Annotated in this window: 87 protein-coding genes and 1 pseudogene; 35 read left to right on the plus strand and 53 right to left on the minus strand. The window is 53.8% G+C overall.

What is annotated here, in order from left to right:
- Nucleotides 1–94: 94 nt before the first annotated feature.
- Complete coding sequence (locus tag ACLD72_RS20930) at nucleotides 95–1,015, minus strand: DMT family transporter (RefSeq protein ID WP_410999362.1); 921 nt, start codon at nucleotides 1,013–1,015, stop codon at nucleotides 95–97.
- Between the two features lie 178 nt (nucleotides 1,016–1,193).
- Between ACLD72_RS20930 and pdxR the strand changes: the two genes are divergently transcribed.
- Nucleotides 1,194–2,561, plus strand: coding sequence for a MocR-like pyridoxine biosynthesis transcription factor PdxR (pdxR, locus tag ACLD72_RS20935; protein ID WP_458476131.1), 1,368 nt, complete (start codon nucleotides 1,194–1,196; stop codon nucleotides 2,559–2,561).
- A 321-nt stretch (nucleotides 2,562–2,882) separates the two neighbouring features.
- On the opposite strand, the gene ACLD72_RS20940 is transcribed toward pdxR, so the two are convergent.
- The gene (locus ACLD72_RS20940) at nucleotides 2,883–3,209 is read right to left on the minus strand and encodes an L-rhamnose mutarotase (RefSeq protein ID WP_410999358.1); all 327 of its coding nucleotides are present in this window, start codon (nucleotides 3,207–3,209) and stop codon (nucleotides 2,883–2,885) included.
- A gap of 251 nt (nucleotides 3,210–3,460) precedes the next feature.
- Between ACLD72_RS20940 and ACLD72_RS20945 the strand changes: the two genes are divergently transcribed.
- From ACLD72_RS20945 to ACLD72_RS20970, 6 genes are all read left to right on the plus strand, one after another.
- A complete protein-coding gene (locus tag ACLD72_RS20945) occupies nucleotides 3,461–5,071 on the plus strand; it encodes a spore germination protein (RefSeq protein ID WP_410999356.1) in 1,611 nt (536 codons plus the stop codon).
- Between the two features lie 51 nt (nucleotides 5,072–5,122).
- Entirely contained in the window at nucleotides 5,123–6,328 is a 1,206-nt protein-coding gene (locus ACLD72_RS20950) for a Ger(x)C family spore germination protein (RefSeq protein ID WP_410999354.1), read from the plus strand.
- Between the two features lie 7 nt (nucleotides 6,329–6,335).
- On the plus strand, nucleotides 6,336–6,575 hold the full coding sequence (locus ACLD72_RS20955; protein WP_410999352.1) for a hypothetical protein: 240 nt from the start codon (nucleotides 6,336–6,338) through the stop codon (nucleotides 6,573–6,575).
- 46 nt (nucleotides 6,576–6,621) lie between these two features.
- A complete protein-coding gene (locus ACLD72_RS20960; protein WP_410999350.1) occupies nucleotides 6,622–7,737 on the plus strand; it encodes a GerAB/ArcD/ProY family transporter in 1,116 nt (371 codons plus the stop codon).
- Nucleotides 7,738–8,012: 275 nt separating this feature from the next.
- The gene (locus ACLD72_RS20965; protein ID WP_410999348.1) at nucleotides 8,013–8,954 is read left to right on the plus strand and encodes a phosphodiester glycosidase family protein; all 942 of its coding nucleotides are present in this window, start codon (nucleotides 8,013–8,015) and stop codon (nucleotides 8,952–8,954) included.
- Between the two features lies 1 nt (nucleotide 8,955).
- Entirely contained in the window at nucleotides 8,956–9,981 is a 1,026-nt protein-coding gene (locus tag ACLD72_RS20970; RefSeq protein WP_410999346.1) for a glycosyltransferase, read from the plus strand.
- Here ACLD72_RS20970 and ACLD72_RS20975 read toward each other — a convergent pair.
- A complete protein-coding gene (locus ACLD72_RS20975; protein WP_458476132.1) occupies nucleotides 9,935–10,780 on the minus strand; it encodes an alpha/beta fold hydrolase in 846 nt (281 codons plus the stop codon). The two genes, ACLD72_RS20970 and ACLD72_RS20975, sit on opposite strands and share 47 nt — an antisense overlap.
- A 464-nt stretch (nucleotides 10,781–11,244) precedes the next feature.
- Between ACLD72_RS20975 and ACLD72_RS20980 the strand changes: the two genes are divergently transcribed.
- Both ACLD72_RS20980 and ACLD72_RS20985 read left to right on the plus strand, forming a co-directional pair.
- Nucleotides 11,245–12,474, plus strand: a complete 1,230-nt coding sequence (locus tag ACLD72_RS20980; protein WP_410999343.1) for a nitrate/nitrite transporter — start codon at nucleotides 11,245–11,247, stop codon at nucleotides 12,472–12,474.
- On the plus strand, nucleotides 12,443–15,091 hold the full coding sequence (locus ACLD72_RS20985; protein ID WP_458476133.1) for a molybdopterin oxidoreductase family protein: 2,649 nt from the start codon (nucleotides 12,443–12,445) through the stop codon (nucleotides 15,089–15,091). Before ACLD72_RS20980 ends, ACLD72_RS20985 begins: the two co-directional genes overlap by 32 nt.
- 746 nt (nucleotides 15,092–15,837) lie before the next feature.
- Here ACLD72_RS20985 and ACLD72_RS20990 read toward each other — a convergent pair.
- Entirely contained in the window at nucleotides 15,838–16,278 is a 441-nt protein-coding gene (locus tag ACLD72_RS20990) for an Hsp20/alpha crystallin family protein (RefSeq protein WP_410999509.1), read from the minus strand.
- 270 nt (nucleotides 16,279–16,548) lie between these two features.
- Here ACLD72_RS20990 and ACLD72_RS20995 point away from each other — a divergent pair, with 270 nt between their 5' ends.
- Together ACLD72_RS20995 and ACLD72_RS21000 are read left to right on the plus strand one after the other, a co-directional pair.
- Nucleotides 16,549–16,782 (plus strand): hypothetical protein, encoded by a 234-nt coding sequence (locus tag ACLD72_RS20995; RefSeq protein ID WP_458476134.1) that lies wholly within the window; start codon nucleotides 16,549–16,551, stop codon nucleotides 16,780–16,782.
- A 59-nt stretch (nucleotides 16,783–16,841) separates the two neighbouring features.
- Entirely contained in the window at nucleotides 16,842–16,967 is a 126-nt protein-coding gene (locus ACLD72_RS21000) for a hypothetical protein (RefSeq protein WP_458476135.1), read from the plus strand.
- 37 nt (nucleotides 16,968–17,004) lie between these two features.
- On the opposite strand, the gene ACLD72_RS21005 is transcribed toward ACLD72_RS21000, so the two are convergent.
- The 3 genes from ACLD72_RS21005 to ACLD72_RS21015 form a co-directional block, all read right to left on the minus strand.
- Nucleotides 17,005–18,087, minus strand: a complete 1,083-nt coding sequence (locus ACLD72_RS21005) for a copper amine oxidase N-terminal domain-containing protein (protein ID WP_410999338.1) — start codon at nucleotides 18,085–18,087, stop codon at nucleotides 17,005–17,007.
- A 184-nt stretch (nucleotides 18,088–18,271) separates the two neighbouring features.
- On the minus strand, nucleotides 18,272–19,006 hold the full coding sequence (locus ACLD72_RS21010; protein WP_410999336.1) for a DsbA family protein: 735 nt from the start codon (nucleotides 19,004–19,006) through the stop codon (nucleotides 18,272–18,274).
- A 627-nt stretch (nucleotides 19,007–19,633) separates the two neighbouring features.
- Nucleotides 19,634–20,278, minus strand: a complete 645-nt coding sequence (locus ACLD72_RS21015) for a hypothetical protein (RefSeq protein ID WP_458476136.1) — start codon at nucleotides 20,276–20,278, stop codon at nucleotides 19,634–19,636.
- Nucleotides 20,279–20,450: 172 nt separating this feature from the next.
- Here ACLD72_RS21015 and ACLD72_RS21020 point away from each other — a divergent pair, with 172 nt between their 5' ends.
- On the plus strand, nucleotides 20,451–20,738 hold the full coding sequence (locus ACLD72_RS21020) for a hypothetical protein (protein ID WP_410999332.1): 288 nt from the start codon (nucleotides 20,451–20,453) through the stop codon (nucleotides 20,736–20,738).
- A gap of 63 nt (nucleotides 20,739–20,801) precedes the next feature.
- Here the strand turns inward: ACLD72_RS21020 and ACLD72_RS21025 are convergent, their stop codons facing one another.
- Both ACLD72_RS21025 and ACLD72_RS21030 read right to left on the minus strand, forming a co-directional pair.
- On the minus strand, nucleotides 20,802–21,341 hold the full coding sequence (locus tag ACLD72_RS21025) for a DoxX family protein (protein WP_251596472.1): 540 nt from the start codon (nucleotides 21,339–21,341) through the stop codon (nucleotides 20,802–20,804).
- An 861-nt stretch (nucleotides 21,342–22,202) separates the two neighbouring features.
- Complete coding sequence (locus tag ACLD72_RS21030) at nucleotides 22,203–22,904, minus strand: SDR family NAD(P)-dependent oxidoreductase (protein ID WP_410999330.1); 702 nt, start codon at nucleotides 22,902–22,904, stop codon at nucleotides 22,203–22,205.
- A gap of 239 nt (nucleotides 22,905–23,143) precedes the next feature.
- On the opposite strand from ACLD72_RS21030, the gene ACLD72_RS21035 reads away from it, so the two are divergent.
- Entirely contained in the window at nucleotides 23,144–23,626 is a 483-nt protein-coding gene (locus tag ACLD72_RS21035; protein ID WP_410999328.1) for a hypothetical protein, read from the plus strand.
- Between the two features lie 108 nt (nucleotides 23,627–23,734).
- Here the strand turns inward: ACLD72_RS21035 and ACLD72_RS21040 are convergent, their stop codons facing one another.
- Nucleotides 23,735–24,520, minus strand: coding sequence for a protein-glutamine gamma-glutamyltransferase (locus ACLD72_RS21040; RefSeq protein WP_410999326.1), 786 nt, complete (start codon nucleotides 24,518–24,520; stop codon nucleotides 23,735–23,737).
- 174 nt (nucleotides 24,521–24,694) lie between these two features.
- On the opposite strand from ACLD72_RS21040, the gene ACLD72_RS21045 reads away from it, so the two are divergent.
- Both ACLD72_RS21045 and ACLD72_RS21050 read left to right on the plus strand, forming a co-directional pair.
- Nucleotides 24,695–26,647: a BglG family transcription antiterminator gene (locus tag ACLD72_RS21045; RefSeq protein ID WP_458476143.1), complete on the plus strand. Its 1,953-nt coding sequence runs from the start codon at nucleotides 24,695–24,697 to the stop codon at nucleotides 26,645–26,647.
- Between the two features lie 121 nt (nucleotides 26,648–26,768).
- Complete coding sequence (locus ACLD72_RS21050) at nucleotides 26,769–28,904, plus strand: fructose-specific PTS transporter subunit EIIC (protein ID WP_410999322.1); 2,136 nt, start codon at nucleotides 26,769–26,771, stop codon at nucleotides 28,902–28,904.
- A gap of 702 nt (nucleotides 28,905–29,606) precedes the next feature.
- Here the strand turns inward: ACLD72_RS21050 and pyk are convergent.
- From pyk to ACLD72_RS21065, 3 genes are all read right to left on the minus strand, one after another.
- Entirely contained in the window at nucleotides 29,607–31,022 is a 1,416-nt protein-coding gene (gene pyk, locus ACLD72_RS21055; protein WP_410999320.1) for a pyruvate kinase, read from the minus strand.
- A gap of 100 nt (nucleotides 31,023–31,122) precedes the next feature.
- A complete protein-coding gene (locus tag ACLD72_RS21060) occupies nucleotides 31,123–31,461 on the minus strand; it encodes a DsrE family protein (RefSeq protein WP_410999318.1) in 339 nt (112 codons plus the stop codon).
- On the minus strand, nucleotides 31,458–32,606 hold the full coding sequence (locus tag ACLD72_RS21065) for a threonine aldolase family protein (protein WP_410999316.1): 1,149 nt from the start codon (nucleotides 32,604–32,606) through the stop codon (nucleotides 31,458–31,460). Before ACLD72_RS21065 ends, ACLD72_RS21060 begins: the two co-directional genes overlap by 4 nt.
- A gap of 223 nt (nucleotides 32,607–32,829) precedes the next feature.
- Between ACLD72_RS21065 and ACLD72_RS21070 the strand changes: the two genes are divergently transcribed.
- Nucleotides 32,830–34,338, plus strand: coding sequence for a serine hydrolase domain-containing protein (locus tag ACLD72_RS21070; RefSeq protein WP_410999314.1), 1,509 nt, complete (start codon nucleotides 32,830–32,832; stop codon nucleotides 34,336–34,338).
- Between the two features lie 447 nt (nucleotides 34,339–34,785).
- On the opposite strand, the gene ACLD72_RS21075 is transcribed toward ACLD72_RS21070, so the two are convergent.
- From ACLD72_RS21075 to ACLD72_RS21105, 7 genes are all read right to left on the minus strand, one after another.
- Nucleotides 34,786–35,622, minus strand: coding sequence for a carbohydrate ABC transporter permease (locus ACLD72_RS21075; protein ID WP_410999312.1), 837 nt, complete (start codon nucleotides 35,620–35,622; stop codon nucleotides 34,786–34,788).
- On the minus strand, nucleotides 35,622–36,497 hold the full coding sequence (locus ACLD72_RS21080; RefSeq protein ID WP_410999310.1) for a carbohydrate ABC transporter permease: 876 nt from the start codon (nucleotides 36,495–36,497) through the stop codon (nucleotides 35,622–35,624). Before ACLD72_RS21080 ends, ACLD72_RS21075 begins: the two co-directional genes overlap by 1 nt.
- A 105-nt stretch (nucleotides 36,498–36,602) precedes the next feature.
- Entirely contained in the window at nucleotides 36,603–37,880 is a 1,278-nt protein-coding gene (locus ACLD72_RS21085; protein ID WP_410999309.1) for an extracellular solute-binding protein, read from the minus strand.
- 199 nt (nucleotides 37,881–38,079) lie between these two features.
- Nucleotides 38,080–39,642, minus strand: a complete 1,563-nt coding sequence (locus ACLD72_RS21090) for a response regulator (RefSeq protein WP_410999507.1) — start codon at nucleotides 39,640–39,642, stop codon at nucleotides 38,080–38,082.
- Nucleotides 39,620–41,407 (minus strand): sensor histidine kinase, encoded by a 1,788-nt coding sequence (locus tag ACLD72_RS21095; protein WP_410999307.1) that lies wholly within the window; start codon nucleotides 41,405–41,407, stop codon nucleotides 39,620–39,622. The genes ACLD72_RS21090 and ACLD72_RS21095 overlap by 23 nt, the downstream gene beginning before the upstream one ends.
- 714 nt (nucleotides 41,408–42,121) lie before the next feature.
- On the minus strand, nucleotides 42,122–43,234 hold the full coding sequence (locus ACLD72_RS21100) for a mechanosensitive ion channel family protein (protein WP_410999304.1): 1,113 nt from the start codon (nucleotides 43,232–43,234) through the stop codon (nucleotides 42,122–42,124).
- A gap of 59 nt (nucleotides 43,235–43,293) precedes the next feature.
- Nucleotides 43,294–44,178, minus strand: coding sequence for a LysR family transcriptional regulator (locus tag ACLD72_RS21105; protein WP_410999302.1), 885 nt, complete (start codon nucleotides 44,176–44,178; stop codon nucleotides 43,294–43,296).
- Between the two features lie 265 nt (nucleotides 44,179–44,443).
- Between ACLD72_RS21105 and ACLD72_RS21110 the strand changes: the two genes are divergently transcribed.
- Together ACLD72_RS21110 and ACLD72_RS21115 are read left to right on the plus strand one after the other, a co-directional pair.
- Nucleotides 44,444–45,400 (plus strand): YeiH family protein, encoded by a 957-nt coding sequence (locus tag ACLD72_RS21110; RefSeq protein WP_410999505.1) that lies wholly within the window; start codon nucleotides 44,444–44,446, stop codon nucleotides 45,398–45,400.
- Nucleotides 45,401–45,583: 183 nt separating this feature from the next.
- A complete protein-coding gene (locus tag ACLD72_RS21115; RefSeq protein ID WP_410999300.1) occupies nucleotides 45,584–48,445 on the plus strand; it encodes a YhgE/Pip family protein in 2,862 nt (953 codons plus the stop codon).
- A gap of 409 nt (nucleotides 48,446–48,854) precedes the next feature.
- Here the strand turns inward: ACLD72_RS21115 and ACLD72_RS21120 are convergent, their stop codons facing one another.
- The 18 genes from ACLD72_RS21120 to ACLD72_RS21205 form a co-directional block, all read right to left on the minus strand.
- Nucleotides 48,855–50,603 carry a methyl-accepting chemotaxis protein gene (locus ACLD72_RS21120; protein ID WP_458476137.1) on the minus strand — a complete coding sequence of 583 codons (1,749 nt, stop codon included), beginning with the start codon at nucleotides 50,601–50,603 and terminating at the stop codon, nucleotides 48,855–48,857.
- Nucleotides 50,604–50,878: 275 nt separating this feature from the next.
- Nucleotides 50,879–51,184, minus strand: a complete 306-nt coding sequence (locus tag ACLD72_RS21125; protein ID WP_410999296.1) for a WXG100 family type VII secretion target — start codon at nucleotides 51,182–51,184, stop codon at nucleotides 50,879–50,881.
- An 85-nt stretch (nucleotides 51,185–51,269) separates the two neighbouring features.
- The gene (locus ACLD72_RS21130; RefSeq protein WP_036626770.1) at nucleotides 51,270–51,560 is read right to left on the minus strand and encodes a WXG100 family type VII secretion target; all 291 of its coding nucleotides are present in this window, start codon (nucleotides 51,558–51,560) and stop codon (nucleotides 51,270–51,272) included.
- Between the two features lie 8 nt (nucleotides 51,561–51,568).
- Nucleotides 51,569–55,699: a type VII secretion protein EssC gene (gene essC / locus ACLD72_RS21135; protein WP_458476138.1), complete on the minus strand. Its 4,131-nt coding sequence runs from the start codon at nucleotides 55,697–55,699 to the stop codon at nucleotides 51,569–51,571.
- Nucleotides 55,692–56,528 carry a DUF5050 domain-containing protein gene (locus tag ACLD72_RS21140; protein WP_410999292.1) on the minus strand — a complete coding sequence of 279 codons (837 nt, stop codon included), beginning with the start codon at nucleotides 56,526–56,528 and terminating at the stop codon, nucleotides 55,692–55,694. Before ACLD72_RS21140 ends, essC begins: the two co-directional genes overlap by 8 nt.
- Before the next feature lie 15 nt (nucleotides 56,529–56,543).
- Nucleotides 56,544–56,774: an EsaB/YukD family protein gene (locus ACLD72_RS21145; protein ID WP_251596676.1), complete on the minus strand. Its 231-nt coding sequence runs from the start codon at nucleotides 56,772–56,774 to the stop codon at nucleotides 56,544–56,546.
- 18 nt (nucleotides 56,775–56,792) lie between these two features.
- Complete coding sequence (locus tag ACLD72_RS21150) at nucleotides 56,793–57,296, minus strand: hypothetical protein (protein ID WP_410999290.1); 504 nt, start codon at nucleotides 57,294–57,296, stop codon at nucleotides 56,793–56,795.
- Complete coding sequence (locus ACLD72_RS21155) at nucleotides 57,293–57,796, minus strand: hypothetical protein (RefSeq protein WP_410999288.1); 504 nt, start codon at nucleotides 57,794–57,796, stop codon at nucleotides 57,293–57,295. The genes ACLD72_RS21150 and ACLD72_RS21155 overlap by 4 nt, the downstream gene beginning before the upstream one ends.
- Before the next feature lie 30 nt (nucleotides 57,797–57,826).
- Nucleotides 57,827–58,051 carry a hypothetical protein gene (locus ACLD72_RS21160; RefSeq protein ID WP_410999286.1) on the minus strand — a complete coding sequence of 75 codons (225 nt, stop codon included), beginning with the start codon at nucleotides 58,049–58,051 and terminating at the stop codon, nucleotides 57,827–57,829.
- Nucleotides 58,052–58,089: 38 nt separating this feature from the next.
- Nucleotides 58,090–58,971 carry a hypothetical protein gene (locus ACLD72_RS21165; protein WP_410999284.1) on the minus strand — a complete coding sequence of 294 codons (882 nt, stop codon included), beginning with the start codon at nucleotides 58,969–58,971 and terminating at the stop codon, nucleotides 58,090–58,092.
- A complete protein-coding gene (locus ACLD72_RS21170; RefSeq protein WP_410999282.1) occupies nucleotides 58,968–59,951 on the minus strand; it encodes a hypothetical protein in 984 nt (327 codons plus the stop codon). The genes ACLD72_RS21165 and ACLD72_RS21170 overlap by 4 nt, the downstream gene beginning before the upstream one ends.
- The gene (locus ACLD72_RS21175; protein WP_410999280.1) at nucleotides 59,929–61,401 is read right to left on the minus strand and encodes a CpaF family protein; all 1,473 of its coding nucleotides are present in this window, start codon (nucleotides 61,399–61,401) and stop codon (nucleotides 59,929–59,931) included. The genes ACLD72_RS21170 and ACLD72_RS21175 overlap by 23 nt, the downstream gene beginning before the upstream one ends.
- A gap of 12 nt (nucleotides 61,402–61,413) precedes the next feature.
- Nucleotides 61,414–62,244, minus strand: a complete 831-nt coding sequence (locus ACLD72_RS21180; protein WP_410999278.1) for a hypothetical protein — start codon at nucleotides 62,242–62,244, stop codon at nucleotides 61,414–61,416.
- Entirely contained in the window at nucleotides 62,223–63,092 is an 870-nt protein-coding gene (locus ACLD72_RS21185) for a hypothetical protein (RefSeq protein WP_410999276.1), read from the minus strand. The genes ACLD72_RS21180 and ACLD72_RS21185 overlap by 22 nt, the downstream gene beginning before the upstream one ends.
- 6 nt (nucleotides 63,093–63,098) lie before the next feature.
- Entirely contained in the window at nucleotides 63,099–64,472 is a 1,374-nt protein-coding gene (locus ACLD72_RS21190; protein ID WP_410999274.1) for a hypothetical protein, read from the minus strand.
- Between the two features lie 40 nt (nucleotides 64,473–64,512).
- Nucleotides 64,513–67,239 (minus strand): hypothetical protein, encoded by a 2,727-nt coding sequence (locus ACLD72_RS21195; RefSeq protein WP_458476139.1) that lies wholly within the window; start codon nucleotides 67,237–67,239, stop codon nucleotides 64,513–64,515.
- Between the two features lie 64 nt (nucleotides 67,240–67,303).
- Entirely contained in the window at nucleotides 67,304–68,155 is an 852-nt protein-coding gene (locus ACLD72_RS21200; protein WP_410999270.1) for a copper amine oxidase N-terminal domain-containing protein, read from the minus strand.
- A 713-nt stretch (nucleotides 68,156–68,868) separates the two neighbouring features.
- The gene (locus ACLD72_RS21205) at nucleotides 68,869–69,225 is read right to left on the minus strand and encodes a winged helix-turn-helix transcriptional regulator (protein WP_068786320.1); all 357 of its coding nucleotides are present in this window, start codon (nucleotides 69,223–69,225) and stop codon (nucleotides 68,869–68,871) included.
- Nucleotides 69,226–69,419: 194 nt separating this feature from the next.
- On the opposite strand from ACLD72_RS21205, the gene hxlA reads away from it, so the two are divergent.
- The gene (gene hxlA / locus ACLD72_RS21210; RefSeq protein WP_410999268.1) at nucleotides 69,420–70,052 is read left to right on the plus strand and encodes a 3-hexulose-6-phosphate synthase; all 633 of its coding nucleotides are present in this window, start codon (nucleotides 69,420–69,422) and stop codon (nucleotides 70,050–70,052) included.
- 7 nt (nucleotides 70,053–70,059) lie between these two features.
- The gene (gene hxlB / locus ACLD72_RS21215) at nucleotides 70,060–70,617 is read left to right on the plus strand and encodes a 6-phospho-3-hexuloisomerase (protein WP_410999266.1); all 558 of its coding nucleotides are present in this window, start codon (nucleotides 70,060–70,062) and stop codon (nucleotides 70,615–70,617) included.
- Between the two features lie 233 nt (nucleotides 70,618–70,850).
- Here the strand turns inward: hxlB and ACLD72_RS21220 are convergent, their stop codons facing one another.
- The 3 genes from ACLD72_RS21220 to ACLD72_RS21230 form a co-directional block, all read right to left on the minus strand.
- Entirely contained in the window at nucleotides 70,851–71,156 is a 306-nt protein-coding gene (locus tag ACLD72_RS21220) for a hypothetical protein (RefSeq protein WP_458476140.1), read from the minus strand.
- A 156-nt stretch (nucleotides 71,157–71,312) separates the two neighbouring features.
- On the minus strand, nucleotides 71,313–71,876 hold the full coding sequence (locus tag ACLD72_RS21225) for a hypothetical protein (protein WP_410999262.1): 564 nt from the start codon (nucleotides 71,874–71,876) through the stop codon (nucleotides 71,313–71,315).
- A 273-nt stretch (nucleotides 71,877–72,149) separates the two neighbouring features.
- Entirely contained in the window at nucleotides 72,150–74,780 is a 2,631-nt protein-coding gene (locus ACLD72_RS21230) for a cation-translocating P-type ATPase (protein WP_410999261.1), read from the minus strand.
- Between the two features lie 233 nt (nucleotides 74,781–75,013).
- Here ACLD72_RS21230 and udk point away from each other — a divergent pair, with 233 nt between their 5' ends.
- From udk to ACLD72_RS21245, 3 genes are all read left to right on the plus strand, one after another.
- Nucleotides 75,014–75,634: a uridine kinase gene (gene udk / locus ACLD72_RS21235; RefSeq protein ID WP_410999259.1), complete on the plus strand. Its 621-nt coding sequence runs from the start codon at nucleotides 75,014–75,016 to the stop codon at nucleotides 75,632–75,634.
- A 105-nt stretch (nucleotides 75,635–75,739) separates the two neighbouring features.
- Complete coding sequence (locus tag ACLD72_RS21240) at nucleotides 75,740–77,488, plus strand: ABC transporter ATP-binding protein (RefSeq protein WP_410999257.1); 1,749 nt, start codon at nucleotides 75,740–75,742, stop codon at nucleotides 77,486–77,488.
- On the plus strand, nucleotides 77,478–78,725 hold the full coding sequence (locus ACLD72_RS21245; RefSeq protein ID WP_410999255.1) for an ABC transporter transmembrane domain-containing protein: 1,248 nt from the start codon (nucleotides 77,478–77,480) through the stop codon (nucleotides 78,723–78,725). The genes ACLD72_RS21240 and ACLD72_RS21245 overlap by 11 nt, the downstream gene beginning before the upstream one ends.
- On the opposite strand, the gene ACLD72_RS21250 is transcribed toward ACLD72_RS21245, so the two are convergent.
- The 3 genes from ACLD72_RS21250 to ACLD72_RS21260 form a co-directional block, all read right to left on the minus strand.
- Nucleotides 78,643–79,275: a response regulator gene (locus ACLD72_RS21250; protein WP_410999253.1), complete on the minus strand. Its 633-nt coding sequence runs from the start codon at nucleotides 79,273–79,275 to the stop codon at nucleotides 78,643–78,645. The genes ACLD72_RS21245 and ACLD72_RS21250 overlap by 83 nt on opposite strands.
- Nucleotides 79,276–79,335: 60 nt before the next feature.
- Nucleotides 79,336–81,108, minus strand: a complete 1,773-nt coding sequence (locus ACLD72_RS21255; RefSeq protein ID WP_410999503.1) for a sensor histidine kinase — start codon at nucleotides 81,106–81,108, stop codon at nucleotides 79,336–79,338.
- Between the two features lie 579 nt (nucleotides 81,109–81,687).
- Nucleotides 81,688–84,000 carry an FAD-dependent oxidoreductase gene (locus ACLD72_RS21260; RefSeq protein ID WP_410999251.1) on the minus strand — a complete coding sequence of 771 codons (2,313 nt, stop codon included), beginning with the start codon at nucleotides 83,998–84,000 and terminating at the stop codon, nucleotides 81,688–81,690.
- A 236-nt stretch (nucleotides 84,001–84,236) separates the two neighbouring features.
- Between ACLD72_RS21260 and ACLD72_RS21265 the strand changes: the two genes are divergently transcribed.
- The 8 genes from ACLD72_RS21265 to ACLD72_RS21300 all read left to right on the plus strand — a co-directional run bounded on the left by ACLD72_RS21265 (nucleotide 84,237) and on the right by ACLD72_RS21300 (nucleotide 91,671).
- The gene (locus tag ACLD72_RS21265) at nucleotides 84,237–85,466 is read left to right on the plus strand and encodes a PucR family transcriptional regulator (protein ID WP_410999249.1); all 1,230 of its coding nucleotides are present in this window, start codon (nucleotides 84,237–84,239) and stop codon (nucleotides 85,464–85,466) included.
- Nucleotides 85,467–85,625: 159 nt separating this feature from the next.
- A complete protein-coding gene (locus ACLD72_RS21270; RefSeq protein ID WP_458476141.1) occupies nucleotides 85,626–86,294 on the plus strand; it encodes a cysteine hydrolase family protein in 669 nt (222 codons plus the stop codon).
- Nucleotides 86,291–87,193: a transporter substrate-binding domain-containing protein gene (locus ACLD72_RS21275; protein WP_410999245.1), complete on the plus strand. Its 903-nt coding sequence runs from the start codon at nucleotides 86,291–86,293 to the stop codon at nucleotides 87,191–87,193. The genes ACLD72_RS21270 and ACLD72_RS21275 overlap by 4 nt, the downstream gene beginning before the upstream one ends.
- Before the next feature lie 49 nt (nucleotides 87,194–87,242).
- Nucleotides 87,243–87,944, plus strand: coding sequence for an amino acid ABC transporter permease (locus ACLD72_RS21280; protein WP_410999243.1), 702 nt, complete (start codon nucleotides 87,243–87,245; stop codon nucleotides 87,942–87,944).
- 31 nt (nucleotides 87,945–87,975) lie between these two features.
- Nucleotides 87,976–88,671: an amino acid ABC transporter permease gene (locus tag ACLD72_RS21285; protein ID WP_410999241.1), complete on the plus strand. Its 696-nt coding sequence runs from the start codon at nucleotides 87,976–87,978 to the stop codon at nucleotides 88,669–88,671.
- 22 nt (nucleotides 88,672–88,693) lie between these two features.
- Nucleotides 88,694–89,890 carry a M20 metallopeptidase family protein gene (locus ACLD72_RS21290; RefSeq protein ID WP_410999239.1) on the plus strand — a complete coding sequence of 399 codons (1,197 nt, stop codon included), beginning with the start codon at nucleotides 88,694–88,696 and terminating at the stop codon, nucleotides 89,888–89,890.
- Between the two features lie 47 nt (nucleotides 89,891–89,937).
- Nucleotides 89,938–90,672: an amino acid ABC transporter ATP-binding protein gene (locus ACLD72_RS21295; protein WP_410999501.1), complete on the plus strand. Its 735-nt coding sequence runs from the start codon at nucleotides 89,938–89,940 to the stop codon at nucleotides 90,670–90,672.
- 63 nt (nucleotides 90,673–90,735) lie between these two features.
- Nucleotides 90,736–91,671, plus strand: a complete 936-nt coding sequence (locus ACLD72_RS21300; protein WP_410999237.1) for an AEC family transporter — start codon at nucleotides 90,736–90,738, stop codon at nucleotides 91,669–91,671.
- Between the two features lie 81 nt (nucleotides 91,672–91,752).
- Here the strand turns inward: ACLD72_RS21300 and ACLD72_RS21305 are convergent, their stop codons facing one another.
- Nucleotides 91,753–93,471 (minus strand): restriction endonuclease, encoded by a 1,719-nt coding sequence (locus tag ACLD72_RS21305; protein ID WP_410999235.1) that lies wholly within the window; start codon nucleotides 93,469–93,471, stop codon nucleotides 91,753–91,755.
- Nucleotides 93,468–93,707 carry a stalk domain-containing protein gene (locus ACLD72_RS21310; RefSeq protein WP_410999233.1) on the minus strand — a complete coding sequence of 80 codons (240 nt, stop codon included), beginning with the start codon at nucleotides 93,705–93,707 and terminating at the stop codon, nucleotides 93,468–93,470. The genes ACLD72_RS21305 and ACLD72_RS21310 overlap by 4 nt, the downstream gene beginning before the upstream one ends.
- Before the next feature lie 70 nt (nucleotides 93,708–93,777).
- Between ACLD72_RS21310 and ACLD72_RS21315 the strand changes: the two genes are divergently transcribed.
- On the plus strand, nucleotides 93,778–94,941 hold the full coding sequence (locus ACLD72_RS21315; RefSeq protein WP_410999231.1) for a DUF4261 domain-containing protein: 1,164 nt from the start codon (nucleotides 93,778–93,780) through the stop codon (nucleotides 94,939–94,941).
- Between the two features lie 296 nt (nucleotides 94,942–95,237).
- Here ACLD72_RS21315 and ACLD72_RS21320 read toward each other — a convergent pair whose 3' ends face one another.
- From ACLD72_RS21320 to ACLD72_RS21330, 3 genes and pseudogenes are all read right to left on the minus strand, one after another.
- On the minus strand, nucleotides 95,238–96,143 hold the full coding sequence (locus ACLD72_RS21320) for an ADP-ribosylglycohydrolase family protein (RefSeq protein WP_410999229.1): 906 nt from the start codon (nucleotides 96,141–96,143) through the stop codon (nucleotides 95,238–95,240).
- 69 nt (nucleotides 96,144–96,212) lie between these two features.
- Entirely contained in the window at nucleotides 96,213–97,004 is a 792-nt protein-coding gene (locus ACLD72_RS21325) for a TatD family hydrolase (RefSeq protein WP_410999227.1), read from the minus strand.
- An 86-nt stretch (nucleotides 97,005–97,090) separates the two neighbouring features.
- Nucleotides 97,091–97,417 (minus strand): annotated as a pseudogene (locus tag ACLD72_RS21330) (RNA 2'-phosphotransferase); the annotation flags it as partial.
- Between the two features lie 460 nt (nucleotides 97,418–97,877).
- On the opposite strand from ACLD72_RS21330, the gene ACLD72_RS21335 reads away from it, so the two are divergent.
- The 3 genes from ACLD72_RS21335 (at nucleotide 97,878) to mscL (ending at nucleotide 99,655) form a co-directional block, all read left to right on the plus strand.
- Entirely contained in the window at nucleotides 97,878–98,282 is a 405-nt protein-coding gene (locus ACLD72_RS21335; protein WP_410999225.1) for an RrF2 family transcriptional regulator, read from the plus strand.
- A gap of 133 nt (nucleotides 98,283–98,415) precedes the next feature.
- Complete coding sequence (locus tag ACLD72_RS21340) at nucleotides 98,416–99,078, plus strand: nitroreductase family protein (RefSeq protein WP_410999223.1); 663 nt, start codon at nucleotides 98,416–98,418, stop codon at nucleotides 99,076–99,078.
- A gap of 193 nt (nucleotides 99,079–99,271) precedes the next feature.
- Entirely contained in the window at nucleotides 99,272–99,655 is a 384-nt protein-coding gene (gene mscL / locus ACLD72_RS21345) for a large conductance mechanosensitive channel protein MscL (protein ID WP_326044704.1), read from the plus strand.
- Between the two features lie 66 nt (nucleotides 99,656–99,721).
- On the opposite strand, the gene ACLD72_RS21350 is transcribed toward mscL, so the two are convergent.
- From ACLD72_RS21350 to ACLD72_RS21365, 4 genes are all read right to left on the minus strand, one after another.
- Nucleotides 99,722–102,307, minus strand: coding sequence for a metallophosphoesterase (locus ACLD72_RS21350; RefSeq protein WP_410999221.1), 2,586 nt, complete (start codon nucleotides 102,305–102,307; stop codon nucleotides 99,722–99,724).
- 4 nt (nucleotides 102,308–102,311) lie between these two features.
- A complete protein-coding gene (locus ACLD72_RS21355; protein ID WP_410999219.1) occupies nucleotides 102,312–103,577 on the minus strand; it encodes a class I SAM-dependent methyltransferase in 1,266 nt (421 codons plus the stop codon).
- Between the two features lie 31 nt (nucleotides 103,578–103,608).
- Nucleotides 103,609–104,403, minus strand: a complete 795-nt coding sequence (locus ACLD72_RS21360) for a nucleotidyltransferase domain-containing protein (protein WP_410999217.1) — start codon at nucleotides 104,401–104,403, stop codon at nucleotides 103,609–103,611.
- Between the two features lie 81 nt (nucleotides 104,404–104,484).
- Nucleotides 104,485–106,002: a TROVE domain-containing protein gene (locus ACLD72_RS21365; RefSeq protein ID WP_410999499.1), complete on the minus strand. Its 1,518-nt coding sequence runs from the start codon at nucleotides 106,000–106,002 to the stop codon at nucleotides 104,485–104,487.
- Between the last annotated feature and the right edge of the window lie 1,298 nt (nucleotides 106,003–107,300).

Consider the following 107,300-nt stretch of genomic DNA (forward strand, 5'->3'; position numbering starts at 1 on the left):
AAATTAATTCCATCGCAGTGAATTTTTTTAAACGTATATGAATGGCAAAAACAAACAGTCCCTCCCGGGTTCGGGACGGACTGCCGTCATGAATTTATTCAGGCTGGTTTTTTCCCGCAATCAGGATAATCCCCAAGATGACCAAAAAACCTCCAACCCACTGCAGCCAATAGGAATGCTCGCCCAAAATGAGAACGGACAGCAGCAAAGCGGTAAACGGTATCAGCCCCGAAAAAGCGGCTGCCGTCGAAGCCAGGCATCTTTTGATGCCGGCATACCACAACATGAAAGCCAGCGCCGTCACAAACGGACCATACCAGATTAAAGCCAGCCATTCTTGCCATCCAATCATGCGCAGTGAAGAAAGCGGATGTTCAAAAGCGGCCGGGACAAGGCAAAGAAACATGGCCATGGCGGTGACAAGCGTGGTTTGAGTCATGGGCGGAATGGCCGCTGCCTGCGCGCCTGCGGATTTCATCGCAAATCTGCGCGACAAGATGTTGAACGAGGATTCGCTGATCGCCGCCAAAAGCACCAGACCGTTGCCGGCAAGATGATCCAAATTCATAGTCCCGAGGCTTCCCGCCGAAAACAACTGGATCAAGACAACGCCGCCGATGGCGCTGACGATGCCCAGCAGCGCGCGCCGGCTGATCGGTTCCCTTAACACGAACGCAGCGAGCAAAACGGTGATCGCGGGCGTTGCGCCCGTCAGGATTCCCGCCTCACCGGAAGTGGTCTTTTCAAGACCGGTCAGCAAAAACAGGCGAAACAAAAAAATGCCGAACAGCGCCTGAAGGAATAACCATACTCCATCTCTAAACCGCAATCGGTGATATGTCCCCGCCAGTTCTTTCCAACCGAGCGGAAGCATCATGCACAGCGCCAACAATAAGCTAACCCCGGTGATCGTGAAGATTCCAAGTTGCCCGCCAAAAAAACGGGCCGCAATTACTGAAGTGCCGGCCAGCGAAAACGCTCCGGCCAAACACGCCATTCCCTTTAAACGTTCCAACGGATCACATCCTTACCTACGTATTGAGCGAAAGTGCAAGCCTGAAATCATGATACAATCGGAGGTAGTGATATTTTAAAAAAGAGGCCGGTCTTCCGTAAAGAACCGGTTCGGTGCAAAATTAGGCAGTCCAGTTGGAGGTACTATGTGGGGAATTGAGTTGCAAAGAGACAGGGAGGTGCCTTTAAAAAGGCAGCTTTATATGGCGCTGAGCGAGCGGATTTTGAACGGCACGATCCAAGCGGGAGAAGCGCTGCCTTCCACTCGGGTGATGGCCCAAGGGCTCAAAGTAGCCCGCAATACCGTAGTGGAAGCTTATGATATGTTGGCGGTCGAAGGTTTCATTCTAAACCGCCCCGGTTCGGTTACCCGCGTCGCTGAGGGACTGATTCTCGAAAAACAAACTCCACCGGCGGAATCGTCGAGCGATGGACAGCCTGCTCCGGTGCCGCTTCTGGCCGACTTCCGGACAGGCCATCCGGATTTGCGGCTGTTCCCCCGGTATCTTTGGCAGCAGCTATCGAAACGAACGCTGCAGGAAATGCCGGATGCTCACCTGGGATATACGGGACCGCAAGGTTTGCCGAGGCTGCGCGAGGAAATCGCCGCGCACCTGCTTCGCAGCAAGGGCCTGTCCGCGTACCCGGAGAATATTTTTATTACCGCCGGGGCCACACATGCCCTGAATTTGGTCGCCGACCTGCTGTACGAGGAAGGGAAACCGATCTGCATGGAGGACCCCTGTAACCGGGGAATGCTGCAGACCTTTTTGAACAAGGGGTATCCCGTTAACCCGATCCCCGTCGACAAGCTGGGGATGCAAACGGAATATTTGCAGGATCAGCCCAGCTGTGCGGTATACGTTACGCCCTCACATCAATTCCCGTTGGGAGGGGTTTTACCGGCAAGCCGCCGCACCGCCCTGATCAGGTATGCCAGAGAACAGAATAGCTACATTGTAGAGGATGATTATGACAGTGAATTCCGGTATTACGGCGACCCGGTAGCCCCGCTGTACGCCATGGATCCCGAGCGGGTGATCCACATCGGCACGTTCAGCAAAGTGCTCATCCCAGCGCTCCGGATTGGCTACGTCATTCTGCCGGGCAAACTGCACCAGCGCTGGCGCCGGTTGCGCACTCATTCGGATGTACAAAACCCACCGTTTGAGCAGGCCGTCTTAGCCGAATTTCTGCACAGCCGGAAATTTGACCGGCATATACGCACGGCGAGAAAACATTACGGAGAACGCCGCCAGGCCCTACTTACGGCACTGAAGGCTTATCTCGGCGATGATTGGCGTGTTTGGGGCGATGCTTCCGGACTGCATCTGGCTGTTCAGTTCCCGGGGATGAAGTTTAACGAAACCTTCGTGAAGAACTGCATTAGCCACGGAATTCGTGTCACGCCGGTGGAATACCACTGTATCCATAAAGGAAATCATGCGGACAAGCTGCTGTTTGGTTATGGCCATATGGAGCCCGAGGATATCGAAAAAGGGGTAGCTTTGTTCCGTGAGGTTTTTATGAGGTTCCAGGGGGGGTGAACTCCTGTGACGAAATGCAAAAGTGCAGGCGATTTTTGTCTAAAACTCCCGAAAACAGCTCGCCAAATGCAAATCTGCAGTTCATTTCAGGTCAAAGGGTACCTTTTTATCAAATGGCCTGAAAACAGATGTATTTTTGCATCTCATTCGCTCAAAAACGGAAATTCACGAGAAATCAAATGCACTTTTGCAGTTGATCCCACGGCACCTCCCCCTACTCCAGCCTAACATTGGAAATATCCAATCTAACCTCGGTATTGCTGCTTCATTTCCAATTTGATTGGATATTTCCAACGAGCCGTGCAATGCGGCCTTTCTTTCCTACTTCAGATAAAAAACCTCCCGCATCGGAACGATCGGGTTCGGTTCATTGAAATCGAACGAGCCTTCGACCATGCCCGACGTAAGCGCGTTCCAGCGCTGACACGCCTCGCTTTGGGCAATATAGTCGAACGCCGCGTCCACATCGTCGCACTCAAAACAATAGAAAAACTGGTTCCCCTGCTGAAAAATCGAATAGTTGCGGATGCCCGCCTTGCTGTGCTCCTTCAGCACCTCCGCCCACGGATTCAAATGCATCTCCACATAAGCGTCCAAATGCTCTTCCTTTACGCGCCAGGTCCAGGCGAATTTCCGGCTTTGTTCCATGAATATCCCCTCCATGTAATCCCGCTAAAATAGTGAAAAAACACCCCCAGGAACTTTCTGCCGGAGGTGTCGGATAGCTCTATTCTAATATAATTCCTTCTATTCGGCGATATGCGGGACGACAAATTGAGCGGTTCGTCCGATAACCGGCATTCGAATTATTTCATCCCGATCGTGCCGCACCTTCCGTTTGGACCGCTCTTGCTTCGGCAATAATGAAGCTAAAAACACCCTTGAGAGGGAGAACAGCGATGCGTTACCGCAGAAAATTCCATCGTAAGCCCGTTCATTTACTCAAGAAAGACACGGACTCCACCGGCCGGACACCAGTTTCGACAGAGCCCGAGCCCGGCGTTTTATTCGAAGAACTGGGAGCAAATTTGCAAGCTATCCGAGATACGCTCGGCAACAGTACGGATATCATCATCCGCAACCTGCCGGTCGGCTACGAAGGGAATCAATCTATCGCCATACTCTATACCGACGGATTAGCCGATCAGAATATCATCACCGATTTCATCATGAAATCGGTGATGCTGGATATCAAACTGTTTGAACGCGCCGACCGGAAAATCGCCCTTCCCTCCGATGCCGTACATGCCCTGAAAAACTACGCGCTAACGATCGGGGACATCCGGGACGTCAGCGATTTTGCCGCCCTTTACCAGGCGCTGCTGTCCGGGGACACGATCATCCTGATCGATGGCCACAACCAGGGCGTTGTTTGCAGCACCCGCGGCTGGAAGGACCGGGCAGTCAGCGAGCCGTCCACGGAAAACGTTGTTCGCGGCCCCCGTGAAAGCTTCGTCGAATCGCTGCGCACCAACACGGCGTTGATCCGGCGAAAAATCAAAGACCCTCATTTATGGCTGGAAACGATGCAAATCGGCCGAATTACCCGGACCGACGTGGCCATCATGTACATGAAAGGCATCGCCAATGACAAATTGGTGCAAGAGGTGCGCAACCGCCTGAACCGGATCGATGTCGGCAGCATTTTGGAGACCGGGTATATCGAGGAATTGATTCAGGACGAAACGTTCAGCCCGTTTCCGACTATGTACAATTCCGAGCGGCCGGACGTGATCGCGGCCTCGCTGGTGGAGGGCAGGATAGCCATTATGGTGGACGGAACGCCGATTGTGCTGATCATCCCGACATTGTTTTCCTCCTTCCTCCAAGCCCCGGAGGATTATTACCAGCGCGCGGATTTCAGCAGCTTTGTCAGGATGCTTCGTTACATTGGGATTCTCGTTTCTTTGTTCGCACCGTCCATGTACGTCGCCTTCACGACCTTTCATCAAGAATTGCTGCCGACGCAACTGCTGATCAGCCTGGCGGCGCAGCGGGAACAAGTCCCTTTTCCCGCCTTTATCGAAGCGCTGCTGATGGAGCTGACGTTCGAGATTTTGCGTGAAGCCAGCATTCGCATGCCGAAAAATATAGGCGCGGCGATTTCCATTGTCGGCACGCTGGTTATCGGGCAAGCCGCCGTCCAGGCGGGCATCGTGTCGGCAGCGATGGTTATCGTCGTGTCATTTACGGCGATCTCCAGCTTCATTCTGCCGGCCTACAACATGTCGATCGCTTTTCGCCTGCTGCGGTTCCCTTACATGGTGCTGGCCGCGTCCTTCGGCTTGTTCGGCATCATCGCAGGGGTTATCGTCCTGGTTTTGCACCTATGCAGCCTTCGTTCATTCGGAATTCCGTATATGGCGCCGTTCGCTCCGCTCATCCCGGCGGATAACAAGGATGCGGTTATCCGGCTTCCGCATTGGATGCTGCGCTCCCGGGTCCGTCTCATCAACCAGAGCAATATTACGCGCCGGAACAGCACTCCGCCCAGGAAGTCGCGGCAATAACGTCACCTCCGTGAAGGTGAAAAGATCGTCGTACACAAAGGAGACTTATCCGTGAGAAAAAACATGGCCGCTCTGATCCTTCTGCTTTCCATCGTCCTGCTGATTACCGGCTGCTGGAATCGCAAGGAGCTCAACGAACTCGGCATCGCCGTCGCGGCCGGCGTGGATATGGAAGGAGGCCGCTACCGTCTTACCGTGCAGGTGGTGGATCCCGGACAGGTCACCGCGGAAAAGGGGGCGAGCGGCGGCGCTCCCGCCACGCTGTACACCACCCAGGGGGATTCCGTATTTGAAGCGGCGCGAAGGCTGACGCAAATCAGCCCGAGAAAGATTTATTTCTCCCATCTTCGCATATTTCTGATCGGCGAGTCGCTGGCCCGGCAGGGCATCGGGCAACCACTCGATTTTATATTTCGGGATCATGAATTCCGCCCCGATTTCTACTTGGTCGTCGCCAAGGGGGCGAGCGCTCAGGAAATGCTCAAGATCATGACCCCGCTCGAACCCGTTCCGGCCAACAAGCTGTTCTCGTCGCTGGAAACCTCGGAGCAGAACTGGTCTCCTAGCCTGGCGATCACGCTTGACGAGTTGATCGACAACCTGTCCAGTTCAGGGCAGAGTCCCGTATTAACCGCACTGGAAATCACCGGAGACCCGAAAATCGGAGAAAGCAAAGAGAATATCTCCAGCATCAACACGCCAACTCAACTGAAATTTTCCGGTTTGGCCGCATTCAATAAGGACAAGCTGATCGGCTGGCTGGACGAACAGGAGAGCAGAGGATATCACAGCATCCATGGCGGCGTGAAAAGCACGGTCATGTTCGTCCGCTCCCCGGATAACGGCATGGTGATCATCGAATTCCTCCGCAGCAAAACGAAAGTGAAGGGCAAGGTGGTTGACGGGAGGCCACAGATCGATATTCAGTTCACAGCAGAGGGCAATGTCGGCGCCTCCGGTTCCAAAAAGCTGAATCTGACCGATCCGAGCACGTTACCCGATCTGGAGAAAAAAATCGAGGAAAAGCTTATCGAATTTATGGAAACAACCATAGAAAAGGCGCAAAAAGAGTTCAAAACCGACATTTTCGGATTTGGCGAAGCCATTCACCGCAACAACCCTAAGTATTGGAAATCACTGGAACCCGATTGGAATGAGAAATATTTTCCCGAACTGCCGGTAAACATCAAAACGGATTTCATCATCCGCCGTATCGGAATGATAACGAACCCGGTCACGGAGCAAATGAAGGAGTAGACATGCCATGTTATGGAGCGCAGGCATCCTGGTCGCTGCCGGCATCATCGCCTGGTTCGAACTGCCGGCACTTTGGAAACAACAGCAAAAAAAGGACCTGTGGGCCTTCTGTATTCTGCTCGCAATAGCCGTAGGGATCTCTATTCCGGCGCTGCTATTCCGCCATTTTCCCAGCCCGCTGCTCGTGCTGACGGTCGTATTCGAACCGTTTAGCGAGCTTTTGTCCGCAATAGGCTTAATTCCCTGAGCGAAAATAAATCGCTCGTTTAAGAAACGATCCGAGGTGAATTCTGTTGAACGAAGTTCATATCTCCGTACGCCAGTTGACAATCATCACGATTTTTTTTACGGTAGGCAGCGCTATTCTAATCACCCCTTCCGGCATGGCCGAGGCAGCCAGACAGGACGCCTGGATCGCCGGCTTGATCGGAATCGCGGCAGGTCTGCTTATCATCTGGCCTATGTCCAAGCTTGTCAACCTGTATCCGCAAAAAAACCTGATTGAGATCCTGGAAACCTTGTTGGGAAAATGGGTCGGGAAAATCGTTTCCCTACTGCTTATAAGCTCGTTGTTTCTGGGTGCCCCTGCCTCGGTACTAAACGATTTGGGCGATTTTATGACGACGCAAATGATGCCGGAAACCCCGATCCAAGCCATCATCATCCTGTTCGGGGCCGTGGTTCTCATTGGCGTCCGCCTGGGGATCGAAGTGATCGCCCGTTCCGCGGAGCTGCTGTTTCCCTGGTTTATCCTTCTTTATCTTCTGTTGGTCCTGCTGGTCGCCTTCAATATAGATCCGCGTCAGTTGCAACCTGTCCTGGAAAACGGTTTTCCCCCGATCTGGCAGGCTACGCTTACTTTTATCAGCGTCGCTTTTTTGCCGCATGTTTCGCTGCTCTTGATCCTCCCGGCCTCCGTGAACCGGCCTGCCCAGTTCGGCAACGCCATCGTTCAGGGCAGCTTGATCGGCAGTCTGATGCTGGTGATCGTCATCATCCTGTCCATCCTCGTCCTTGGGGTGGAGGTTACGTCAAAAAGCTTGTTCCCAAGCTATGTGTTGGCCCAAAAAATCGACATCGGCCACTTTTTGCAGCGGGTTGAAACCATAGTGGCCGTCATGTGGTTTTTTTCACTGTATTTCCGGATTACGCTGTACATGAGTTCCATTACGGTATCCCTTGCCAAAATTTTCAATTTGAAGGATTACCGGCCCCTCGTTTGGCCGCTGGGGATGCTCCTCATCGTCATGTCGTTCGTCGTTTACCCCAACGTCCCTTTCAGACAAACCTGGGACGCCCGTACCTGGCCGCCGTACATTTTAACCGTCGGGCTGCTGCTCCCCCTTTTGCTGTTAGTCATTCATGGGCTGCGCCGCCTGTTCAAGAAAAATCGGACGCAGCAGGCCTGAAGCCAATTTCAGTGCATCGGCCTTCGCGGTCGACAACACCTCTCCGTTGATAAGCCGGCCTGACGGCCGGCTTCTTTTTTTCTTAAATCATCCGCCGGCCGCCCTCCGTTTATTTCCTCGGCTTCCTATAACCGTTACACCGCCCTTCTCCGCTTTTCACCAAACCTTCAACCTACGTTCAGGTGCGTTTCAGTTTGCCCGCTTATCATGTAGTTGCCCGAGCGAAACCGAGTTTTCGGTTCGGGTGCCTAATCTTCAAGCGGAGTGTGAATAAGATGAAACCGAAAAAAAAGCTGGTCATCGCGGTGCTCGTTCCGCTGCTGATCGTTGGAGGAACGCTTTACGGGCTGGCGGACCGTTACTTAATTAAACATGTGGAGAAGGTTGTGTCTGAGGAAGGCACATTGCAGCTTGGCTCAAGTCCGCAGGAGACCGCCACTCCTGCGGAAGCCGACGCCAAATCGGATGATTGGAATTATACGAGCAATGATATCCAGATCCATATCGATCAGGTGCAAACCGGCTCCGGGGCGGACCAAATTACGTATTACGCGGCCGATGTGCAGTTGAAGAACTCTGGCGGCCTGCTGTCCGCCTTCGCCGATAACAGCTTCGGGCGCAATATTACGGAGAACACCTCGGAGATCGCCTCCGATAACGGCGCGATTTTTGCTGTGAATGGCGACTATTACGGCTTCAGGGGCGACGGGGTGATAATTCGTAACGGAACGTTGTACCGGGATGAACCAGCAAGAACGGGGCTGGCGTTATTTAACGACGGGACGATGAAAGCTTACAATGAAACAAAGGTTTCCTCGTCAGCATTGCTGGAGCAGGGGGCGGTCCAAACATTATCGTTCGGGCCGGCGTTGATCCAAGATGGCGAAGTGGACACCGACTTGGACAATGTAAAGATCGACACCAATTTCGGCAACCGCTCAATCCAAGGCGCCAATCCCCGCACCGGCATCGGCCTGATCGCGCCAAACCATTACGTGTTTGTCGTCGTTGACGGGCGCAAGGAAGGCTACAGCCGCGGCATGACGTTAACGGAATTCGCGCAGGTGTTTAAGGATTTAGGCTGCACTGAAGCTTACAATCTAGACGGAGGCGGCTCGTCCACGATGTATTTTATGGGCCGGGTGGTTAACAATCCCCAAGGTAAAGGGCGAGAGCGCGGTGTCAGCGACATCCTCTACGTGAAAGAGGTGAACTGACATGACGACGATTCTGATCCCCGCCTATGAGCCGGACGAGCGTCTGCTGAACTTGATCGGACAGTTAAAAAAAATGCCGGACACCCGGATCGTCATCGTCGATGACGGCAGCGGCGAGGCGTACCGCCCGATTTTTGACACGGCCCGGGCGGAGGGGTGCAAGGTGCTGCGGCACGAGGCCAATCGCGGCAAAGGCCGGGCCCTGAAAACCGGCTTCCGTTATTTGCTCGACACCGGGGAGCGCGGCCCCGTGGTTTGCGCCGACAGCGACGGCCAGCATCTGCCCGCCGATATCGGCCGGGTCGCCGCCGCCGTACGGGAGCAGGGATGCAGCCTTGTGCTCGGAAGCCGCCGCTTCACCGGCAAGGTGCCGCTGCGCAGCCGGCTTGGCAACGCGGTGACACGGTTTGTGTTCGCCTTTACGACCGGGACGAAAATTTACGACACCCAAACCGGGCTTCGCGGCTATTCAGCGGACATGCTGGAGTGGCTGTGCTCGGTTCCAGGGGAACGTTTTGAATATGAAATGAACCTCTTGCTCGGGGCCAAACGAAAAGGATGCACCCTGGAGGAGGTATTTATCGATACGGTTTACCTGGACGACAACAAGTCTTCCCATTTCCGGCCGTTGGCCGATTCCGCGCGGATCTACCTGCCGATTCTGCTGTTCAGCGCCTCGTCCATCCTGTCGGCGGGCCTCGACTTCGCGCTGCTGTTCCTGCTTCAGGCGTTCAGCAAAAACCTGGCGCTGTCGGTCGCAGGAGCGAGAATTTGCAGTTCCACCGCCAACTTCGCGATGAACCGCCGGTTCGTGTTCGCCCACGGCCGCTCGGCCAAGCTGTACGCTTCTTTGCCGCGGTATTTTTCGCTGGTTCTGATCGTATTATTGCTGAATATGGGGCTGATGCATGTATACCATGACCTGGCCAGCATCCCTCTGATCGCGGCCAAGCTGCTGACCGAAGGCTCGCTTTTTCTGTTCAGTTATTGGGCTCAGCGGAAATATGTGTATTCGGATCTTCGATAAATTTTACAAGCTCCCGGTTGAACTTATCCCGTTCCTCATAAAACAACCCATGCCCGCTGTACTGGAACCACACGAGCCTGGAATGCTTAATCCCTTCATGCTGGGCCGCCGCGAGTTCGGGATAACAAACCTTGTCATGGATGCCGTGCAGAATTAACGCCGGCACTTCAATCTTGCCGAGATCGGCGAACAAGCTTTCGTCGCGGAAGGAAGCGGCTACCTTGGCCGTCGCGTTGCCGGAGGCCGCATATTCGATTTGCCGGACCCAGTCGCCGAAAGGTTTCGACACATGTTGAAAGAAAAACGTATTCTCCAGGTTGAAAAGCATGTTGGGGCGGTCTTGATACGTCTGCTCAATGAGCTCGCTCACCGCTTCCTTCGGCTGCCCGTACGGAAAGCCGGGGCGGCGGGTAACGCTCGGGGCGGCCGCGGCAAACAACGCCAGCTTCGCTACGCCATGCCCTTGATGGCGGGCCATATACCGGATGGCGGTCGCTCCCCCGTAAGAGTGGCCGGCGAGTATGAAATCGCGGAGACCTAGCGCATCGACCACGGCGCGCACATCGTCGGCCATCCGGTCGAGATGGTAGCCGTCCCAAGGCTTGTCGGACTCGCCAAAGCCGCGCAGATCGATGCCGATGCAGCGATACCCTTTGGCCGGCAGCACGTTAAATTGATATTCAAACGCCCAGTGGCTTAAAGGCCAGCCGTGGATGAACAAAATCGTCTGTTTCCCCGCCGGGTGGATGTCCTCCACAAAAATTTTTACATGAGGCTCCACGCGCACAAAATAACCCATATTTGCTACCTCCGGTTCCTAAGGATTCAACAGAATCAGCTTATTCGAGCGGAGGAGAATGGGTGAATGCCTAATTGTCATGTTGTAAATCGAGTATAGTCGTTAGTGTCGCAGGTTTGTGTTATTATATCTAACATAAATATACTGTAATTTCTAACTCCATTCTCGATAATCCCATCTTTTCGCTTAAAGTCATCTATAAAAGTATTTTTCTGTAAAAATTATGAACGTTTTTTGTAATTTATATTGACATCTGTTTTTTCTGCCTCATATAATTTAACTACGTTCACAATGTCGTGACGCTTATATTCCGGTCCCCGCACAACGCTGTGCCGGCCGGTGGCAACGGAGCCGCACGGGCAATCGCTATCGATTGTTCCTGCGGCTTTTTCTGTTTCTTTTGCGTGCTGAAGTTAAAAAAGAAAACACCCTTAAGGGTGGAAATTGGAGAGGAGATCGATGGAATGAATCGGGCCGGATTTTGGAAAAGCGGGCATAAGCCCTCGCTATTCAGCGCATTTCTTTATTTTGACGTCAGTTTCATGATTTGGGTGCTGATCGGACCGCTGGCGGTCATTATGATGCAGGATTACCCGATGAGCGCCTCGCAAAAGGCCAATTTGGTCGCCCTGCCGGTGCTCGGCGGTTCCATGCTCCGGCTGGTGCTCGGCGTGCTGGCCGATCGCATCGGCCCGAAACGGACTGGCCAGATCGGCATGATCGTCACCATGATCCCGCTCATTTATGGCTGGCAGTTCGTGAGCTCGCTCGGCAAACTTTACCTCGTCGCCCTGCTGCTCGGTGTGGCCGGCGCTTCTTTTTCCGCCGCGCTGCCGCTTGCCAGCCGCTGGTATCCGCCGCAGTATCAGGGCCTGGCGATGGGGGTCGCCGGAGCGGGCAACAGCGGCACGGTGTTCTCCACCCTGTTCGCCAACCGGATCGCCCAGCATTACGGCAGTTGGGAGGTCGTTTTCGGACTGGCGCTGATCCCGATCTTCATTGTGTTTATCGTTTTCTCGCTGCTCGCCAAAGACAGCCCAAGCCAGCCTGAACCGAAGCGGCTGAAGGATTACGCGGCGGTGCTCCGCCAGCGGGACACCTGGTTGTTCTGTATGCTGTATATGGTCACCTTCGGCGGTTTTGTGGGCATGTCCAACTATTTGACGATTTTTTTCAATACCGAATATGGGTTAAGCGCCGTCAGAGCCGCCGACTTTACCACGCTTTGCGTGATCGCCGGCAGCTTTTTCCGGCCCGTTGGCGGCTGGCTGGCCGACCGGGTGGGCGGCATTCGCATGCTGCTTGTATTGTACGGCGGCGTCGCCGTCATGATGGCGCTGATCTCCTCGCTGCCGCCACTGTCCCTCGCCACCGTGCTGCTGTTTATTGGGATGATGTGCCTCGGCATGGGCAATGGCTCGGTATTCCAGCTCGTTCCCCAGCGGTTCCAGCAGGAAATCGGCGTCATTACCGGCATCGTTGGCGCGGCCGGAGGGCTGGGCGGGTATTTTCTGCCGAATATCCTCGGGATTTTAAAAGAGTTCACGGGATCGTATACGCCCGGCTTCCTGATCCTGAGCGGCATCGCCGTCATCTGCATCATTACAGTGCTGCTGATCCAAGGCCAGTGGAAACGCACCTTCCTCGAAAGGAGCGGTGCATATGACGCTTATACCTACAGCCGCCAATCCTGACGGGCGCCTTCGCACGCACTGCTGCTTCTGCAGCATGCAGTGCGGCATCGAGCTGCATCCGCTGGGGGAAGCGACAGGGCCGGGGGGTGCGGCAACGGGGACGGGAGCCGGGACGGAAACGCTAGGCGCTGCGACTACAGCCCCCAGTTCGGGGGTGCGAAGTGCGGCGGCGATCAGTGCTGAAGCGATTAGTGCTGAAGCGACTAGTGCGAAAGCGATTAGTGCGAAAAAGTCCGCGATCGTATCGCCCAGTGCGGCAAACGCGCTTGGGTATGAAGCGAAACCCAGCCCCGATTTCCCAGTAGCTACCGGAAAGTTGTGCCAAAAGGGGCTTCATTCCATGACTCATGCGGCGCATTCCGAGCGGATTCTCGCGCCGCTTCGCCGACAGGATAAACGCGGGATTACCGGCAGGCCCGGGCTAGGGGGCGGATTTGACGCGGCTGAAGGGTTTGCTGGTGCCGGGCTGCGGCGAACAGCGCTTGGTGCTGGACTGTCCGCGACTTGGTGTTCTGCAACCTGGACGGAAGCGCTTGACGATATCGCCGCCCGGATTCTCCGCCTGCAGGAGCAGCACGGCCCGGACAGCGTAGCCGTCTTCGGAGGCGGGTCGCTGACGAATGAGGTTTGCTATTTGCTCGGCAAATTCACCCGCGTGGCGCTCCGCTCGCGGTACGTGGATTATAACGGCCGCTACTGTATGTCCTCAGCCGCCGCCGCACAGCAAAAGGTCTTCGGTATCGACCGGGGGCTGAGTTTTCCGCTGGACGATATCCCCAAGGCCAAATACATCATCCTGGCCGGCACCAACATCGCGGAGTGCCAGCCGACCATGATGCCGTATTTGCTTGCGGCCAAAAAGCAGGGCGCCGTGCTCGTGACGATCGATCCGCGCCAAACGCTGACCTCCAAAATCGCCGACCTCCACATCACGCTGCAGCCGGGCCACGACTCGCTGCTCATCAGCGGCATGCTATACGTCCTGCTTGAAGAAAATCTGTACGATGCGGAATTTGTGTCGGCCCACACAGAAGGATTGCAGGAGGTGCGCGAAGCCGTGCGGCTTTTTCCGCCAGACCGGGTGGCCGCGTTGACCGGGGTCCCCGAAGACATGATCCGAACCGTTGCCCGGGGCTTTGCCGCCGCGGAAACCGCGATCGTCCTGACGGCCCGCGGGCTGGAGCAGCAGGTCAACGGGGTCGAGCATACGCTGCAGTACATTAACCTGTGCCTGCTTGCGGGGCACATCGGCAAACCTGGCAGCGGGTTCGGCTCCGTGACCGGGCAGGCCAACGGGCAAGGCGGCCGCGAGCACGGCCTGAAGGCCGATCAGCTCCCCGGCTACCGATCGCTCGAAGAGGGGGAGGCCCGGGCTCATGTGGCCCGCGTCTGGGGGATCGAGCCGGACGACCTGCCGGGCAAAGGTGTCTCTGCCTATGAGCTGTTCGGCAAAATTTTGGACGGCAGCATCAAAGCGATGATTATCCTCGGCTCCAATCCGCTCGTCTCCAGCCCCAACAACGCCAGGGTCGCCAAGGCGCTGGCCCAGCTGGAACTGCTCGTCGTCGTCGACCTGTTCGAAACGGAAACCGCGGCTTACGCGGATTGGCTGCTGCCCGGCACGTCCTTCCTGGAAGCGGAAGGCACGCTGACCAATCTGGAGGGCCGGGTGTTTCACCGGCCCCAGGCCTTTGCTCCGGCAGGGGACAGTCTGCCGGATTACCGGTTCATCTGCGCCCTGGCCGAGCGGCTGGGCCGGGGGCAGTATTTCCGGTACACGTCGGTTTCGGACGTGTTCGATGAGCTCTGCCGCGCTTCCGCCGGGGGCAATGCCGATTACAGCGGCATGAGCTATTCGCGGCTGAAGGAAGCGCAAGGGCTGTTCTGGCCGTGCCCCGCAGGCGGGGAAGAAGAGACGGCGAAGCCAGCAGCCCAGTCCGGGGAGCGCAGGTCCGCCGGCGCGTTAGGGACAGCAGGCGGACCTGCATCCGGGGACGGGGCCGGCTACAGCGCTGGGACCGCTGCCGGGGACAAAGCCGGGCTCGGAGCCGGCGCCGAGCCCGCAGCATCGCCCGCCGCGGCTGTGCTCCGCGGCCAGGGCCATCCCGGGACGCCGCGCCTGTTCGCGGGCGGCGTTTTCCCCCGTGCAGGGGGCCGCGCCCGCCTGCACGGGATCACGCCCCAGCCGCCGGCGGAGAGCGCAGATCCGGATTACCCGTATCTGCTGACGACCGGGCGGCTGGCGGGCCACTACCTGAGCGGCGCGCAAACCCGCCGCACGGAGGCGCTGGCGAAGAAGGCGCCGGAACCGGTAGCGGAGCTGCACCCCGCTCTGGCCGAGCAGCTTCGCCTGCACCAGGGAGAACGCGTCCGGCTGACGACCCGCCGGGGCTCGTTGGAGTTTGCCGCCAAGCTGGCTCCCGGCATTCACCCCAGAACCATATTCGTCCCGTTTCATTGGGGCGGGGAATTGGCGGTCAACCGGCTGACCAACGATGCCCTGCACCCCATCAGCCGGATGCCGGAATTCAAGATTTGCGCCGTGCGTGTGGAGCGGGTTGAACCCGCGCCTGACCCGCCAGTTCCCGAAACAGCGCAGGAACCCTGTCCAAAATAGCGGAAAACGCCAACTAGTAGAATGATCCGGAAATAATATGGCTTATCTGCGGATAGGGGCCATGGATCGCTTTGTTTCCTATTCTGCTCTTATTATCATCCCCATGAAATAGAGGAACTTTTGGGCCTTATTTTCCGAATTTGAGCCTATTCATCACCATAGGGGAACTTTTGGGTCTTATTTTTCGATGAACAGGTCGAAAGGCAACCTTTAGTCACTAAATCATGGAAATAGCGCTATAAAAATCCTCTATTGCACGCAACATGGGGGATATCGCTGAAATAGCGCCCCTTTTTTCCTTTATGTTGTCACCCGTGATCTTCAATAGACTAATTTTGCCGTTTTCTCAAGTCTTCATTTGCCATTATTCTAACGTTATTTCCAGAACCGTCTACTTGTGTAGTAAAGATTTAACTACATTTCTAGTGAAACTCACGCTCATTGGATAAAATCCAATAGATTGACGGAAATCGCACTCAATTAGGAACTCCCATTGGAAAAAATCCAACAGACTTCCCTTAGATCGTCCGCTTTGCACCTTACCGAGCCCAATCTATTGGAAATATCCAATCAAGCCACCGTATTTGCCACTTAATTTCCAATTCAATTGGATTTTTCCAACCAAACTGCCACCAACACTAGAAGCCGAAGCAATCTGTTGGAAAAATTCACTGAAGGGCAAGCGGAATCCGAAAAAAACGGGCTGCGCCAGGAATTTCTCCCGGCCAGCCCGCCTGCTATTTAACTCAGTCCTCGATTTCGATGCGTTTCGATCTTGTTTGCCCGCGTTTCGGTACTTCCAGTTTCAACACGCCGTCCTTCAGGGACGCACGAATGCCTTCTTCGTCGATGTCCTGAACGTAAAATCTGCGCACGTATTCGCCATAGCGGCGTTCCTTCCGGACGATTTGCTGCTTGGAATCTTCCACGTTGTTGTCTTCCTTGCGCACCGCTTTAATCGTCAAGTAAGGACTCGCGTAGCCGATTTCGATTTCATCTTTTTGAAATCCCGGAAGTTCGGCTTCCACCAGATAAGCGTTCTCCGTTTCGTGAATATCCGTTCTAAAGGACATTACCTGGCCTTTCAGCGGCATGAAAAAATCGTCGTTAAACGCATCGTTAAAAGACTTCACCCATTGACTTAACGCATCTTCTCTATGTCTTCCAAAAGGAATCAGATCAAACATCATTTATTCCCCTTTCTTTGACCTTATTTGACCTTACACCCTCATTATATGCTTGCGGTCAGAGAATGACAAAAGCGATCTCCGGCCAAACAGCCCCATTACGAGGCATTTTAGTCCAATTTTTGAGGGCGGCGCAGATCAACCTCCCCATTTGACCTTGTTTGACCTTCGCACATCCCCTTGTTCATTTCAGATTTAATATTTATATACGAGCCCGGATTGACGGCAAAACATTTCGCGGATAAGAACGATTTGATGAATCATCTGTTGATGAAGCTGGTAGAATTATCGACCGCCTATGTCCTGGACAGGGTGCGCCCGGCAAACACGCCGGAAGAAAAGCTGAAAGCTTTTATTAACGCCAGCTTGGCCTATCAGGGAACCCATCCCGCCCATAATACCGCTCTGATCGAAATCGTCTTTAATGCTCGAACCCCGGACAATATTCCTTACTATAAATTAGACGACGAGGATAAGAGGAAGAACCGCTTGCCCGCGAGCTGAAGACAATTCTCCAGGAGGGCCAGCGCCAAGGCGTATTCGGAGATTTCCATACGGGCGTCATGTGCAGGATGATTCAAGGGGCGATCAGCGAATACATGCTTACTTCAACCCATAACACAGAAACGGACTTGGAGACCTACAGCAATGAGCTGGCGAAAATCGTAAAGCGAGCCGTGGGGAAATGAACGACAAAAGCGACCCCGTAGGGTCGCTTTGATCTTGTTATTTTTCGCTTGTCTCATTCACTTCATTGTAAATAATGACGGACTGTGTTTCCGGCTCCCATTTCACCGAGGTCTCAAACGCCTCGCCAATGAACCGAACCGGAACAACGGTGCTACCGCCGATTACGGTAGCCGGCGCGTCAAGTGTTTGCTTCACGCCGTTTTTGTACGCGGTTTTGCTGTTGATGATCAGTTTCAAGGTAACTCCGTCCTTGGTTACGGTAATCGACTTATCCGACGGATCATAGGTCACTTCCGCCTGCAAAGCTTCGGAAATGGCGCGGAACGGCACCAACGTGCTGCCATCTTTTACAATCGGTGCTACCTCCGTCGCGGGCTCTTCCCCGTTCACATACAGCTTAACGCCTTTTTTGCCCAACTTGTCATACAGCTTGCCGAGCTTCTTGTAAGATTCAAGGCTGGTTATGTCGGTCAATACCGCTTCTTTCTGGACGTAAATCGCGTCGGTTACGCTGCCGGTTTGCTCCAGCATATCCGCCGCTTTGGTCAAAGCCTGCGCCGCCTCCTCGATCCCCTCCAATTCCGTCTTCATTTCATCCGTTAGTTGAGCATCGTATTTGGTCAGCAAAAGATCGGCCAGCACCGCCCCCGCCGGCTTGTCCTTTACGTTTTCGATCGCTTTAAGCAGCCCTTTGTACCCTTTATGGCCTGGACCATACGTTTCCGACGTGACGGTTGCCGGTTTATCTTCTTCTTCCTTAGCCCCTTGCTTTCCTTTAGTCTCCTCGTTTGCCTTTGAGGCACTATTGCCATGGCCCTTACCCTTGTCTCCGTCTTTGCCGTCATTGCTTTGCGGCTTGTCCGAATTCGCCATTTCCTTACCTTCATCTGATTCCTTACCTTGATCGGATTCCTTGGCTTGATTTCCCCCCTTGTCATCGCTTGCATGTTCGGCTTTTTGGTTTCCTTGTCCCCGGCCCGATTTAGCCTGAGAACCGGTCTCCGCCTTCTTGTTTGTCCCGCTTGCGCCACCTGCTTGCCCCGGCTTGGCCAAAGCGGTTCCCGCCGACAGGCTTACCGCCAAAATACAGGAGAGTGTGATGATCCAGCTTTTTTTCATGGGTTTGTTACCCTCCCTATCATGTTTGTTGTTCCTATATCTTATTTCGGAAGAGTGTTACATTTTTGCAAGGGGTTGTGACGAAAAAAAGAAAATAATGTCGAAAAATAGACTCGGAGTCTCGAAAATTATGGGATAAAATAAGAAAAAGGAGCCTTGCGGGCCCCAAACCTTCATTCGACTCTTATTGTCCATTTTCCGAAGCCAACTGCGCCTCGATGGCTGCCACCAAATCTTCATAAGAAGAACTGTCCAGCAGTTCGCCGTTCACCATAAACTGCGGGGTTCCGTTGACGCCATAGTAGCCCGCTGTCTTAAAATCTTCCTTCACCGGGAGCATATAAGTCCGGTCTTTCAAATCCTTGGCAAAACGCTCGTAATCGATGCCGTCGATATGGTTTTTGACGAAATCGAGCAAAAACTCGGAGGTAGCCCAAATTTCCGATTCCTTCCCTTGATTCGCGTAAAGTTCGCGCTTAAACTCCCAAAACTTCTCGTTGCTTTGCGCAAAAATCGCTTCTCCCGCGCTGGCGGCCATGATCGAATCCCGATCTATGAAAGGAAAATTGGTAAAGAACAGCTCGACTTTCCCCGTATCGATAAATTCTTTTTGGAATTGCTCCATATTCTCTTCTTCCCATGTTTTACAGGCAGGACATTTGAAATCGGCAAATTCCATGACCTTCACCTTGGCGTCGGGACTGCCAAGATGCGGCTGCTTTTCGTATTTCAGCCCTTCCGCAACAAATTTACCCTTAATTTCCGTATAGTTGGGCAAATCGCTAAGTTCGGCAGAGGCTGACGAATCTTTGAGAAAAATTACGGCAAGGACAATGACAGCCAGGCTTAAGAGAACAATTAAAAGTAAATATACCCGGTTTGAAACCTTCGGCTGTTTACCTGCCTTTTGTTGAGTCATCACTAATTCCCCCAATACTCAAGTTTTTCCTAATTTTATCGAATAAGCCCGGTTATAAATGTAATTTAAGTCACAATATCCTTCTTTTTGGAAAATTGTGAGATGTTGTGATTTTTCATTCGCTTTAATACAGCGGGGATCTGACAAAAATTAAGGAAATTCAATAGCTTATCAAGAAGGCCTATTCTGGGGGGATGTCTTATATAACGATAAAAAAGGAAAGGGCTCAACCTAATAATCAGCGCTTGACCGTAAAGCCGGCAACCGATCGTGGCAAGAAATATCGGCAGATCAACATCCGCTGTCCGGACGCTTTGCACGATTATCCCGTTTGATCCGAAAGCAGAGAGGAAGATAAATTCAGGAGAAGAAAATAGGTTTGGGAGAAGCAGACATGCTCGGGATCGTTATTCAGGTTTACTGAGAAGGGGGTTTAGGAGAAGTGAAGCAGACCTGACGGTAGGAATGGGGCAAGACACCGAAAAAATGAAAGGACCGTGATTTGCCCCCACCCTCTCCCCCCTGAACAAAAGGAATAATCGTGCAAAGCAGCATGCAGGAATACCAAGACACGAACGCTATAGACAGCCACCTCAGAGCCAAAGAAAGAACGGCATTTAATTTAAATCAATCGTTAAAATAATTATCTAATTCCTCAATGTTATGAATATAAAAGATGATTTTCACATGATATTCATCGATCATCATATAAACTTCTAACCGGGTTCTACCTTCAAGATTCGCAATATTAATTTGGGCGGAACCGCTCCCCTTTTCTTTCAATAGACTAACGATTGTTTCCGGCAGTCCCTTATTTTCTTTTTGTGTATCGATGGACTGATAAACAACAATATCCCCTTCATGATACACAAACAAATTATCGTTTAATGTATATGCACGCTCATTAATCGTTTTCTTAACGGGGTTATCTAAAATACCATACTCAGCTAGCATACCTGAATCATCGAGACTTTTTCCTTCCTTGTCTTTAGAAAAAGAATAATAGTGGTCACGAGCCGTCTGGAGACCCGGTAATTCAGCATGAATACTATACTGCTTCGACCGGTACAGGTCAAAAGATAGTTTGGTATCCGATAGGTCATAAACCATTTTCAGCGGACCTACTGTAGGATCATAAGGAGGAAAAAGGTATGAATTACTTCCAAAAAGGTCTTTAATCTGCTGTCGCCAGGTCTCGTATTCTTTTACCAATTGTTTCCCTTCCGCTGTTGTTGATTCGGATTTATTATTTGGCTGTTCCCCCTGTACCATCATTACGCCTGGACTACAAGAAGTGATAAAGAGACCAAGTAAGCTTGTCAATAATACATAGCTTATTCTTTTGATTATAATCACCCTATTTCCAATAAAATGTCTTTATGAGTGATCAAAGTATAAACAGAGCTTTTTCACCGATGAGATCATTGGCAAGGTCAGCAAAAATTTGGAAGCCATCGTAAAACACGATGAAACACAGTTTTTGGAGAACACAAATGAAGACTATACTGAGCAAAACCTGGCATGGTTTAATGGTAACTACCAACCTGGAGTGGAATACGACTTTCACGAAGTTACATTAATTGAAAAAATCAAAGATATCGGACGGATTAATGTTGCTATTGCATTTTTAAGAAAGAAAAATGATGATACCGTTGAAAGAGGCCTTGCCCATTATTCATTCCTGCAAAATAAAAATGGGAATTGGGAGATTACACTGCTTGACGCCAATTAAAAAAACGCGAGCCCCGGGGGTTATTGCCCTCGGGGTTCGCGTTCATATCCTGCACAATTACGGTTAAGCCGTGCGTTTGATGTTGCGTGGTTGTTCCGGATTCGGCAGCTCCGTTCCGGCTGCTCCGGGCTTGCGGAACAGTTTGCGCAGGTAAGGGAGCACGTAGTAGTCGAGGCCGATTTTGCCGGCGTTGGCGGCGGCGACAATCACCAGCACTTCAAGCAGCAGCATTTGCGCGTTTGTGCTTACCGTTCCGCTGAAGAGGAACGCTGCGTTCATCAACAGGCCCATCAGGGCGGCGAAGGTGGTGAAGGTGCCGAGGATCAGCCCCAGGCCGACCAGGAACTCGCCGTAAGGAACGAGGACGTTGAAGATGCCTACGTTAGGCAGGGCGAAATGTTCCAGGAAGGTGGCCCACCAGCCTTGAACAGCGGGATGATCGCCCGTGCTGTTTGCGATCGCGCCGGTGAGGAAGCCCGCGGCGTCGAAGCCGCCGGTAATTTTATGATACCCTGCTTCAATCCATTGGTACCCGAGGTAAACCCGGATGACGGTCAGCAGCCACATGGCGATTTTATTGGTTCTCAGGAAGTTGTTAAACATTTTTACCACTCCTTAAGTGATTTGTTCGGTTGGTTTTGTTTTTTAAGGATGATCATCTTTGATGTCTTTATTATAAGTGATTTTTTTCACAATACATGTGATTTAAATCACATATATCACATTTTTAATAATTTATTTTTAAATCATTCGTTTTTTACGGCTTTCCAGGCGACTTCGCAGATCAGATCCGGCAGTTGTCGCAAAGCCATCGCGTCGGCGAAAGAGCCTGCTTTCTGCTCCAGCCGCTCTCAGGGTCTATGCATGGAATGGAATAGCTGCAAAATATACAGTTACTTATCCGGCAAAGCGCCACAGCGCTTGATTAAGTGCAAAACCTGCAATTACTCCGCTATCTTTCGAAGGAAAGGCAAAATAAACGGGATATAATTGTATGAAATGCAACTAAACGAATGTTTGGCTAGATTGATATAAAGTTAGTTGTATGATTTGCAATTAATGGTCGGTGCCAAGCCGATCAAGAATCTAGCCCAAAAAAGAAAAGAGGCTCCCCTCACCCCCTGCTCCTGCACAAGGTGGAAAGCCCCTCCCTTATGTAACTTGCCTCAAGGCTAACGGACACCACAGACCTTATTTGCCTGAAAAAAAGCCGTTCCAATTTCTAACGGACTGGAGAGCCGCTATTTGCTCGATAATGGCCGGATACATGCTCATTTGTGCCGAATAAGGGCTGTGGTGTCCTTTACATTTTGAAAACTGCGAATTTCACCCAAATAGCGGCGCTGGTGTCCGTTAGAATTCGGCATATTGCCTGCCTTAAAAAGGTATACTAGCCGCCTTAGAAAGGTGTACTAGCCGCCTTAGAAAGGTGTATTACCTGCCTTAAAAGGTATACTAGCTGCCTTAGAAAGGCATCGCCTTTCCTTCACGGTCGATCATCCAGGCCTCGGCATCGGCCTCGATTTTTCCTTCGATGAGATCGAGGATGTTTTGTGCCGTATCCGCCGGATCGCCAGGGGCCTCGCTGCCGCCCATCGGGGTGCGGATCCAGCCGGGATGCAGCGCGTATACCGCAAAGCCTTGCGGGGACAGCTCTTTGCGCAGCCCAGCGGAGAAGAAGTTGAGCGCCGCCTTGGAGAGCCCGTAGGGATAGTCCCGGCCGTGGGCCCATGAGAAACATCCGGCTTCCGAAGATACGTTCAAAATGCAAGGATTGTCGCTGTTTTTCAGCAACGGCAAAAAATGCTTCACCATTTTCATCGGCCCAAGCAGGTTCGTTCGGAAGGTATTCTCCACCGCCGCAAACTCAAGCTGCTCGATGGACTGCTCGCGGGCCAGCAAAATGCCGGCGTTGTTAACCAGCGCATCCAAAGCGCCCCACTTGGCCGCCATCGCCTCTTTGGCCTTAAGCACCGACTCTTCCTCATCCACATCCAGCTCCAGAAGCGTCAGCCGGCCTGACGCCAGGTCCTTAAGCTCCTGCAGTGGATCCATGTTCGTATCCAGCGACCGAAGGCCCGCGGCTACCTCATGGCCGCGCCGCACCGCTTCCTTGACGATTTCCCGGCCAAGCCCCCGGCCCGCTCCCGTAACGATCATTTTCATGATTTAACAACGCCTCCTATTAAATAATATTAGAACCTCGCCTTGAATCCGCTTTCAATTTGATCGGGTGCCGTTTTTCAGTAGTTAATTCACTCCCAATCTTAGCACAAAAGAACCGTTTCGCCACCAAAAAGTGGAAATCCTGAAAATGAATCTTTTGCCTGTTGCTTGTCCAACACTGCACAAATGCCCATATTCGCGAATATACTGCAGCATGAAAAAAAGGAGGAATTGAACTCATGCAACCCAATCCTAATGCGTATTCGACTTACGGGGCTCAGCCGACCGCTCCCATCAGCCAGGTCAGCCCCGCGTATCATGAGCCGGCGGAGCACCACGCCCACAAAAGACATATGGTGGAAATTTGCAAAAGATACCATCATCATCTCATTCACATTGAAAGCACCGACGGCCATGTTCACGTAGGCATTATTGACGGAATGGACGACGAGCACGTGTATTTGCTCATTCCGATCGGCGATATGGACGGCGGCGAGCGTGCTTTTGGCTTTCCTTTTGGCGGGTTTGGCGCTCCGTTTGGCGGGTTTGGCTTTCCTGGCGGGTTTGGCGCTCCGTTCGGCGGGTTTGGCTTTCCTGGCGGGTTTGGCTTTCCTGGCGGGTTTGGTCCGTTTGGCGGATTCCCCCTGAGATTTCGCCGCTTTATACGCCGTCCTTTCCCGTTTTTCGGAATCAGAAGATTTTTCTTCCCGTTCTTCTTTTGATCATCGAATCGGAGCCACGGCCACTGGATGGTGCGATCCAGTGGTTTTTGCGCATTTTTTGCAAATAAAAAACCGCAGGGAGGCGCGGGAGGCGCCTCCTTTTTCCTATTAAACGGCTTGCTTGTGGCGATATACGTTGCCGCCGATTCTCGCGAATACGCCGCTCAGGCCGCGGATATGCTCAAAATTCGGATAGACCACCTCGTCAAGCATATACGCCGAAACCGTGCTGCCCGGCCTTCTTCTGCGGTTTAGCGCTTCGATGAGCTGGGACGAAGAACGGATTCCGACGCCATGGCCGTAAAACAGGTCCGGTCCCAGCATGATGCCATTCTCGCCCTGCCATTCCGGGGTTGCCGGGTTGTGGTCGGGATTTTTGAAATAGAAAATGTCCCCCGGGTAAGCGCCAAGCATCCGGCTTCCCTGAATAAACCCGAGATCGCTGTCATACTGCCAGTCATACAAATACAGATTGTTAAAGTAAGTGTTGAACGCAGGACGCGGGATTTGCTCCGACACCGCTCTGTACACAACCATTACCATCGCCATGGAACATTCAAAGGCGTAAAGCGAGCCGTTGACAAAAATATCACGGATGGCAGCATCGGGAGCCACCCCGCTTCGCAGCCGGAACCCCCCTTCCGCGGTTCGAATCCAGTACGCTTCGTTGCAGCGGGAATTTCTGTACGTGGCAAACTTAACCCCGCTGGCATACAGCGCCCGCGCCGACTCCACGATGCGGCTGCGAAGGCCTAGCTCGAACAGGAGCGCCTCCAGCGATACATACGTGTAAGGGACCGGGCTGGCTTCCTTGGCCTGCACAATCGACCGCTGCAGTTCGGGCAGCGCCACCTGACCTAACCGGATTCTATCTCCGGGCGGTAAAACAATCATCTTTTCCCCTCCGTGTTCATTATTTTGGGGTTGGTTAGGTTATTGTACGTGCAAAAGCCCGTTTTGGTGATGATTCCATTGAATATCCGTTCCCTGGCAATGCTATAATATAGAGCGATTTCAGCAATATTCAGATTATCGGCCATTTTATTCGAAGGATGTTGAAGCACGATGATGAACGACCGGCAAAAAGGAATACTTCACATGCTTTTAACGGAACACCGCCCCCATGTTCGCGTTCAGGATATAGCGGCAGAGCTAAACTGCTCGGAGAAAACGATCCGCAACGATTTTGATGAAATCGAGCGGTATTTGGCGGAGCATACCACGGCCAAGCTGCTGCGTAAACCCGGCACTGGGGTAGCGCTCACCATCGGGGAGCGGGACAAAGAAAAGCTGTTAAACGCGCTGTTCTGGTCCGCCTCGAACAAGGAATACCCTACGGATGTGAACCGGTCCGCGGCGATTCTTTACCGGCTGCTGATGGAAACCCGGCCTACAACGATCCAGGAGCTTGCAGCACAGCATTTTGTAAGCAAAGCCGCCATCAAAAAAGATTTGGACCGGCTCCAGCCATGGCTCAAAAAATACAACCTCTCCATCGTCTCCAAACAAAAGGTCGGCGTCACCGCCGAAGGCGAGGAGCGCGATAAACGGACCGCTTTGTCGAAGTTGTCCCAACTGACGGGCCAAGCCGGAAACCAATTCATCAAGGATAAGTTTGCACTCCACGAAATTGAGCTCATTGCCGGCGAATTGAAGCAGCTGGAAATGGATGCCGGGCTTTTTTTCACGGACGAAGCTATGGACAACCTGCTTGTGCATACGCTGCTGATGGTGCGGAGGACAAAGCTGAAGCAGCCGATCTCTTTTTCGGAGCAAGAAAAATCACTGATCCGGGAAAAACGGGAGTTTCCCTGGACGAATGAATTCGTCCGGAGGTTGGAGCGGGTTTTCGCCGTCCATTTCCCCGAAGAGGAGGTAGCTTATTTAACCGCGCACATCCTCGGCGGAAAAATCCGCTCCCAGACGCGGATTGAAGCCGGCGTGCCTGCAAGCGGCCGGTCCGGTTCTGCCGATGACCGGGGCCGTGTCTCCGGATTGGTGGAATCGCTCATACAGAAAATGTCCGCGCTGACTTTAGTCGATTTTGCCCGGGATCCGATTTTGCTGGAAGGGCTGCGCATTCACCTGTATTCGGCGGTAAACCGCCTAAGCTATGGATTGATCGTAACCAATCCGATGCTCCCGGATATCAAAAAAATGTACCCGTACATGTTTGACATGGTCATCGGCGCCACCCGCGGAATCGGCGGAGAGTTCCCGTTTGCGATTCCCGAGGAAGAGGCGGCTTATTTGACCTTGCATTTTCAGGCGGCGGTCGAACGTTTAAGCCAACCCGCGGCGAAGCCAAAGCGGGTTATCACGGTGTGCCATATGGGGATCGGCGTGTCGCAAATTTTGCGCACCAAGCTGGAGCGCAAATTCCCGGATCTGCAGGTGATCGATTCCGTCCGGAAGGCTGATTTGCCGGCTTATCTCGCTGGGGAGGGCGTCGATTTTATCGTGTCCACAATACCGCTGGAGAATGTCGTACCACCGCATATCGTCGTATCCCCGCTGCTGGATTCGGGGGAAATCCGCAAGATCGAAGACTTTATCGGCCGGATGAACGAGGAAAGGGAACCTGCCGATTCAGGCTCCATCCTGCAGCAGTTTACCCGGCTTTCCCTTGTTTTCCCGCAGGCCGGCTTCGGCCACCGCTTTGAAATTATCGAATACCTCGCAAACCGCCTGTATGAGCAGGGATTTGTGGAGCAGGACTATGCCCATCAGGCCTTGCTCCGGGAACGCGTCTCGTCGACGACGATCGGCGGCGGCATTGCGATTCCCCATGGCGATCCCAAGCTGATCCGAAGTTCGCAAATCGCCGTAGCCACCTTAAAGGAGCCGCTGGATTGGGATCAGGAGAAAGTGTCCGTGGTGTTTATGCTCGCCCTCGACCATCAGGATCAGGACAGCATGAAAAAGCTGTTTCAACGGCTATCGCTGCTCAGCGAGCAGCCGTCCGCAGTCGAGCGCATGATCCGGGCATGCGCCCCTGAGGAACTGCTGGGATGCCTGTGAGTACCCGAAAAAAAACGGTTTTTCCGGAACCTGCGGTAAGAATTAAAATCTTTTCCGCCCTTTTTCTGCACTAAGATGAGGTTGTAAGCGATTACTATTTGATACAGGGGGGACCAAAACCATGAAATTGTTGGCCATCACCTCATGCCCGAACGGGATTGCCCATACGTATATGGCGGCGGAAAATTTGCAGAAAGCCGCGGATAAATTAGGCATTGAGATGAAAGTCGAAACCCAGGGCTCGATCGGGGTGGAAAACCAGTTTACGGAGGAGGAGATCCGCCAGGCGGACGGAATCATCATCGCGGCGGACAAATACGTGGACAAAAGCCGGTTCATCGGCAAAAAATTGCTGGTGGCAGGCGTTCAGGAAGGAATCCGCACCCCGGAAGAACTGATTCAAAAAATGCTTCGCGGCGAAGCTGCGGTGTACCGGGGGAGCAAAGAGGCGGACGAACGTCCAGTCAAGCAAACGGCGGGCAAACAGCAGAACCAATTTTACCGGCATTTGATGAGCGGTGTCTCGTACATGATCCCGTTTATCGTCGTCGGCGGTTTGCTGATCGCCATCGCGCTGTCGATCGGCGGCGTACCGACGCCAGGCGGCCTGCAAATTCCCGAGGACTCGTTCTGGAAAACAATCGAAAAGCTGGGAGCCGCGTCCTTTACGTTTATGGTTCCGATTCTGGCCGGGTTCATCTCCTTTAGCATCGCGGACCGGCCCGGGCTGGCGCCGGGGCTGATCGGCGGCTACATCGCCGCTAACGGCAGTTTCTACGGCAGCGAAGCCGGCGCCGGGTTCATCGGAGGGATCATCGCCGGTTTCCTGGCCGGTTACGTGGCCTTGTGGATCAAGAAATGGAAAGTGCCGAAACCGATCGTCCCGATCATGCCGATCATTATCATCCCGGTGCTTTCCTCGTTGATCGTCGGCCTGATCTTCATCTATCTGCTGGGCGGCCCGATCGCGCAGGTGTTTGCTTGGATGACCACCTGGCTGGCCAGCATGCAGGGGACCAGCTCCATCCTGCTTGCGCTCATTCTCGGCGCCATGATCTCCTTCGATATGGGCGGCCCCGTCAACAAGGTTGCCTTTATGTTCGGCTCCGCAATGATCGCCGAAGGCAACTATAACATTATGGGCCCGATTGCTGTGGCCATTTGTATTCCGCCGATCGGGCTGGGCCTTGCCACCTTTTTGTTCAAGCGGAAGTTCCATGACGCCGAGCGCGAATCCGGGAAAGCGGCCTTTACGATGGGCTTGTTCGGCATCACCGAAGGCGCGATTCCGTTCGCTTCGCAGGACCCGCTGCGCGTCATTCCGAGCATCATGGTCGGTTCTATGGCCGGTTCCGTGATCGCCATGCTCGGGAACGTCGGCGACCGGGTAGCTCATGGAGGACCGATCGTCGCGGTATTGGGGGCGGTGGATAACGTCCTGATGTTTTTCATCGCCGTGATCATCGGGGCAATTGTGACCGCGCTAATGATCAAGCTGCTCAAGAAAGACCAGGTTGCCCCCCAACTCGCCGGTGGTTCGGAGGCTTACGAAGAGGCCGCTTCGGCCGCGGAGCTAGAGGAGCGGACGCAGGTGCGGCGGCAGGAACGGACGCAGGAACAGCGGCAAGAGCAGCAACTGGAGCAGTTGCAGGAACGGACGCAGGAGCAACGGCAAGAGCAGCAACTGGAGCAGTTGCAGGAACGGCAGCTGGAGCCTCAGCAACTGGACGCACCCGTCATAATCAACCGTGAAGCCAAGGTAGAAGCCGGAGCCGATAGACCACCGGAACAACATGCGGTCAGCAAGCTGACGGATATCCTCGATTTGAATCTGATCGAGACCTCGCTGTTCGCTTCGACGCGGGATGGTGTCATCGATGAAATGATCGGCAAATTGGAAGCGGCAGGCGCGCTAACCTCCCGGGAGGAGTTTAAACAAGCGATTCTGAGCCGCGAGCGTGAAAGTTCCACCGCAATCGGAATGAACATCGCCGTTCCCCACGGGAAATCATCCGCCGTCCTCAAGCCGCGGGTCGTATTCGGGATGAAGCCGGAAGGCGTCAACTGGGACAGCGCGGACGGAACGCCGGCGAAACTGATCTTTATGATCGCCGTCCCTGCCGAACATAAAGGCAATGAACATTTGAAAATTTTGCAAATGCTATCCCGCCAACTGATGGACGACGGCTTCAGAGAGCGCTTGTTAAACGTAAAGACCAAGCAAGCGGCCTACGAACTGCTGGATGAGATTCAGTAATAATAAGCAAAAGGCACCTCCGGCGCAGCTAGATGCCGGGGAGTGCCTTTTTTTGCACGGGTCGGTGCGTGTTTGGAAATAGAGGTGATTTGTGGTCCTATTCTCCGGATTGGACATTTGGCTCGCCAAATAGTGGAAATTTATGTCGCTATGCCGCGGCCATTACGCTGAAAAACCCATTTCGCACCAGTCTAAAGGAACATAGCGGTACAAAAATCCGTTATTCCGGTAAACTTCCCGTTATCCTCGAAGATAGCGGTCTTTTTTACCGCTATGTCACTACCGTTGCATCAAGTTTTATCTGACAAGATACATTTTCTAGTTACACAACTATTCTAACGGATGCCACAAGCGCTATTTGTTCCAAAAACGTTGATTTCAAAATGTAACGGTTGCCATGGAGCTTATTTCACTGAAAACCGGCTATTTTGGCTAAGATTCAGGCAAATAACGGCGCTCACAACCGTTAAAATTTAGAACAGGTCTTTTTTCGGAAAATAGCCGCTGCTGCAACCGTTAGATTTCCGGCGGGCAACAGTATCGATTCGAAAGCCAACGTTTTTAAAGAAATCTTGGGCAAAAGTTGATGAACGCTAGAACCGCTATGTCCGCTACGTCCACTACGTCCGCTATGTCACGTTACGTCAGAGAAGCGGGGTGGCGAGCCGCCATTCCCGCATGGCAAACCGGTCCCGTTCCTCTTTAAATCTGCCGGATTTGAATCAGATTGGTCGTACCCGCCTGCCCGAGCGGCAAACCCGCGGACAGCACGACCGTGTCCCCTTCCTGGGCGTATCCGGACTTCACCGCGCTTTGAATCGCCGAATCAAACATCTCGTCGGTGGTGGTCACCGGCCCGCCCAAATAAGGGAACACCCCGGACAAAAGGCATAACTTGACCAGCACATGCGGGTGATGCGCAATCGCCACGATCGGGGCCTTCGGCCGGTACTTGGACACCATTTGGGCGGTAAAGCCGCTTTCGGTGGAGGTGAGGATCACTTTAGCGTCCAGTTCCAGAGAGGCGCTGACGGCGCCTTGGCTGATCACCTCCGTGATGTTGGCCACGTGCAGCTTTCTTTTGTGGTTGAATTGCTCGTCATAGTCGATCATCGACTCCGCCTTGCGGGCCACCGCCGCCATCGTGCGTACCGCCTGCACCGGGTATTTGCCTGCCGCCGATTCCCCGGACAGCATCACGACATCGGCTCCCTGCATTACCGCGTTGTACACGTCGCTCACTTCGGCCCTAGTCGGCCGCGGATTCACCTGCATCGACTCAAGCATATGCGTAGCCACGATCACCGGCTTCCCCGCCAGATTGCATTTATCGATGATCTCCTTTTGCCTCACCGGCACTTCCTCAACCGGCACCTCCACGCCCATATCCCCGCGAGCCACCATGATCCCGTCCGACGCTTCTATAATGTCGTCGAGATCGTGAATCCCTTCTTCATTTTCGATCTTGGAAACGATCTGCACGTGGCCGGCACTCTGCTCCTGCAAAATCCGCCGCACTTCGCGGATGTCATCCCCTTTGCGCACAAACGAAACAGCGATCATTTCCACGCCGTGCTCCAGTCCAAAATGGATGTGCCGGATGTCCCGTTCCGTCACCCCGGGCAGCGTCGTTTTGATGCCAGGCAGGTTCACGCCCTTGTTCGGCTTGAGCTTGCCGCCGCTCACGATACTGCAGCGGATTTCCGAACCCGCGGCGGATAGGACGCGCAGCTCCACCAGCCCGTCATCGATCAGAATCCGGTCGCCCTCCCGCACCACCTTGGGCATGTCGGGGTAATTGACCGAAATCCGCGCGTCATCCCCGGCGATCTGCTCGGTCGTCAAAACCAGTTCCCCGCCGGCCTTAAGCTCTGCGAACGGTTCGCGCAATTTGCCGATCCGGACCTCCGGCCCTTTGATATCCATCATGATGGGCACAAACGTATTTAACTCCCGCGCCGCCTCGCGCACCTGGGCGATCCGCCGCGCGTGCTCCTCCAATTCTCCGTGCGCCATGTTCAGCCGGCCCACCGTCATTCCCGCCCGAATCATGTCCTGAAGCACCCCGGCGGCATCGCTAGCCGGGCCAAGCGTGCAAATGATTTTAGTGCGCAGCATGCTAACCCTCCTTCGAATTTTCACATTCTTCTTTCAGTAAGGTATAGTATGCTTTTTTTGCCCTTCCGATAAACGAGTCGGCGCGAATCCATTAGAAACCTTAAGCGATCGTGATCACTTCGTATTGTTCCGCCAGCTCCAGGAAACGCCCCATGCTGGACACCTCGCCGGCAGCCAGCTGATCTTGGATCCCGTAATAATTGACGCAGGTGCCGCAGGCCAGCACGGGTACACCGCGCCCCTCCAGCTCCTTCAGATGCAGCGAAGCGAACGATTGCTCCGTCAATGCCAACACCCCCCGGTTTACGCAAAAAACCGCAGCCGGCAGCTGTTCCCGCTGCTTCAGCAGCGTTGCGAAGGTTTCCAGCAGCTGCGTACCCAGTTCCCGTTCACCGCTGCCCATGCTGTCCGTCGTTAAAAAAATCACTTTGTTTTTCAAATCCCCGTCTCTCCTTTCAGCTTCTCACCCAGCAATTCAAAGGCTTGCCAAAGCTTATCCTTAGGAACAGTAGCATAACGGTCGCCGATGCTGACTTCAAAATAGCTTCCTCCCGCCGCCCGTTCCTTTACATAATGCGAAAGGCCAACTCCGGTCTCCCTGCAAATCCCGATCAGCACTTCCTCCATCCGCCGGCTGGACAGCCCGGCATGAACGTGAAACATGTTGGATACCGGAATTTCCGGCAGGGTCGTGATGCCGCGGCAACGGTTATACATTCCGGCCAGTTCTCGCGCTTGCTCGTAATAGAGCTCCATTTTCCCGATTCTTTGCTCGTAATAATAATCCGCGCTGAGGATATATGGATAAAGGCTGATCAAATCGCCGCCATGGCGTCTTTTCCATACCTTGGAATCTTGCGTGAACTCCGGCTGCCCCGCCAGAATCGCTCCGGCAACGCCGCCGATCCCTTTGTAGAAGGAAATATACACGCTGTCGAACAGACTGCAAACCTCTGCGGCGGATTTTTGATAGTAGGGCAGGATCTCGAACAGCCGCGCCCCGTCCAAATGCAGCTTGATCCCCCGCTCCCGGCAGTACGCCGAAATCGCTTCAAGCTCGCCGAACTCCGGCAACTGCCCGCCGATCTCGCGCTGTGGCAGCTCCAGCAGCAGGCAGGCGATATCGTCCGGCAAATTCATGACGTCCGCCAGGCCGATGAGCCGGTTTGGGTCCGCCAGAAAAATCGGTTCGATCCGGTGCAGCTCCTTGAGCCCGTCTTTTTCGTGGATCTCCAGATGGCAAAGCGGATGGTAGGCCACCCGGGCCACACCCCGCCGGTCGCACCAAATTCTTAAAGCGATTTGCTGCGCCATCGTACCGCTGGGAAAAAACACCGCCGTTTCCTTCCCTAAAACCCCGGCCATCTTTGCTTCAAAGTCTTCGATTACTTTCCCCGCGCCGTACATATCGCTTTCCAGTCCGCCGTCCACTCCGGCGAGCGCCGCCTTCAGCACATCCACTTCTCTTCTGCCATGGCCCGTTAGCGGGTATTCAGCCCGGTCAAAGACCTCCTTCAATGTCTTCCATTCCGGTTCCGGTTTGGGTTCCGGTTTAGGTCTCGAATGATGTTCAAGATCGTTCAAACGTTCCATCTCCCCTCGCGGTCTTTTTTTCACGTTTTTCACCCGCATGTAAAACTAAAGCTATTATAGCTCCAATCGCCAATGTAATCGAACCGCCCCTTGCCATAGCAGGGCAGCTTCCCCAGACCCAAGTCCAGCCGCGAATCCGACCATTTGCCGGCGCGGAGCCCGCGCTTCCGCAGGTACAATAAGTCCCGTACCAATAATTAGGAGGAGTAACCATATGAAATCCGTTTCTTATAAAAAGAAGGCCCTCGCATCGTTTATTAAAACCTTGCTGCTGTCCATGGCCACGGCTCTCATCGTATGCGCCGTCCCGGTTAAGGCGGGGGCCGAAAGCCATGAAATCGACAAGGAGCAAATCGACGCTTTTATGTATGAATCGATGACGAAGCTGCAAATTCCCGGCGCTTCCCTAGCGATCGTTAAGGGAGACCAAGTTCTCTATCAAAACGGTTACGGCATTTCCGGGCCGGGACGCACGCCGGTGACGGCGCAGACCCCGTTTGTCATCGGATCGGTCAGCAAATCGTTCACCGCCCTGGCCGTCATGCAATTGGCCGATGCAGGGAAGATCGATCTCGAGGCTCCGGTCCGGCAGTATTTGCCCTGGTTCCGGGTTGCCGATGAAGCGGCGTCCGCGCAAATCCGCATCAAGCATTTGCTTCACCAGACGAGCGGGTTATCCACCTATGAAGGCCAAGTGTCGCTGACGCAAGGTGGCCTGCCGATCGAGCAGCATCTCCGCAATCTTAAGCAGGTTAAGCTCACCGAACCCGTGGGCACGGCGTACCAATATTCAAATCTGAATTACGATATTTTGGGAGGCATTATCGAAGCTGTTTCGGGTCTGTCTTACGGGGACTACATCCAGCAAAATATTTACGCGCCGCTGGACATGACGCACAGCTATGCTTCACCAAACTCCGCGCAGGACCTGGCTACAGGCTATCAGCCGGTGTTCGGACTTATGGTCCCCACGAAAATAATCAACCATGAAGGGACGGTTCCTTCGGGATATTTGGTCTCCAGCGCCGAAGACATGTCCAAATACCTGATCGCTCAAATCAATCAAGGGCGATTCGGAAATACGGCCATCGTATCCGAGCGGAGCGCTGCGCTCATGCATACCCCGGCGGCTCCGATGTGGGGGAACCAATATTACGGCATGGGGTGGAGCATCGACAAGGACCGCAATTGGGTGTATCACGACGGCTCGACGGAAAATACATACTCCAAAATGATCATCGACGGCGATTACGGTATTATTTTACTGGTCAACTCAATGGATTTCTTCCATATCGACGCTTACGATCAAATCACGGCGGGAATCGATCGTATTCTTCACGGTGAGGAGCCCGTCACGGACGGAATGGATACTTATAAGAAAGATTTCCTGGTCATCGATGCCATTGCGCTGGCCGTTCTACTTTACTTGGCAGGGTCTATCCGCGGTCTTTTCCGCTGGAAAACTCACTTCAAGCCGACCAAACTGCGTATCGCCATTCAGGTGCTGTCGATTGCATTTATCCATGCGCTCATTCCGTTGTTAATCCTGTTCGTGCTGCCTAAAGTTCTCGTGCCATGGCCGGTCATCTTCGTATTTCTCGTGGGCTTAGGCCACTTTATGTATTACGCGTCGATTGCGTTGCTTGCGGTTGGGGTCATTAAATTGCTGCTTCTCGCCTACAGCATCCGCAAACAAAAAAACGGCCGCAATCTGGCCGTGTAGCGGGTTGCGGCTCCTTAAAAGGACTGGCATCCGTCCGTATGGCTACTGGCGCAGCCTTCCGGTTCGTAATGAACCCCGCGAGGCAAACCACGGTCACGAAATGCAAAAGTGCAGGCGAATTTCGTCGAAACTCCTCGAAACGGGCGGCTCAATTGCAAAAGTGCAGTTCACTACCCATGTATATTCCATAATTTTGCAATTCCATGCAAACCAAATGCACTTTTGCAGTTCATTCGCTCGAAAAGAGAGATTTGCGAAAAATCAGATGCACTTTTGCACTTGGACCAACTAATCCAACGGGAACGAAGGGGACATTTGTCTTTAACCGCCGATTACCTTACTAATTTGACATGCATCGGCCGGCCGGCTACTTTATCGCAGGCGGGTACGCATAACACCGGTTGTACGCTTTATTGTGCCAAATGCCTGTTACTTTACTACCCCTAATTACTTCACCGCTCCCGCCGCAATGCCCTTGATGATGTACTTTTGGGCAAACGCGTAGAAAATGACGACAGGGATGATGGTCAGCGTTAGGCCCGCCATGGCCTGGTTCCACACGATCGTGAACTCTCCGAAGAAGTAGAATGTCGACAGCGGGATCGTGCGCAGCGCTTTATCCGACAGCGTCAGCGATGGCAGCAAATAGTCGTTCCACGTCGCGATCACGTCCAAAATGGCTACGGTAATCGTGATCGTCTTCAGCATCGGGAATACGATCCGCCAAAACACGCCGAATTTGGTGCAGCCATCCAAGGTTGCGGCTTCCTCGAGCGCGATTGGAATCGATTTAATGAAGCCGTGGTACAAAAACACCGCCATACTGGCGTGAAAGCCGATGTTCATGTATACGAGTCCGCCATGCGTGTTCAGCATCGGGAGATGAAGGTAAGTGCGAATCCAGTCCATGACCTGCATCAGCGGCATCATCAGCGTTTGGAACGGGATCAGCATCGTCGCGACATAAGCCATAAATATCCATTTGCTGATTCTTGTGTCGCGCCGCACCAGCATCCAGGCGGTCATCGACGACAATACCACCACAAAAATGACCGTCAAAATAGTCACCAGCAGCGAATTGCCGAGCACCCGGAAGAAGTTCATCTTGTCGATCGCGCTCGCGTAGTATTCAAAGTTAAGGCTTTGCGGCAGCGCCAGCGCGTTGGTGTACAGCTCCGCCCGGTTTTTGAAGGAGTTGACGAGCATGATATAGATCGGGGACAAGAAAACAAGTGCAAGAATGAGCAGTAAGACGGAAGGAATCCATTTGCCGGCACGCTTCATTACATCTGCACCTCTTTCTTTTTCGTAATGATAACCTGCGTCAGCGTTACAACAGCCACGACGAGGAAGAACACGATCGCTTTGGCCTGGCCGACGCCATACCGGCCGTACCCGAAGATTTCGTTAAAAATGTTCATGGCGAACATTTCGGTGGAGTTCACGGGACCGCCATTCGTCAAAGACAGGTTCACGTCGTAGATCTTAAACGCGCCGGAGAGCGTCATAAAAAAGCAGATCGTAAAGGACGGCATAAGCAGCGGAAACACGATTTTGGTCAGACGCTGCCACATATTCGCGCCGTCGACCTTCGCCGCCTCAAGCGTTTCGTCCGAAATCCCCTGAATCCCCGCGATATAGATGATCATCGTATACCCGGCCATTTGCCACGTAAACACAATCACCATCGCATACAGCGCGAATTCCGGATTGATCAGCCAGTTGAAAAAGAGATGATCAAGCCCTGTGTTGTTCCCAAGATACTTAAAAATATCGGTAAAAATAAACTTCCAGATGTAGCCCAAAATCAGCCCGCCGATCAGGTTCGGCATAAAGAACAACGTCCGCGCCAGGTTGCTCGTGCGAAGCCCGCTGGTCACCAGCAGGGAGAACAACAGCCCAAAGACGTTGACGGAAACAAGCGCCAAAACCGTAAATTTGATCGTATGCCAAGCCGAAGAATAAAACCGCTCGTCATGAAAAATACGGGCATAGTTATCAAAGCCCACGAACACTTTCGGATCGGCCGGAATCCCGTTCCAGCTGATAAAGGAGTAATATACCCCGATGATAAACGGTATGATTACGACCGTCGTAAAGATAATAAACAAAGGCATGGTAAACAACGCGTACCAGAGCTTATCTGCGTTCCTGCGCATAAATCCACCCCATTTCCGGGAATTTGCTGTGAAACACGAAAGCCTAACGCCATCAAAATAGAGTTAGGCTTTCGTGGGATGATTTCCTAAAACGTCAGCTATAGGTTACTTTGCCGCATTGGCCCAAGCTTTATCCAGGTTTTGCAGGAACTGCTGGCCGGTCATATCCGGATTCAGGAAGAACTCGGCCGTTGCTGGAGCGAGATCGTTTACGATAATCCCTTGCGGGAAGTAATTAAAAGCCCAAGGAATCGTTTCACCGCTCTTCGTAGCTTCAAATACCGCTTGCGACAGCGGATCGAGGCCCGTCGCTTCGATGTTGGTCATTGCCGGGATAAATTTGAACTCGTTTACGATCGTATTTTTGCCCGTTTCGCTCGTGAACATCCAGTTCAGGAAGGCGTTGGCCGCTTTGATTTCCGCTTCGCTCGCTTCCTTGTTGATGACCCAGCCGCCCGGAATGTCTACGGACAACTTTTTGTTGCCGGAAATCGGCAGCGGCATCATGCCAATGTCCAGATCTCCATAGTCCGCGAGCATCGAATAGCTCCAGTTCCCTTGGTGAACCATCGCCGTTTTTCCCGTGGCAAAATCCCCCATTTGCGTATCATACGTTACTTCCATCGGGTTCGTGGAGTTGGCCCGAATCACTTCCATAAACTTGGCGAACTCTTGGAATTCCTTGGTATCCGCCATTTTCACTTCGCCCTTGTTCAGCTTCTCGACGAACGCTTTCGGATCTTCCTGGAGGGCGAACGGAGTATTGATGATATGCCCGATCAGGAAGTACGCTTCCTGGGAAAGGCTAAGCCCGTTAACACCTTTGGCCTTTAGGCCATCCATCGTCGTCTTGAAAGAGTCGAAGTCGGTCACTTTGCTCGGATCGACCAGGCTCTTGTTGTATACGAGACCAAAGCCTTCTACGCCCGTCGGTACGCCAACCACTTTGCCGTCGACTTCCAGGGCCATGTTCGGCGCGATATTTTTGACATACTCTTCATTACTCATATCGTAGTAATAAGACTTGAATTTTTCCGCCTCCGCGCCGGCCCCGACGCTAAAGATCGTCGGACCTTCCTTCGCCGCCAGCTTGGCTTGCAGTTGGGTCATGTAAGCATCGCCGGCAGAGCCCCAAACGTCGACTTCGTTACCGGTTTCCTTTTTATATTTTTCCGCCAACCCCTCCAGAGCTTCGGCGATTTCGACCTTGTTTTGGAACAGCGAAATTTTCGCTTGTTTTTCCGGTTGATTACCGCCTCCGGCACCGCCGGCATTATTTGCGGCATTGCCCGCATTGTTTTTTGCGTTGCCTCCGCAAGCTGTCAAAGCAACAACTAACGCCATCGTCGCGATCAAACCAAGCGCTTTTTTCGTTCTTTTCATTCCTGTCCCCCCGATTATGATGTCGTTTGTGGTAATGAAACCCCTTACAAGTCCATTATATTGGTTATGGACCTGGGCAATACAGGGGATATCATCGCCTTTTGGAGTAAAATTTGAAACTAAACAAAAAAGGAAAGAAAGAGGCTGCGGCAGCTTCTTCCTTCCTTTGTTATTCCATCCGTGCGGACAGGTTATGCATTCAGTCCCCCATCCGGCGGGGTGTCTTATGATGTTTGCGGTACTGCGTCGGCGACTCGCCGGTAAATTTTCGGAATACTTTGCCAAAATAGTTGTCGTCCTCATACCCGAGCATCCGGGACACCTCAAGCACGGCTTTGTCCGAATGGCTGAGCAGGGACTTGGCTTTTTCCATCCTTAACCCGGTCAAATAGTTCATCACCGTGGTTCCGTAAGTTTCCTTAAACTTCTTGGAAATATATTGGGGACTGAAATGAAACCGTTCCGCCAACGAAGACAGGCTGATGTCGGCCCCGATATTGGACGAGATGTAATGCTGAATTGCATAGATGTTTTGGAGCGAAGCCAAACCTTCCCCCTCCGACTCGATCATCAGCCAGAAAATATGCGTCAGCTCCTTCCCCCACTCCTCCAAATCGCTGATCCAAGGCGACAGCATTTCTGACTGATGCTCCTGATGAAGCTGACGGGAAACGCGGGCAATCAGCAGATTCACTTCCATCGTATAATGCTGCAAATTCTTTAACGGCAAATATCCAAGCTGCCTGAGCTCCCGCACAAAAGAACCGATCAAATCCGCCATATGTTCCTTGTCGCGTTTTTTTAAGGCCTCCAGCAGGAGGATTTCCCGGTCGATCAGCGTAACGGCTTGGCTTGGTTTATCCGCGTCCGCCCCGCCGTCCAAAATATTGGCGTTGAGAATTTCCGTTCTGGCCTCTTTGATGCCGGACAAAATGTTGATGTAGTCGTATTTTTTCCGGATAAACCCGGAGAAAGTGTCCAGCTTGATCGTGGACAGCCAGGACTTCTCCAGCTTGGCTTTGTAATACTCCACATCCCCGGCGGGGGCCTCTCCCTCAATCAGGACACAGAAAAAGGAATCGCTGCGAAAAAAATAAAACCGTCCCAATGGCCGCAGCACGTCTTTTATAATGTTTCGCACGGAGAACATGAACAACGCTTCGTCCCCCATAAAGCTGCGATCGACGATCGCCGTCAGGTTTCTTGGCAAAAAGAGCAGCAGGTAAAAATCTTTGACGGGGAAGCCCACTTCCTGCAAAACCTGGCGGACGCCTTCGTGATTCACCGAATCCGCTTGCAAATAGGTAGCCATCTTCTGCTCCTGGAGCAGGGTGTTGGCTTCATGAACCTGAAAGTTTTTGCGCAGCTCCTCGTTGCGGTTTTCCCGGCTTTCCAGAATCGCCCCAACTGCCTTGGAAACGGCCTTGTTCAAGTCATCGATCTTGAAAGGCTTGAGCAGATAGTCCACCCCTTGCGCCAGCAAAGTTGCCTTGGCATAACGAAATTCCTGGTACCCGCTCAAGACGATCACTTTGGAATCCCATCCTTCCGCCCGCAATTTTTCCAGAAAGGTCGGCCCATCCATCCGCGGCATGCTCATATCGCAAATGATCAGTTCCGGCGCCTCGCGGCGCACGATCTCAAGCGCCTCCACGCCATCCTCGGCCTGCAAAATTTCAGCCACCTGATAGCTGGGCCAGTCAATGGCCAATTCAACGCCTTCCCTGACATGCTCTTCATCATCCACGATCAGCACTTTCATGCGGTTCACGCTCCTTCTCCGGTTGATAGGGAATGGACAAAGTGACGGTCGTCTGCGCATAAGGCTCGCTTTCGATGCCCCAAGCAAATCCGGACCCATAATACAACTGCAGCCGCTTTAATACATTAACCAAACCGATGCCGACCCGCGATTCGAGCTTGGCGGACGAATCCGCATACGCATGGCGGATGTCGCGGATCATGTCCGGGGCGAAGCCGCGCCCGTTATCGATCACACGGATGATCAACCGGTCACTGAGCTCGATTTCCACGCGGATGGTCCCCATACCGTTCCCTTTTTCAATCCCGTGTACGATGCTGTTTTCGACCAGGGGCTGCAGCACCATTTTCGGCATCCGCAGGGACAACGCCTCGTCCGGACAGGTTTGCGAGTAGTCCAGTTTATGCTTAAACCTTCCTACCTGCAGCGAAATGTAATGGTTCAGATGCTCCAACTCGTCTTGCAAAAGAACCTCCTCATGATCGATATCCATGTTGTAACGGAACATCGCCCCCAGCTCGGCCAGCTTGTCGCTCACCTCGTGCGCGTTTTTCTTGATCGCCAGCGTGCCGATCGATTGCAGCGTATTGTACAGGAAATGCGGGTTGATCTGCGCCTGAAGCATTTTCAGCCGGGCGTCCGCCACCTCCAGCTTGTACCGGTACTGCTGGTTCCAAAGCGCGTCCAGTTCCGCGGCCATGTCCTGAAGACGATCCTCCAGCAGACCAAGCTCGTCGGTCGCTTGCGGGCCGCCTTGAATGTTGAAATTGCCCATTTGGATTTTTTTGATCTGGCCCAGGATGCGTTTGATCCGCAGCAAAATCACATACGAGATGACTCCCGCCATGATGGCGACAAAACCGGTCACGGCCACCTGCAGGGCCAGCGATTTGTTCAGCGCCTGCTTGCCCGCCTGCTCGATCACGGAATTCGGGATAAACTTCACCAGCGTAATGGGCAGATCGTAAGAAACGTCCGTAAAGTAAATGTATATTCCCTTTCCCTTGGGATCATGGATCAGCCCCATGGTGTTCCCGTCCGCAGCGGCGATTTTCCCGCGTAATTCCGCCATCCAATCGCTATCGTCGGCCGCGGGAGCAGTCGAATACAACAACTGCAGATTGTTTTGCAAAAGAATGTATATATCTCCTTGCTCGGACGTCGACAGCGGTTCGACCAACTGCTTCAGCTCGGTATTCCGTACCGTAACCGAGGTCAAGCCCAGCGTTTCGCGGCTGGAAATGTCCGCAAACAGCTTGTTGATCTGCAGCCTTTTCTCCCCGTTCACTTCAATGACCGCGTACTCCTCGTTATAGCGTCGCTCTTCCGCGGGGAGCCGGCGATGGACAAAATCGGGAATAAGCTGCCGCTCGTTCAGCCCCGATTTCACGTTAAACTGCCGGTTGGTCAGCGCGCTTTTGTACGTCACCGAGCGGATTTCCGTATAGCTGCCGAAGAGACGCTGCATTTTTTGATTGATATACACGGCTTCCGCCGGGGTTTGCAGCTCCTTTTTGGTCAGCAAGCGCATCAGCTCGGGGTCACCATAATAGGACAACGTCAGCAGCATGATGTCATGGACGTATTTATGAACGCTCGACATCGTGATCGCCATCGATTTTTGGTTCAGCTGAACGAGCTGGTCCTGCACGGAACGCCCGATAATCTGGTAGGACATATAGCTGGAAATCAAAAAGGGCACGATGGTGACGGTCAGCAAACCCAATAAAATTTTGGTAAATAAGCTTCGCTTGATCAAGGACATGGCATCCTCGCCCCCGTAAACGGTTTCTTTCCTGTCAGTAAACCCTATTCTGCTGTCGGGTGTCAACTCTCGGAATCAGTATGCGCTTTGGGGCGCAAGAAAAACGCCTGACGGCGTCCTTTATGACTCTGACTTCTACGTTAGAGCGATTGGAGGGATGCGGACACTGCTCTAACGGACACCAACGACCTTATTCGTCCATTTCCCGGGTATTTCCCAGTCTAACGGACTCACATGACGTTATTTCGCTCTAAACGAGCTCCCCCGGGCCGATTCGAGGTAAATAACGTCTTCTCTGTCCGTTAGATTTTACAAACCTCCGTTTTTCCGCAAATAACGGCTCTGGTCCTTTAGCTTTTAGATCTTGTCTACTCATACGGCCGGTACGCCCTGGAAACTTCCCCGCCGTCGTCCGCCACCGCCCCTTCCAAATCTGCTGCCGGGTGTCAACTCTCGGTCGGAATCAGTACCGGAGCACCGAATACTTCAGCTCACTCTAATCAGTGGACACTGCTCTAACGGACACCAACGACCTTATTCGTCCATTTCCCGGGTATTTCCCAGTCTAACGGACTCACATGACGTTATTTCGCTCTAAATGAGCTCACCCGGGCCGATTTGAGGTAAATAACGTCATCTCTGTCCGTTAGATTTTACAAACCTCCGTTTTTCCGCAAATAACGGCCCTGGTGTCCTTTAGCTTTTAAATCTTGTCTACTCGTACGGCCGGTATGCCCTGGAAACTTCCCCTCCGTCATCCGCCAGCGCCCCTTCCAGAAACACCCGGTGCGAAGGATACGCCAGCTTGATGCCTTCCTCTTCCAGCACCTGCAGCAAGGCCAAATTTATACCCTGCCGGGCCGACAAATATTCCGCCCAAACCGTGGACTTCGTAAAATAATATATAAAAATGCCCAAACTGCTCTCGTTAAAATCGGTGAACTTGACGTGAATCGTGCCGGGGTCGATTTGCTTGTTGTCCCTCAGCAGCCGCTCGATCCGGGAAATGGCCGCAGCCAGCCGCACGCGGTTCGAATCCAGCGCCACGCCGAGCGTAAAGCTGACCCGGCGCTTGCCCATCCTGCTCCAGTTGGTGATCGGCTGATCGGCCAGCGCGGCGTTCGGCACCGTTATCAAAGCATCCGCGAAAGTGCGAATTTTGGTGCTGCGGAACGTAATGTCTTCCACCACCCCTTCGGCGGCGGGCGTTAGAATCCAATCCCCTTTGGCGAAAGGCTTTTCCAAAATGATCACGATGCCGCCGAAAATATTGCCGAGCGTATCCTTGGCCGCCAGGGCGACGGCAAGGCTCCCCAGCCCCATGCCGGCCACCAGGCCGTTGATGCTGAAGCCCCATTCCGAACCGATTAGCGCAATCGTCAAGACGATAACGACAAACCGCAGCACCTTGGACAGGAACGGAATCAGCATGCTGGAATCGTCCAGCCGGATTTTTTTGCCGATTCCTTCAAGCAGCACGGACGATTGGGCCGATAAAATATACAAAGCCCAGCCTGCTAGAGCAATGACGGCGCTGCGGAACAGCGGGTCAAGGCCGATGGCCAGCTCCCAGCTGCGCGGCAGCAAATATTTGACGCCCAAATAAACGCCCGCTAGCACGAAAAACGACCTGAACGGCCGCTCAAGCACCTGCTTCCACAGTTCCCCCTTGTCGGATGCTGCGAATCGTCGGTTCAGCAAGGCAAAGATATACTTCACCAGCACTTTGTTGAACAGCGCAAAAAGCGCGATGATCAAGACGGCGATCCCGATATCCGCCCACCTGATCTTGCCGATATTATCCGCAAACCCCTCCCAAAAGTTCATAGATTAGACACCTCCCGGCTAAATAAAGTGCCATTATACCATTGCCCGTTTTATTTTGTCTAAATGGAGGGGGGCCTACGCAGTAGCTCCATAAACACTTCCATCGCTTTGGTGTAAAATGGCGCCGTACGCGTGATCAAGGAAAATTTGCGGGTAAACGGAAAACCTTCGACATCCGGCTCCCGCAGCGTTCCGAGGGCAATTTCCTTGCGCACCGCGGCCCGGGACAGGAAGCTGATGCCCAGCCCCGCCTCGACCGATTCCTTGATGATTTGCGTGCTGCCGAACTCCATCAGCCGCTCCGGATAAAACCCCTGTTCGGCAAACATTTTTTCCGCCGCCTCGCGCGTGCCCGAACCGGGTTCCCGGATAATCCACGTCTCCTCCCGCAAATCGGAAAATTTCAAGCCGACGCGCCCCGCAGCCTTGTGCCCCGCCGGGATCACGATCACCATGGCGTCATCGGCGATCGGCTCAATGCGGAATTGCGCGTCGCGAAACTCGCCTTCGATAATGCCGATATCCAGCTCATGTCCGCCCACCTTCGCTTCGATCTCCCTGGAATTTCCGATGGTGATCGCCGGCCGGATTCCGGGGTACAACTTCATCATTTCCGCCACCACATGCGGCAGCACGTATTCTCCATACGTATAGCTTGCACCGATCGACAGATTCCCGTACGCGGTATGCTTCAAATCATCGATCAAATACTGCATCCGGCCGTACAGCCCGGAAATTTCCCGCGCATGGTGGTAGACGATCTCCCCCGCCTTGTTCAGCCGGACGAATTTATTGCTTCGCTCCAGCAGCTTGGTCCCGAGCTGCCGCTCCAGCGCACCGATATGCTGGCTGACGGCCGGCTGCGTCATATGCAGCGCTTCGGCGGCGCGCGTAAAGTTTTGTTTTTCGGCCACCGTTATGAACACTTTTAAGGACAAATCCATAAGCGTATCCCCTCCCTATGAACCTATAATAAATATTTACTTATTATAATGATTAAAATGAGTAATTTTACTTATTATTAAAACCGATTTATGCTGGTTACGCAAACCAGACGGAGGTGATTTTGTGACTATTCGAACAGACAGCGGCCGCCGCGCGGCGGCAAAATTCCGTGGATTGCGCCGCCACCCCCGGGGATTCGCCGAAACCGGCAAAGCCGCTTTTGCATTTGCGGTTCGCACGCGGGCGGGCGCTTGGGGAAGCGGCATCGCCTTTACGCTGATCATCGCCTTGCTTGGCTACGGTTTGGCCTGCCTGCCCGGGTTGGACCGGGCCGGTCAGTTGGCCTGCTCCATCCTGCTCGCCGTCCTCTACCGGCAACTCTGGGGATACCCGGAGAAACTGCGCGCAGGAATTCGTTTCTCCTCGCAACAACTGCTGCGGCTCGCGATCATTTTGTTCGGCTTGAAGCTGAACATCGGCGTCGTGCTGCAGCAAGGGCCGGGCTTGCTGCTCCGCGACGCCGCGGTTATCGTTTTCTCGATCCTAGCGACGATGCTGCTGGCCAAATGGTTGAAAGGGGACCCCTCCCTCTCCCTGCTGCTTGGGATCGGGACCGGCGTTTGCGGGGCCGCGGCCATCGCCGCCGTTTCCCCGATTCTTCAATCCAAAGAGGAGGACACCGCCATCGGCGCCGGGATCATCGCCTTGGTCGGCACGTTGTTCGCCGTCGCTTACACGGTTATTCGCCCGTTTCTCCCGCTGAGCGGGGTAGATTACGGGATATGGAGCGGCGCCAGCCTGCATGAACTCGCCCACGTCGCGCTGGCTGCGGAACCGGCCGGACCGGACGCGCTCGCGGTCGCCCTGCTGGCCAAGCTGGGGCGCGTTCTCCTGCTGATCCCGCTCAGCCTTCTGCTGATGGTCTGGATGAAACGGACCGGCAAAACGGGGACGGACGGCAAAATCGCATTCCCATGGTTTCTCCTCGGTTTTATCGCCATGAGTTGTCTCGGAAGCTTCCTCATCGGCAAATATATTCTCATTCCGCAAGCGGTAATGAACGGGGTATCCTCGCTGACGACGTTTTTGCTGGCGATGGCTATGGCCGGTCTCGGCTTGAACGTCGACCTGCGGCAGCTGCGCGCCAAGGCGCTTCGCCCGCTCTTCGCCATGCTGACCGCCTCGCTGCTGCTCAGTCTGTTGACGCTCGCCGCGCTTTAGGTTTTGATCGCGTTATTTTCGCATAACAAGGCTTCCTCCGGCAGGATGCCTTGTTTTTTCGTGTCTTCGGGCGGCCAGGCGGCATTTCTTGAAAACTTTCTTGAAAAAGATGAAAGTCCGGCGTATAATACGAAATGAACATTTTAGTCATTTAGTCATTTTTATATAAAGGAAGTATGCCTCATGAGAAAACAGCGCAGCCCCATAACGTGGTGGAAAAAATGCGGAGAGCACTTGCGCCGGTTCCAGGCTTCGATAGCTCATTTAGCGGCAAGCGCAGGCCGGGGAATCGAACGCGCCCTCCGTTATTGCGGCGTTAAAACCCGCCTTGGCCTTCAGCGAAGCCGGCAATTTCTCGCCCGCCAGGGCGGCTACCTGAAGACGGAAACCTTGAATACCGTCAAAAACCGGGAGGTCATCGTGCCCGTTCTCGGTTTGCTGCTGATTCCGCTGCTGTATAGCGGCGTTTACCTGATCGCTAACTGGGACCCGTACGGCAGAGTATCCAATCTTCCGGTCGCCGTCGTCAATTTGGATAAGCCCGTTAAATTTCAGGGCAAAACGATTGATATCGGGAACCGTTTGGTCGACAATTTGCAGCATAACGACAGCGTGGATTTTCAGTTCGTTTCCAAGGAAAAAGCCGAGCAGGGCCTAAAAAACTACGACTATTACCTTCTGATTGAAATTCCGCCGGGCACGTCGCAGGCCGCGACCACGATCCTTGACCCGAAACCGCAGAAAATGGAGTTGGTGTACAAGGAAAACAGCGCCTACAATTTTTTGTCCGCTTCGATTTCCGATAAAGTCGTGGAAAAAATCCAGAAGGAAGTTTCGGCGGAAGTGACCGAAACGTTCACGGAGGAAATGTTCGAAGCCTTGACCCAGGTGTCCGACGGGCTGCGCGACGCCAGCGACGGCGCGGGCAAGTTGGAATCGGGCCTGAAGCAGCTCGGCGACGGCATTTCCGAGTTTAAAAAGCAAGTAAACGGCAAAATCGACGCGGCGATGGGCTCCGCCGATCAGCGGCTCGATTCGGTCATCGACGAATACGGCGACAAGTTGCACGAGCGGATCAACGAAGAGATTGACAAGGAAATCGCCGCAAACAAGGACCCGATCGATACGCGCCTGCACGAGGAAGTGAACAAGGCGATCGCGGACAATGCCGGTACCGTGAAGCAGCGCATGCATGACGAAATCGACGCCGCGGTCCAAAACAACGCCGAATCGGTGCGCAGCGTGCTGCACGAGCAAATCGACAAGGCCTTTGCCGAATACGGCGGCGATGTCCGCGCGCGGATGCACAAGGAGATCGATTCGGCGGTGGACGAATATTCGGAGCAAATCCGCGGCAAGCTGCACAGCGAAGCGAATGGGCTGATCGACGAGTACAGCGGTAAAACCCGCAGCCGGATTCACTCGGAGATCGACAAGGCCATCAACGAGTACAGCGATGCCGTCAAGGCGTATATTATCGCCAGCGTGGACGACGAGATCAGCCAGCAGATCGATCAAATCGCGGCGGACGCCAAGGAAAAAGCAAAACAGCTCGACGATACGTTTGACCGGGTGCTGAAAGAGCTGGAGCCGGTGATTGAGCAATTGCCGGCCGACAAGCAGGAGCAAATCCGGGCACGTCTGGGCGAACTGGAGAAGGCCAAGCAGCAAATCGTCGATTGGATGGATTCGCAGCTGCCCGGTCTGAAGCAGAAGCTGAACGATCGCGTCAACCAGATCATCGGCAAGCGGTTTGACGAAAAACTGCCGCAAATTACGGACAAAATCCACAGCGTCGTCGACGATAAATTCGATGAACTGCTGCCGCAGCTGGAGCAAAAGATGAACAACCTCATCGACGACAAATACGCCGAGCTGCTGCCGCAAATCGTCAGCCGCATCCATTCGGCCGCGGACACCAAGTTGGATGAGTTGGAGCCGAAGGTGCAAAGCGAGCTCCATGCCAAGGCGGATGAAAAATTCGACGAACTGCAGCCGAAGCTGCGGGAGAAGCTCCATGAGGCGGCCGAAGATAAGTTTAACGCGCTGCTGCCGGAAGTAACGAACCGCTTGCACCAGGTCGCGGAAGATAAATATCAAGCATTGCTGCCGGAACTGCAGCAGCGCTTGCACGAAGCCGCGGACGAGAAGTTTGATGAGGCCAAGGGCAAGGTTTCCGAGCTGTCGCATGACAAGCTGGACGAGGTCAAAGGCATTGCCACCGATGCCCAGAACACGCTAAACGATGCGTTTGACCAACTGCTGGACGGGCAACAGAAATTGTTGGACGGCGAACAGCTGCTGAAAGACGAACTGCGCAAAGGCGCGGAAAAAGCGACGCTGGACCCGAGCGACCAGACGTACAACATGTTCGCCCAGCCCGTGGAAAGCAGCCAGGTCAGCAACCATGACGTGGAATATTACGGAGAAGGGATGGCCCCTTACTTCCTGGCGCTTGGCCTGTTTGTCGGCGCGTTGATGTTCTCGTTGTTTTACCCGCTCAAAAAGACGACGATCGTTCCGCCGAACGGCCCGGTCTGGTTCCTTGGCAAATTCGGGTTCATGCTGGCGGAAAGCCTGCTGCAAACGATCATTCTCGTAGCTTTTGTGCTGTATGGTCTCAAACTGGAGGTTACGAGCGTGCCGGTATTTTTTACGGTGGCCTTGTTCTCAAGCATCACCTTTTACGCCATCATCCAGTTTCTGTCCAGCCTGTTCGGCAATGTCGGGCGGTTTATGATCGTCATCATGCTGGTACTGCAGCTGTCCGCATCGGCCGGGACGTTCCCGATCGAGCTGACGCCGGAGTTCTTCCAGCAAATCCACCCGTATTTGCCGATGACGTACTCGGTCAGAGCTTTCCGGGCCGTCATTTCCAGCGGGGACTACGCCTTCATGTGGTCCAGCCTTGATCACCTGGCTGTGTTCCTGGCCGCAAGCTTGGCCGGCAGCCTGCTGTACTTTACGCTGGCACATTACCTGAAAACCCGCAAAGTCGCGAAAGCGCAGCGTAAAGCCAATACGCAGTTGCCGTTGGAATCTTGATCAACACACTCTGAGGACGCCTGCCGGCGTCCTTTTTTTGCGTACATAAGTGAATATGGCCCCCCAAGTGGCTGCTCTAAACCCACTCCCAAAAATAGCGGAACTTTATGTGCTTATTTTCAGGGCTTAGGCACGATCAGCATCATTAACGGATTTTTTTGTACTTATTTTCCAATGGACGGGGCAAACGGCGGTCACTCCCTAGCGATTAGGAGAAATAGCGGAATAAAATGTCTCTATTGCAATCCAAACGTATGATTTCGCCGAAATAACGACATTTTTTACCGCTAACTCCGCCATGTTTCCGCTTGCCTATATAAGTTGAACTATTAATTGTACGGATCAGGGCAGCCGTATGAAATGTTCCTACGATCGCTTGCCTAACTTGTCTAATGCACGCTCGGTTCTTTTAACTGTTTTCGTTTGAGACCTTAAACTTCCCGATCATCGCCCGCAGTTCCTCGGACAGTTGGCTTAAGCCGTCCATTGCGGCAAGCATTTCCTGCGCGCCGGCATGCTGCTCTTCGGTATGGGCGTAAACCTCCCGGGCGCCTCCCGCCGTCTGCTGTGCCACGCGGTTAATCGACGTGATCGCCTCCACAACGCCGTCCGATTGTTCCAACAGCCGTTCCGCCTGCTCCGAGACCCGCGTGATTTGGCCCGTCACCTGCTCCACCGCCTGGCGGATGCTGGAGAAGGCCTGTCCGGCCTCGCCCACCGTATCCAAACCGGCGGCCACCTCCCGCGAGCCGCTTCTGGCCGCCTCCATCACCCGCTGCATCTCACCGTGGATGCCTTCCACCAACTCCGCCACGCCTGTGGCGGCAACGCCGGTTTGCTCCGACAGCTTGCGCACCTCGCTAGCCACGACCGCAAAACCTTTGCCGGCCTCCCCGGCCCGGGCCGCTTCGATCGAGGCGTTCAGCGCCAGCATCTGCGTCTGCTTGGAAATGCCGGCGATCGGTTCAGCCGCTTCGCCGATCTGGCCGGAATGAACGCCAAGCTGCTCGATAAACGCGTGCAAGTCCGTCATCTTGTGCTGAATCGTGTCCATTTGCGACACCGCCGAAGCGACGATCCGCTCGCCGTCCAAGGTCTCCCGCAGGGCCTGTGAGGATTGGCGTTTGGCTTCCTCCGCCAGCCCAGCGATCCCGCTGACGCCGGACGACATTTGGGCCACTTGGGACACGCCCCGTTCGACGCTCTGCACCTGTTCCTCACTCCCCACGGAAATTTCCCCCATAATGCCGGAAATCACCTCGGACGACAGCCGGAACTGTACCGACTGCCGGCGCAGCTGCTCGGCCGAGTCCGCTACCTTGCCCGCGTTCCGCCGCAACTCGCTGATCATGGCATGCCAGCTGGCTTTCATGCCATTAAACGCCGAGGCCAAGTCGCCGAGCTCATCGCGGTTGTTCACCGTAAGCTCGCCCATCGTCAAATCGCCGGCGGCCATGTCCTTGGCCCCTTTCAGCATGGCCCGCATCGGCTTCAAGATGATTCGGGACACCACAATCCCGGTGGCAACGGAGAGCAGCAGCACGGCGATGCCGCAAGCGGCCAGCGTGCGCACGGCCTCGTCCGCTTCCCGCCGGTACCCGTTCAGCGTGCTTTCCAGCTCGGTCTGCTGCAGCGTCCGCAATTGTTCCGCCCCTTGAATCAGCGCATCCGACACCGGGATCGACCACACCAGCGCTTCGGCCTTGGCCAAATCCGGCTTGCCTTCGTTGACGTAATCCCGAACCTTCGTCAGCAGCCGGGCGAAGGTGGAGTTCGATTCCGCCAGCTTCTTGGCGATATCCGCGCCGTCCCCACCCTGGTAAGCGTTTTCCATCCCGCTGATCAAAACGCCCAGCTGTTCGTTGACCTCGGTTATCTGCTGTTCTTTTTCGGGCAAGGGCTCCATGATGTAGTCAAACAGCAAGCTATTCTGCCGCTGGGCGTCGCTTTCCAGCCGGGATACCCGCTCGATCGCCGCCGTATTTTGTTCGAGCACCGCCGAGTAGTTGCGGTTCAGCTTGTCCATAAACACATAAGCAATCCCCGCGATGGCCCCAACCAGCAAAGAAATCGTAAAAAACGTGGCGGTCAGCTTGCGCCCCAGCGACAAAGCAGGCAACATCCCGTCGGCCTTCATCCCTTTGACTTTCCGCTTCATAAAATGGCATCCCCCTTGATTTGAATAACGAACAAGGGCCGCCGGACAATCATCCGCGGCCATGGTGTCTTCATCGCAATATCCACTTTTTATCATAAATAAATTGAAGCGGAAATGGAATCCAAAATTCTCATCTTTTGTATGAAAATTCTCGGATTCAAAAGCCACCCTAATATATCCTAAAATTCCACCGGTCATGCCGGGAATTTAAATTTCTTCTCCATCGACCTATGCGCCTGCAAAAACACTAAATAGCCCATAATCCGCCGGCGGTTCTATTTCAGCGCTTTCCGCTGCCGCTCCAGCAACTCTTTTCTCCGCCTCTTCTCATCGGCGCTCCGAACCTCGGACGCCAGCCGGTCAAGACCGAATTTCATATTTTCCATTTCCGCGTACAGGCGTTCCATCGCCCGCTTGGCCTGCTGGTTGTAATCCTGGGTAAAAGCTTTGCCCGCTTGCCCCTTCCACCAAGTATCGATACCGCCAAGTGTGCTTGAGAAACGGCGTTCCATATTTTTCAGATCCATCGCTTCGTTGTGCACTTTTCTGGCGGCGCTGCTGATATCCCCCGGCGAAACCATATTACTCCCTCCCTTAATCGGCCCCTCGTAGGAGAAAAGGCGCGAAGACAGCGGCTATCCTGCTGTTCTTCACGCCTGCTTCCGATTATTTACGAAGTGCGCTCGCAATGTCTCTTTCACTTTGTTCCTTGATATCAGCGATTTTGTTCAGGTTGTTGCTGATGTTCGTTACGCATTCCACCAGCTTGTCCAGGCTTGGTTTCAGTTGGTTGAATTCATCCACAAAAGCTTTAGCGGAGTCCCCTTGCCACCAGCCTTCCACCGATTTGATCTCCCGGTCGAGCTGGTTGATCAGATCGCGGGCATTGTTCCCTTTGTTCAGGATGGACTTGGACACGCTGCGCGCCTGTTCAGGACTAAACGTTAAATTTGCCATTAATTATCTCACCTCCTTTCAAGAACAAGTTCCGGCTTGCTCTCATAAACGCCGGTCCGCAGGCCGGTAAACTTGTTCTTCACGATAAAATAACCGTCTCCCGCCTCAAACTCCTTCTCCTGGATGCCGTAAGGAAGTCTGGCGTTAAACAAGCTTTGCTCCTTCAAGCTGCCGAGCAGAAGTCCGCACTGTTCTTCGCGGATCGCTTTGCCCAAGCCGTCCCAGTTGTTCGCCAGCTCCCCGGTCAAATCGGCGGCCAGGACAGCGGCTTTCATGCCGCGTTCCTGCTTCACGATCCGCTCCAGCAATTCTTTCAGCGAATATTGGTCGCCCTCCGTCAGCTCGCTCAGCTTGTCGATGACAAACACAAGCTGCTTCCAGGAGCGGACCAGCGCCTCGACATCGCCCCCCGCTCTTCGCGTCTCCAACAGCTTGGAGCGGCGTGCGTCAAGCTCTTCCTTGACGCCATCCAGGAACGAATACATATCCTCGATCTGCGCCAGGTCCGTCACATACGGCTCGTTCATGATCGAGTACAGCCCCATCGCGTTCGAATCCAGCGCGTATACGGCGAGCCCTTCTTCGCCCAGGTTCGCGGCGAGCGTGCGGATCCAGGAGACGAGCTGCGTGCTTTTACCGCTCAGCGGATCGCCGCCGACCATCAGCACTGGCGTCGCCATCAGATCGACGAGCACCGGCTGGAGATCCTGATCGCCAAGACCGATAGCGATCCGGCTGCCGCCGACGTCGCGGTTGATTTCGGCCATGTCGATCCGGGCCGGCATGACCGGGATCGGCGTTGCCGCGCGGACCGTTCCGCTGCGGACAAGCGCGGCGTAGCGCTCCAGCGTCTGCTCCAGATCGGCCGCTTTGTACTCCGGCACGGCGGTCTGGAACTCCAGCGGTGGCTTCCCCCGCACCAGCGCGCGGCCGGCCAGCTTGGCCGGTTCCAGCCCTTCGGTGCGGCCGACGATGCCGTCGTATTCTCCCTTGTCCGTCAGCTGCAGCGTCACAGCCATTTTGAAGTTGACGGCGAATTTGTAGCGGACAAGCGAAGCATTGGTGGCGGAAACGGCCATGTAAATGCCGTATTTCGCCCCTTCCCGAGCCAGCATCACCATCTTCTCGTCGACCGACTCATACGTTTCCGACAAGGCGAAATAGTTGTCGATGACGAGCACGATCGCCGGCAGCGAAGCGGGGACACCGGCGGCACTTGAGCTGGCGGCACTTGAGCCGGTGGCCCTTGTCCCGGTAGCACTTGTCCCGGCGGCAACCGCTCCGGCGATATTCGATCCGCCGGCACCTGCCCCGCTGGTAGCAACCGCCCCAGCGATATTCGATCCGCCGGCACCTGCCCCGCTGCTGCCCTGGCCGCCTCTTTCGCGGATACCCGCGGCGTTCAAGCGGTAATCGTTGAACCCGTCGCTCCGGGTGTCCTCGAACAGCTTCTTCCGCTCCTCGATGGTCCGGAACACAAACAGCATAAATTGCTGGATAAGCGATTCCTGCTCCAGCGTCATTACGCCGCCGCAATGCGGAAGCTGTTCCAACGCCCGGAACGAAGAGCCGCCGAAATCCATCACGTAGAGATGGACGTCCTCCGGCGAATATTTATGCGCCAGGGACAGGCACAGCGTTTTCAGCAAATACGTTTTCCCCGTGCCCGGTGCCCCGTACACAAACAGATTACCGTCTTGGGCGAAATCGATGTGCAGCGGCTCCTGGCGTTGGCCCCGCGGATCGTCCAGCAGGCCGATCGGCACGCTGAGCAGATCGCCGCTTGGCGTCCAGCGGCCGAAGTCCGCCTGAACCCCTTCCTCGGGCCGGTAAATATCATCCAGATAAACAGTGTCCGGCAGCGGCGGCAGCCACGGCCCTTTGATCGGCTCGATCCCGTTTGCGCCGGACACCGCGATGATATGATCGACCATCGCCTTCAACTGGGTCGGCATTTCCTTTTTGGCGATTTTCTCTTCTTCGCGCGGATAAATCTGCTCCGCCCGGCCATGCAGCGATACTTCGTAAATGCGCTTGGTACGGTTTTCCCGTTTGAGCAATTCGCCCTCCGGATCGTAATCCGCGCCGGAATACGCCGACTGGAACAGCTCGAAAATTTCGTCATGCCCGACCTGGATATACGCCCGGCCCGGCTCCTTGATCATCGCCGCGTCCGGCCGTTTAATCACGTCTTTGCTGTCCGTTTCGTCCTGCACCTTGAGACAGATCTTAAACTTGGAGTTACTCCAAATTTGATCGTCGACGACGCCGGCCGGCTTTTGCGTGGCCAAAATCAGATGCACGCCAAGGCTTCGGCCGACCCGGGCCGCGCTGACCAGCTCCTTCATGAAATCAGGCTGATCCTGCTTCAACTCGGCGAACTCGTCGGCGATCATAATCAGGTGCGGGATCGCCGGCATGTTCTCCTGCTCGGAGCGGCTCCGGCTGTAATACAGCTTCTGATAACGGTCGATGTTATTGACCCCGTATTCCGAGAATACGCGCTGCCTGCGCATCAATTCGCTTTTGATCGACAGGAGCGCCCGCGTCGTCTCGTTCCCGCCGAGGTTGGTGATCGTCCCGACGAGATGGGGCATCCCTTTGAAAACATCGGCCATCCCGCCGCCTTTATAGTCGATCAGCACGAACACAACGTCATGCGGATGATAGTTCAGCGCCAGCGAGATAATGATGCTTTGCAGCAGTTCACTTTTCCCCGAACCGGTCGTGCCGGCGACGAGCCCGTGCGGGCCGTGTCCGGTTTCGTGCATATCCAGGTAAAACGGGTTCCCCCCGGCTTTGACGCCGATCGGCACGCTCATCCCCTTAAACGGCTTGTTGCGAATCCAGCGCGAGGCCACGTCGACTTCGCCCGCCGCTTTCGCGCCAAGCATCTCCAGCAGCGTCAGCGAGACGGGCAGCGAAAACTGGGCGGCCGTGTTTTTAATGCGCAGCGGCGCCAGCTTCCGGGCCGCCTGGTCCAACTGGGCGAAGTCGGCCTTGTCGGGAAGGAATGTGGACTTCTCCCCGCTTTCCCGGTCCGCCAGCTCCCCGATTTTGCCCTGCAGCAGCACGACCTGGCGGCAGTTCATCGGCAGGTACGCCGCGCCCTGGGCGATAAACACCGACGACACGCCCAATGAAGCGCATTTGTTGTACAAATATTTGTGGATCGGTTCGTTTTCGAGCAAGCTGGGATCCTGAACGATAAATACGTAATGCGGAAGCATCACCCCGCCTACTGTCTTTATCTCCCGATCCTTGAGGACCTGGTACAGCTCGCCGAGCACCTGGTGCGCGATCGCCGGCCCGCACAGCAGGTAACGTGAATCGAAGCCGCCGGACCAGACGTGCGGCAGCGGCTTCAGCCAGCTCCAGCGGTCCAGCGTGTCCTCGGAGGCGAGCACGACGACCCGCACATCGTCATATCCGTGATGGGTCACGAGCTGCAGCAGCAGCTTGGTCACCAGGTCCAAAGCCATCTCTTCTTCGCCGGCGATGCCGCATATTTCCGCCTCCATCAGATTGACGGCAACCGGCACGTCGGGCACCCGTTCGAACTCCAAGGCCAGCCGCTGCGGCTCCATCAGGAGCGGATCGCTCTCCAGAATAATCGCCTGCTTCGTGTAATTGATCCGCCGCGCCGCCGGGACGCTGCCCACGCCGAGGCGCAGGGACAGAAAGTCCGGATACGACGGCGTTCGTTCCCACAGCCGGCGGTCGAGCTGTTGAATGCGCTCCAGGCAGGCGGCCGGCTCCGGGTTCAGCTCGTTCATCGCCTTGATCTGCTGCTCGCGGGCCAGCGTCAGCTCGCTCCGGCAGTCGGCGACGAACTGCAAGTATTTTTTCTCCCGTTCCTTTTTTTTGTTTTTGTATTTGCGGATCTGCGCCGTGGCGCTCGTGAGCGACACGATCAGCGTCATCATCGTCATGGCGATCGACAGCATCATGAACATCGATTGCGACGTGAGCGCCAGCAGTCCCGTAATCACCAGCATGACGGCCGGCGGCGCCAGCAGCGTAAACCAGGAGATTTCCGGTTTCTCATAGGCGTGCGGCGGACCCGGAATCTCCAGCTCCCCGCCCGGCATCTCCGGAAGAAACCGGGGCTGGCGGTTAAACAAATGGTTTTCATTCATCATATTGGCCTCGCGAATTCGTTATGACTTTAGCAGCCTGCCCGCCGGACAAAGACATTTTGTGCCATTCGAAGCGGCTGCTGAAATACATTTCCCCGCCGATCACATGCAGATGATCCGCACTGTCCCCGCAAATCCGGATTTTGCTCCCCAATTCCAAATCGATACGGTAAATCGTATCGCCATGCATCCGGTTGCTGCAGTACAGGTAACGCCCATCCGTGCACAAGCTGCCAGGGACGAGATCGTCATACGCCAGCGCACTCCTCGTACGCAAGTCGAACACGGTCAGCAGGCGCCGATTCTTCTTGTCGGCATAAACCAGCTTCCCCTCCAGCAGCAGCAGCCCGGCGGCGGCGGCATCGGACACGATCTCCCGATCGCTGCCGTCGCTGCGGCAGGTCCGAATCCCCAAACCCGTCGCGTAATAAATTTCGTCCCCCTGCACCGCAAAAGCCTCAACCGCCTCATCGGCAATCCGGCTCTCTTCCCGGCCGTCAACCCGCAAGCGGTACAGCTTGCGGTCCTCTTCGTTGATATAGTAGAGCCAGTCCCCCTGGCGGATCAGCCCGCCGCAGGGAGCCTGCGACACCGGCTCCACAGCCCCCGTCCGGGGATCGATCCGGCAGAGCCGATGGCCACGCTGCTGATCGCTTGCGTAAATGCCTTCTTCGGCCGGGTTCATGAACCAAAAAACGCCGTCCAGCAGCCTTGTTTCCCCGCTTGCGGGATCAAGCCAAAACGTGCCGGCGTAATGGCAAATGTCCGTCAGCAGCAGCTTGCCGCCCGCTGCGAGCACAAGCCCGCTGCCGCCCAAGTGATCGCCCATCGATACTCCCCCTTTCTACACCAGCGTCAGCAGCGCCCCGGCCGCCACGCCTTCCTCCTCCAGCGTCCGGACCGGGTCCAGGATGCGCCCAAGCGGTTCGGCCTGCAAACGATGGCCCGGCGAAACCGCCAAACCGTACGCTTCCGCCAGCATCTCCAGCAGTTCGGCCGTAGTGACAAACGGCGGCACCCACAGTTCCTTGCGGAAGTGGGACGCCTGAAAGGTCACCAGCATTGTCTCATCCATCCGAAGCCCTCCTCCTCGTCAGTTAGTGATCGTCAGCACCAGTACCCGTTCCTCCTTGAGCTGGTAATCGACATCCTCCCCGGCCTCCGCCGCCAGCTTCAAGTATTTGGTCTTGAATTTATAATCGGATACGGCTTCCATCGTGACCTTGGTTACGACTTGCTCGCGCTCCGGGTCGGTCTCCTCGTCGAAATCGAGCCTAACGGTGAAGTCGTTGTATTTGCCGTCGTTGGACCTAAACTCCAGGTCCGTGTTGCTTTCTCCCGGATTTTTTCGGGTGACGTTCATCGCCGCTTCAAACGCATCGGAAAAATACTCCGCAAATTTATCCTCGTTCACCTTGGCATCCAGATTTCGCTGGAATTCGTATTCCAGGCTGCGGTCCCTGGCGGAGCGGGCCGAGTTGGACAGCGCCGTGCCGAGGATGATATTTTCCCGGCCCAAATTGAGCAGTTCCACCAGCGGTTCGATCAAAATTGAAGCAAGGATAACGACGAGCACGCCGATCGCTACGTTTTTCATGGCTCATCGCCCCACTGATCGAGGTATTCGTAATATTCCAGATCCTTGTAATGCTTCAGTCCCGTCGCCGTCAGCGAAAATGAAACCGGGATTTCCCGCTCGTATTTTTTGCCCCAAAGCTCGATGCTGAGCGGATACACCGCCTCGATCGTCACTTTGACCGGCTTCCCCCGCTGTTTGTAAGGTTTTTCGTATTCCGACAGATCCTCGTAATAGGACGCATCGTCATAGCCGATGGCGTCGTCACCGTCCTCATTTTTCGCGATAATCTCCACGTCGTCGGCCTTCTGCCTGTAGACCGGGCGTTCCCGCAGCCGCTCCAGGGCATCGTCATAGTACGTTTGCTTCAAGTAGTTGTCGCTCGCCGCCACCTGGGACACGTTAAACGTCTCGATCACCAGTGTCATGTACCAGGGAAAAAAGTAGATCAGGTTCGTGAACAGCAGGATGCAGACGGTAACCAGTATGGATACGAGGATCGACTTGGCAAAAGCTCGCATGTCAGTCCTCCTGTCTGTCCGAAATTTAGATTACGCCGAACCCCCTGTCAACCCTTCAATCAGCCCCATAAAGTAGTCCCATATATCGTTGACCCAAGCTGGCAAGTTTCCTCTAACGATGCCGACGATTATTCCGATGATAACGATCACAGCCACGGTAGCAGCAATCTGCTTTATGCCGAATTCTCCGGCCTCATCCTCCCAAAACGTACGGATTCCTTTCTTTGGACTCGCCTGTTTTTCTACCTGTTTCATCGTGACAACCTCCCCTTAACTCCTTATTTTTTAGATGTTTATTGAAACATTTGAATGGAATCCATGATCGTAAACAGATAGTAGATGCCGATATACAACGCGAGAATCCCGATCAGCACGAACTGAATCCGGCCGTTGGTCCGCTCCCGCCGCTCCAGTTCTTCCTCCAAAAAACGAATCCGGAAGCTGTCGATTTCGTTTTTGAGATACACCATCTGCGAGATGTTGTCGTAGCCCTTCAGCCGGGTTTCCATCAAATCGCAAAACTTGATGATATAGTGAATCGGCACCCGCCGCTTTAGCTGCTTCAGCGCGTATTCCTCGCCGTATTCGATATTGTCGAGCATCACCCCAAGCTCCTCGGCCATGTCGGCGTTGGCGTTTGGCAGATAGTCGCGGATGACGTCGGCCAAATAAATGTTGATCGACTTCGAATACTGGTAGTACACCATGCTGTAAAACGCCGGAAAATCGCGGGCGATGTTGCGGTTTTTGCGCTCGATTTTTTTCTCCATCTCCGACACCGGGTACAGCCAGCCCAAAATGATGAAGATCGCCGCCACGCATCCGAGCAGCCGGTTGGCGCTCAGGACGACCGCGGTCACCAGCACCGCGCCGCCGGTGTACAACATCTGCTCAAGCCGCAGTTCCTCCGGCGTCATCACCAGATCGAGCCGGTCCAGCATTTTTTTGAACCGCAGCCGCTCCGCGCCGCCAAGCAGGGGCCTGACGTATTTGGCCGCGGCTTTTTTCTTCCAATCCCGCAGCTTCTCCCGGAACCGGGCGTGTTTGCGCTCCTTCAAATACTTGCGGTTGCGCTTCTTTTGCTTGGCCTGAACTGGCTTGAAAATCGGGTAAGCGAACACCTTGACCAGATAAATGATCGACACCAGCGCGGCAAGCTTTGCCAACAATGTCATTTCAGCTCACCGCCAATCCCCAGATCCCCCTGCAAAGTTTGCGTCCGGGCAAAGCTGAGGCAGATGATGCTGATCATCACCGTATTGATAACCTTTCCGTAGCTGGCGTACAGCATAAATTCGCGAAAATCCTTGACAGACAAGGCATATATGAAAAACAACACGATGATCGCGGTTTTCAGCAGAAAATCCCGGTTCATCTTGCGGAAAATCCGGTCTTTACGCGCGTTGATTTCCCGCAGCACGGCGTTTTCGTCCACGATGTCGAGGAAAATGTCGGCCATCCCTTTGCGCTCGTTATATTCGAACACGATGGCCTTTTTGGTGAAATTGTCGAATTTCGGGCCAAGCTGCCGGTTCAGCACGGTGATCGCCTGCTTGAAGGAATACCCGTTGTTATCACAGTTGTCGATAAACTGCTGAAAATACGGGCGGATGCTCGGGCGGATGTATTCGTCGCTTTCCATCACTTTTTTGATCGCCACCAGCACCCCTTCCCGGGCCAGCGGGCAGATGATGTCCTCGGCATCCATGATGCTCTCCAGCTTCTCCGCCTTAATCGCCTTCGACTGCATGGTGAAGTACGTGAGCAGCCCGACGAAAATGGCGATCGTAATAACCACCGACAAGGTGACGTTCTCCATAAAAAGAATGATGACCAGCACCATGACGGCGAAGGCGATACACAGCAAGGAGGTGAAGCTTTCGAGCGTCAGCGGCAAATTGAAGTCGAGAATGAGCCCTTCCACCAGCCGGTTGTATTTGGCGTAGATGTTCTCCTTCCGCTTGACGATCCGCTCTTTTTTGATCCGCTCCACATAACGTTTGGTGTTGTACCTGCCGAGGTATTCCGCCAGCGTATCCAGCATCCCGAGGAAAAAACGCCCCGTGCCTGCGAAAAAACGCACCTCAAACACGGCGTTGAACACGATGAAAGCGGCGATGCCCAGCAGCAGGCTAATGGCTGAAATCGTATCCATCTAAGGCATACTCCTCTATTTCGTCGTCTTCCGGCGGCCGGGCCAAAAATTCGAACCGGCTGCGCTTGATCCCGGCCTTGATCATCGTCTGCTGCACCTTTTCCGACAGCTGCCCCACGCGCTTGTGCTTGCCGATGATTTTCAGCACCCTGTGTGAGCCCTCTTCTTCCAGCACGTCCTCGGATATGAATTTGTAGATCGGGCTCACGATCGGCTCCAGCCCTTCGGAACCCAGCACCTCCGAAATCGAGGTCACCTTCCGGGTGCCGTCGGCCAGCTTTTCCTGGAAAACGATGAACTTGACCGCGCTGCAAATGTTCCGCAAAGCCAGCTCCGCCGGCTCGTTGGAGGCCATCAGGTAGGCGGTGAGGAAGCGGTAAATCGCTTCCCGGTCCCCTTCCGCGTGCAGCGTCGTGAAGAAGAAGTGCCCCGTCTGCGCCGCCCGCAGCGCGGTGGCGAATTCCCCCGGCGTCCGCAGCTCGCCCGGGCCGATCCAATGCGGCGACTGGCGCATCGCATTGATCAGCAGGTTCTCCATCGTCGCCGGGCTGGCATCGTCCTCATCGGGAACGGATTCGTACTGCAGCACGTCGTTGATGACCCGGCCGTGCTCACCGCCGCCTTCCCGGCGCAGCAGCCGCATTTCGGAAGGATTTTCGATCGTGATGATCCGCGACAGCGGGTTGATTTCCTTGACCAGAATCTCGTTCAGGGTCGTTTTCCCGCTCCCTGTCGGACCTACGGTAATCCAGGACAAATCGGCCTTCGGCAGCAGGGACAGCAGCTTGAACATATTGACCGAAAACGACTCGTTTTTGATCATCGTTTCCGGGGTAATGCTCTTCTTGCTGAATTTCCGGATCACCACGGCCGGTACGTCATACGGCGAAATGTCCGCATGGGTGGCATTCACCCGGTACCCTTCGATCGTCCGGGCGTTGACCATCGGCACCTTCGGGGTCAGCCGGACCTTGGAGACGCCAAGCAGCTTGGAAATGATCCGCTCCAGATGCTCGCGGTCGATAAAATGCGGCTCCCAGGGCAAGGTTTTCCCGCCGGTTTCGACAAAAATCTGCTCCGGTCCGTTGATGCGGATCTCGTCGATCGCCGGATCCTCCATCGCCTTCGTGATCGGGCCGTAATGGGTGATCTCGTCAGTCAGCGCATGCTTCAGCGCGGCAAGCTCGTAATACCCTTCCACGACCGGCTTTTGCGAATCGACGAACTCGTTGATGAAGGCTTTCGTCATTTCCCGCTTGCGGGCCGGGTCGGTTTCCCGCCGGAAAGCATGGGTGGCCACCTTCGTGATGTATTTCTGGCAGAGCTCCAGCGCCTCTTCGAATTGAATGGTCGTGTATTTGTTTTTTAACTCGTCCATATCTTCTTTTTTGCCGCCGCTCTGCTGCGACACTTTTTGCTGCATTTCGCTGACTTTGGCGCGCGTAAGCATCCTTCCACCCCCTTACTGCTTTCCCAGAATATCCGCGAGCCGCTTCAATTCCTTCATGAAATATTTGTTCACCAAGGCACTGTCCCTAACGTACAGTTTGCCTTCGAGCGATGCGGCATAGGCGGCTTTCACCAGCGGTACCGCCGCGGCGATGTTAAAGCCGTACTCGCGCAGGCCCTTGTAATCGTATTTTAGATCCTGCATGTTCATCAGGATAACGCTCGTGAATTTGGCGGTGCTGATTCCCACCGAAGCCGCGAAATCGAGCAGCCTGACCATGTTGCTTAAGGCCTCAACCCGTTCGGACGCGGTGAAAAAGCCGATATGCGAGCTTTTCATCGCTCCGAGGCACAGCTCCAGCGGCGGATTGTTTGGGATATCGAGCAGAATAATGTCGAACATCCCTTTCAAGGTGCCGATCACCCGCTCCAAATGCTCGAATTCGAAATCGAGATACTCCTCGATCAGATCGTGGGGACTGGGCGCCAGCAGATACAGCCGCTCATATTTCGTCCCCGTAATCTCCTCCCGAAAATCGACCTTGTCGCTTTTTAATACCCGGAGCAATCCTCTCCCTTGCTTAGGCGGCTCCACGTCCAGGTAGTGAAACAGGTTCGGCTGAAACGTCTTTAAATCGACGATGCACGTATTCAGGCCCTTCTGCGCCAGCAAATATCCCAAATTGCTGATCAGGATCGCGTTGTCGGCGAGATCGCAGGCCGGAATGAAGCCGATGACACTGTAGATGAGCTTGCTGTCCTGGAGCTCCGCCCCGCCAAGGTAATCCTTTGGCGAGATTTTTTGCAAAATCCGGTCGAGCTTCAGTTCTTCTCTTTGATCCATGACTCCACCTCATTTTGCAGCGTCGGCAGTTGATCCAGGATAACGTCGCTGTTTTTGCGGCTCAGGATCGTGATCAGGTATTTCTTCCCGTTGTAGCCGTTGTATTTGGCAAAGTTGTCGATCTGCTGTTTGGAGCCCTCTAGCAGCAGCGCCCGCGGCTGGATGCTCTTCATGAACTCCTGGCTCTTCATCACTTCCTGCCGCTTATCCTCGCTCAGCTTGAGCACCTCTTTGTACACTTCGTATATCGAGTGGCTGCTTGCGTTCAGCATATCCTTCACCGTGATTTGATCGAACAGCACCTCGGTCTTGATCGCCGTGCTTGTCCCCCCAAAATTGGGGTTGCCCGAACCTGAGCTTTCCTCCTTCTCGTAGGAGACGCGGATTCTGACGGTGTCCCCCGGCATCAGGATATCGCCGCCGGCCTCCAGGAAGTTGTAGGGCAGGGTCAACACTTCGTGTTTCTCATCGAGCTGGTACAGCCATTCGTTTTTGAGCGGTTTTTCTTCCCGCAGCTGATCTTTATACAAAATGCCGTCGTCCCGCAAATAATACTCCGCGTATTTGCCCACAACCGATTCCTGGTCTGCCGCCAGCACCATATCCTCGGTATACTCCTTGCGGATGAGGGCGTATTTGCGGATCATCTTTTCGGTAATCACCTGATCGGCCGGAATGCCGCCGTCGTGATCGACGCGAAGGATTTCCACCGTGTCCTTGGCCGCCTCGTTGGCGTTGTTGAGCACGATGAACGAGACGATGATCACGGTAACGCTGACGGCCAGGGCCATGATTTTTTTGAAAATTTTGCGGTTTGGCGAAACGCTTTTGATCGTCGTTAAATCCATCGAGTGTTACGCACCTTCCATCAGTCTTAGAAGCATATGGCCGAAAGCTTGCTCGTACTCCGGCGCGAGATTCGTCAAAGCGATCTCCGTCTCAATCTGGGAATCGAAGCTGTTATTGTATGGGACATGCCCCGCGAGGTTCATTTCGTATCGAAAAACGTCGCTAAGTCCGCTGGCCAGCACTTCGCCCACCCGCTCCGGCGCAAACAAAGCGTCCTGGAACCGGGAGCGGTCGTTGTATTTGGTCACGATCACCTTCGACTTGGCGTTGAGATAGGCCGCCTTCTCCGCGTCCAGGACCACCTCGACATTGCGAATCGTGCTGAGCACCGCGTGCAGATTGTTCGGCACGCATAATCCAAAAATATCGATGTGGATCATCGTTTCCCGGAACTCCCGGAACAAATCAAGCGGCATATCAAGCAAGACCAGGTTAAACTTCGTCCTTAGCAAAGAGAGCAGGCCTACCAGCTTGTCGCTGGTGTAGAACTGGTCCATCAGCCTATGGTCCTGGAACGAATAGCCGAGCGTGGTCAGCCACAAATTATCCTTGATGCTGCAGGCCGTCGTCATGTAATCCTGGGGCCGGGCGAGCGTGCGGATCAGGGAGGCGCTCATTTCGTCGTATTTATTGCTTTGTTCATGGAACCTGCCGAAATACATGTTCATGCTCCGGTACTCCGCGTCCATGTCGATGATCATCGTGCTCAATCCGCGTTTGCTGGCTTCATGCGCCAGGTTCACCACGGTGCTGGTCAGTCCGCTGCCGCGGTGCCCGGTAATGGCCACGACCCGGCTCATGCCCCGGCTGATCCCCGCCATCCGTTTTGTCAGAGGATCGGTGGCCTCGGGCCCGGCCTCGCTTTTTTCGGTTTTGGAGCGGAAGCGGCTGAAGAAGGATCTTTTTTTCTCCGGCTTCGCTTCCTCCTCCACAGGCGTGTCCACGGGAGCCCGCTGCGGTTTGGAAAGCCGTCCTCCGCTTCGCCCCGCGGCCAGCTCATCCAGCACAGAGCGGATCAGGCCCAGCGGGATTCGCGGATCGTCGCAAACGACGATCCGCAGGTCAGCGTACTTCTGCAGGAGCGGCTCCAGTTGCTGGGACCTAAGCGGGTTCCTGGTGAGCAGACAGACCGGGACCTGCGCCCCGCGGCGGTCGCTGAACCATTTCAAGGCTGCGTTTAGTTGGCCCAGATCCGTCTCCTGGTTCCCCGAAAATGCCTCGTCGGTCAGCAGCACGCCATCCAGTGCCGGGTTATTCTCCAGAAGATAGCCGGGCAAATCCTGTAACGTCAGCGCATCCGCCTGGGCAGCTTCCCGTCTGCCTGACAAGTAACCCGACACGATTCGATGGAATCCGCCGGAAACGATGAGAATTGCCATAGGTTAGTAATTCCTTCCTCCCTTGTCCGATCTCCCCGTCTTAGTCGTTCAAATCGTCAAACATCGACCCGACCACCGTGACCTCGATGTTATCGAGCACATTGACCCCCTGCAAAGTTCCGAGCTTCTTGTAGGTATGGCCTCCTCTGGAGAGCGGAGCGTCATTGATCCAGGCTTTGACGTAATACTTGCCGTTTTGCATATTGGCGTGGGTGTAGACCGGGATATTGTCCGGGTTGATCTCGATTGTAACGGTCGTCGTTTCGGTAATTTTGTACATCTTTTTCTGCTTGTCAGCGACGTATTCCCGATACTGATAGTTCTCCTTGCTGCCTTGCGTACTGGACTCGCTGTAACCTTCGAGCACCCGTTTCCAATACTCATGCGTTTTGCTCTCGTCCTGATCCTGGGAGTAAAAGATTTCCTCGACGTCTTTCTTATACCGCGATTCGTCGTCTTTCCGGTCCAGCACATTCAGCAGCGTTTTGCCGTCTACCCCTTTGGGCTGCTCTGCCGTCAGTTGGCCGGCTGCTGCTTTGAACCCTCCGCCCTTTGCGGCCAGCGGCTCATTGGCGATATTGACCGCTTTTTTCTTGCTGTTGATGTAGATCAGATTCGTTTCGTAACGGAAGGAATCGATCAGCGTGTCGACCATATCCTTGTGATCCTGCGTATCGTCGGGCGACTGCTTGTACATCACGGTTTTGACCGTAAACGTGTAACTCCCGGCCGGGTTGAAATAGTATCCCGATTTGACCGGGTACGCATATTTTTGCAGCTGCCGGTCGGTGGCAAATACCGCCTTGTCGTACAGCGATTTTTTGTTGGTCTTGTCCTTGGCCGCTTCGCGCGCCTTCTGGTACTGCTCCGCCATCGGGCTTTCACTCTTCCAGGCGACGTCAGCGCTGGCCTGCTGGGTGAACGTGCGCTCGTATTGGCCGGGAACGGCCGTCCAGTTGTAAGGCTGGCCATTCTCGTCGATATGCTTCATCCAGCGGATGACGTTATACGAGTAAGGTTCGTTTTCCCAGAACAGCTTTTTGGTTTTGGAGTCTGAAGTATTATTCTCGATCTCATTCTTGTACGTATGTTTCCCAAGTTCCTTAGTCCCGTTGTAGACGTAGACGTCGTAGACTTCCCTGTCCTCCCCGGAATCGAAGTCGGCGTGGGCCGTACCCTGCCTGATCTCGATATGACATCCCCCTTCGTTGCAAACCTTTACTTTATATTCATACTTTCTGCTGACAGAACCGTTATAGGACACCGTTCCGCTTCTGCGGACAGGTACATCGGGTTCCCGCTTCAACCACTTGCGGTTTACCGGATCGTCCCCGAAATCCTCGCGTTTAATGGTGGAGTGAACAATCGGATTCCGCGAAATCCATGCACTCGGTTCGTCGACCAATGGATTACCTTCGACTTTGAAATCGCGAAACAAATCCTTCGTTTCGTTGTTCACCTTAAGTTCACCCGTCGCATTACTAACCCAGTAAGCGTCCGGCCGCGGCAGCGTCAAGGCGGCGGCAATCGGATTCCCGTTGTTTAATGGAAACTTCACTTTGGTGGACAGCACGTCGTAATTCAGCGGTATCGGCTTCAATAGTTTTATTGCCAGCGGGTTGGAATCGAGCACATTGTTGCCCAGGATCGTTTCTTTGGGCATTTTCCCGTCTTCATTGACCTTAAACCGAATGCGGACGTCGCTGTCCGGCATCGTAAAGGTGGCGTAAAGAACAACACCCGTTCGATTCTTGATTTCGAAAGCACCGGATTCCTGATTGGCATGACCGGAAAACGACAGGTGGTCGTCCTGCGCGGTCAGCTTTGTTCCGTTTTTTTGCGTCAAAGTCCACGAATAGTTGGTCGTTACCGGATCGGCGAAGGTAGAATTCACCCTTACCGCCACCTGGACTTGTTCGCCCTTAGCCGCTTCATGCGGCAATTTCTCAAACGATGCCGACAAATCGGACTCCAACAAAGCGTAAGGGGCGATCGGGATGTCCAAATACGTCACGCCGATACTGCTGTCCATATAGACGGTACCAAACCCCCAAGAAAACATGGTCGGGGGCTGCAAGACATGGACATAATCGATCCAGTTGCCGCCCTTACTCGGTTTGGCGCCCTCTTTATATACGTCAGCTTTTGCATAATCAGAGTCTTTATTGTCGTACATAAATTCGGAGTAAGGTATTCCCGCGTACTCCGTATTTAGTCCTTGAATAATAAGCTGTTCAAAAGTTCCGTCGCTAAGATATTTGTTGGCAGGGTCTTTGTATTTGTCAAAACGATTTGGACGAATCCCATACTTTTCCGTAACCCTCGTTTTATTCCAAGGTTCAGGAATTAACTCAAAATCCTGAATTTGGGTCCCGCTCCAACCAGCATCCCAAGGAAAATCGTCGGAAGAAACGGATTGCCCGTTTACGCTGAACCCGCTGTACCGAACGGCCAGTCTGCCTTTATGGACCAATTCGTCTCCATGATTCGAGCCGTAAACCATTTGAAACGTGTTGTTTTTTCGCGCTTCTCTTTCAGTTTGTACCGGCGGCGGATTCAATCTTTTTTCGATCAAATCCCTCCGTAACTTGAGCGTCTTGCCGTCCTTAGGGATACTCTCGGGAAAGTAATTTTCGAGGCCATAGTACTCCTTCATATCCCGATTAATTCTATGAATCGCTTCCTCAACCGTCGTCGGCCGCGTATTCTCCGCCGCTTCCGTGTTATCCGCAGCTTGAGCAGGCGGAAAGGGAAATGTTGCCGTCAAAAGTATTAAAACTAATATCACACCAAACCATTTCACGCTGTTTTTCATATTCGATACCCGCTTCTTATTCAACTATATAATTCTTGGTTTCGTAGACTTGTATCGCAATCGGATCGGAGGTATTCGACCCGACCGTAATGACATAATTGCTGTCTTTGAACACCTTACCCTCAAGTTCTTCTCTCCAATTGGTTTTCTTTTGAATGTGCTGCATAATGGCCTCAACGGTTTTTTTATCCACCTTCTGCAAGAGAATTTCTTCTACTTCCTTGACTTGCATTTTATAATCGGCCCCCCTCATCTCCGGGAACGATATTAATAATGACAATACAGGTGTTTCCGGCTCATTTGTTCCCTTATCTATAAAAAGTTGAGATCCCGTATTATGCTTCACGATAAAGCCGTGCATGTTTTCCTCCACGACCTTGTTGCCGCCCGGCTCCTTCTCTTCCTTCGGATCGAACGCAGTATCGCTGATGTACGCCGTACGCACCGCGCCGTCCCACTTGGTATAGGCGCCCAGCCCTTCGCTGACAAAGCGGATCGGCACGAACGTTCGGCCATTGATCCGGCGCGCAGCCGTGTCCATCTGTTTTGCTTCCCCGTTAACGTTATATAGCGTCTGGCCTATCACCAAAGTGATTTCGTTGTTTTCCAGCCGGATCGTCACCGTTTTGCTCTCCGGAGCCCACTTTACATCGGCCCCTAACGCCTCGCTGACAAAACGGACCGGGACCTGCACCCGTTGCGCCTTATCCATAAACGGCTTCGCATCCGAAAAGTCGAGAGGCTTCCCCTGATATTCCACACGAAGCGGCAATTCTACCGCCGCCGAAGCCGCGCCCGGCACCCATGCCAGCACAGAAATAAGACATGCCAATACCCCTATCGTTTTTTTCATCTTGCTGAAATTCATTTTGCAAAACCCTCCTAAAAAGCTTAAAATACCTGTTTAACCGCGCTAAATTTATTCCTTGCATCCTAAGGGGTATGACTATAATACCAACATATTCCAGCTACCTGGGCTACCAAAATTATACACGGCAAAAAATACCTCCGGTGAGGGCTGGAAGTCTTGATTTATTGGTGCCTTTGCGCTAGTTCTGGAGAAATTCACTAAGCCCTAAGACTCAAAAATGCGAATATTTATGCAAAATGAAATTTTTTGACATGTTTTTAAATTAAGAAAAACGCCTGGCGGCGTCCTTAAGTGGCTCTGACTTCTACTTTGGAGCGATTGGAGACTCTTCCAAACTTAGGACGCTGCTCTAACGGACACCAGCGACCTTATCCGCCCATTTCCCGGGTATTTCCCAGCCTAACGGACACAGGCGACCCTATTCCGCTCTAAACCCGTTCACCCAGGCCGATTTGAGTTAAATAACGTCATCTGTGTCCGTTACATTCTGCAAACCTCCGTTTTTTCGAAAATAACGGCTCTGGTGTCCCTTAGCCCCCAGGTCCCTTTTCTCCTCCCCTCTCTACCTGCGCACCGCCCTCTACCATGCCCGAAATCTTATAAATTCTGGCCTGTAAATAAAAGCCGCCCCGAAAGCAGCTTCGCATAAAACAAACTGCCTTCGGGACGGCCCGGAATGGTTTATTAAATTTTGGCGGCAGGGAGCGCGTTTACTCCGCAATAACCTCCTGATTTTTTAACACATTGATTTTATAATTCATGCCCCATTCATACATGGACTCCAAGATCGGCATCAGGCTTTGGCCGTGTTCGGTGAGCGTATACTCCACTTTGGGCGGAACCACGGGATACACCTCACGATGGACGATGAGATCCTCTTCCAGCTCCCGCAATTGATTGACGAGCATGCGCTGGGTAATTCCGGGAATGAGGGAACGGAGCTCGTTGAACCGTTTGGTCCCCTCCTTGCCAAGATGCCACATGATGAGCATTTTCCACTTGCCTCCAATGATATGCAGGGTCAGCTCCTTTTCGCAGTTAAACGTTCTTTCATCAAATCTTCCCACGTTATCTCACCTCCAATCCCATCCTACCACAAAGAGGAGAGTACAGTATACTTTAGGACAATAGGTGCTAATCAAGTACATATAGTCATTTTCAAGTAACTATATGTTTTTAAAGTGCGTACTTACATCGTTTGCAGTTCACGGTTATGATGGGCTTACGTTCACCACATTCTAAATCATCGGGAGTGATAATCATGGAATTGCAGTTGGCGCTTGATCTTGTCAACATCCCTGAAGCTAAACAAATTGTCGCCGAGGCGCAGGAGCATATCGATATCGTGGAAATCGGAACCCCCGTGGTCATCAACGAAGGTCTCCGCGCGGTCAAAGAAATTAAGGAACAGTTCCCGTCATTAAAAGTGCTGGCCGATTTGAAAGTGATGGATGCCGGCGCATACGAAGTGATGAAAGCCGCGGAAGCCGGAGCGGATATCGTAACCATTCTGGGGGCGACGGACGACGCCACGATTCGGGGCGCTGTGGAAGAGGCCAAAAAACATAACACAAAAATATTGGTCGATATGATCAACGTAAAAGATATCGAAACCCGGGCCCGGGAAATCGACGCATTGGGTGTAGACTACATCTGCGTTCATACCGGTTACGATTTGCAGGCGGAAGGCCAAAGTCCGTTTGAGCAATTGCGGATCATCAAAAACGTCGTGAAAAACTCCAAAACAGCGGTGGCCGGCGGAATCAAGCTGGGCACCCTGCCCGACGTAGTCAAGGCGAATCCCGATCTTGTTATCGTCGGCGGAGGGATTACCGGACAAGCCGACAAAAAGGCCGCGGCCGCAGAAATGCAAAGATTGGTCGCTCAGGGGTAATACGCGAATGGATACCGTGCAATACGCTGCAAAAATTATCGAAGAACTGCAGCATTCCGTCTCCTTTATTCAGGAAGCCGAAGCAGATCGGTTGGTGGACCGGCTGCTCCAGGCCGATAAAGTGTTTGTGGCCGGGGCAGGCCGTTCCGGGTTCATGGCGAAATCGTTTGCCATGCGGCTGATGCAAATGGGCCATAACGCCTACGTCGTTGGTGAAACGGTGACCCCCAGCATCGGCAAGAACGATGTGCTGGTCATCGGTTCCGGCTCCGGAGAGACGAAAGCATTGGTTAGCATGGCGCAAAAGGCGAAAACGCTGGATGCCGGGGTAGCGCTCGTCACCATCTCCCCCGAATCCGCCATCGGGAAATTAGCCGACGTAATCGTGCGCCTGCCCGGTTCTCCGAAGGATAAAGAGCTAAGCCGTTACAATACGATCCAGCCCATGGCCTCCTTGTTCGAACAAACGCTGTTGATTTTTTACGATGCGGTCATTCTAAAATGTATGGAACGCAAAGGGATCACGGGCAGCGAGATGTACGGCAGGCACGCAAATTTGGAATAGCGCGTAGACCTCGAATAACACTAAACCTGGAATACACTAAACCTGGAATAACGCCGCAAAGCAGGCCGGACTTTTGGACGGCCTCGATTTCGTTGCTTTACACTTTGTAGTTCATTCGGCATAGGGTATCAATAGCGCACATATCCTCTGCCACATCTTGCCCCTGGAATGATTCGCATGTCATAGGACATGCCTGAGCCAGAGTTTTCTCATTCGCGACTATAGTCGTGATTTTACGAAAACTCGTTATCAAACTTTCTCCCCTCATCTATCAAAGCGGTTATTTGTATCCCATCCATCAGCCCCTGCCTATACATGATCGAATAAACCTTTGATATTCTTTCATTTTGCAGTTCCTCGTATTGATACAACTTGGATTGCTTGTCCTTAGGCAAACATTGAAGCATTTCATTGAATAACAATTGCAATCTCTTTGATTTAGCACGATACTCATCTTGGATCGACACGCCATTCCCAATTTCATCAGTGCGCAGCTCTATCAGCTCATTCAAATAACTTCTTATCGTTTCCACGACCATCACACTCCATCCCCAAGTGATGCCCATATTATATCAACGCGAAAAAATATTTTATACGATCACATTGACATCAAATTGATGTCACCATACTCACATTGCGCTTAGAACAAGGGATTTTTGAAAAAAATTATATTCATAGCCGATAAAAATAAACGCTCAATCGCAAAGCAAATTGAATATAGAACCTGTTTCGACTGACTGGCAAAAATGCGCTTGATCGGCTTTACGGCGACGATTAATTGCATTTTGTGATTTGCACTTAATCAAGCGTTGTGGCAGCATTTGCGGATAAATAGCTGTACTTTTTGCAACAACTTCAACGATAAAATCGAGATAACTCGCCGGCTTAATCCGTTTATGTATACAGACACATATAGCGACAGACCCAGGAGTACGAGAGTATCGGTCTTCTGAATTAGCTTCTATCATTTTTAAGAATTTGGTATAACAAAACCGGTAGGCGGACGAGGTGAAGCTACCCCGAAGGGGGGAGGCCGTGTCCATTCTTGAATTGTGCTTGAAACTGTTGGACGGGGTGTCGAGGCTGGTCGGGGTTCTGACCGGAATTAACACGTTACTTACCGCCCGCAAACAGGCGCGAGACAAGAAAAACCACCGGGAATAGGTTGGCCGCCTACCGGTGGTTTTTCGCCTGAAAATCTCGCCGTGGTTGCCCATCGGCCCTTGTCTGCCGCGATCCAGCATCACGGCATTTTTCATTTTACGTATTTTCTAAGCACATTATACCACAAGCAGGCCTTACGTAAAAGCTTGATCCGCCGCGAGAAAAGCCAGTGATCTTGAATGCCGCCGAGGTGGGGTCATTTCGGTTTCGTTAAATGCCTATTTAGAAGCCCCGGTTGCCGTCATCGCGGTATTGACCAGCTAGTATAACCTAAAAACCCCTCCTTGGAAAAAAACTTCTCCAAATTGAGGGGTTATGCACGTTTGAGGGGTTAAACACGTTTTCAGAATTTGTTCTATTATAGAGGGCTAAGCTTCCTTCGGTTTCGCCATGCGAATGAATACTTTGATCACCTCGCTCAGCAGCAGCGGGATAAGCGCCAGCCCAACGACGACGGCCCAATCCCCCAAGCTGAGGTTCTGCACTTGGAAGGCGGCGGCCAAAAACGGAACCGTGATGGAAACGAACTGTAAAAACAAACCCGCGAGGACCGCCCAGACCAACAGCTTGTTGGAAAATAAGCCAACGGTAAAAATCGACTTCGTGGCGCTGCGTTTCGAAAAAGAGTAAAACAGCTGCGAAGCCGCCAAGACGACAAACGCCATCGTCCGCGCATAGGTCATCACGTCTGCGGGAATATTTTCCGACCTTAGTCCGTATCCGTATTCGCGAAGGCCCACGTAAAAAGCGACCAGCGTCAACGCCCCAATCAGCATGCCGCCGATCACGGCCCGCACTGCGGCGGCGCCGGCGAAGAAACTCTCCTTCGGATCCCGCGGCTTGCGTTTCATCACATCTTCCTCACCCGGATCCACGCCAAGCGCGATCGCCGGCAGCGTATCCGTCACCAGGTTGACCCAGAGCAGTTGGGTGGCCAACAAAGGCAGCGGCCAGAAAAATACGATCGACGCCAAAATCGCCACGACTTCCCCAAAGTTGCAGGCCAATAAAAACGTCACCGTTTTGCGGATGTTGGCATAAATATTCCGGCCTTCCCGGATCGCATGGACGATCGTCGTAAAGTTATCGTCGGTCAGGATCATATCGGCAGCGCCCTTCGATACATCAGTGCCGGTAATGCCCATGGCCACCCCGATATCGGCGGTTTTCAAGGACGGTGCGTCATTCACCCCGTCCCCCGTCATCGAGACGATATTTCCCTGGGCCTTAAACGCTTTGACGATCTTGACCTTGTGCTCGGGAGACACGCGGGCGAACACGCGGACATTTTGGATTTTCCCGGCAAAAGCTTCATCCGTCAGTTCATCAATTTCCGCGCCCGTCATGCTCTGCTCCAGCAAGCTGGCGATTTCCAGCTCCTTGGCGATCGCCACCGCGGTATTCCGATGATCGCCCGTGATCATGACCGGCGTAATCCCGGCCATTTTCGCTTCCCGAATCGAGTCCTTCACTTCGGTCCGCGGCGGATCGATCATGCCCACAAAGCCGAGGATCGTCAGATCCTGTTCCATTTCCTCCGGGGACAGTTGGCGGTCCGTGTCCTTATAGGCTGCACCAAGCACCCTTAGCGCGTCGTCCGACATTTTTTCCGCCGCCTGCAAGTATTGGCCTTTCAGTTCCTCGGTCAGCGGCACCACTTCCCCCTTGACGACGGCCGAAACCGAAATCCGCAGGAGCTGGTCGATCGCCCCCTTCGTATGAACGCGGTAGCCCTCCCGTGTCTGATTTAAAGTGGACATCAGCTTGCGGTCGGAATCGAAAGGTTTTTCGTCCATCCTTTTATATTCTGCTTCAAGCGAACGCTTCAAAATATTATGCTGTTCGCCGTAGGCAACCAGGGCGATTTCCGTGGGATCGCCGGTTCCCTGGCCGTTCTCGTAGGTAGCGTCAGAGCAGAGGACGAAGGTCTTGATCATCTCCAAAGGCGGCTCTTCATTTAAAGGGGTGGCGGTAAAATACTCGACCACCGTCATTTTATTTTGCGTCAGCGTTCCCGTTTTGTCCGAGCAGATGATGTTCACGGAACCTAACGTTTCGACCGCCGGCAGTTTCTTCACAATCGCGTTAATCCGCGACATGCGGGTGACGCCAAGCGCAAGCACGATCGCCACGATGGCCGGAAGCCCTTCCGGAATCGCCGCCACCGCCAGGCTGATCGCGGTAAGAAATAATTCGAACAGATCGCGCCCTTGGATCAGCCCGATCACGAATATCAGCACGCAGATGCCGATGGCGATGTAACCGAGTATTTTGCCGAGCTCTTCCAGCTTTTTTTGCAAGGGTGTGAGCTCCCGGGTGTCTTCATCGAGAATTTTGGCGATTTTGCCCATCTCCGTATCCATGGCCGTCGCCACGACGACTCCTTCGCCGCGCCCGTAGGTGACCAGCGTCGACATGAACGCCATATTGGTCAGATCGCCGACCGCCATCTTCGGGGCCTCATGGATGTCATCGGCGTTTTTATCCGCCGGCACGGATTCCCCGGTCAAAGCCGATTCCTCGATCTGCAGGTTGGCGCTGGCCAGCAGGCGCAGATCAGCCGGAATGTAGCGCCCGGCATCAAGGATGACGATGTCCCCGGGCACAACCTCCCCGGAGTCGATTTCCTTCGCCTCGCCGTCGCGGCGAACGAGCGATTTGGGCGCCGTCATCCGCTGCAGCGCTTCGATCGCTTTCTCCGCTTTTTGCTCCTGGATCACGCCGATGACCGCGTTCAGGAGCACGACGGCCAGGATGATCACCGCATCCATGTATTCCCCGACAAACAAGGTCACTACGGCAGCACCCAGAAGAACGTAAATGAGCATATCTTTGAGCTGGGCCAAAAAGAGCGACAACCTGCTTTTTTTCGGTTTGCCCTTCAGCTTGTTCGGCCCGTATCGGCTTAACCGGGCTTTGGCTTCCGCGCTTGTCAAGCCCGGCCCCGGGTCGGCTTGCAGCTCCCGCAGCACGGCTTCCCGGGATTTTGTATGCCACATCGGCAGCACCTCTTATTCAGGATATATTCAAAATGGACTCTACTATTATTTATTGTAAACCTGTTCCATCCATAATTATGAGTACCCTCATGAAATTGAATGAGCCCCGCCACAATTTTGCCATGATTTAAAAGTGCTCCAATGGCCTGCATCCAGATGAAAAAAGCACGGCGCTATGCTACAATACTTGAATGTGTTAACGGGAATTTGTTTAGGAGGGTATTTGAATCGCCATGCTGATTATAGGTATCGCCGGCGGAACCGGCTCCGGTAAAACCACGGTGGCCCGCTCGGTTATTGAGCAGCTTGATACGGATAAAGTGACATTCATTTCGCAGGATAATTACTATAAAGATCAAACGTATCTGACGATGTCCGAACGGGAAAAGACCAACTACGACCACCCTTTCGCCTTCGACAACGAACTGCTCGTGGAGCATCTCGCCCTGCTGAAAAACGGACAGGCTGCTTACGCGCCGGTATACGACTTTACGATCCATACCCGGTCCGACAAAACGATCATGCTGCAGCCGAACAATATCGTTATCGTCGAGGGACTGTTCGTGCTGTACGACGAAAAGCTGCGGGGCCTGCTCGACATTAAAGTGTTCGTGGACACCGATTCCGACGTCCGCATCCTCCGCCGTGTGTTGCGGGATATCGAGGAGCGCGGCCGCTCGATCCATTCCATCCACCAGCAGTATCTCGCCACTGTAAAACCGATGCATGAAGCTTTCATCGAGCCGTCCAAAAAATACGCCGACCTGATCATCCCCGAAGGCGGGCATAATGAAGTCGGCATTCAAATGCTGACGATCCTAACCGAAAAATATTTATCCGGAGGCGCCCGGTAAACCCGGACCGCCTCTTCTTTTTGCGCGGGCGCCGGCTTTATGGCCGGGACATTTAGGCGTATGATAAAATGACAATAAATCATTGGGGAGAGGACGGGATGTTTCGTGCAGGGAAAAACTTTGCTGCTTCATCACATCAGATCGCATTTGCCGTTTTACCTGACGGCCGTTGGGTTCCTGGCGGTTGCCAACATCACGTATTCGTATTTCCCGAAAGTGCTGGGGGAGTTTACCGATCACCTGCAGACGGGAAATTTGACGAGAAACGGCGTCATTTACCACGCCTCGATTCTCGCCTTGATCGCGCTCGTTTACGGAGGCTGCTTTGGAATCGGCCAATACATCAACCATCGCCTCGGCCGCATCTTCGAATTTCGGGCCCGCCAGCAGTTGTTCGGGCACTTTACCCGCTTAAGCGAATCTTTCTTTTCCAAAAACGGTATCGGCAAGCTGCTGAGTTACGTGATGAACGACGTGACCGGCGTGCGCGAATCAATTGCTAATGGATTAAATCAAATGACCAATGCGTCGGTTTTGCTGATTTCCGTCATCGTGATGATGGCGGTGAGCGACATTCCGGCGCTTTTGATCGTAGTCAGCGTTTTGCCGCTGGTCGCCATCCCGTTTATGGTCGTCCGCATCGGCCCGCTGATTCGCGACCGCTCGCGGAAGGTGCAGGAGTCGCTGGCGGCCATGACCGAATCGGCGGAAGAACAGTTTGAAGGCGTCAAAGTGACCAAAAGCTTCGCCGCCGAAGACACCGCCTACCGCCGGTTCAGCGAAACCGTTGACCGGATTTTAGGCAATCAGTTGTCCCTGGTCCGCATCACTTCGTTGTTTCAGGTGCTGCTGCCGTTCACCGGCGCAGTGTCGATGGCCGTCGCTATCGCCTACGGCGGCATTCTGGTGACGCGCGGGGAGCTGTCGCTCGGCAACTTCGTGGCGCTGACGCTGTATTTGCGCATGATCATGAACCCGCTGCGCCTGATCGGCAACGTCATCAATGCCATGCAGCGCTCCAGGGCCTCGCTGGACCGGCTGAACCGGCTGCTTGCCGTGAAGCCGGACATCCGCGAAGCCGAAGAGGCGCTGCAACTCGAGGACCGGCCGCTGAGCATCGAAATCAGGAATTTGACCTTTTCGTATCCCGAAGCGGTCAGACCGTCGCTTACGGATATCCGTCTTCGCTTAAAGCCGGGCCAAACCTTAGGCATCGTTGGCCGGACGGGCAGCGGCAAAACGACGCTCGTCAAGCTGCTGCTGCGGATTTACGACCCGCCGCGGGGAACGGTGTTTATCGGCGGCGCCGACGTCCTCGACTTGTCGCTGGAGAGCCTGCGCTCGCAGATCGCTTACGTGCCGCAGGACGGCTTTCTGTTCAGCACGACGATCCGCGACAACATCGCTTTTTTCAACCGGGATTCAGAGCTGAAAAAAGTCGTGGAAGCATCAAAGCTCGCCGATCTGCACGACAATATCGCCGCCTTCCCCGATAAGTTCGAGACTAAGCTGGGCGAACGCGGGCTGACTTTGTCGGGCGGGCAACGCCAGCGCACCAGTCTGGCGCGGGGGCTGATCAAGGACGCTCCGATCCTGCTGCTGGACGACAGCGTCAGCGCGGTTGACGCCGTGACCGAGACGAAGATCCTAACCAATCTGCGTTTGGCGCGCGAGGGCAAAACAACAGTGATCATCGCCCATCGTATCAGCGCCGTGAAACACGCCGACCATATCCTCGTGCTTGAGGACGGCCGGATCGCCGAGCAGGGCACGCATGAGCAATTGCTGGATGCCGGCGGGTTATACGCCGCGCTGCACGCCATTCAGGAAGGAGGGGAAAGCGATGCCGGCTAAAACCATGGAACAAAGTCCGAAAAAATACGAGCTATCCCCGGAAAACCGGCGCAAGGCTTTCTCCGTCCTTTTCGCGTACGCCAAGCCTCACCGCAAGGCGTTCATCGGCGTGTTCGCCTTTGCGTTCGTGGCGATCGCTGCCGATCTTCTGCAGCCGGTACTCATTAAATACGCCATTGACGAAAAGGTGCTGTTCGGAGCACACGGAGCTAGTATCCTGTTAACGCTTGCAATCACGTATTTGCTGTTGGAGGCTGTCAGCGGCATATTTTCTTATTTCCAGGCCAATATGCTGCAGCGCGCCGGCCAGAGCATTGTCGCCCGCTTGCGCAAGGACCTGTTCCGCCACATCACCGGGCAGTCCATGTCCTTCTTCGACCGCAGCTCGGCCGGCGGGCTCGTCACCAACGAATCCAGCGATACGGAGACGATTAACCAGTTTTTTACCCAAGTGCTGTTAAGTCTTGTGCGCGACGGGTTGTCGCTCATTTTGATCGTCGTCTTCATGTTCGTCCTGGACGCCCGCCTCGCCTTGTACTGCATGATCCTGTTTCCGATTATTACGGCCATTTCCCTGGCTTTCCGCAAATATTTGCGCACCTGCTACCAGCGGGCCCGCACCCTGCTGTCCCGGCTGATCGCCTTCACCGCGGAAAATTTGACCGGCATGAGCCTGATCCAGTCCTTCCATCAGGAAAAGGAGCAAGCGTCGCGGTTTACGCAGCGGAACACCGTCTACCTGCAGGCCAACCTGCAGGAGGTGCGGGCTTCGGTACTGTTCAACCGCTCCTTCGATATTTTGGGCAACCTGTCCGTCGCTTTTGTTGTGTGGATCGGAGGCATCGCGGTGCTGGGACAACGCATGGAGTTCGGCGTGCTGTACGCGTTCATCAGCTATATCCGCCAGTTTTTCCAGCCGATCAACGCCATCACCCAGCAGTGGAACACGCTGCAATCGACGATGGTATCGATGGACCGGCTGTGGCGCATCTTCTCCGTCGAACCGGAAGTCAAGGGGCCGCAGCCGGAGGATGCCGTGCCCGTCGACCTCGCCTCCGTTCGCGGCCGGATCGATTTCAACCGCATCCGGTTTTCGTACACCGCAGGCCAGGAGGTGCTGCACGGCCTGGATTTGCATATCCGCGCGGGCGAGTTCATCGGCATCGTCGGCACGACCGGCGCAGCCTCCCCCGGCCCGGGAACATCCCCAGCAACGAGCAGCAGTGATCGTAATTAAACGGCAGTGCCCCGGTCAGCCCGGTGACGATCAGCGGCCGGTCTCCACCCCAGTCGTACCGCTTCAGCTCCTCCAGCTTTTCTTTTTCATCCCCGCTAAGCTCCTTGCCCAGTATACTGCGCCATAGATAACCCACCCGGTCGCTTAACGCCAGCTCCTGCTGCCGCTCCAGCTTCTCCAGCTCCACCCTGGCTTTGCCGAGCGCCCCGAGCAACTCCGCGTCCTCCATCGAGAGCTTTAGGATGTACCCAGTGGCGCCATATTCCAGCGCGGCGCGCGCATATTCGAATTCGCCGGCACAGGTCAGCATGATGAAGCGCGCTTCGCTGCCCCGGGACCGCGCGGCTTTCAGCAGCTCAATGCCGTCCATGTAAGGCATAAAAATATCTGAGATGACGATATCCGGGTCCAGCTCCTCCAGCCGCTCCAGCGCTTCCCGGCCATGCGCGGCTTCACCGGCGATGGCGAAGCCGTGGTCTTCCCAGGGAATGGCCTGGCGGATCGAGCGGCGGACGAAAGGCTCATCTTCCACGAGCAGGATTTTCCACATCGGTCTGTCCCTCCTCAAAGTTTTGTGAGCATTACTTCCTGAATCAGCTTCGAGCAAAACTCACTTCGAAAGCAGAGGCTTCTGGTATGGCAAAGCAATCAGCAGCGGCATCTCCAGCACGGCCATCGCCCCCTGCTCCAGCGGGACCAGCGTCAGCGAGGACTCCCGCTTGAACAACAGCTCCAGCCGATCGCGCAGGTTGCTGATCCCGATGCCTTTCCGCTTGCGGGCTTGTTCCGGCCGGGCGCCGGCAAGACCCTGACCGTTGTCGCGGATCTCCAGCCGCAGCTTCTGGCCCGCCCGCATCGCAGCAATGCGGATCGCCCCTCCTTCCCGCATATGAACAAGGCCGTGCTGAATCGCATTTTCGACCAAGGGCTGCAAACTGAGCTTGGGCACCAGCGCGTATTGCAGTTCCTCATCGATCTCGTATTCGGCCGTAAACGCATGATCGTAACGGAACGATTGAATGTATACATAAGCTTTGACCAGCTCGATTTCCTCTTTGAGATGAACGAGATCCACCTCGCTGTTGAGGCTGGATTCCAGCAGGCGGCCGAGATTCTGGCAAATTTCGAACGTGCCCATATCCCCGTGGTTCCGGGCGTTCCATTTGACCGTATTCAGCGTATTCAACAGAAAATGAGGATTCATTTGCGACATCAGCATTTGAAAATGAAAAGCTTCCTTCTGCCGCTCCTCGGTCCTCAGCCGGGAAATCAGGCCGCGGATATCGTCGATCATGGCGTTAAAGGTTCTAGCCAGCACCAGCAGTTCGCCTTTGAACTTCCGTTCGGGGATGCGGACGTCCAGGTCCCGGTGCACCAGTTCCTTCATCGTCCGCTGCAGCGTGCGCAGCGGGCGGAGCACGGAGGCAACAATCGCATAGGTGATGGCGATAAACACGATAACCGTGAGGGAAAAAGAGACGATCACCTGGTTTTTCATCGCCCGGATATTCCCCGAGAGCGCTTCCAAAGGAAACCGCGTCACCAGCGTCCAATCCAGATTGGGCAGGTAGATGCCATTGTATATGAACATATTGTTCGTGTCGGAGACATAACGGGAGGGGGCGTTTGAGAACAACCCTTCCATCCCGGCCAATTGGGCCGCCGTATGCTCATCCTGCGGCAGCAAAATCGGCCGCCGCGCGCCGTCGAACAAATAGTAGGTTTGCTTCACTTGAAAACCGTTCGTAATCGACTGCAGCCAGGTGCGGATATCGAGACTGATGCGCACATAACCGAAGGTCCGGCCGTCCACCTCCTGCAGCCTGGCGTAAAGCGAATACAGCTCCGCCTGCGGAAAAATGTCCTGCAGCACGTCCCGGGACTCACGCACCGCCCAAGCGTAAGATTGGCCCGTATCCGTCAGTTGCTTGAATTCCGGCTGGCCCGTGATTTCCGAACTCGTTACTCGGCGTACGGAAACCCCTTCCTCCGTGGTCGTGTAAACATGGCCGTAGTTATCCACCAGCGTAATATGCACCGGAATAAGCGCGTTGCCGAGCCCTTGCTTGAGCTCCAGCAGTTGATTGCCCATCTGCAGGGTACGTTCCGCCTCAGCAAAATCGTCCGGCCGCAGCAGCATCATTTTTAGCCCCGGCTCGCGCTCCAGTTGCAGCATCGCACCCAAAACGCCGATCCGGATATCCTCCATGCCGTTTTTCAGCAAATTCAGCTGCGACACGTTCTGCTGCGAAATATTCGCTTTCATGTTCGTTTCCAACTGGTTGATGCTCCTCAGCTGCAGGAAGCTGGAAGGGACCAGCACGAATAACAGGATCGACAAGAACAGCCGGTTTTTGATGCCGGACGGCCACAAGAACTTCATACCTGCCACGCCGCTCGCCTCCTCTTCCATCGTAAGGTTGTTTAAAAAGCCGCCTTCTGCAGATCACTTTTTGAACACGCAATTAAAGGCAGTATATCACAGGAGTTCCGGGACCGGAACAGGCCGCTCCCGGCATCCGGAGACGCCGAAAGCGGCTAGTAGACGATTCTGAAAATAACATTAGCATGATGGCAAGTGAAGACTTGAGAAAACGGAAAAATTAGTCAATTGAAGGTCTCGGGTGACAACGTAAAGGAAAAAAAGGGCGCTATTCAGCGATATCCCCCATGTTGCGTGAAATAAAGGAATTTTATGGCGTTATTCTCACGATTTAGTGGTGAAAGGCCGCTTTTCAACCTGTTCATCGAAACACAAGACCCTAAAGTTCCCCTTTTGGTGATGAATAGGCTCAAATTCGGAAAATAAGCCCCTTAAGTTCCTCTATTTTATGGGGACGCTACCTGAGCGCGCAGGACTAATATAGAACAAAGTGATCCATGGCCCCCATCCGCAAATAAGCCATATTATTTCCGGATCATTCTACTAGTTTAGAAGGAAACGCCCGATGGCCTGGCTCCGTCAGTTTTCATAACAGCGGATTTCCGCGATAGCCGCCGCAGGATCACCGTTGGTGGCGTGGATCACGATCCGCAGCCGGGAAGCGTTGACCCCGCCGGGAAAATCATGTGTGCGGCGCTGCTGATAGTTGCCCTGCACCCGCAGCAGCTCGCACCACTCGCCGTCCACAAAGGCTTCAATGGCGTATTCCTGCGGGCACTGCGGATCGCGGTAAAACGGCTCGTAGGCGTGGTATTCCCGGAACAGATGGCCGGGAAAAGTCAGCTCGACGCGGCCGATCCGCTTCGGCTCCGCCCATTCCAGGCCGGCCCATTGCGGCAGCGGCTCCGCCGGGTTCGAGCGCCAAACGTTGGTGTAGTCGTAAGGGCGGGTCACCCCGGACACCACGCCCGCGGCTCCATAGGCCGGCTGCGGCGGATCGACGCGGAAGCTGAGCGTGCCGCCGTCGCGGTAACGGCGCATCCTGCCGCCGCCCATCTCGTACGCAGAGACGTGACCGGGCAGCACGGTGCCGGCCATATGCCACTCGACGCCGGGATTGGCGAGCAGGTCGAGCCGCACGTACGTGCCGGGTTCAAGCCCGTCCGCCGCCGTCAGATTGACGGGCCATTCGATCCAGCGTTTACGCCCTGGCGGCACGGTCAGCTTGGCCTTCGCCAGCGGCGTGCCGGCATCGGCACGGTAATCCCAAATATGCCGGACCGGCAGCAGCTCGGCTTCGACCGTCTGCGGCTGAACCGTGCCGTTGCTGAGGCAGACGGACAAGCTGCGGATTTGCGCCGTGCCGACCGCGATCCACTGTCCTCTACGATGCTCCAGCGGCTCCGCAGCTTCCATAAATCCCTCTGCCGCCTTGCGGAATCCGCCCGTCCGATCGCGGCTTTCCGGCCCCACGCCGTACACGAGCTCCGTACTGCTCGCCACCGCTTTCGCGCTTCTGGCCAAATCGGCCGGGTCCTCGTTGCGCACGTTCGGCAGGAAGCAGCCGTCCCGCAGCAGCCGCTGCTGCACTTCCTTGATGCAGACGTCGGGCACGTCGGCCACCTCGATGCCTTTTTGCAGCGCCAACGCCGCAGCTGTCCCCGCCGCCTGGCCCATCAGCGCGGTCGTCGCCATCACCCGCACGGTGCCGAGCGCCGCGTGGCTGACGCTGACGTTGCGGCCGGCCATCATCAGGTTGCCGACATCCTTGGCCAGCATGATCCGCAGCGGAATGCCGTAAGGGCCGCAATAGCTTTTGACCGCGTATTCCGTCGTTTCGGCATAACCTTCCGCACTGGCCGGTTCAGCCGTCGGCGCCAGCAGCCCGCCCGCGGTATGCAGGTCGATGAACCAGCCGCCGTAAGCCACCTCGTCCGGGAAAACGGTCAGGTTCAATAGATCGTGCTCTGTCATGAAATACCGCCCCATGATCCGCCGGCTTTCCCGTTTTCCCGGCACCTGGCCGATCCAGTCGAGCGCCAAATTGGCCGAGCGTTGCTTCAGCTCGGGATCGCCGTTTTTGATCCAGTCCCATATCCCCAGCGCATGCCGGGTCAGCTCATGGCGGATATCCTCATTGCCGTAAATCGTATGCCACGGCACGCCGATCTCGATCCACCAGAACCCCGCCATCAAATCGTAAAAATGCCGCCCCTGATTATAAAAATAAGCCGGATCTTCATGCTTCACCGCCCATTCCGGGGCGCGGAACGGAACAGAACGGCCCATATCCTTGGCCTTAAGTTGGATCGAGCTGCCCATCGTATCACTGCTGGCTTCAAGCGGAGCATGGAGCTCGCCGAATTCGCCGCGGCTTTCCGTGCCCAGGCGCCATTCGCAGCCGGCCATATCGGCCACGACGCCGTCGCCGGTGCAATCGATAAACACCCGGCCCCGGATGGTCAGCTCCGTCTCGGCGTTCGCCACCCGAGTCTTCACCGCGCGGATCGACTCCGGACCATCCATCTCCACCTCCGTCACCGACGTGTTCAAGTGGAACTTAAGATTCGGCGTCGACACCATCATGTCATAGATTGTCATGTCCCAGACGCTGTTGGTCCATCCGTTCTCGCGGATCGGCTCGTGGTTTGCGGCCCGTTCCTCGATCAGAAGCTCGGAGATGATCCCCGTCTCCCTGGCATAGGCGTGAAACTGGGCCGCGCCATGCGTCGTGACCCGCACCTCCGACGAGCTGTTGCCGCCAAATACCGGGCGGTCCTGAATGATACAGACACTCGCCCCAAGCCTGGCCGCCGCCACCGCCGCGCTCACCCCGGCCAACCCGCCGCCGCAGACGACGACATCGTATGATTCCGTGCTCGATTTGTTCACTGTGCTTCCCCCTATGGACCTCGTTTTTTCCATTGTAAATCCGGTTCATCCTTAGGAACGATCAACATATCTTGGGGATGCACTGCACAAATCCTTGCTTCCTCAAAAACTTAGATGAACCTGTCTGGAAATTTCAGAAATTGTTATTACGGTACATATTTTAACGATATGTGTTACTATAAGTTACATAAAACATACTTTTCGCAAAATTTTCATTACATCAGGAGGGGATGCGTATGGCCATACAAACTTCGGATTTGCTTCAGCTGCCGTTACTTAAAAACATGAAGCTGCTGGGAGGCAAAAAAGGACTGAGCCGGGTAGTGACATGGCCGTACATCGGCGGCGAGGATTTTTCGCTAGAGTGGACGCGCGGCGGCGAAATGCTGTTTCTCATGAACGCCGGGGGCCGTGAGGAATCCGGCGGATTGCGGAAATTGCTGGCCGATTGCGCCTCCAGAAACCTGGCCGGGTTGATTCTGCTTCATCCGCCGGAAAGCACCTTGGCCAAGACCGAACTGGCGCAGTTGGCGGACGAATTGGACTTTCCGCTCCTGGAGCTGTCCGGGAACATAAAACCGACCGAAATCATGAGGGGAATCGGCGATGTCATTTTAAAGCAACAAAATGAACGCCGGCATCTCTACGATATGATTTATGAAATTTTATACGGAGCGCACGCCAACGTCGCGGCTGTCGAGAGACAGGCGGCGTTTTTCGGATATGATTTGAGCTCGGCGCATCAGGTTTGCGTGATCCGGGCAATCAACTTCGAGCACATCGCCTTAAGCTCCGGATATGCGGAAGACGATGCGCGGGCCGAATTCAAAAGCTATTTCAATCAAGTCGCGTTAAACGCTGCCGCGCAATACATCCAGAACGTCATGGCTATACCGAAAGGCGGCAATGAAGCGGTCCTGTTGATTCCGCTCAAACAAAACCACGATGAAAAAACGAGAATGAAGCAAGTGGAAAATTTTTGCGAGCACGTCATGAACATGTTTATCGGCCTGAAAGTCAAAGCCGGAATAGGCGGTGTCTCGGAAGTGGTATGGGAATGCAGAAAAAGTCTGAAAGAAGCGGAGCAGGCGCTGCAAATCGCCGTGAACACGGAAAACGCCCGAATCGTGACGAAATTTGAGGACTTGGGCATGTTTCGGGTTTTATACAAATTTCCCGATATCTCCGTGTTGGATGAGTATGTGCAGTCGCAATTGGGACCTTTGCTGCAATACGACCACGTCAACGACGGCGAACTGGTGAAGACGCTGCAGACCTATTACGAATGCAAGCTAAACCTGAATCAAACCGCCAAGGAACTGTTCATCCATCGCAATTCGCTAATGTACCGGTTCAAAAAAATTGAAGAACTGATCGGCAAAAAACCGGACGATACCGCAGCATATCAATCGCTTTTCTTCTCCATATTGCTCTATCGCTTTATAAGTGTGCAAGGTGAACGATAACTCTCCGGACATTCTGTGCAATCCGTATGATGATTAGGTGCCTCACCGTCCAATATACTAGATATGTAAGAAAACCATTCTGTTTTGAGAGATAAAACAAAACATCATAAGTGAGGTAATCTAACAATGCAGGCTTATTTTGATGGAGTTCCAAAAACGTTGAAGGACGGCATTTTTCACGATCTTTTTCTCGATCCGGCCAAAACGGCTGTAATTACCATTGACATGCACGACGGCCATCTGGCCGACGACCCGGAGTGCCCGTCGCCGGCGCCGCGGGGAAGGGAAATCATCGAGCCGATCAACCGCTTCACCGAAGTGTGCCGGACGCTGAACATCCCCGTTATCCACGTGCGTTCCGTCCTGCGCAAGGACGGCTCGGACGACATTCGCGGATATAAAAGCGCGTGGCGGATCTTATCGGAAATGCGCGATCAACCGCTGCCGTTCGCGGACAATCACGCACTGGAAGGTACCAAGTGGACGCGCTTCTCGGTGCGGGTGGGGGAAGAGGATTACACCGTGGATAGCAAAAAGCGGCTAAGTGCTTTTTATTCTACGGATCTTGAGCTGCTGTTGCGCAACCTCCGAAAGGAAACGATCGTCTTGACCGGGGCCCTGACCGACTGCTGCGTCTTGAATACGGCGTGCGATGGAGCGAACCGGGATTTCCGAGTCGTCGTTCCGCAGGATTTATGCCGAGGATATCTCGAGTTGGAACAATCGGCCTTGCAGATTATTTCCAGGTACTTTGGGCTTGTGGTGGATTCGGAAACTTTAATCAAGCAGTGGAAAAAAATGAGATTTGAGGAGATGGATGAGAAATGACCAGACAAAAAGCGAATGGAAAGAAAGTGAGTCGCGTTTCATTATGGTTGGCGGGCATGGCCATCGTTACCGGCTTGGCCGGCTGCTCCTCCGGTTCGGGCAACGAATCCGGCCCCGCGCCGGCAGGTTCCGGCCAGGAGGTCGAAGTGTTGACGGTCGGGATCGGCAACGTCATTCCTCCGCAATTTTACGTCGACGAAAACGGCGAGCTTACCGGTTACGATCATGAAGTTCTGCAAAAGATCGATGAAAAACTGCCGCAGTTTGAATTCAAATACGAGCAGCTTGAGCTGGCGGCAACTTTGGTCGCCCTGGAATCCGGCAAGATTCAAATCGCCGACTGGCAGTTCGGCAAAACGGCGGAGCGGGAGGAGAAATTCCTCTACCCGGACGAGCCCTACGATATCGGCGTACTCAAGCTCATCACCCGTAAAGACGACACGGAACTCAATACGCTCGAAGATATGGCGGGAAAAAAGATGGCGCAAATGCCGACGTCCAGCTTTTACACCTACCTGAAAAAGTTTAACGAAGAACATCCGGACCAAAAAATCGACGTGCAAACGGTCGACAGCCTGCCCGTGGCGGATGCGATGAAAATGGTCGAATCGGGCCGTATCGACGGCACCCTGGCTCTCGCCGGCACTTACAATAAGCTGAATGAGGAACTGCAGCTGGATACCCGTTTAGGCGGCACCATCGATGCGTATCCCGTGTATCAGATCCTCCCCAAAGACCGCCCGGACATCAAGGAAGCGATCGACGGGGCGCTGAAAGAATTGCGTGAAGACGGCACGCTTTCCGAGTTGTCGAAAAAATGGTACGGGCTGGACAACTTTGCCGAATACGAATCGTTCACGGGCGGCCAATCGTCATCCAACCAATCCTTTGGCGGGTAAATCTTGAAGCGGCGCACCGGAGAGATCCGCGCCGGTAAGGAGGGGCTTCATGGAAAAGTTTTTCGACGTTGAATTTATGCTGCGCTCCATTCCCAAAGTGATCGAGGCGCTCCCCGTCACCCTTTTGCTGTTGGTACTGTGCATGATTTTCGGCTTGTTGTTGGGCGGTCTGCTGACATGGATGAAAATAAGGGGCCATCGGTCGCTGCAAACGGCAACGGGGGTTTACGTCTCATTTATGAGGGGAACCCCTCCTCTCGTTCAGCTGTTTTTGATTTATTACGGATTGCCGAACCTGCTGGCGCAATTGGGGCTTAATGTTGGTAGCTGGGATAAATTGGTTTTTGTAATTATTGCTTTTACATTAAGCAACGCCGCTTATCTGTCCGAAACGATACGTTCCGCCTATTTGGCCGTTCCGGCGGGGCAGCATGAAGCGGCGCAAAGCGTCGGAATGACAGGTTTCCAGTCGTTTCGCCGAATTATTTTACCGCAGGCGCTCGCGGTGGCGATTCCCAATCTCGGAAACAGCCTGCTGATCGTTTTTAAGGATTCCTCCCTGGCCTTCAGCATCGGCATCGTAGATCTGTTAGGCAAAGCGAAGCTGATCAGCGCGGCGGGATACGGAGCCAAAAACTTGGAAGTGTTCGTCGCCGCAGCGTTCGTCTACTGGATTTCCTGCATGATACTGGAGTACGGAACGGGCCTGCTGGAGAAACGTTACAAACGCAAGATGGGGCTGTCCGTATAGCGGACCCGGCCGAAAGGGACGTGAAAAGCAAATGGACTTTTACCTGGAGCAATTTTGGAAGTTGTTGTCGGCAGCGCCGATTACGCTACTGCTCAGTGTCACCGCCATGTTTTTCGGCATGATCATCGCTATGTTTTGCGCGCTTGTGCTGATTTACAAAATACCGGTGATCCGAAGATTGGTGACCTTGTATTTATCGGTCATGCGGGGGACGCCGCTGTTGGTTCATCTGTTCATCGCCTATTACGGCATTCCGAAGCTCGCCGACGCGGCAGCCGAAGCGACGGGGCTTCCACTCTCGGTCAACGGAGTACACCCGATCGTCTTCGCGATCATTGCGCTAAGTCTTGAACGTTCGGCCTATCTGACCGAAGCGATCCGGTCCGCCCTGCTATCCGTGCCGAAGGGGCAGATGGAAGCGGCGTATTCCGTCGGCATGACGACGAGCGAAGCCTATCTTCGGGTCGTGTTCCCCCAGGCGTTCGTCGTGGCGATACCGAATTTAGGCAACTTATTTCTCGGGGGAGTCAAAGGGTCTTCGCTCGCATCGGCGGTGGCCGTGGTCGAAATGATGAACATGGCCAATATCGAGGCGACCGATTCCTACAGGTTCATGGAAATCTATGCGATCGTCTCGCTGATCTACTGGGGCATGTGCATCGCCTTTGAACAGTTGTTTGCCAGAATGGAGAAACGGATGGGGCATTTCCGAAAATCACTGCGTTAATCACCGGAAAAGGAGAAGCATTATGTTGCCTGATATTTTGGATGACGATGAACTAAAACAATGCGAAAAATACTTAATCGGCCTGCGCCGCCACTTTCACCGCTTCCCGGAGCTGGGAGGGCAAGAAAAAGAAACCTGCGCGAAAATCGCCGGCGAGCTGGAGCAAATGGGGATTCGTGTTCGCCGGGTCGGCCACGCCGGCCTCATCGGCGAACTGACGGGCGCGCTGCCGGGCAAAACGCTCGTTCTGCGCAGCGACATGGACGCCATCCCCGTTCAGGAAAGCTCCTTCAATCTGCTGCGGGAGAAAATCGTAATTTCCGAACGCGAAGGCGTCGCCCATCTCTGCGGACACGACGGGCATATGGCGATGCTGCTTGGCGCGGCCAGGCTTCTGTCGCAGCGGAAGAACCGGATCAAAGGACGGATCTTGTTCTGCTTTGAGGAAGGCGCGGAGAAGGTGATCGGGCTGCAGGCGATGATGGACGCGCTCGCGGGAGATAAGGTCGACGGCGCCTGGGGGATATACCTCGAGTCTTCCCTGCCGGCCGGCGGCTTTGCGGTGGAAGCGGGCGCACGGCTGGCCGGCGCCATCGGGTTTCAGATCGCGGTTACCGGCGAAGGCGGGCACGGTTCACGCCCAGACAAAACGATCAACCCGATCGATTGCTGTGCGCAAATCGTGGGTGACATCCAAGGCATGATCGCGCGAGAAATCAATCCTTACGAGAATGTGGTTCTGTCCTTCGGCAAAATCGAAGGCGGAAGCACGTCCAACATGATTCCTGATACCTGCTCGATGTCGGGAACGATGCGTTTTTTTGACCGGAATGTCGGTTTGCATCTGCAAAGCTCGTTCGGGCGCTGGGTCGAGCATATCGTCACCGCTCACCGCTGCCAGATCAGCATCGACTATTTCGGGCGCGGCATGCCCGTGGTCAACCGTCCCGAGGATGCCGCGCGGGCGCGGGAAGCGATCCTCAAAGTGGTGCCGGAAGCCGAAAGCAACTACAGTTTACCGCCGCAAATGCGTTCGGACACGTTTGGGACTTATATCGGCGAGTTCTCCGGCGTGTTTGTGTTCTTGGGGATCGATAATCCGAAGCTCGGCACAGGGGCGGACGGCTACACGCGAAAATACGACCTGGATGAATCCTGTCTCATCAAAGGGACATTAGCCACCCTGGAATATGTAAAGCTGTTTTTGGGCTGGGAATAACGATTACCTATTGGAGAAAGAGGAGGGCCATTATGACGACAGAGCCAATGGTGCAGCTGAGCAACATCCACAAATCTTTTGGCGCGCTTCATATTTTGAAGGGGGTAAACTTGTACGTCGGCAAGGGAGAGGTCGTGGTCATCCTCGGTCCCAGCGGATCGGGCAAAACTACCCTGCTCCGCACCATTAACTTCCTGGAAAACGCCGACGAGGGCAGCGTTACGGTCAACGGTTTTACCGTGAAATGCCGCCATCCCCACAAAAGTGATGTGCTCACTTTGCGCCGCAAAACGGCGATGGTGTTCCAGAATTACAATTTGTTTCAAAACAAAACGGTGTTGGAAAACGTCATGGAGGCGCTGGTCACCGTAAAAAAAATGAAGCGCGAAGAAGCGGAAGCCCGGAGCCGGGACGTACTGGAGAAGGTCGGCCTCAAGGAAAAGGCGGACTTCTACCCGACGCAAATTTCCGGCGGACAGCAGCAGCGCGCCGGCATCGCGCGGGCGCTGATTCTAAACCCGGACGTGATTTTGTTCGATGAACCGACGTCCGCCTTGGATCCGGAACTCGTGGGAGAAGTGCTTGCGACGATCAAGGCGGTCGCGAGCACGGGAATTACGATGATCGTCGTGACCCATGAAATTTCGTTCGCTCGCGAGGTCGCCTCCCGCGTCGTGTTCATGGACGGCGGCAATATCATCGAAGAAGGAGGAACGGAAGAGCTTCTCACGAATCCGCGGGAAGAGCGCACCAAACAGTTTTTAAAAAGAATCACTTCATGAGCCGATGGTGTATGAACTACCGGGGCCCGTTTCCGTTAATCGGATATTCAGAAGGAGCCAGTTATGAGCTTAATTACAGCCTACAATGAGATTATTACCTTATTTTTCATCATGTTGATCGGCTTTGCCGTGATCAAATACAAAATCGTAACGGATACCTTCCGCAGCGATTTAAGCAATTTTCTGTTTTACGTCAGCATCCCGTGCACGATGATACGCTCGATGAACCAGGAATTTTCACGGGACAAACTGCATGACGTGCTGATCATGGTCGGCATGAGCGCAGCCTTCCTCGTTTTCGGATATGTGCTCCGCTGGTTCGGATTAAAGCTCCTTGGCGAAACAGATGTAAGGCGCAGAACGGTTTACGAATTCACTTTCGTCATCACCAATTACGGCTTCATGGGCTGGCCGGTGTGCTACGCCCTGTTCGGCGACGACGGCATGTTCTATTCGGCCATTTTTGCGATCCCGATTAACATCGTATTTTATATTCTTGGCGGCCTCATCTTTTCCAAAATCAACGGCGACAAAGAAACGATTGGCTGGCGCATTTTGTTGACTCCGCCGAACATCGCCACTTTACTCGGCATCCTGCTCTTTTTGTTTTCCGTGAAAATCCCCGGGATTTTCTCCGGCGTCATCGATTTGATGTCGGCGACGACCACGCCGTTGGCGATGGCGGTGGCGGGTATGATGCTGGCCGCATTCAGCCTGAAAAAGGTGTTTACCAATCCGAAAGCATTTGTGTTTGCCGGCCTGCGCTTGCTGGCGCTGCCCCTGCTGTTCTTTATTTTGCTTAAAATATTGGGCTTCGGCGGACTGGTCCTCGCCATTCCTGTTATTATCGCCGCGATGCCGACTCCGCCCAATCTGACGATATTGACGGAGCAATACAAAGCCGATTCGTATTTGGCGGCGCAGCTTATTTTTATTACGACATTGGTATCCGTGCTTACGATCCCGGCCATCGCCGCCGTCGTCGGATCCGGTCTATGACTAAACTTTATAGCTAGGCATGTACCTTGAGCATCCTTTGGGATGCGATTGGGTCATGCCTTAGCTTTTTTGTGACAACCCCTAATTTCCCGATAGTATTTTCTTAGCTTCCCGAAGATCAATTCTCGCATGATGCCCATGTTTCTCTAGAAGGTGCAGCAAGTTTGATCCATTTAATAAGGTCAGAGGTTTATCTTTAGCAAATTCGTATGAATCAGGACCGTAGTCTGCGGTGGAAACAAGAATCCCTTTGGTCGCCCCTTCATTAACCACTGTCCCATATAAATCCCGAACCGCCGAAACACTAACAACATTCGTATATCTTTTTGCCTGTATTACAATCTTGCCGCCTCTGATCGGATCCGGATCGAAAGCAACCGCATCAACGCCTCCATCTCTACTGGCTCTTGTTACTTTAACTTCCCCGCCACTGCTCTTAAATTCCTTTTCAAATAATTCACGAATCAGATGTTCAAAATCTTCCCAATCCATCGCGGCCAAATTCGTTGATTCATCTAACTGGTCCGTAACATCATAACTATCAACGAACCTCTTATCGGATTTACTAATTTGCAGAATCGGCTTAACCGGACTTAACGCACTTAGCTTGCTGCCGGCTATGCCCTTTAAACTCTTAAAACATGTTTTGGGATCAACATTTGCCAGATCGATGTCTGCAAACTGCTCCTTCTTCACTTGAATAGTTATGATGCAATTATTCTCTTCCTTGCCGGTCGCTTTATTGATTGAGTTAACCCAACCATTGAAAGAAACAGCCTCAATGGCATGCGCCCGATCCGCCTCAAAAATCTCATGCATTGTTCTAAGAGCTATTTTATACATTGCTTCATCAAACATTTTTGTGACTTGATTTTCCGTAAGCTGGGTTTCCTTTAACTCTTTTTTGGATGTTAAATATTTGACTTCTTTCAAAGTTGGAAAACACTCGATCGACGGTAATTGATACTCTATAATAAGTATTTTGGTTTCATTACTGTACTCTAACTCAAAGCTTTTGGGAAAAGACTCGGGATAAACCGAATTCTCCAACACCATTTCGCAATATTCCACCACGGAATCTTCATTTAGATTGAAATATGCTTCCTTCATCTCATCAATTTTTTTGTTATATTCATCTTGTTCCTCAAGAAAAATTTTCTTCCTTTCTTCCCATTGAACAACGTTTTCTTGCCACTTTTGCACTTCCGTTTCTAATTCTTGCTCCAACATCTGATTGTAGTTATCTATCTCAAACTTTTGGTTTTCCCACATCACCATTGAAGTAGTATACCTATTCTCGTATTCTCTAATTTTTTGTTCTTTTTTCGCCTTGAATATTTTTTCTATGAAGGTGAAAACGGGCTCCTCTTTCCTAGGTGGGTCCGGGTACTCCCTTTTTGCTTTTGGGCTTGGCTTGGACGGAATTTTTTCGGGAAATTCCTCGTTCTTTTTTAATACATCCCAATTCACGGTGTCATCGATAGAAAGCGTATGGGTCAATAAATTATCAATCGTGCTAATGGCTTCCTGCGCTTCTAAGGACATTTTCGCTGCCTCTTCAATACTAGCTTCCTGTTCCGCAACCATCATGCGTCTTGTCTCAATCCTACTCCATTTCTCATCCCACTTTAAAATTTGGATATCAATTTTATTTCGCAGAATATCCATCTCTGGTGCAGAAACAACTTTATGCTCGTTTAAACCGTTGTCATACATCTCTACAGAGTATTTCAATATGCGGGTACCTGCTTGATTCCATTGTGCCTGGGTATTTCCAATCTTTATACGATTGTCTTTCACCGAAAAGAACCCCCATTTATTAAATTTAAGCGATACAATATTACAAATTTCTCCACAAAATACAAAATTCCTTGTCTTATAGCAAAACCCAATGTGATGTCCCCTGTTTTCGCGTTGAGCGACAACTTCGCACCTAGCTGATCCGCCAGAAACCGCAAAGGGACCAATGTATTCCTTTTCTCCACAATAGGGGTGATCCCTACGTTCCCATGAATTCCATAGATCTGATGAAGCATTGTACTGTCTCTCTAACGTTGGTAGAATATACCTTTAAACAGTATTTTCGCTCACAAAGGAGAGGAATAAATGACATCCCAACAGCAGGCGGCCAAGGCATCGATGGTGGGTTGGCTGGCGCATGAAAACGAGCTCGGCCGGGAACCCGGCAAAATCGAAATCGCCGGGGAATTTGATTTGCACGGCATGCACTACTACATGTTCAAGTACAAAAAGAACTTGCTCGGCAAATGGCTCCTGGGCGTATGCGGAGGTTATGAAGATCCGTCCGACACCGAGCATTGCGGCCATGTTTTCAGTGAAATGCAGCCCTATGATCCGGCCACTGCCGAGCAGGAAGCGATCGCCATGGTCGAGATGATCCGCGAGTATTGGATGAAGCGGGCGGCGGAGCTGGAGGCCGCGGAAGCGCAGGCTCAGGCTCAGACTCAGACTCAGGCGGACGGCTCTGCCGGCAATGAAGAAGACGGGAAATCCTCCGGGATTTTTAACGGGTTCGTGCTGCTCAATACCCATGAATGCGACCTGGAGTTGATAAAGGCCAACCTGCTGCAGGATTGGAATATCGCCTACTCACGGGACGAGGATGAACAGAAACACCCCGGAGAGGAAAAAGAAGGCATCCTGGTTTTTGAAGCGGAGGGCTGCACCTTGGCCGTCAGCTTTGTCGATGCTCCCGTACCGGACGGAGAAGCCGAGTTCCATGCCCAAGGCAACTATATGTGGCGCGAGGCGGTGGAGGTAACCAAAACGCATGTGGCTCAAATCATTGTGGCCACGTCTCCCCGCTCTGTCTCCCCGCTCGATAGCGGTAAAATGTATGCCAAACTGGCGGTAAGCTGTTTGAAGCTGCCGAACGCGGTGGGCATCTACACGTCCGGGACCGTCTTTCAGCCGGAGTTTTTTGTGGAGTTGGCGGAAGTGATGAAGTCGGAGGACATCATTCCTTTGCTTAATTTGATTCATTTCGGACTGGTCGGCAGCGAAAAAGGAATCAGCGGTTACACGAACGGGCTGGCATCGTTTGGCAAGGATGAAATCGAAGTGCTGGACAGCCATGCCTCGCCCGCCGAGCTGCGCGATTTCCTGATCGACCTCGCCGGGTATGTCGTCGATCAGGACGTCACGCTTAGGGACGGAGAAACGATTGGCTTCACGGCGGAGCAGAAGCTGCCGATAACACGCTCTGAAGGCGTGTATGTCGAGGGCGACAGCCTGAAAATCAAATTTTAGCAGCGGTTGCTCAAGGCAGGGGGAAGGCCCCCTGCTTTTTTCATGAAATGTCCGTAATGTTTGAATAGTTGCAAAAGATACAGTTATTGATCGGAAAATGGAGTAGGGTGCTTGTTTAATTGCAAATCCTGCAATTAAACAAGCACGATTCGATGGACTGGCGCAGATATTGGGATGTAGTTGCAGAAAATGCAATTAAAGCATATGAACCCGCTTCTTCGTTGAAATCTATTGTATGTTTTGCAACTAATGGTCCGAGCCCTTGGGAACTTTCAAACCCGTAGGCGTCGTTGTGCTTATTTCCCGCTATGGCGCCCGGAAGAAGACGTCCGCAGAGAATATAACCCGGAGACCGCCCGGTCCAGTCTATCCTTGATCAAGATCGCCGCGGTGTATTGAGCCGGAATCGCTTCGTAGCCGTAGTGGATCCCTGCCAGTCCCCCGGCGATGGCGCCGATCGTATCGGAATCCCCGCCCAAGTTGGCCGCCCGCTGCACTACTTCGCTAAAGTCCGCGCTATGCAGCAAAATATGGAGAACCCACCGGAACGTGTGTACGACAAAACCGCTCGGCTCGCAGTCGGGAACCGCTTCAAAAAGGCCTTCATATTCCGTTCCGGCCGTTTCAGCGAAAATGGCGGACCTTAAATCCTCACTGCGGAGCAGGCGGGCGGCAATTCGGTTATAGATCAAGCAGGCCTCGCCGCAGCGCGGATCGTAGTGCGTCATCTTCGACTGCATGAGCGTCACCCGTTCCATGTCGGCGCTGTCCCCGTATGCCAAAGCCATGGGCAGGCAGCGCATCAGGGAACCGTTCCCGGCGCTTTGCCCCAGATCAGCGTGTGCGTAAAAAGCAGCCTCGAACCAGTTGCCCTCGTAACTCTCGAAGACGTGGCGGATAATATTGCCGATGTCCTTCGGCCTGGAATTGTACCATTCCAAGAACAGACGACCGATGGGCTCCATCGGCTCGGCCGGATTTTCCAGAATGCCTTCGGCCACGCCAAGCGTCATCATCGTATCGTCGGTCACTTCCCCCGGCGCAAGCCGCCACACCCCGCCGCCGATGATTTCCCGCAAATAACCGTATTGCGCCTTGATCTCCCTGGGGCTCATAAACTCCGTCGTTCCGCCGAGCGCATCGCCCACGGCCACGCCGTACAGCCCGCCTTTGATTTTGCTGTATAAAATCCCTTCGTTCATGGCAACTCCCCCCGTTTTTTCTGAGTTTGAACTGAAACATTTAGCGATCGCAAACGTCAACTTACGCCGTCAGATGCAAAAAAATTCCCTCGCGGTTTGCGTCGTCATCTCGGCGACCTTCGCCGCGGTTCTGCCCGTGCAGCGGGCGATCCTTTCCACAATTTGCGGCAGAAAAGCAGGCTCGTTGCGCCGGTCTGCCGGCTTGTCCTTCAAATCCCGCGGGGTGAGGAACGGCGCATCCGTCTCGATCATCAGCCGATCCGCCGGAATGATCGGGACGAGATCCAGCAAATGGCGTCCTCTCCGCTCATCGCAAATCCAGCCGGTAATCCCGATATGGAAACCCATCGCAAGGTACGTCTTCAGCTCCGCTTCGGTCCCCGTAAAACAGTGGACCACCGCCTTTTTTACCCCGTGCTCCTTCAGGATCGAGGTGAAATCGGCGGAAGCTTCCCGCTCATGCAGGAACAGCGGCAGTTCCAAATCAAGCGCCAAGCGAATCTGCTCGGCAAACCATTTGCGCTGTACATCGCGCGGGGAGAAATCCCGGTTGTAATCCAGGCCGCATTCCCCGATGGCAACCACCTGGGGAAGCTGTGCCAATTGTCCGAGCCTTTCTATCGTCTCCTTGTTGCAGCTTTTGGCGTCATGGGGATGAACACCCGCTGTAGTGTACAGCTTTCCCGGGTGGTCCTCTGCATAACGTGCCGCCTCCTCACTGCTTCGCAGGCTTGTCCCGGTGATGATCAGAGGCGCGACGCCCTTGGCTGCCGCCCGCTCCATCACCTGCTCCCGGTCGTGATGAAACGAACGGTGCATCAAATTAACGCCGATATCGATCATTGTCATCGATGGGTTCATAGTTAACCCCTCCTTCTTATCTTAAGGCCGATCTGCTCATGGGTTTCCCGCTGCTTCGGCGTTTGCTCTACGATTCATTCCTGTTGTCATTTTTCACCCTGTATCTGTGGATTCCAAACGGTACAGCATCCCGACGGTATCCGATCGGCCAGCCATACTTCATTGCCGGCATAATAAAATGTAACCCCAAGCCGCTCCGCGTCTCGTGTGTCTATTTTAAGAATAACCAGCTCACCTCTACGGCTGCCCGCAAGCGTGGCGAAATGAGTCCCCTCCGACAAATGCACGTACTGCCGGTTCATGGGCAGCAGTCCTCCTTTCAGTATAGACGGGAGGGCATTTTTGTTGGTTCCATGGTACAACACGGCGGGAGGCTCGCCCGGGGTGTAAGTTACCCGGTCATGACTATGGCCGTTATCACTTCACTTTCTAGCCGCTTCCATTTATTGCATTATAACCTTTCCAGGACGGTTTGGTCAGGAAAGTTTGGTTTAACACAACATTCCCGCGAGGAAGTTAGGCAGGTAACACCAAGATAATCGCGTAAAACATACGCTAACCAAAATCAAAGCATAATTGCATGAACTTGCGTAAACTAAGAATTATTTTGAAACGAATCAACTTAGCGGGTATAATAAAACTCATCAACCGGGCCGTATGCGATAGCTCAATATAATCCAAAAGAGGCAATCTCCCTGCTTTGCGAGGGCCGAAGAGATTGCTTCTTTCACTTTTTGTGGCGAAACAGCTCGTCAAGCCGCTAATCGCGGACAAATACGCACACGAAACGTGGAACCTTCATAGATAGAAGTATTGCTAGGCTGGAGAAATATTTTGTGAGATTGCGGTACACTGTGAACAGGAGGGATTTTTATGATATCTAACCGGAGCGCCCAGATCGGTCCGCCGCGTTTCGGCATTGCCGTGCATGCCCTGATCTTGCTTGCCAAATGCGAGAGACCGCTTTCCAGCGCGGCCATTGCCAGCAATGTCCAATCACATGCCACATTCCTCCGCAGGGTATTGGCGCAGCTCACGCACACCGGTATTGTCGAAGCGAGAGAAGGACGGAATGGGGGCTACTATCTGAAGCGCCGTCCGGATCAAATTACGCTGGCGGATATATTTTTGGCTGTAAAATCGGATTGCTGCGAACCAGAGGTTCGTGAGGACTGCGCCTCGGGCCAACAAAAGCTCGAAGCGATTATGGGAGAAGTGCAGAAGCAGACTGTCGAACTGCTCAAGCAGCATACGTTAGCTGATTTGATGCAAGAATAATTACCGGATTGCAATGTGAGCCGGAACGTTATATACTGTACTCAGTTAAGTTGCAGTTTATAATTCGACTGCCTTTTATTTTGAGATATACTGTGCTTGTATTTAGCACAGTAATTATAAGGAGGAGAGAAGCATGTCCGTTTCACAATCGTCCCAAACGGTGGAGCAGCAGCAGTTTTTCAACGTTATTCAGGATCGGCGGTCCGTCCGCAGCTATGATCCCGAGGTAAAGATTTCGCGGGAGGAAATGAACGAAATCTTGCAGCAAGCTACGCTGGCTCCTTCAGGCGCCAATCTGCAGCCGTGGCGGTTTCTCGTAATCGATTCACAGGAGCTGAAGCAAAAACTGCTTCCGATCGCCTTCAATCAGCAGCAAGTGATTGAGGCTTCGGCTGTCATTGCGGTGCTCGGAGATTTGGAGTGCTATAAATTGGCCGAGAAAATCTACGGAATGACGGTCGATGCGGGTTACATGCCTGCAGAGACGGCTAAATCGTTCGTGGAACGCTATCAAGGGATGTTCGCGAGCATGCCTCCGGAGGCTATTCGCCGAAACGTATTTATTGACAGTGGATTGGTATCCATGCAGCTTATGCTTGTCGCCCGCGCTAAAGGCTATGATACGGTCCCGATGGGCGGCTATGACCAGGCTAAATTTGCAGAAGCGTTCGATATTCCGGAGAGATACGCTCCTGTTATGCTAATCGCCATCGGTAAGGCGGCGAAGCCCGGACACCCGACGGTAAGATTGCCGATTGAGGATGTCGCTTTCTTCAACGAAATGCCTAAAGCATGAAAAGGGCTTTTTTCGTAAAATAGCGGCTGCTGCAACCGTTGGATTTCCGGCGGGCGATCTTATCCGCTCGAAACCTGAGCTTTGGCGGGAAATCTCGAAAGTATCCGGGCTGCAAAGAGTCTTGTGCTGGACAACATCTCGCCCTCTCATGGTATACTGCCTGTAATATGCGGAAAAGGGTGGTTTGATAACCATGTGGAAAGAGTTTAGAGCCTTTGCTCTTAAGGGCAATGTACTGGATCTGGCCATCGGGGTCATTGTCGGCGCCGCTTTCGGGAAAATCGTCACCTCTCTGGTAGAAGACATGCTGATGCCCGTGATCGGCCTTTTGATGGGCGGCGTCGACCTTAACGGACTTCAATTCCAATATGGCGACACGGTCTTGAAATACGGCTCGTTCCTTCAGACCATCATCGACTTCTTTATCGTCTCCTTCTCGATTTTCCTGTTTGTCAAAGGCATCAATAAGCTGAAACGCAAAGAAGATCCGAAACCCGAAGCGCCGCCGGCGCCGTCCAAAGAAGAGCTGCTGCTGACGGAAATTCGGGATTTGCTGAAACAGAGACAGGTCGAATAGATGCAGCCGAAAAAGAGTGCCTTGAGCCGCAACCAACATGTCGCGCTCGGGCACTCTTTTGTCATGTTACAACCGCGGATCGATCTCCCGCTCCTGCGCCACCTCAAACAGCAGATTGGCGGCGATTTCCTTATACGCCGTATGATCCGGCGCAATTTCGGCGAAAGGTACGCCCAGCAGCTGCATCCCGAGCCGGTACTCGCTTAGCGAAGTGCGCAGCTTCTGGTTGACGTTCTTTTGCTTCAGCAGCTTGCGGTACTTGTGGGGGAACCTGTAGTCATACCCGTAGATGATGGAGAGGTACTCGGGATTGCGCACCTTCATATAAGGCACGGTCATGCCGTTCCACACCTCCGGCTTGATCACGACTCCCTCCATATGCTGCTCCAGCGTCAGCTTGGCGAAATAGCTCTCCGCCCGCGCCAGGCAATCCGGGTCGGACAGATCGAGCAACAGCGCCTCGTCCTCGGAAAGAAAACCGTACATCTCCGACGTCTTCCACTCCGGCACTTGCTCCTGGCCGTCTTCATAGACGATTTTCAGCACAGCAAACGCCTTATACTCCAACGCCCCGTCCTCCGCATAAAGCTCCAACTGCCGCTTGTAAGTCGCGTAAGCCTCCAAATGATCCGCCAGCGGAACATGGGATTCGCGGATATCATGCATGGGCTTGTAGTTCTGGTATACACTCGCCCCGTACTTCTCGCTAAGATCGGATTTCGCCATACGGAACTGATCCCGTTCAAAACCGCTCGCCTCATACTCCGCGTTCAGCTTGGCAAAAGCCTGTTCAAACCCGGTTTGCGCCAGGAACGCAAGCTCCGTTTCCAACGCTTTCTCGATCGGCTTAAATTGCCGCTCGATCAGCCCTTCGCCCAGCGCTTTCCACGGCAAAAGCTCACCGTCCAGGATCAGCATGGCGATCCCCTGCTCTTCCATATAACCGCCGAATTTACCCAGCAGCTTGGCGTAAATGGACGAAAGGTCGGCCTGATTCACCTTGTAGCCGTTCCGGCTGACGGCAAAACATTGCTCCGGGTCTTTATGCAAATAAACATTGCACCGTGAACCCATATATTTCGGCTGCAAGACGACCTGCCCCACGCCGCGTTCCTTGAAATAATCCAGTCCGCGCGCCAGGGATTCAAGCTCGTTCACCGCCTCGTCCTTGTCCGCCGGGGACATCGTGCCGGAGATGAAGTTGATTTTGTGCCGCGAGCAGTAATGCAGCCGGCGCAGTTCTTCTTCCCCAAGCTCCCCGACCGACACCTTCCGCTCTTCCTTAAACAGCGTCGGAAGCTGTTCGGCGATCGCCGCCCGCCCCGACTTCCGCGACTTCAAAAACGGCTTATACGAGATGCTGACAGAAGTCAGCAGATTGCCGTGCACGCCGCCGGTGTCGATATGGATTTTGTTGCGGATGCGGATAGACTGTTTGGCCGCCACATGCCCGAATACATGGTAAGGGTGGTTGTTCACCGCTTCCTCCTGCAAAAAAGCCAACTGGCCCTCCAGCGGCGCCTCCCGGTCAATCCGGAAGTTCCGCTGATGCCGGGCGGAGTTCGTGTCCAGCTTGCCGATGTACTTATTCCGGCACGGCGCATGGGTAACATAGAAGGAGGCTCCCCTGGTCCCCACATACCGGTAAAACGGCTGCGACACCGCCACCAGCTCCCGGAATCGGTCCAGCAGCGCCGCATCCTGCCGCAGTACCTGAACCGAATCGAAATACGTATGCAGCAGTTCCTGATCGACGCCGCTGATTTCGCCTTTCAGATACTTATCGACGAAGTTCTCATGGTTCCCCAGCACAAAGTAAAAATGCTCCCGGTTCTCATACAGAAACCGGATGATCTCGTCCGTTTGCTTGCCCTTATCAATCCAGTCGCCTATCAAAATAAGCTTGGTATGGCGAAGCTTCTCCGCCGCCACCAGCTTGCCGTCCTCCAGACGATACCCGTGATCGCGCAGCAGCCCCTGCAGATCGTCCACGCATTCATGCACGTCGCCGATGATGATATATTGCTGATCCTGCGGGAGTACGGTGCTCAAGTAATCGTCAAGGTTCTCGATCACGATGCGGTATTCCGGATTCGCTGTTCCTTCATCCGGAAGGTAGAAATCTTTAGCACGGACCTTGTGAACTTTGCCGTAACCTTCGCGGGCCAGCGAGCCGAGGACGTCTTTTTTCAGGCGGTTGATATGGTTTGTGATCAGCTTCTTGGAGCGTTCCGAGGCATAATAGTCCTCTCGCCTGCGGTAATCGAAGACGATGACCTCCAGATTGTAATTGTTCTGAACGGCGATGTCTTTCACCTTTGCCCGGAAATCCTCGGACAAACCTGTCGTATCAACCACCACAAACTCCGCGTTGATCGGAAAAGAGGTCGCCAGCTTCAGCCTTTCAAACAGCAGGCGAAAAGCCTGCTCGCTCGCTTCCAGCATCACTTGATCGTATTTATCGTATTCGTATCCAAGGAGCTCCTGGCGGATCCCGTCGGAGGACAGATACTGCACGTTAGCCTTGATATTCCGGCTTCCGTCCTCGAAACGCAGCCCCGGCATCAGCACCTCTTTGGCGAAGGTGGTTTTGCCGCATTCGGTCGAACCGACCAGCATAAAAATCGTATGGACCTTGGTTTGGATTTCCATCGCTTTAGGCCCCCTTTTTCTTAAGAATGACGCCTTGTGTCGTCTTGATATGGTCGACCCCGTCCCCGACGGCTACAAATTCGAAATGCAGCTCCGTATCCCGCAGCACCTCGCCTATCCACTGCCGGAACGAGGCTTCGCCCATTTCCCATTTATGGTCGTCGTGCCGGAATTCGCTGAGCTCGTAGTACCGGTTGAAGTCCGCGTTGGGCGTCGTGATGATGAAACGATCAAAATCGACTTCCGCACAGATTTGCCGGATCAGCCGCCCCGCCTCGTCCTGGCTCATATGCTCAATCACTTCGGTGAGGATGACATCGACCTGTTCCCCATTGTAGCTTTCCAGGAAGTGATCGATTGAGGCGAACGTGACGAGGTTATCCAGTTCTTTTCGCGCGGCTTTGCGCTTGACCTGCTCCAGCAGCTCCTCGTTGATATCGACCGCATAGTAGGTTCCCTCGATTTTTCCGGCAAAAGGAATCGCATAGAACCCTTCTCCGCACCCCACGTCCAAAATCGACTTGTCGAAGGCCAGCGCGTTTCCGATATAGTTCCGCCGCTGCAGCGCCGTACCGCCGTAGGCGAACTGGATTTCGTAGCGGTCCGTTTTTTCCAACTCCGCCTTGTACCTGTTGAAGCGGTCCCTGGAAGAAAGAAAATTCCGCACGAACAAACTGCGGATGTAGAACGGCGCGTCGATCACGTTTAAGCTTTTGATGTACTTATCCAGAATACTGTCCGAGATATCGATATACTCATTGCCGAACATGGACAGGAACAAGCACAATACGCTTACGGTGTGCAGAAGCAGGTACAGGCTTTTTTCCGTCTTGACGGTGAGCGAGTAGCTCTTATCAGCCTGGTGGGTAATTTCAAACGTAAATTCCTTCAGGTGCTTGGCAAAAAATTCGATATACCGGACCCGCTCGATATGAATCATATTAATGAAAAAAGCATGCTCATAACCTTCCGTATCCCGCGTATCCTGCGCTTTTAACGGGGCGGAAAAAAACTCGCCGATCGCGTTCAACGGAAACAACGGCGTGTTGTACCTTGATACGTTCAAATACTCGAAGTTCTCCTGTTCGTGCTGCTTATATGAAATGTCGTTGTCGGCATCTTTAAAGTACACGTTAAAGGTGTGCTCGCCGGTATACCAGCCGTACGCCATGCCTTTGCGGATGGAGCGGAGCAGCATCCCGGAGTGTGGATTTTTTTTGATCAAAAAAGAAAATTGCGGATTCGTGGATCTCACCTGGATGATCGCCATGAGAATCCCTCCTGACTTCAATAAATTGCGGCTACCCCCAGACCTCATGCAGGGTGGAGCGGAAAATCTCATTCAGTTGTTCAACGTCGGGCTGGCTGTGCCGGGCCTGCAATTTGGCAGCCGCTTGCTCGAAATAAGCAAGGCGCTCCTCCAAGTACGTGTGGATCGGCTGCAGCTTCGGCTCCATATCAAGCTCATCACCAGCCTTCTTGCGGGCCAGCAGGTGCTGGATCGTGTCCATTAACTCACTGTCCGCAGGGATTAGCTCCCGGACCAGGTCCTCAAACTCCACCGGCGGCATCGTATCGTATTTCTCGATCCAGGCGCAGGCCAACACCGGCCGCAGGACGTAGAAGTATTTTTTGAGCTTCACCTGTTCCCCTTGCAGGTAACCCCGGAAGTTCCCTTTGGCCATTTGGAGATAGTGGTACATACAGGATTTGGGCGAAAAAGTTAACGGGGAAATTCGGCGAATTTGTTCGGCGGCGGAATATTGCTCCATATATTGTATCGGCGAATGCAGCCATTCCAGCAACGGCGGGTTCGATTTGTGAAACAGAACCAGTGCCTTTTTTAAATCCCAACCGTTGATATCGAGCTGGTCGCTGATCGGGCGCTCGATCACGTCACGGCCTTCGTAGATCGACAAATACCAATCGGCCGGCCGGATATAGAGGAAGCGAACGTCATAATCGCTGTCACGCGAAGGAAACCCCCAGGCCCGGCTCCCCGATTCGCAGGCGTACAGGATTCGCACCCCTTCTTCCCGCTCAATGTTATGCAACTCGTTTAGGATCGTTGGATGGAAGTCTGACGGGTTGGTCATGAGAGGTCACTCTCCTTACTATATACTGATATGTATGGCCATGGACTTCCTCGTCCATGGCCGTTCTACTGGTACGGTTACTTATTTATTATGTTTGTTCAAAGCGTCCAAATCCAGCGCAGCGACCTGCTCAGTCATCGAGGCATATCCCTGCACGGATTGGGCGATATAGGACAGCACCGTGTCGCTCCATCCGTAAATGTAGAACGTATTGCGGTCCGTCTGCGGAACCAGGGCATGGCGATACGGGGCGATGTCGACGATAAACGCCTTCACTTCCGGGTTCACCTTCGCCCGGTACTGAGCCAGTTCCTGATAAAAAGGACTGCCGCTATTCTGCTGTTCGTCCGTGATGATGATGATCTGCTCCACGCGTTTGCGCTCCTGCAGCAGCTTGCGGACCGGCGCACCGGTGTCCGTCCCGCCGCTTGCGCGAATGTGCTCGGCTTGCCCGAGAATGCTGTCCCGCTTCGAAGGTTTCGCGTCGTGGACCTCATGGTTGAACAGCCAGAACAGCGAGTTCCCCTGCGTCTTCTTATACAACGCCAAGGCAAAAACCGCGCCGATCTCCAGATACTGTCCTTGCATCGAGCCGGAGATATCCAAAAAGATCGCGGTGTTGTCGCCCAGCTCCGGCAGGTTGCCAAAGGTCAGATCGGCCGCGTCCCGCGACGCCTCGCGCAGCTCGGGATGCTCTATTTGGCGGAATGCCGTAGCGAAGCGAAACGGCAGGATGCGCGCCTTGCGCAGCGCCTCCACGTCGGTCAGCCGTGCGGTCACGTAATCCAGATGCCGCTGCTCATTCAGCACGCCAGCCCGGTCCAGCGTGTTCAAATGGCGGAGCAGCGCGAAGGTCGGCATCTGATACAGCAGCGCCTCCCAGACAGCCTTTGACGGCTTGATCGCGCCGGTCACCGTTTCGTACGGCAGCTTGCCGCGTTCGATCCAGGCGATCTGCTCGTTTTCGCCTTCGGCCTGCTTCAAACGCTCCAGCGCCTCCACCTGCGGCAGCAGGCCAAGGTTGGCTTCCAGCCCGCGCAGGTAGCGGAACAGCGCCTGCTGCTTCAGGTCCACCGGCTTCGGATGCGCGGTGGCGATCACATCGCCCAGGCTGTAGCCCCGGCCCCGGCCGTTATACTTCACCGCCCAATATTCGCTCACTCCGGCGAGGAAGCGGTTCACCTGGCGCTTGACGGCGCGGCCGCCTTCGCCCCGGCCCTGTCCCTTGAGGATCGTCAAGAAGTCGGACAGGTCGGACGGAATACGAACGACCTGAAGGAATATCTTGGCGAACAGGTCAGGGCGGTAGGCGGACAACACGTCCAGGCCAAACAGCGGCTGCAATCGCATTAGGCCTGCGGTGCGCGCATATACAATCGCTTTTGCCATAAAGGTTGGGTTTGCCGCGGCCATGTCGTGATGCAACTGCTCCGCATCGCTCAGCAGTTCATTTTGGTCGGCATAAAACGTGTTGCTCATTGTATTGGTCAGCAGGATCTGCAGGTATTGCTCTTCGGCAGACCGCGTATAAGCCGGGTAATGGTCTTTGTTGCGTGTCGTCGGTCTCATGGAACCGAACAATTTTTGCGCGAAACTCATGGTTAAAACCTCCTGCCCGTTTTCATAAGAAAACGGCGAATCAAAATGGATAACACCGGTGAAGAATTGGTGGAATAGGTCGGTGCAGGAGTCGAACCTGCCGTATTGCCCAGATATTCCAATGGTCGCTTTGGAGGCGAAGTAACCCATTCCGGCGCCTCACCGGCGTTATGCGGTTTTGGCAAAACCCACGCAAGGGAAACTGCTTTTCGAAAAGGTTGCCTTGTGCCGCTTGGCACAATCGGATACTAATTCCCTAAACTAGTCGAAGTAACCCTTTCTGGCGCCTCGCGTTTGTTTTTGCCCGTTTGGTTAAAGCTCACTCGAGGAATAAGGCGGACAGGCACATAAACTGCTCTACCCCTGAGCTATTCCGCCAACCGGCGGAAGTTGGATTCGAACCAACGACCAGTCGCTTAACAGGCGAAGTATCCCGTCCAAGCGCCTCGGCGATCTTTAACCTACCGGCCTTCACCTTGCGGCGATGACCTTGTGAACCTATCTTCGCTCATATTGTTGCCCGCGAACATGGCGAAAGTATTACGACAAAGAAAAAATTAATCCACCGAAGCAAAAATTGCTTAAACCGATTTTTACTGCCGATTGAAAGGCCATCACCTTCCGTTTGTGCCTAAAGGCCAGGTTTTCCGGATGGACTAGCAGTGTGTAGTAGTTAGACACGCGGAGACATCAGCCTGACCTAAATCAACTGCCATGAGTGTTGAAAGCTTGAGGAGAGGGAAGTCGGGTGGGTGGGCGGCAGATCAACACTCACTGTCCGGAGACTTTGCACGATTATCCCGTTTGATCAGGGTAGCAGAGAAACAGACGAGCTCGGGAGAAGAAAATATTTGGTGGAGAAGCAGATAGGTTCGAGATAATTTAAACGGGCTTAGGAGAAGGAATCAGGTTTAGGGGAGGTGAAACAGACCGGACAAGAGATCAAGACAAGAGATCAAGATAGGAGATCAAGGAAAAGACGCGAGGGAAACGAAAAGACCGTGATTTTGCTGTAGCCTGAACCCTTTCATTTGCACCAACGCCCACACCGTTCATGCTAACTCACACCAATCAAATTGATCCGCATTAAGCTAACCCTTATCCATTAAGTTGATCTACATTAAACTCCCCCACCGTTCCAGCGTGTCGATCAGGCCGCAGCCGCAAGGGGCTGGTTCGGTTGGCGCGCGATCAGCCGACGGTAAGGGATCGCCGGAATCGCCACACACATGCGCAGCAACTTCTGCCGCATCGTTTCTTTCGCTTCGGGCAGGTGCAGTTGGCGGCGTCCGGTGTAC

It is taken from the genome of Paenibacillus lacisediminis (genome assembly GCF_046567315.2).

Coding starts and splice junctions, on each gene's coding strand:
- ACLD72_RS21290 (WP_410999239.1), top strand. CDS start 88,694: ATGTTGCCTGATATTTTGGATGACGATGAACTAAAACAATGCGAAAAA.
- ACLD72_RS21070 (WP_410999314.1), top strand. CDS start 32,830: ATGAAATCCGTTTCTTATAAAAAGAAGGCCCTCGCATCGTTTATTAAA.
- ACLD72_RS20975 (WP_458476132.1), bottom strand. CDS start 10,780: ATGGGTTATTTTGTGCGCGTGGAGCCTCATGTAAAAATTTTTGTGGAG.
- ACLD72_RS21250 (WP_410999253.1), bottom strand. CDS start 79,275: ATGTGGAAAATCCTGCTCGTGGAAGATGAGCCTTTCGTCCGCCGCTCG.
- ACLD72_RS21265 (WP_410999249.1), top strand. CDS start 84,237: ATGGCCATACAAACTTCGGATTTGCTTCAGCTGCCGTTACTTAAAAAC.
- ACLD72_RS21125 (WP_410999296.1), bottom strand. CDS start 51,184: ATGGTTTCGCCGGGGGATATCAGCAGCGCCGCCAGAAAAGTGCACAAC.
- ACLD72_RS20970 (WP_410999346.1), top strand. CDS start 8,956: ATGACGACGATTCTGATCCCCGCCTATGAGCCGGACGAGCGTCTGCTG.
- ACLD72_RS20990 (WP_410999509.1), bottom strand. CDS start 16,278: ATGTTTGATCTGATTCCTTTTGGAAGACATAGAGAAGATGCGTTAAGT.
- ACLD72_RS21015 (WP_458476136.1), bottom strand. CDS start 20,278: ATGGTACAGGGGGAACAGCCAAATAATAAATCCGAATCAACAACAGCG.
- ACLD72_RS21090 (WP_410999507.1), bottom strand. CDS start 39,642: ATGAAAGTGCTGATCGTGGATGATGAAGAGCATGTCAGGGAAGGCGTT.
- hxlB (WP_410999266.1), top strand. CDS start 70,060: ATGGATACCGTGCAATACGCTGCAAAAATTATCGAAGAACTGCAGCAT.
- ACLD72_RS20945 (WP_410999356.1), top strand. CDS start 3,461: ATGCGTTACCGCAGAAAATTCCATCGTAAGCCCGTTCATTTACTCAAG.
- ACLD72_RS21325 (WP_410999227.1), bottom strand. CDS start 97,004: ATGAACCCATCGATGACAATGATCGATATCGGCGTTAATTTGATGCAC.
- ACLD72_RS20985 (WP_458476133.1), top strand. CDS start 12,443: ATGACGCTTATACCTACAGCCGCCAATCCTGACGGGCGCCTTCGCACG.
- ACLD72_RS21150 (WP_410999290.1), bottom strand. CDS start 57,296: ATGAAAAACGTAGCGATCGGCGTGCTCGTCGTTATCCTTGCTTCAATT.
- ACLD72_RS21165 (WP_410999284.1), bottom strand. CDS start 58,971: ATGACATTGTTGGCAAAGCTTGCCGCGCTGGTGTCGATCATTTATCTG.
- ACLD72_RS21340 (WP_410999223.1), top strand. CDS start 98,416: ATGTCCGTTTCACAATCGTCCCAAACGGTGGAGCAGCAGCAGTTTTTC.
- ACLD72_RS21095 (WP_410999307.1), bottom strand. CDS start 41,407: ATGTCCTTGATCAAGCGAAGCTTATTTACCAAAATTTTATTGGGTTTG.
- ACLD72_RS21335 (WP_410999225.1), top strand. CDS start 97,878: ATGATATCTAACCGGAGCGCCCAGATCGGTCCGCCGCGTTTCGGCATT.
- ACLD72_RS21200 (WP_410999270.1), bottom strand. CDS start 68,155: ATGAATTTCAGCAAGATGAAAAAAACGATAGGGGTATTGGCATGTCTT.
- ACLD72_RS20980 (WP_410999343.1), top strand. CDS start 11,245: ATGAATCGGGCCGGATTTTGGAAAAGCGGGCATAAGCCCTCGCTATTC.
- ACLD72_RS21005 (WP_410999338.1), bottom strand. CDS start 18,087: ATGAAAAAAAGCTGGATCATCACACTCTCCTGTATTTTGGCGGTAAGC.
- ACLD72_RS21010 (WP_410999336.1), bottom strand. CDS start 19,006: ATGACTCAACAAAAGGCAGGTAAACAGCCGAAGGTTTCAAACCGGGTA.
- ACLD72_RS21285 (WP_410999241.1), top strand. CDS start 87,976: ATGGACTTTTACCTGGAGCAATTTTGGAAGTTGTTGTCGGCAGCGCCG.
- ACLD72_RS21255 (WP_410999503.1), bottom strand. CDS start 81,108: ATGAAGTTCTTGTGGCCGTCCGGCATCAAAAACCGGCTGTTCTTGTCG.
- ACLD72_RS21300 (WP_410999237.1), top strand. CDS start 90,736: ATGAGCTTAATTACAGCCTACAATGAGATTATTACCTTATTTTTCATC.
- ACLD72_RS21085 (WP_410999309.1), bottom strand. CDS start 37,880: ATGAAAAGAACGAAAAAAGCGCTTGGTTTGATCGCGACGATGGCGTTA.
- pyk (WP_410999320.1), bottom strand. CDS start 31,022: ATGCTGCGCACTAAAATCATTTGCACGCTTGGCCCGGCTAGCGATGCC.
- ACLD72_RS21355 (WP_410999219.1), bottom strand. CDS start 103,577: ATGGCGATCATCCAGGTGAGATCCACGAATCCGCAATTTTCTTTTTTG.
- ACLD72_RS21045 (WP_458476143.1), top strand. CDS start 24,695: ATGAACGACCGGCAAAAAGGAATACTTCACATGCTTTTAACGGAACAC.
- ACLD72_RS21105 (WP_410999302.1), bottom strand. CDS start 44,178: ATGGATTTGTCCTTAAAAGTGTTCATAACGGTGGCCGAAAAACAAAAC.
- ACLD72_RS21220 (WP_458476140.1), bottom strand. CDS start 71,156: ATGGTCGTGGAAACGATAAGAAGTTATTTGAATGAGCTGATAGAGCTG.
- ACLD72_RS21350 (WP_410999221.1), bottom strand. CDS start 102,307: ATGGAAATCCAAACCAAGGTCCATACGATTTTTATGCTGGTCGGTTCG.
- ACLD72_RS21145 (WP_251596676.1), bottom strand. CDS start 56,774: ATGGATGAGACAATGCTGGTGACCTTTCAGGCGTCCCACTTCCGCAAG.
- ACLD72_RS21230 (WP_410999261.1), bottom strand. CDS start 74,780: ATGTGGCATACAAAATCCCGGGAAGCCGTGCTGCGGGAGCTGCAAGCC.
- ACLD72_RS21365 (WP_410999499.1), bottom strand. CDS start 106,002: ATGAGTTTCGCGCAAAAATTGTTCGGTTCCATGAGACCGACGACACGC.
- ACLD72_RS21360 (WP_410999217.1), bottom strand. CDS start 104,403: ATGACCAACCCGTCAGACTTCCATCCAACGATCCTAAACGAGTTGCAT.
- ACLD72_RS21030 (WP_410999330.1), bottom strand. CDS start 22,904: ATGAAAATGATCGTTACGGGAGCGGGCCGGGGGCTTGGCCGGGAAATC.
- ACLD72_RS21035 (WP_410999328.1), top strand. CDS start 23,144: ATGCAACCCAATCCTAATGCGTATTCGACTTACGGGGCTCAGCCGACC.
- ACLD72_RS21280 (WP_410999243.1), top strand. CDS start 87,243: ATGGAAAAGTTTTTCGACGTTGAATTTATGCTGCGCTCCATTCCCAAA.
- ACLD72_RS21310 (WP_410999233.1), bottom strand. CDS start 93,707: ATGCTTCATCAGATCTATGGAATTCATGGGAACGTAGGGATCACCCCT.
- ACLD72_RS21275 (WP_410999245.1), top strand. CDS start 86,291: ATGACCAGACAAAAAGCGAATGGAAAGAAAGTGAGTCGCGTTTCATTA.
- ACLD72_RS21080 (WP_410999310.1), bottom strand. CDS start 36,497: ATGCGCAGGAACGCAGATAAGCTCTGGTACGCGTTGTTTACCATGCCT.
- ACLD72_RS21190 (WP_410999274.1), bottom strand. CDS start 64,472: ATGGCAATTCTCATCGTTTCCGGCGGATTCCATCGAATCGTGTCGGGT.
- ACLD72_RS20995 (WP_458476134.1), top strand. CDS start 16,549: ATGAAGCTGGTAGAATTATCGACCGCCTATGTCCTGGACAGGGTGCGC.
- ACLD72_RS20955 (WP_410999352.1), top strand. CDS start 6,336: ATGTTATGGAGCGCAGGCATCCTGGTCGCTGCCGGCATCATCGCCTGG.
- ACLD72_RS21295 (WP_410999501.1), top strand. CDS start 89,938: ATGGTGCAGCTGAGCAACATCCACAAATCTTTTGGCGCGCTTCATATT.
- hxlA (WP_410999268.1), top strand. CDS start 69,420: ATGGAATTGCAGTTGGCGCTTGATCTTGTCAACATCCCTGAAGCTAAA.
- ACLD72_RS21315 (WP_410999231.1), top strand. CDS start 93,778: ATGACATCCCAACAGCAGGCGGCCAAGGCATCGATGGTGGGTTGGCTG.
- udk (WP_410999259.1), top strand. CDS start 75,014: ATGCTGATTATAGGTATCGCCGGCGGAACCGGCTCCGGTAAAACCACG.
- ACLD72_RS21140 (WP_410999292.1), bottom strand. CDS start 56,528: ATGGGCGATCACTTGGGCGGCAGCGGGCTTGTGCTCGCAGCGGGCGGC.
- ACLD72_RS21050 (WP_410999322.1), top strand. CDS start 26,769: ATGAAATTGTTGGCCATCACCTCATGCCCGAACGGGATTGCCCATACG.
- ACLD72_RS21245 (WP_410999255.1), top strand. CDS start 77,478: ATGCCGGCTAAAACCATGGAACAAAGTCCGAAAAAATACGAGCTATCC.
- ACLD72_RS21100 (WP_410999304.1), bottom strand. CDS start 43,234: ATGAACTTTTGGGAGGGGTTTGCGGATAATATCGGCAAGATCAGGTGG.
- ACLD72_RS20940 (WP_410999358.1), bottom strand. CDS start 3,209: ATGGAACAAAGCCGGAAATTCGCCTGGACCTGGCGCGTAAAGGAAGAG.
- ACLD72_RS21225 (WP_410999262.1), bottom strand. CDS start 71,876: ATGAAAAATGCCGTGATGCTGGATCGCGGCAGACAAGGGCCGATGGGC.
- ACLD72_RS21130 (WP_036626770.1), bottom strand. CDS start 51,560: ATGGCAAATTTAACGTTTAGTCCTGAACAGGCGCGCAGCGTGTCCAAG.
- ACLD72_RS21180 (WP_410999278.1), bottom strand. CDS start 62,244: ATGGATCAAAGAGAAGAACTGAAGCTCGACCGGATTTTGCAAAAAATC.
- ACLD72_RS21320 (WP_410999229.1), bottom strand. CDS start 96,143: ATGAACGAAGGGATTTTATACAGCAAAATCAAAGGCGGGCTGTACGGC.
- essC (WP_458476138.1), bottom strand. CDS start 55,699: ATGAATGAAAACCATTTGTTTAACCGCCAGCCCCGGTTTCTTCCGGAG.
- ACLD72_RS21175 (WP_410999280.1), bottom strand. CDS start 61,401: ATGCTTACGCGCGCCAAAGTCAGCGAAATGCAGCAAAAAGTGTCGCAG.
- ACLD72_RS21185 (WP_410999276.1), bottom strand. CDS start 63,092: ATGGATTTAACGACGATCAAAAGCGTTTCGCCAAACCGCAAAATTTTC.
- ACLD72_RS21115 (WP_410999300.1), top strand. CDS start 45,584: ATGAGAAAACAGCGCAGCCCCATAACGTGGTGGAAAAAATGCGGAGAG.
- ACLD72_RS21075 (WP_410999312.1), bottom strand. CDS start 35,622: ATGAAGCGTGCCGGCAAATGGATTCCTTCCGTCTTACTGCTCATTCTT.
- ACLD72_RS21120 (WP_458476137.1), bottom strand. CDS start 50,603: ATGAAGCGGAAAGTCAAAGGGATGAAGGCCGACGGGATGTTGCCTGCT.
- ACLD72_RS21155 (WP_410999288.1), bottom strand. CDS start 57,796: ATGCGAGCTTTTGCCAAGTCGATCCTCGTATCCATACTGGTTACCGTC.
- mscL (WP_326044704.1), top strand. CDS start 99,272: ATGTGGAAAGAGTTTAGAGCCTTTGCTCTTAAGGGCAATGTACTGGAT.
- ACLD72_RS21025 (WP_251596472.1), bottom strand. CDS start 21,341: ATGTTTAACAACTTCCTGAGAACCAATAAAATCGCCATGTGGCTGCTG.
- ACLD72_RS21170 (WP_410999282.1), bottom strand. CDS start 59,951: ATGGATACGATTTCAGCCATTAGCCTGCTGCTGGGCATCGCCGCTTTC.
- ACLD72_RS21040 (WP_410999326.1), bottom strand. CDS start 24,520: ATGATTGTTTTACCGCCCGGAGATAGAATCCGGTTAGGTCAGGTGGCG.
- ACLD72_RS20965 (WP_410999348.1), top strand. CDS start 8,013: ATGAAACCGAAAAAAAAGCTGGTCATCGCGGTGCTCGTTCCGCTGCTG.
- ACLD72_RS21160 (WP_410999286.1), bottom strand. CDS start 58,051: ATGAAACAGGTAGAAAAACAGGCGAGTCCAAAGAAAGGAATCCGTACG.
- ACLD72_RS21000 (WP_458476135.1), top strand. CDS start 16,842: ATGTGCAGGATGATTCAAGGGGCGATCAGCGAATACATGCTTACTTCA.